An 85,585-nucleotide genomic window follows, 5' to 3' on the forward strand; every position below is an offset into this window, starting at 1 on the left:
AATCAGGGTCGCGTTATCCGGCTCAATCGTTTTGGCAAAACGGGCATTCGATTGGGTATATTCATGGCCGCAATAAACCAGCGTGCTATTGGGCAGGTTGCGGAATTTCTGCAACGATTCCCACATCTGAGCAGGGGTTCCTTCAAACAATCGACCACAGCCCAGCGCAAACAGACTATCGCCGGAAAAAAGTGCGGTGATTGCCGGAAAATAAAACGCAATATGCCCGCTGGTATGGCCCGGAACGTCAAAGACGCGACCTTCAAGCTCCCCGATCAGAACCTGATCCCCTTCGGCACAGGTTTCATCCATATCGGCAATGCGGGCCGCTTCGGCCGTGGGGCCCAAAAGTTTCGCGCGGTATTTTTCAATCAGCTCACCATTGCCGCCAATATGGTCGTGATGGTGGTGGGTGTTGATCACGAGATCAAGCGTCCAGTCCCGTTCTTCAAGCGCACTGATCACCGGTCCGGCTTCGCCCGGATCGACGATGGCGGTGGTTTCGCTGCGGTGGCAACGGACAAGATAGGTGTAATTATCTGAAAGACACGGAATGACGATCACTTCACCGGCGGCCATGGGATACCTCAAGATGGAATTTGGACTGTTGGCACAAGACTATCAGCAACGACTGTCTTGAAACAATCACGCAAAATACTCTACTGAAAGACTGCAAAAATATTCCCGTGTCCGGATCGGGATGATAGGTTGTTTTGATGCCTCAGGATGTCGTCGATCTTCACCGCTTCTATGCCAGCAGTATCGGGCAAGCCGCCCGTCGGCTGATCCGCAGGCGTTTACGCGTGATGTGGTCGGATGTGCGGGGCATGCGCGTGCTTGGTTTTGGCTATGCGACACCTTATTTGCGGCCCTTTATCGGCGAAGCGGAACGGGTCATGGCCTTTATGCCTGCACGGCAAGGCTGTGTGCATTGGCCGGTCGGGGAAGATAACCGTGTTGCCCTGACCGAAGAAACCATGCTGCCGCTTCCTGATAGCTCGGTTGATCGCATTCTTCTGGTGCATATGGTCGAACATTCCGATTCGATGCGCCGTCTGATGCGCGAATGCTGGCGGGTGCTGACCCCGAATGGCCGCATTGTGGTGGTGACACCAAACCGAAGCTCGCTTTGGAGCTGGTCGGAAAAAACACCGTTTGGCTATGGCCATCCCTATAGCGTCTCACAGCTGCAAAACCTGATGCGCGAAAACATGTTCCTGCCCGTACAGCACAGCCGCGCCCTGTTCCTGCCGCCAACCCGGCGTCGTCTGTTCCTGCGCTGGTCGCAGATATTTGAAAATATCGGATCGCGCCTGTTCAAGGCCTTTGCCGGTGTCTCGATCGTCGAAGCCGGTAAACAGCTTTATGCCAGCACCGGCACACCATCGCGCAAACGCCGTCTTGTGCATATTCCGGTATCGGTCCCGCCGCTGCGCCCGGCCGAGGGCAATCACCAACACCGCACCGATGATGCCCGGTCTTTGACCTGCAGCCAAACCGGTATGACGGATTCTGAGGATAAGGCACAAGCCAAGGACCCGGCCCGAAGGGTTTGATTTAAGGCAATATGCTCTATCTTGGGATGCCCTATCACAATCAGAAAAGCCCACCTTTTCAGGTGGGCTTGATCGGGCAGATTACGGGTCGGTGACCGTAATGGTAACCTCTGGTGGTCTTGGGAATGCTCCGCACTGACCTGCACCCGGATCGATATAACCAAATGCTTCGCTGGTATTAAACTTGACTTCGATCCTTGGCATTACCCCTTTGCAGGTATAAGGAGCATTAAGAGGATAAGTGATGGTGGCGCTACCCGCACCATTGCTCTTGCTCAGGTTAAAACCGCTATAGTCAGCAGCCGTAATACCGTTGAAGCCGATATCAGGAATGACAAAAGCTGCCGGGGTTGCCGTTCCGTTCGCGGGTGCGCCATAGGTTTGTGTATGACCGCTGGCCTGCACCGGATTACTGGTGCCGCAATTGTCTGTACCATCATTCCAGGTTGCACCGACATTGATGGTGGTGGACATGGTTACTCTGACATGGCTCCATGTCTGGAAAAGCGGAATACCTGAAAGATCGGTATAGCTGCCGACATCCGAACCAGCGGTAGCAGATGAAATATCAAAGGACTGGCTGCCTGATCCGGCAATATAACTGGTGGTGCAGGCCGCATCTGAACACAGTTCAACCTGGGTAACTGTAACTTCATATATAGATGGCTGGCCTGCCGTTCCGGGGATCGCAGCCTGGGCAATGTTCGGCAACAGGATCAATCCGGCAATGCCCAGGGAAGTAAAGATGTTTTTCATGAATTAATCCCCTCGCGAAATGACCACACCCGAACTGACACGTTCGACAACGATGCGGTTGTTGCGTCTGACCTTGTCAAGAGTATGGGCTGACATATCACGCATTTCCCATGCTTGATCTGTAACAAAGGCAGAGCTAAGTGCAACGGGCTTTTTGCCCTGTTCTTCGACCCCGAAACCGAACCGGAATGAAACAAGGGCAAAGACTTCATCATCGGAAAAATTATCGTCCTGCCAGCCAGCTTCAACCGAGAAATTCTGATGAAGATCGGCATAAAGCGATGTTTTCCACCCTTTTATGTCATCATCATTACGTTCAGAATCCCAGACATAGCGACTGCCATAAACTTTCAGCCACGGCAGATAGGGAACCTGTGCGCCAAGTTCCAGATCATATCCATCAAGAACCTCTTCGCGTGTATCACCGCTCAATCCCTTGGCCGATGCGCCGCCCAGTCCGTAATAGGTGTTGCCGGTGAAATCCAAACCATACCATTTGGCTTCGACCCCGAAACCGGCACGTTTATGCTGGCGCTCCCATTCCCAGTCAAAAAAGGTATTGGCTCCAAGAAGCACGGTGTTATCGGCAAACAGCTTCCGGTATCCCAGGCCGATATTTGTGACATCCCGGTTCAGATCAAGATAATCATATCTCTGCTGGCTGAGTTGGGTAAAGAAAGTATGCTCAAGATTATCGGATTGATAAAGCGGCTGAACAGTTAGCACGGACCAGTTGAAATCCCCGTCGGAATTGACACCGCTTTCGATTTCAAACCTTTTCATCCATTCTGGAAGGGATGCACCAACATCCCCCATCCAATATTCAATGCCCCCTTCTACAAGTGAAAGGGCGGCTGCTTCTGTCTGATTCTGGGCCAGATATTGTGCCGACTGCCCGACGGCGTTGCGAAGTGTGTTCTGGGTTTCATCTGCATTGACAGAATGGGGCAAAACATAACCCAGCCCCCCCGCTATCAAGATAGCTGACAGCCTTTTATAAGACATCCACCTGGTTCCCCCAAAGACCTGATTCTATACATCAATTTTGATGAATATTAGACGTATCGGTAAGTGCGGTCAATCTCAAGTAGTGCAAATGGGCTATAAAAAAAATATTTGGTTTTGGGATAACTGAAAATGGTTCTGTTATGGCTTGAAACAAAAGAAAAACAGGCCACCGCGTAACGGTGACCTGTTTTGTAATATGATGCAGATAATCGAGCTTAATGTTCGATATCGCGCCAGATTTTGCGTTTCACAGCATAAAGCATCGCAGTCAGAACAATCAGGAACAGGATGACCTTAAGACCAAGCTCTTTCCGGGCTTCAAGTTCCGGTTGTGCTGTCCAGTTCAGGAAGGCAACAACGTCGCGTGAATGCTGTTCCAGGGTTGCCGGGGTTCCATCGCTATATTCAACCGCTTCATCATAAAGCGGCGGTGCCATGGAAATCTGGTGGCCCGGGAAATAGTGGTTATACGATTTGCCATCCGACAGGTCGAAGCCCTCAGGTGCTTCTTCCTCATAGCCGGTCAACAGACCAAACACATAATCCGGGCCGCCAACGCGGGCCTTGTTCATCAAGGACAGATCGGGCGGAATAGCCCCGCCGTTCGAAGCAGCCGCAGCTTTTTCGTTCGGGAACGGCGATGGCAGATAATCAGACGGCTTGCCCGGACGGGTGAACATGTCACCATCGTCGTTCGGGCCGTCTTCTACGTCATATTCCGCTGCAATCGCTTTGATCTGGTCTTCGTTGAACCCGATGCCTTCAAGGTTACGGAAGGCAATGAAGCGCATGCTGTGACAGCTTGCACAAACGTTCTTATAGACCTGGAAGCCACGCTGAAGCTGAGCACGATCGTAGGTTCCGAAAATGCTGTCCCAGCTCCATTCCTGTGCCGGCGGCACCGGGGCATCCCCGGCTGCCTTGGCTGCACCACCAGTGAATGCGGTGACCGCGAAGGCGGTGGCAATTGCGGTCAGTGCTAACTTACGCATTTGCACCCTCCTTCTTCAAAACAGACTCACTGATACTTACAGGAAGCGGCTTGGTGCGTTCCATCTTTCCAACCAACGGCATGACCACAAGGAAATGCGCAAAGTAGTAAAGTGTGGAAAGCTGACCCATCACAATCACCCGGAGTCCCGGAATGCCCATGAAGTTGTCATCCGGTGCCTTCGCCCCGCAATAGCCGAGGATGAAGGTATCGATGACGAACAGCCAGAAGAACCATTTGTAAACCGGACGGAATTTCGAGCTGCGCACCTTGGAGGTATCAAGCCACGGAATAACGAACAGGATCACAATCGATGCAAACATCGCAAGCACGCCCAGCAATTTCGCCGGAATGCCAAAGATGGTGAAATCGATCGACCGCAAAATCGCATAGAACGGCAAGAAGTACCATTCCGGCACGATGTGCGGCGGGGTCACAAGCGGGTTCGCAGGGATATAGTTATCCGGGTGTCCAAGATAATCCGGTGCGAAGAAAACAAACGCACAGAAGAAGATCAGGAACACGCCCAAACCGAACAGATCCTTGATCGTGTAATACGGATGGAACGGAATGCTGTCCTGCGGGGTTTTGATTTCAACACCGGTCGGGTTGTTCGAGCGCACAGAATGCAGTGCCCAGACATGCAGGACAACAAGGCCCAAAATCACGAACGGCATCAGATAATGCAGCGAGAAGAACCGGTTCAGTGTCGGGTTATCAACCGAGAAACCACCCCAAAGCCAGGTCACCAGCGGATCGCCAATGATCGGGAAGGCAGAGAACAGGTTGGTAATAACCGTCGCACCCCAGAAGGACATCTGGCCCCATGGAAGGACATAGCCCATGAATGCGGTTGCCATCATGGCAAGAAGGATCAGGATACCGATCCACCACAGCATTTCACGCGGCGCTTTGTATGACCCGTAATACAGACCACGGAACATATGAAGGAAGACAACGATGAAGAACATCGATGCGCCATTCATATGAATATAGCGGATCAGCCAGCCGTAATTGACATCACGCATGATGCGTTCGACCGACTCAAAAGCCATACTGGTATGCGGGGTATAATTCATCACCAGGAAAATCCCGGAGAGGATCATCGTCACCAGAACAAAGCCTGCAAGGGAACCGAAGTTCCACATATAAGACAGGTTTTTCGGGGTCGGATATTCATATGCTGAGTGGTGCAGCATGGAGATAACCGGAAGACGGTCATCAACCCATTTAACCACTTTATTATTCCAGACAGGTGCGCTCATCATACAGCTCCTTAGCCGATCCGGACGGATGTGTCGGTGAGGAAGGTGTAGGTCGGCACCTCGAGATTCTTCGGCGCAGGACCACGGCGGATACGGCCCGACGTATCATAGTGCGAGCCATGGCACGGACAGTACCAACCATCATAGTCACCACGGGCTTCACCCGTGGCGGTGCCCATCGGAATGCAACCCAGATGGGTACACACGCCGACAACGATCAGCCACTCTTTCTTTTCGACACGCGCATCGTCAGCTTGTGGATCGACGAGCTCGTTCAACGCGACCTCGTTGGCCTCATTGATTTCACGATCGGTACGGTGGCGGATAAAGACAGGCTTACCTCGCCACATGACCTTAACTGCCTGACCAACCGGGATGTTGGACAGGTTAACCTCAACTGAGGCAAGTGCGAGAACGTCCTTGGACGGGTTCATGCTGTCCACGAACGGCAACAACGCACAACCGACGCCAACTGCGCCGACTGCTGTGGTCGCCAAGGTCAGGAAATCCCTGCGGTTCTCGTCCGGCTTCTCTGTGCCGGATGGATGCACCGTTTGCGACATAATTTATCCCTCTTTCTGCCCCCAAAACAGGCATGCGGAATGCCCAAACCAAGACTAAGGGCATCGGTGGTTAATTTCCCTTGAGGAAAATCAAACATTTCTGCGGCCAAAAGCCTTTAGGCCTGTTTGTGGGTCCGTATACTAACAAAAATCGGGTTTGTTAAGGAGAACTTGGAGTTGCAATTTGTTTGCATTCAATAAGATCATTCGGTTTTGCACTGCACAAACAGGTAAAACCGGGCGTATTTGCCGGTATCCTGCCCTTTATCAACCAACGGGTTGCGCCTTTGGCTTTTCATATTCCAAAAAAGTCTAATAGGGTTGTTAACGTGTAATTATATGTCTGTGATGATCTGAATCGACAGGGCGCCTGGACGAATCTAAAAGGGTCCCATGAGAATTTGTTTATTTGAACCTGACATCCCGCAAAACACCGGCACCATCCTGCGCATGGCGGCGTGTTTCGGGTTGCCCGTCGATATCATCGAACCGTGCGGATTTTTGCTAACATCAGCCGCCCTTAAACGTGCGGGGATGGATTATCTTGGCAAGGCCGATTATACACGCCATGCCGATTGGCGGGGCTTTGTTGCTGCGCGCAAAAACGGCACACTGCCCGGCCGTCTTGTTCTGTTGACGACCAAGGGGGCGGAACCTTATTGCGACTTTGAATTTCGCAGCGATGATATCCTGATGCTCGGCTCCGAAAGCAAAGGCGTACCCGAAAGCGTGCATGACTATGTCGATGCCCGTGTCGTGATCCCGATGCAGCCGGAAATGCGATCTTTGAATGTGGCCATGGCAACCGCGATGACACTGGGCGAAGCACTCAGACAAACAAACGGGTTCCCGGCCCAACCCGATGACGGACGGAAAGACTGACGCAATGACAGACGCAAAAACGGCTGCAAAACAGGCGATGAAAACCGCCACCGATCACAAGGTCGATGACGCCCTGATTGCCACGCGCAAACAAACCGCGCAAAACTGGTTTGCGCAGTTGCGCGATGACATCTGTTCTGCGTTCGAGTCCCTTGAAGACAGCTATACCGGACCGCTTTCCGACCGCCCGGCGGGTCGGTTTGAACGCACCGTTTGGGAACGCGGCACCAATGAAGGCGGCGGTGAAATGTCGGTCATGAAGGGGCGCGTTTTCGAAAAGGTCGGGGTCAATATCTCGACCGTGCACGGCGAATTTTCCGAAAAATTCCGCAAGGAAATCCCCGGTGCCGACGAAAACCCCAATTTCTGGGCCGCCGGCATTTCGCTGGTCGCACACCCCTGTTCGCCGCATGTGCCCGCCGTTCATATGAATACCCGCCATATCGTCACGACCAAGGCATGGTTTGGCGGCGGGGCGGACTTAACCCCGGTTTTCCCTGATGACACGGATACCCATGATTTTCACGGCGCGTTCAAGGCCGCCTGTGATGCCCATGGGGACGATTATTACGACCGCTTTAAAAAATGGTGCGATGAATATTTCTGGCTGCCGCACCGCGATGAACCACGCGGGGTCGGCGGGATTTTCTATGATTATCTCGATGCCGATTGGGATGCCGATTTTGCCTTTACCAAGGATGTCGGCATGGCCTTTCGCGACATCTATCCCAAGCTGGTTGCGCGCCATTACAACAAACCCTGGACCGATCAGGAACGCGAAGCCCAGCTGGTCAAACGCGGCCGCTATGTCGAATTTAACCTGCTCCATGACCGTGGCACACGCTTTGGTCTCATGACCGGCGGCAATACCGAAGCCATCCTGATGTCGATGCCCCCCGAAGCAAAATGGCCGTAAACCAGCCATAAACCGCTTCGACCCAAGCATCACCCCGGCAATTACGCCACCATCATCCCCGCGCAGGCGGGGATCTCGCCCCGCATGTGCCCGAATGTCGGGACACCCGCCGTCGCGGGTGTGACGGTTCCCCCTCTAGACTTCTTAAAAGGGGACAGTCCCCTTTTAAGAAGCAAAATGGCCGTAATTAAAAGTCTTCGTCATTCCCGCGACGGCGGGAATCTCACCCCGCAAGCACCATGCTATCGAATTCTGTCAGCCAATCGCACCATGAGGTCCATACGCTCATGGAAAATTGCCACAACCAATGCAGGTGTATTTTCGCGTGGCAGACAGAAGATATAGTGACGCGCGCAACGCACCATCCGAAGATTCGGAAAAAGATCGCTCATGTCATGGAATGAACCACGTCCGGCGACAAGATCATCAATTCCTTTTTCCAGTCTGACGACATAGCGGCGCACTTGCGCTGGTCCCCATTCTTTGCCCGTATATCGAATAATACCGCGCAGATCGGCTTCTGCCTCTGCCGTAAGGATATAGCCCGTCACGCGGGCTTCTCGCTCAGTTCTTCCTCAAGGATTTCAGAGATATTTTTTGCAGAAACTTTCCCCGCAACCCCGTCGTGGATGCGGTTTTCCAGTAAGGTTTTCAGCTCTATCCATGCCTTGTCTGCATTGGCATCGTCCGGGAATAAACGTTCGAGCGCGTATTGCTTGATGGTCTTGCCCTGCAAGGCGGCCAGCGCCTTCAGGCTCTGGTGCTGCTGGTCGGTTATGTCGATCGTCAGGCGACTCATAGGGGATCTCCATGAAATTGCACAAACCCACATTAGCACATATGTTGCAACGGCGCTATTGCGCGACCTTGCTCATCAAACGGACGTTTCCCCGGTGGTGCGCCATGCGGATCGGGGCACCAAGGATCGCAACATCGGCATCAATCGGTTTCTTAAAAGGGGACGGTTTCTTAAAAGGGGACAGTCCCCTTTTTCCAAATCCACCGTCATCCCCGCGCAGGCGGGGATCTCAGCCCGCACATGCCAAAACTTTGACCTGATGACCGACGGCACCATCGATGACCGCCGGTGCGCGACACCTGTTAATGGGTGTTTTCCCAGGTTTTCTTAATCAACCAGTCAAGCAGGGTGCTTGTCGTGCTGTTGACCGAGGGGCTGTGCACCAGCCAATAGCCCCGATCCGGGCGCGAGACTTCCGGCCCGGCGGCGACAAGTGTGCCTTGGGCAAGGTGAGGGTCCACCAACCCCCGCCATCCCAGCGCCACCCCCTGTTCGGCAAGGGCGGCCTGAATGACAAAGCCATAAGTGTTCAGGCCAAGATCCCCTTGGGCCGGTTTAAGCGCAACGCCATGCGCGCGCAGCCAGGATGACCATGTCAGCCAGCGATCCTTGCCCGATGCCTCCAGATGTAACAGCGGCACATCGGCAAAGCTGGCCGGACTGTCAAACGGGCCATGCCGTTCAAGAAATCCCGGCGTGCAGACCGGAACCACCCGTTCCGGAATCAAAAGCTGTGCGGCTTCGGGGAAATCTTCCTTTGCCCCGAACAGCATTGCCGCATCCGCATCACGTTCAAGCCCGTCATCAAGGCTTTGGGACGCCACGATATGCACTTCGGCGTCGGGATGCAAAAGGCGGAATTCTGTCACACGCGGCATCAGCCAAAAGGCGGCAAAGCCGAAATCGGTGAAAATCCGCACAGCTGGCACCTGTATGCTGCGCCGTGTATCGCGGGCCGCCTTGTCAATATTCGCGACACTGGCCTGCACCGCTTCAAACAGGATCTCTCCGGCGTCAGTTAGTCGGCTGCCCCCTTGGGATCGATGAAGCAACGTGACACCCAGTTGTTCCTCGACCCGCTTGATCTGATAGGTCACCGCAGGCTGGGTCAGACCCAGCTCATGGGCGGCACGGGTCAGGCTGCCAAGCCGACCGACAGCTTCAAAAATACGCAGCCAGCCAATGTCGAGTGGTCGTTCCGGAGCATGTCGCATCATAAAAAATCTTTATAATAATGATTAAAAAACACCGGGTTTCGTGTTGCGAAGATTTGTGGATTTAATGGTACGCACGTGGTCAACGTCAAGTGCAATAGGGTCCACCCCGAAAAACAGGGCGCATAAAAGCGTCAGAAAAGGGGTGTTGGTGCTTGCGGTGTCTACGGCGCCAGACACACGACTTCAGAAAACAGACGTCTTGGCTCTGCTTAGGGCAGGGGTTGGTCGTTCGCATTCTGTGGCATGCCAGGAGAAAACCTTCTTATGACGTCCCCGAATATTCTCATCCTGATGGCAGATCAGCTCAATGGTACGCTGTTCCCGGATGGTCCTTCTGATTTCCTGCATACCCCGCATCTTAAGGCGTTGGCGGCGCGTTCGGCGCGATATCGTAATTGCTATACCGCATCCCCGCTGTGTGCGCCGGGGCGCGCATCCTTTATGGCCGGACAATTGCCCAGCCGCACCCGCGTCTATGACAACGCCGCCGAATTCAGTTCAGACATCCCGACCTATGCCCATCATTTGCGCCGCGCGGGGTATTACACCTGCCTGTCGGGCAAGATGCATTTTGTCGGCCCCGATCAGCTGCACGGCTTTGAAGAACGCCTGACCACGGATATCTATCCGGCCGATTTCGGCTGGACCCCGGATTATCGCAAACCCGGCGAACGCATTGACTGGTGGTATCATAATCTGGGGTCTGTCACCGGTGCCGGGATTGGCGAAATTTCCAACCAGATGGAATATGACGACGAGGTCGCCTTTCATGCGACCCAAAAGATTTATGATCTTGCGCGCGGGCATGATGAACGCCCCTGGTGCCTGACGGTCAGCTTCACCCACCCCCATGATCCCTATGTCGCGCGCAAGAAATTCTGGGATCTTTATGAAGACTGCCCGGAACTTGACCCTGAAATTGAGGCCATTGCGTTCAACGATCAGGACCCGCATTCCCAGCGCCTTTTGAAGGCATCCGATCATACCGCCTTTGACATCACGCGCGAAAATGTCCGCCGTTCGCGTCAGGCCTATTTCGCCAACATCTCCTATATCGATGACAAAATCGGTCAGATCATGGATGTGCTCGAACGTACAGAGCAGGCTGACAATACCATCATTGTCTTTGTCTCTGACCATGGTGACATGCTTGGTGAACGCGGCCTTTGGTTCAAAATGAGCTTCTTTGAAGGCTCGGCCCGTGTGCCCCTGATGATTGCAGGGCCGGGGATCGTGCCGGGACTTCACACCGATCCGGTCTCAAGCCTTGATGTCACCCCGACGGTTGCCGATCTGGCCGGTATTTCAATGGCCGAAGTCCAACCCTGGACCGACGGAATGTCGCTGTGTCCAACCCTTGACGGCACGGCACGGACCGAGCCGGTTCTGATGGAATATGCCGCCGAAGGATCCTATGCGCCGCTGGTCTGCATTCGCGAAGGCAAATGGAAATACACATGGTGTTCGCTTGATCCCGAACAGCTGTTTGATCTTGAAGCCGACCCGCATGAACTGACCAATCTTGCAACCGATCCGACCTGTGCCAACCGGCTCGAAGCCTTCCGGGCAGAACGTGCGGCCCGCTGGGATATGGATGCCTTTGATGCGGCTGTGCGCGAAAGTCAGGCCCGGCGCTGGATTGTCTATCAGTCCCTTCGCAACGGGTCGTATTTCCCGTGGGATTATCAGCCGCTGCAAAAGGCGTCTGAACGCTATATGCGCAATCACATGGATTTAAATGAAGTCGAAGAAAAACAGCGCTTCCCGCGAGGGGAGTAAGAAGCTGCGTCGGTTGGCCATGTGGGACAGGTTGACCGGCGCAGTTTCATACCAAATGCCTGAAATTATAAGCCGCCTCGCGGCCCGGCTCGGGTAAGGACCGCATTGTTGATCTTGGCGTCGGGGGAACTCGGTGCGGATCACGGGGCTAGGCCCTGAGGCTAAACAACGAAAAGTTGGAAACCCGAAACAGTGAGGTAAGCATGGACGATAAAATGAAGGTGGGCCGTCTGGGGCCCTTCCCGCGTGTCAGCAAGCCGGTCTTTTCGATCTCGGCCTTGCTGATTGTCGGGTTTATCATATTCGGGGCAATCTTTACCGAAACCGCGGCAACGGTCTTCACCGCCGCGCAATCGGGCATTGCCGATTACTTTGGCTGGTTTCTGATCATTGTTGCCAATCTGGCCGTTCTGGTCAGTCTCTATCTTGCCATCGGGCCTTATGGCCGGGTGCGGCTTGGCCGGCAAACAGATACGCCGGAATACGGGCTGTTTTCCTGGACAGCGATGCTGTTCAGTGCCGGTATTGGCATCGGCCTTCTATACTGGAGTGTCGCCGAACCGCTCTATCATTACTTCGCCCCGCCGATTGCCGATCCTGAATCGGTTGCCGCCGCCGAACAGGCGATGACGATTTCGTTTTTGCATTGGGGCATCCATGGTTGGGCGCTGTATTGCATCGTCGGTCTGTCACTGGCCTATTTCCATTACCGCAAGGGGCTCCCGCTTTCGATCCGTTCCGCCCTCTATCCCATGCTTGGCGAACGCATCTATGGCCCTTGGGGGCATGCCGTTGATATCCTTGCCGTCTTTGGCACCATGTTTGGCATTGTCACCACACTTGGCCTTGGCGTCATGCAAATCAGTTCCGGCCTCAACAGCCTGTTTGGTGTGCCTGATACCCTGCCTGTACAGCTTATCCTGATTGCCATCATTACGCTCTTTGCGACGATTTCGGTCATGGTGGGGCTTGATGGCGGGATCAAGCGGATCAGTAACCTGAATATCCAGCTCAGCTTTGTTTTGCTGGCCTTTATTGTCCTGGCCGGACCGACGCTTTTCATCCTCGACAGCTTTGTTGAAAATGTCGGCAACTATGTCAGCAATCTGGTCCAGATCAGCTTATGGAGCGAAGCCTACACCGACACCAACTGGCAGGTCGGCTGGACGATCTTCTACTGGGCCTGGTGGGTTTCTTGGTCGCCGTTTGTCGGCATCTTTATTGCCCGTATTTCACGCGGTCGTACCGTGCGTGAATTTACGCTGGGCGTGCTGTTCATTCCGGTCATCATCCTGTTCTTCTGGTTCACCGCCTTTGGCGGGGTTGCCATCCATATGGAAATGCTCGGCGATCCGGGCCTGATCGAGGCAACCAAGGCAAGCTATGGCAGTGCGATCTTCAAACTGCTGGAATTCCTGCCAATGACCAAGTTTGTCTCGTCTGTCGTGATCGTCATGATCGTGATCTGGTTTGTGACATCTTCAGACAGCGGGTCGTTTGTAATCGACATGCTGACCGCTGGCGGCGATGCCAACCCGCCGCGCATTCAGCGTCTGTTCTGGGCCACGACCGAAGGCGTGATTGCTGCGGTCCTTCTGGTGGCAGGCGGGCTCTCCGCCCTTCAGGCTGCCGCCGTGGTGGCGGGCTTCCCGTTTGCCTTTGTCATCCTTGTGATGATGTACGGACTGCTGCGCGCACTGGGTCGTGATTCGCTTGTGCTTTATCGCTACAAGCAGTGGTACGAAACCGAACTGGAAGCCGAACACAATCTGCCCAATGCCTATGTCGACGAAACCGAACTCCCGGACGTTCACCCCGGGCCATCGACAACGGCACCAAAGCCCGCTGAATAACAGCCAAGGCTTCAAAACATCTGTCAAACGGACCGTCCAACCAGGACGGTCCGTTTTTCGTGTCATGGCGGTAATATCCACGTAGGCTGGAATCTCGCGCCGCACATGCCGAATGTCGGGCACCCGCCGTCGCGGGTGTGACGGTTCTTCCTCTCAAAAGGGGACAGTCCCCTTTTAGTCGCTTTTAGTCGCAGGCGGGGATCTCAAACGGCAAGTGTCTCATGCTGTGGGGTAACGCGATGCGGGCGCAGGTTTTGCCGATCAACCCACCGAACATGGTGGTCTAGTTCGACGGAACCGTCAGGCTTGCTTTGTCAACGGGCGGCATCGTCTGATTAAGGGTACGCCATCCTTCAACGCGTTGGTTGATCATACCGCTATTGACCAGACAGCGGCGAATGAAGCCTTCCTCACGCAGGATTTTGATGCCGCGACTGACCGCATCAACGATCTCGTCTGCATGCGGTAATTTTCGCGACACCATGAAATGCTGGCTTTCCGGCAGCGATACTTTTACCCCGGTGAACGGGACCAACCGGATGCCGTCGATCTCGCGGCCCATATCGGGTTCTGATGAAAACTCCAGAAGCGTGAAATCAGCACGGCGCAGATCGATCAGGGCAAACATCTGTTTGACGGTTGGCGCACTTATCAGACTTTTGGGCGTCAGGTCTTCCATGACTTGCCAATCCAGACGCCAGTTTCGAATGCTGACGCCGCGAAGGTCTTTTGCATCCTCGATGGCACTGCCAGCACTAAGGTCATTGATGCCGCGATGTCCATACAGGCCTTTTTCAAGTTCACCGGCCAGAATGATCGGGGCGGTTTTCAACACAGCATCGTTGTTCTCGATGTTGAACGCCCAATCTGATTTTATGTCGGCCGATCCATCGGCGACCATCACGCGGCTGCGTTCGGAATTTGGCGATGGCACAGGGCGCAGGGGCATGGTTACGCCGCCCTTTTGAAGGGCATGATGCAGTATCGAATAGTTCATCAGGGAAATATTGCTGGATCCGTGATTGGCGCATTGTCGGCACGCCGGGTTCTCGTCAAGCGCACAAGACTGGACTGCAGCAAAATCAGCATCGCGGACAGGGAGTGTGATGACCTGATTTTCACTCGCCAGAACACTTCTTGGCCCAACAGCAAAAGACATGATCGAAGTGGCAAGTATAAAAACTGCCAAGGTCTGCCGCATGACACGCTTCCAATGACGTCATTTACCCGGGTCCTGTCTATATTTATGGTTTGTGCCGGGTAAAAGCTATCCCCATCGCGCGGAGTGAGTTCGAAAACAAATTTTCGAAGGCTGATATATGGCGGGATCCGTGCCAAAGGGGGAAGGGCCGGAATGCAGTGCCCTGATCAATTGTATGATGAATGAAAAGGCCCGCCTTGATTGCGGCAGGCCTTATCCATCAATGGATGATTTTGGATCGCGTACTAATCGTGAGTCTGGCCGCTATAGCGGGTTTGCGCCATTGATGGGCGCGCGCCGAATTCCTCATACCATTTGGCAAGGGTCGGCCGTCCGGCCTTGAAATCAACCAATTCGCGAAAAGCAATCCATTCCAGTCCGGTGGCCAGTGCAATATGCCCGATGGTGACCGGGTGTTCCGGATCAAGATTGGCTTCAAGATAATCGAACGTCTCGATCAGTTTGGTCTTCTGTCCGTCGGCCAGCGGCGGGTAGCGCAAATTTTCCGGGCGACGGGCGGTTTCCCAACGATACAGCACACCGGCCTCGCACATACCTTGCGCAAGTGCATGCAAACGCAAGGCATGCAGCCGTTTCGGGGCCTTGTGCGGGATCAGCTTGCGGCCTTTATGCAGGCGATCAAGATAGTCGCAAATCACAAGCGAATCATAAAGCGTCATACCATCAGGCAGGACCAGAACCGGCACTTTGCCCAGCGGATTGGCGCTAAAGATCGCCTCATTGCGGTTGGTCGGGCTGGTTTCATGATGGACGACATCAATCCGGTGACGCAGACCGGCTTCGATGGCAAAAACAAGCACTTTGCGGGCAAAGGGCGAATGGGTTTGATACAGCAGTTTATGATCGGGTTTTAAATCATCAGACTTTTGGGGCATCGGGGGTGGCCTGAAATGTTAAAATGGCGCCAGATTGCGACTAAGCCATCTTGATCTGATGCAGGCAATAAAAAACCCGATCCAGATGGACCGGGTTGATTATTTGATGAAATTGAATAATCAGGCGGATTATTCAAAATAACTATTCAGCAGCGACCGCCGTTTTCTCGCCCCGGACCAGCGCCATATAGTCTTCCATCATGGCTTTGCAGACGGTCGCAGGGGTGAATTTATACGGCCCGATTTCCGCAACCGGCGTGACTTCAGCCGCCGTTCCGGTCAGGAAACATTCATCAAAATCAGCCATTTCTTCCGGCATGATGGCCCGTTCGATGACGTCATATCCGCGCGCCTTGGCAAGGCCGATAACCGTGCGGCGCGTGATGCCATCAAGGAAGCAATCAGGGATCGGTGTATGGATCTGATTATCTTTAATAAAGAACACGTTAGCACCGGTCGCCTCGGCAACCTGACCACGGTAATCAAGCATCAAAGCATCGGCATAGCCTTTGCGCTCGGCTTCGTGTTTGGACAGGGTGCAGATCATGTAAAGACCGGCTGCCTTGGCATTGGTCGGTGCGGTATTTGGTGCCGGACGCGCCCATTTCGACAGGTCAAGACGAATACCTTTCAGGCGTTCTTCCGGTGCGAAATAGCTTGGCCATTCCCAACACGCAATCGCGACATTGATCCGCGTAGTCTGGGCGGACACACCCATCATTTCACTACCGCGCCATGCGATGCGGCGGATATAGCCTTCGGTGATGTTGTTGGCGGCAAGGGTTTCGATCACCGCGTCATCAAGCTCGGCCGCGCTATAAGGGATCTTCATGTCCAGAATTTCACCGGACTTGATCAGGCGTTCGCCATGCTCGGAAAGCTTGAAAACCTTGCCATTATAAGACCGCTCACCCTCAAATACCGCACTACCATAATGGACAGCATGGCTCAGCACGTGCAAAGTGCTTTCACGCCACGGTTTCATTTCACCATTATACCAGATAAAACCATCACGGTTATCAAAGGTCAGAGCCGTCATTTGCCAGATTCCAATTCAATTGCACCCTTGGACGTAACTTTATGTCCTTAATTGTCTGGTCGAAGTAACATTCATAGATTATTATGTCAACAAAACTGACATAACGGATAAGCATGGCAGATATCTCAACACGTAAGGTAAACCCGCTTTTCCTGCGGGAAGAAGAGCTTAGGCAAGGCATCGAATTGCTGTTTTATGCCTATCGCGATTTCACTGCGGTCGCAGACCAGATGCTTGAGCAATATAATTTCGGTCGCGCCCACCATCGGGTCATTTATTTTGTAAGCCGCAATGCCGGTATTACGGTCAGTGAGCTGTTGTCGATTCTCAAAATTACCAAGCAGTCCTTGTCCCGCGTGCTCAGCCAATTGGTCCGTGAAGGGTTTATCGAACAAAAAACCGGCCTGCAGGACCGCCGCCAGCGTTTGCTGACCTTGACCGAAAAGGGCGAGGCGCTTGAACGTGAACTGACCGAAAAACAGCGCGCCCTTATCGCAGCTGCCTACCGTGAAGCCGGTGCAGAATCGGTTGAAGGTTTCCGCAAGGTGATGCTGGGCATGCTTGATCTTGAAGACCGCAAACGGTTTGAAGATGACGGCCCCACCGGTTTGCGCAGTCGGGCAAGTTAAGCCCGTTTGCGGGGCGGGTTTTGTCCTTAACACGGCGACAGCCCTAAGCAGATTGCATTCCCCGGTTCTGAAAATTCTTGTGCCTGAACGCGGTGACCGCAAAATTGCCATGGATATGCTTACGCTTTTGAAAGATTTTGGCCCCAGATTATTGGGCATAAGGCCAAATTAAGTTAGGCGTTCGGGGGAATTCGATGACTGGAGCGGATCAGCCACATATTCTTGTGGTCGACGATGATGATCGTCTGCGGGATTTGCTGACCCGTTACCTTGGTGAGAACGGGTTTAGTGTCTCTGCCGCGCGTCATGCCGCCGAGGCCCGGGCAAGCCTAGAGGGGCTTCAGTTTGATCTGATTGTTCTGGATGTTCTGATGCCCGGTGAAAAGGGTGTCGATCTTGCGCGCAGCCTACGCGACTCCGGGGCGAAAGTTCCCATTCTTTTGCTAACAGCCCTTTCAGAAACCGAAGACCGCATTGCCGGGCTTGAGGCGGGGGTCGATGATTATCTGGCCAAGCCGTTTGAGCCGCGCGAACTTGTCTTGAGGATCGAAGCCATTCTGCGCCGCTATGCCCAATTGCCAGAAGAAGACGCCGAACAAGAGGCCGTTCCGGTGTCCGACATGGTTCGGTTTGGACAGTTTAGCTTTGATGTTTCGAAAATGATTTTGCAGCGCGGCGATGATCATATTTACCTGACATCTGCCGAACAGGCTTTGTTGGCGGCACTGGTCAAGCAGCGCGGACAAACTATGTCACGTGAACAGCTTCACGCCATGATGAGCGGAAATGCCGTTGATCCTGCGGGGTCGCGCAGCATTGATGTACAGGTAACCCGCTTACGTCGGAAATTTGAAGATGACCCAAAGCAGCCAAGATACTTGCAGACCGTACGCGGTCGGGGCTATGTGCTGTATGCCGATTGAACTGGAACAGTGATTATGATCAGGTGTGACGAAATGAACAGGGAAGTGCACCGTGGGTAACGAACAGAACGGGCCGATCAAGTCATTCATGCCGACGGGGCTTTTGGGCCGGTCGCTTTTGATCTTGATGACACCGATGCTGCTTTTGCAGATCGTCACTGTCCTGATCTTCTTTGAACGTCACTGGGATACGGTCGCACGCCAGCTCAGCCGTGGGCTTGCCGGTGATGTGGCGTATGTTATTGATTATATTGGTCAGTTCCCCGACGAAGAGCACCTTAAATGGCTCCAGCATTCCGCACGGGCGCGGTTGCAGCTTGATCTTGTGTTCGAACCAGATGAAATCTTGCAAGAACAGACCGATACACCGCCATTCGGCCTGGTGTCGGAAGAATTGTTTGTCGCCCTTGATGAACGCTTGGCGCGTCCGTTTTATTTCAACCTTGATCTGGATGACAACCGGCTTGAAATCCGCGTTCAGTTGAAAGAAGGCGTTCTGTCAATCGTTGCGCCGCGCAAACGGCTTTATAATTCGACCACCTATATCTTCTTTATGTGGATCGCGGGTTCTGCGCTGATCCTCTATGGGGTTGCCGTCATCTTTATGCGCAATCAGGTGCGTCCGATCCGCCGTCTGGCAAAGGCGGCCGATCAGTTTGGTCGCGGTGTCGATGTCGAAGATTTCAAACCCGAAGGGGCGGCAGAAGTCCGCATGGCCGCGTCATCCTTTATGGCGATGCGTGATCGTATCGGGCGGCATTTATCCCAGAGAACAGCGCTTTTGGCTGGCGTGTCGCATGATTTGCGCACGCCTTTGACGCGGATGAAGCTTGAACTGGCGATGCAACAATCATCGCCAGGCGTCGATGCGCTTAAACAAGATGTCGTCGATATGGAACGCATGGTTGATGCCTATCTGGCATTTGCCCGCGGCGAAGAAGGCGAGAAGGCGGTTCTTGCCGATATCGGCAAACTCCTGACCGATCAGGTTGGTGAGGCGCTTCGTGACGGGCAGCAGATTGACCTTCACATCGAAGATAATCTTGAGATGGAACTCCGCACTCAGTCCGTGCGCCGCTGCATTTCAAACATCATGTCCAATGCCGGTCGTTACGCCAATAACCTTTCGGTTCGGGCCGGACGTCGGGGACAGGATTACGAGATCGTCTTTGACGATGATGGTCCGGGGATCCCGGCGGACAAACGCGAAGACGTCTTCAAGCCATTCTTCCGGCTTGAGGAATCGCGCAATCAGGCGACGGGTGGTGTTGGCCTTGGCATGACGATTGCCCGTGATTCCGCCCGTGGTCATGGCGGCGAGGTTTTCCTTGAAGATGCACCGGGCGGTGGATTGCGCGTTCGCCTGGTTCTGCCGATTGGACATTGATCCGGATATTATCTGACATGCAAAAGCCCCGTTTGATGCGGGGCTTTTTGTTGGGCGGGGTTTTGCTGCGCAATCAGAAGAAAGTCGCGATTTCCGAAAGGTCTTTCTTCTCGGTCGCGTGGGTCGGGATGGTGGCATCCGGGGCAGGGTAGCCGGTCACAAGCAGGATATAGGGTTTGTTGTGATCCGGGCGTCCGCAAATGTCGGTCAGGAAGCTCATCGGGTTTGGCGTGTGGGTCAGGGTCGCAAGGCCTGCACGGTGCAGGGCGGCGATCAGAAATCCGGTTGCGATCGAAACGGATTCCGGCACGTAATAGTTCTTGCGCATCTTGCCATCGGCAGAGGTGCTTTTGCGTTCGCCAAAAATACAAATCAGCCAGGGGGCGGTTTCCAGAAACGGTTTGCTGTCATCAGTGCCCAGCGGCTTGAGCGCCTCAATCCATTCTTCACCACCCCGACCTTCGTAAAAGGCGCGTTCTTCTTCCTCTGCCGCGTCGCGGATTTTCTTTTTCATTGCCGGATCGCCAATGACCGAGAAATGCCATGGCTGATGGTTGGCACCATTCGGCGCGGTTCCGGCCGCACGAATACAGGTTTCAATAATATCACGCGGAACCGGGCGATCCGAAAAGTCGCGCACGGTGTGACGTGTTTTGATCTCGTCATAGAAACCTTGGGCACGGGCCCGCATTTCGGCCAGGTCATATTCCTGATAATCGGGAAGGGGAATGGGCAGGAAATCGGTGGTGAGGGTTTTGAGGGATGACATGACACTTCCTGAAAGTTTGTATTGTTATATTGTCAGACAATCTTATGGGTGCAGCGAAATTGCGGCAAGTGTAAAATTGCGGCGGCATCTGCGGGGTTGGATGCACATCGTCGATGAAATAGGCCCAGACCTTGGCGAACACGGGTCTGGTTTCTGCCTGTGCCAGCGAGCATCGGGGATGTTTGCCGCTTGTGCTTGGCTGGTGTCTTAACGGGCGACCGGGGCAGCAAAATGATCATCGGACAGGGCCTGCACCAATTGGCGGGACTGATCAACATGATCAACCATGATGGTTTCGGCCAGCATGGCATCGCCTGTGCGCACCGCATCGACAAGGGCGCGATGCGCAGCATTGGTGCCCAGAACCTTGTCATCGGCGACCAGAACGCGAAATTGCAGCCAATAGACATTGTTTGAAATGCGGCGGAGTTGTTCGCGCAGAAGCCCGTTTTCGCTGACATCGGCAAACAGCATATGGAAGGCAAGGTTGTGGCGTGACATGGCGTTCAGATCGCGGGTTTCTTCGGCCTTATCAAGGGCGGCCTGAATGTCCTCCAGTGGTTTGATGTTGGCCGTGATCATGGGGGTTGAAAGCCGGACAGCCAATCCTTCAAGGGCTGCGCGCACTGTAAACAAGTCATCGACTTCGCGGCGGGTCATGTGTCGGACACTGACCCCGCGATAGGGTTGTGATTGCAACAATCCGTCCGAGCTTAACTGACGAAAGGCTTCACGCACCGACGGGCGGCTGACATTAAGCTTTTGCGCGAAATCAATTTCGGTCAACCGTTGCCCTGGGACCAATCGTCCTTCGCGGATGGCGTTGGTGATGGCATCGGCAATCTGGGAGACTGCAAGCGTATCGGCGGAGTGTTCAGTGTTCTGCGACATATATCACTCGATTGAGATGTGTCATTGCGCGACTGTAAAGCATGAGTCTATCACAGCATGAGATTGTCTTGCCAAACGGGGCTGGTGTCCCTAGTTTGCTTGATTGTCAGACAATATTCTACATTTATTTTGTATGAATTCATGTAATTTACACAAAATGATAAGAAATATGGATTGTTTTCTTGCGATATACGCGTAAGTGATGTTAAATCGCGCCAACTTGGCATGGACGATGTGCCGGGATATATATCCGTGTTTCCCGCCACGGTCCCACACACAGACAGACAAAACGGATTGATGTAGCGTTATGGTCAGCAATTTTAACGAAGAAACCGTCACTTATGTCCATCACTGGACTGACACTCTCTTCACGTTCAAAACCACCCGTGATCCGGGCTTCCGATTTATCAATGGTCAGTTCGCGATGATCGGCCTTGAGGTCGAAGGCAAGCCGCTTTTGCGCGCCTATTCGATGGTCAGTGCCAATTATGATGAAGAACTTGAATTCTTCTCGATCAAAGTGCCGAACGGTCCGCTGACTTCGCGTTTGCAGCATGTCAAAGTGGGCGACAAGATCCTTGTCGGGCGCAAGCCGACCGGAACGCTGATCCATGACAACCTGTTGCCGGGCAAAAACCTGTGGCTTCTGTCGACCGGTACGGGCCTTGCCCCGTTCATGAGCGTTATCCGTGATTACGAAACCTATGAGCGCTATGAAAAGGTTATTCTGGTGCATGGCTGCCGCGAAGTCCGCGAGCTGGCCTATCAGGAATTCATTCACAGCGAACTGCCAAACAATGAATTCTTCGGCGAAGATGTTCAGAGCAAGCTTTTGTATTACCCGACCGTCACCCGTGAAGAGTTCAAAAATCAGGGCCGCATCACCGAACTGATGAAGTCGGGCAAGATTTATGATGACCTTGGTCTGACCAAGCCATCCTTGGAAAATGACCGCTTCATGCTGTGTGGCAATCCGGAAATGATTGCGGAAACCCGCGAGATGCTGGTCGAATGGGGTGGCAAAGAAGGCAATATGAACGAGCCGGGCCACTTCGTCATCGAGAAGGCCTTCGTCGAAAAATAAGCCAGTCGGCACTTTGATGAACAGGGCAGCACCTTCGTCGGGAGGTGCTGCTTTTTTTTTGTTTTGGGAAGACATCAGGCCAGATGGAGCGGGATTTCTCGCCTGAGGATTTTCCCCGAGCCGTTTGATCGTTTTCTGATGAAAACGTAAGGCCGGGATTAAGTTTGGGCTAAGCGGAAACGTCCTTGGGTCGAACGGTAATCTCCTGCCGGGCGCGATTGCGCCGAAAGACTGCTCTTTTGAATATTCACCAATGGTATATGTAAAATAATATACAAATGGATAGATACCTCCCCAAATGGGGATGTCTCGGCAGATCGGCGATTGGTAAGTTCGGTTTGTCAAATATGTCGATGGTCGCATAAAGACACAGGCCCGGAGTTGGTCATGAATTCAATGAGTTCGATTGTGCGGGAAACCAATGATACTTTTAGCGATATGATTTCCGCACTAGATGCATCATTTGCGGTTGTTGAATTCGATCTGCAGGGCAATGTCCTAAGTGCGAATGAAAGTTTCCTGTCCCTGACGGGATATCGTGAGGATGAGCTTGTCGGACAGCCTCAGTCTATCTTGCTTCCTGATGACGAAGAAAGCAGTCTGGAACATTCAATGTGCTGGGCAGACCTGAAGGCGGGTAGCTTCAAACGGGCAGTTCTGCCACGCATAACCAAATCGGGAAAACGTATCTGGATCGAAGCGACCTATACGCCGGTGCGCAATGGCCATGGCGACGTCGTAAAGATCGTCAAAATTGCGACAGACGTGACCGCAGCTCAGAAGAAAATGTTCGATCTTCAGGGCAAGGTCGACGCGATTGAGCATAGCCATGTTGTGATCGAATTTGATCTGCGAGGCAACGTCCTTCGTGCAAATCATCATTTCCTGTCGACCATGGGATATGAGGAAAATGAAATTATAGGCCGTCATCACAGCATGTTTGTCGACCCGGACTATGCCAAGAGCACCGATTATCGGGCATTCTGGCGGGCTCTTGCCAAGGGGCATCATAGTTCCCGTCAACTCAAAAGAATTGCAAAGGACGGTCGGGATATCTGGTTTGAAGCGACCTGTAACCCGGTATTCGATCCCGATGGTGGTGTTTGTAAAGTTGTCAAATTCGCTGTTGATGTTACCGATCAGGTCACGGCACTTATCGATTTGAAATCGATCCTTGAAGCAAGCTTTGACGACATTGATCAGAATATTACGACGTTTGATCGGAACAAGGGCGATGTTGTCGCCTCCTGCGGTAAAGCAATGGCGCATCTTGAAACCAGCACCATGATTGGCAGTCATCTTACGAGCAGCGTTGACGAAACAATGATCAGGATGGTCGAATTTCGTTCTGTTGCCGACCATGTTTTTGAAACAGCGATTGAAGGTGACGTTGCTGCCGTGGCGTTGGAACAGGCAATTGACGCGCTGCGTGATGCGATGAAGGACTTTCCTGATGTTACGCAGCAAATTGATTTTCTGGAAGAGCGGGTCGATGCAAGTACAAGGATTTCATCGACACTTCGTTCTGAGCTGACGGAGATGTTAAGCCGCGTTGCGATAGTGTCTCTGGCAGTAAAAAAGCAAAGTGAAATCACCGCGATGGTGACGGGCGAGATGCATGGCGTACAAACTTCTCTTGAGTCGGCTCAGGGGGGCTTGGCAAGCATGCAGCAAACATCGGAACAACTGGCTGTTGTCGCCGGAACAATCCGCGAAGCGGCGACTGTTTTGGCACGCTAGCCGGACTTGGCAGCGTGGCACGAGCGGGGGGAGGACAGGTATCAGTCGGTACCTGTCCTTTTCTTTTTCAGTCGGAAATCTCAGGCGCTAGGGGCTTAACCTTAGAACAGGCGCACGCCATTGGGGACATCGTGATCCGGGCGGATCAAAACGATGCCTTTGTCGTCTTCTCCGTCGGGGAAGCCCAGACACAGGAATTCGGACATAAACGGGCCGACCTGTTTTTTGGGGAAATTGATCACGCCTGCGACCTGACGCCCGATCAGTTTTTCCGGCGTGTAGTATTTGGTGATCTGGGCGGATGTTTTGCGGGTGCCGATGTCAGGACCGAAATCGACCCAGAGTTTAAGTGCGGGGCGGCGTGCTTCGGGGAATTCCTGTGCGTCTATGACGGTGCCAACCCGGATGTCGACTTTTAAAAAATCATCAAAACTGATTTCGCTCATGATCTGTTCTCCTTGTGATGACGGAAAACCTAGTGCGATCTTTTGGTCTTGAGAAGTTCAAAGCGAAGGGGCGGGCAAATACTGGATTTTCAGCACAAGAAAAATGGCAGGACCATAAGATCCTGCCATCAAGTAGATTACGGGAAGATGTCAGCCTATGCTGTTACTTCGCAACTGCACTCTTTTCGATTGCAGTTTTGAATTCGTCGAGAGATTCGGTAAAGCGGCTCTGGAGAAGCGAAAGTGCTTCTTCCTGAGATTTGGTTACCAGACCTGAAAGTTCCTTGGCATTCGAAAGTGCTTCTTCATAAGCAGCTTTCGCGACTTCGGTCTGCTTTGCAGCAGACGCCATCGGGTCGTCAGCGGAAGTAGCAGCAAAATCTTTGCCCTGTGTCTGGACTTTGTCCAACAGCGACTTGAAGATTTCGCTCTGACGCTGAGCAACAGCCTGGAAACCATCGAAGGCAACCTTGTTGGCTTTGGTCAGGGCTTCAACGTTTTTACGCTGAAAAGCCATCATCTCGTTCACGTCTACGCCCGGAATTTTGAAGTCCGCAGCATATTTGGTGAAGTCGACATCAAAGAACGGATTGGTAGCCTTTTTAGCGGCGGTCATAGTGTGCACTCCATCAGCGATTTGCAACAGGTGTGAAATGAGGCGCATTGTGCGCCGCACAAATTCAACTGCAATATGCCGGAATAGACGGCTTTCGTCAAGGATTATTTTGCACTGCACAAAAACCGTAAGGTTATTGTTTTATGTCCGTAACATAACCCTGGGTGTTTAGCTGTTTTTCAGGTTCCAGATCAATAACTTAGTTGGCAGATGCCGACGCATTCCCGCTGGAACCCTGCGTTTTTTCGTGATTGGTTTGTTCGCCTTGTGCCGGTTTTTTTGCTGCAAAGCGGTGGCATCTTTTTGAAATTTTGCCGCACAGTCGGTTTGCCTTGCCAAGACCCTTTTCAACCCGGGCATCCCATAGGGCGGCCTTTGACAATTCGCGATCAAGCATGGCCATGGTCGGACCAGAATCGGTGCTGGTGTCGTCCAGCCAGAGTTTAAAGCACCGTGCATAGATCCCGGTCATCGCGGCGATGCGTAAACTTCCCTGAATGCCTCCGGTTCGGAAGCCTGCTGCTTCGAGCATCCAGCGCATGGACCCGAAATGGGTTTTGATTGCACGAAGTGAATCAGCCGGACCCAGATCGCCGCGTGCGGAAATGATGGATCGCAGGGCAGGGCGATAATCGGCGAGTGTATCAAAGCGCGCCATAATGATTGCAATAAGACGGTCATGTCCGGGTTCGTCGAAATCTTCGTCATCAAGATCGGCCAGAACGTCGCGGTCGATCTTTTTTGAAAACTGGCGAAGGATATCGCCCTTGCTTTTGCAATGGTCATAACAGTCGGCAACGGTCAGTCCGGATGCCCGGGCGATATCGATCATGGTGACGTCATGCCAGCTTTTTTCTGCTGCGAGTTTCATGGCAGCAGTGATCAGGGTATTTGGAATATCCTTTTTCGCAGGCATGACTGTCTCCATTAAATGTGGGTAAAAGGCGCGGTATCAACCCGCCAGTTCAACTGATCTTTTGCGGGCGGCTTCAACTGCGCGGGTCATCAATTCAGGCAGGCCTGATTTCTGATCCATCAAAACATCAAGCGCGGCTGCAGTGGTGCCGCCGGGGCTAGTGACATTCTGGCGCAAGGTTGCAGCGGTGTCTTCGCTGGCATCAAGAAGGAAGCCTGCACCAACCACCGTCTGGCGTGCAAGCAGCATCGCCTGATCGGCAGGAAGGCCTGCGGTTTCGCCAGCCTGTGCCATGGCTTCGACCAGATGGAAGATATAAGCAGGTCCGCTGCCCGACAGGGCGGTTACCGCATCCATCAGATTTTCATCTTCGACCCATGATACCAGACCAACGGTTTTAAGCAGAGTTTCGCACATATCGCGCTGGGCGATGCTGACATTATCGGTCGGGCACATCACGGTCATGCCGCGCGATACGGCAGCAGGCGTGTTGGGCATGGCGCGGACAATCCGGGCCATTTCGCCAAGGTTGCTGGCAAAGAAGTTGATGGTCTTGCCCGCAGCCACGGACAGGAACACGGTTTCGGCCCGGACAAGCGATTTATAGTTGGCAATGACATCTGGCAGAACTTGGGGTTTGACGGCGAACAGAACCACTTGGGGGATGAAGTCCTGCGGCACGTCTTTGATGTCGGCCACACCATTGATGCCATAGCTTGTTTGAAGTTTTTCAGCCGTTTCGGCCTGCTCGACAATATAGACATTGCCAGCTTCAAGACCTTGGGCAAGCCAACCTTCAAGCATGGCACTTCCCATTTTGCCACAGCCGACCAGCAAAAGACGCGTATTCATAAAATCTGCTCCGCTTTATCCATCGGGTTCTTCATCGGATCCTGTCGATCATGATGCCATCAACAGTCCTGATGCAATGCCGTAGCGATCTTCTCAAGGTGGGTCAAGTCAGGGCAGAGAGCAAGAGGCAGGAATAGATCGCGGCGGAATTTACCTGTGGCGGGGGTTCAAGGTTTGTTTGGCCAAGATGGATCAGGATCACGGGATTTTATGTTGCAGGGGGCCGGTCAAAAGCCCCGGCCCTGCCAATTATCTTGTTTTGAGAAAATCGGGTGATCGGTGAAAAAAATTCAACCAGAGACGAAAAAGGACGGCGATGATGCCGCCCTGATCACTTTATCGGAAAGGGTACGGGAGTTCGGCCTTATGCCTGACCAACCGGTTCAAGCATCGAATGGGTCAGGGCATCATCGGGTGATTTGCCCTGTTCGAGAACAAAGTTAAAGGCCGGGAAAAAGCGTTCGCATTCCGAAATGGCGATATCGATCATTTCTTCGAACTGTTCGACCATTGGCGGGACGTCACCACCAAACAAAAGGGTATGACGGAACAGCGGCATGTTTTCTTCAAGCCACAGTCCGAAATGCCCGATCCAAAGCTGCTCATTGCATTTGGCAACCAGTTCGTAAACGCGTGAGCGCAACGGTTCGGGGACGAACATATCAAAGCAGCAGGCGATATGAAGCGCCTCTGCGTCTTCGCGCCAGGTGAAATAGACCAGATACGTGCACCAATGTGCCGGAATCTCGACCACCACCTCGTCGGTGCTGCGTCGTTCCAGTTGCCATTGGTTGGTGCGGGCGATATCTTCGACAAGAAGCAACGGATTTTCGTCGCCAAGGTCGTCGATATCCTCCAGTTGGTCGTTCATATAAATTCAGCCTGTATATGCATATGCGAAAGGGCGCGCACTATATGCCGGTGTGCCGCGCGTTTCAACTGCCGCGCAACGCAGGACAGCAATGAATTTCGGACAACCACCATCTTCCCCGTCCTGATCGACTTTTCAGCCAATAAATCGTGACGGTTAATTTGGGGTTAGACCCGGTAAACCATATGTGGGGATTAAGTCGGGGTTAGGCGTCTTTTTTTGCTGCCGGTTTTGCACGGCTTTGTTTTGCCGCAGGTTTTGCCGGTGCGCTGGCAGCTTCAAGACGCTTTTCCAGATCGGTGATTTTGGCTTCAAGCGCGTCAATGCGTTCAGCTGCGCGAACGGCAACGTCGTGAACCACATCGAATTCTTCGCGGGTGACCAGATCCATCCCGATCAGGATTTTTTCAAATTGCTGGCGGACCATGGCATCAACTTCGCCTTTGACGCCAGTCATGGTGCCCAGTGCAGAATTGGTAACACGGGTGATGTCGTCGAGAATGCGGTTGTTGATCTGCATAATGGTCTCCGGCTTTCTGGATCAAAGTGTTTTGGGGTAAGGACCCTGAGCATAATATGGGTGTTCAAGGTCATAGAGCAAGCTGATCGTTTGGGGATGGGGTTCGCATGGTGATATCGTTATTTTAGATCGCTTTTCTTGCTCCTGATCAGGGGCGGTCTTATAAAGTGGTCAGAATTTCAGATAAACGGGTCTTGCCCGCCAGGAGAATGCAATGCTTATCGTCACCGGGGGTGCCGGATTTATCGGTTCCAATATTGTTGCCGCCCTTGAAGATCGCGGCGAAACCGACATTGTTGTGGTGGACCGCCTGCGCGATGGCATCAAATGGAAAAACATCGCCAAGCGCAATCTGCGTGACATCATTCATCCTGATGAACTTCCGGCGTTCCTTGATAAACATGCCGACGATATTGATGCCATTTTCCATATGGGCGCAATTTCGGCGACCACGGAAACCGATGCGGACAAGATCGTTGCCAATAACCTGAAACTGACAACCTGGCTTTGGGATTGGTGTTCGCACCATTCAGCGCGTCTGATCTATGCATCATCAGCCGCCACCTATGGCGATGGCAAGCAGGGGTTTGACGACAGCTTTGTCGAGGCCGATCTGGTCAAGCTTGCGCCGCTTAATGCCTATGGCTGGTCAAAGCATGCAACCGACCGTCGGTTCCGCCGTCTTCTTGATCAGAATGATTTCCGCCCGAAACAGTGGGCCGGATTGAAGTTCTTTAACGTCTATGGTCCGAACGAATACCATAAGGGCGGTATGCGATCTGTGGTTTCCCAGATGTTTGACAAGCTGTCAGCTGGTGAAACCGCGACCCTGTTTAAATCCCATCACCCCGATTACGAAGATGGCGGGCAATTGCGCGATTTTGTCTGGGTTGGGGATGTGGTCAAGATCATTATGTGGCTTTATGACAACCCGGATGTCAGCGATCTCTTCAATGTCGGAACCGGCAATGCGCGCAGCTTCAAGGATCTTGCCTTGGCCGTTTTTGCCGCCATGGGGAAAGACGCGAAAATCAATTACATCCCGACCCCGGAATCCATTCGCGATAAATACCAGTATTTCACCGAGGCCAATATGGCCAAGCTGCGTTCTGCCGGATATGGCGATGAGATGACATCACTTGAGGAAGGGGTGCGGCTTTATATTCAGGATTACCTCGCGACCGAGGATCCTTTCCGCTAAGCAGGCAATGCAAATAACGGGCGGCCAAATGGTAAAATGGTCACTTTCGGCCAAACTGCCATGATGCTGCCCATATCCTTTGCGACTTGATCCTTTGCGAATTCGACACAGCCCATTCACCTTAATCGCTGCTGCGAACCGGAGTTCCCCTGATGCTGAGCCTTGCCTTTCCGGCGATAGACCCGATTGCGATTTCCATCGGCCCGATTGCCATTCGCTGGTATGCGTTGGCCTATATCGCGGGCTTGCTGCTGGGGTGGAAATATGTGGTGTATTATTGCACCAAAACCCCGAACATCATGAGCAAACGCGACGTGGATGATTTGCTGTTTTGGGCAACCCTTGGTGTGATCCTGGGCGGGCGTCTTGGCTATATCGCGTTTTATAATCTGGACTATTACCTTGATAACCCGGCCAATATCCTCAAGGTCTGGCAGGGCGGCATGGCGTTCCATGGCGGGTTCATGGGGGTGATTGTTGCGATCATTTTGTTTGCGCGCAAACGCGGGATTTCAATCCTTGCCGTTCTGGATGCCGCCGCGGTGGCAACGCCAATCGGGCTGTTCTTTGGCCGGATTGCCAATTTCATCAATGGGGAGCTGTTTGGTCGGGTCACCGATGCGCCGTGGGGGATGGTGTTTCCGCATGGCGGACCCTTGCCGCGCCATCCAAGCCAGCTTTATGAAGCAGCCCTTGAAGGTTTGATCCTGTTTGTCATTTTGTATGTCCTGTCGCGCAATGCGTTTGTGCGCCATCGTCCGGGGATTCTGGGCGGCACGTTCGTTGCGGGCTATGGCATCTCAAGGATTATTGTTGAATTCTTCCGCGAGCCGGATGCCCAGTTGGGCTACCTTGCCGGTGGGGTGACGATGGGGCAGATTTTGTCGATCCCGATGGTTCTGGTCGGGGCGGCGTGCATTGTTTATGCCCTGAAAGCCAAACCGATTGAGACCCGCATACATCCCAAAGAGGCCGAAGCCGCGTGAGTAAGACGCCTGATACCGATAGCCCGCTTCTGAGCCATATTAAACGCCGGATCGCCGTTTCCGGGCCGATCAGCATTGCCGATTTCATGAATGAGGCATTGGCCCATCCGGAATATGGCTATTACCGCAAACAGGACCCGTTTGGCCGGGCGGGCGATTTTATCACCGCCCCTGAAGTCAGTCAGATGTTTGGCGAGCTGATCGGTCTTTGGGCAGCCGTCAGTTGGCAGCAAATGGGCTGCCCGCCGAAAATCGATCTGATCGAAATGGGGCCGGGGCGCGGGACATTGATGTCTGATGCCTTGCGGGCGGTGCGCAATGTTCCGGGATTTGGGGATGCCTTAACCGTGCGGTTTGTCGAAACCAGCCCGGTTTTGCGCAGCCATCAGCAAACGGCGATCATGGCCTATGGCATTCCGGCAACCTGGCACGAAGCGTTCGACGATATTCCGACCCGCAAAAACATCCCGGCGATTGTGATTGGCAACGAGTTTTTCGATGCCTTGCCGATCCGCCAGTTTGAACGTGGGGATAACGGGTGGGCTGAACGTCTTGTCGGTTTGGATGCCAATAGCAATGAACTTGGATTTGTCCGGGGGCGCGAAACGCCGGTGACCGATGCGCTGATTCCGGCAACCTTGCGCGGGTCGGCCAAGAAGGGCGATATTTTCGAATCCTGTGCGCCCGCCATTGCCATTGCCGATCAGATTGCCCGGCGGATGAATGAAACCGGTGGGGCGGCATTATTTATCGATTACGGTCATCCCAGCAGTGCGTACGGCGATACTTTACAGGCGCTGAAGGGGCACGAATATCATCCGGTTTTGTCTGAACCGGGCGATGCAGATTTAACCGCCCATGTCGATTTTGCAGCGATTGCGCGCACCATGACTGAGGCCGGCGCGCGCGCCGGGGCGGTTTTGACCCAGGGCACGTTCTTAAGAATGCTGGGCATTGAACAGCGGGCCGAGCTGTTAAAACTCGATGCCGAAGAACAACAGGCGACCGCGATTGATCAGGCCCTTGCGCGGTTGATTGATGCCGATCAGATGGGAACACTTTTTAAAGTTCTGATCGGCTATGGTCGCACAACAACACCGCCGCCTTGCGTAAGCGGCGTGTCGGGATAAATTGTCAGATTATCTGATCACCTTGCCTGATCGCCAATAGGACGGAGCAGCCCACCCATGACACATCCGATCACTGACGGTATTGCCCGTTCGTCCAACGGACTGACATGGTTCGAGGCAGAAAAACTGTCCGGTCAAACCGGATTGCGCCACGGCTTTTTAAGCCGCAAGGGCGGGGTCAGCGATGGCATCCATGGCGGGTTGAATGTCGGGTTCGGATCAGACGATGACAAAACCCGTGTTGCAGAAAACCGTGCGCGTGCGGCCGCGGCCTTTACCACCACACCCGATAATCTGACCACGGTTTATCAGGTCCACGGGACGGATGTTGCCGTTCTGGACCGACCATTATCACGCGATGAAGCGCCCAAGGCCGATGCCATGGTGACGGATCGTCCGGGGATCATGTTGGGTATTCTCACCGCTGATTGTACGCCGGTTCTGTTTCATGATCCGGTGGCCGGGGTGATCGGGGCGTGCCATTCCGGGTGGCGCGGATCCTATGGCGGTGTTTCCGCCAGCACAGTGGATGCGATGGAAAAGCTTGGCGCCAAACGCGAAAACATTACCGCAGCCGTCGGGCCGTGCATCGCACGGAAATCCTATGAAGTGGACGGCGCGTTTCGCGACACCATTCTGGACGGGCCGGAAGGATCGGACGATTTGTTTGATGCATCAATCCGTTCCGGGCATTTCATGTTTGATCTGCCGGAATATGTCCGCCGTCGGACGATTGCGACCGGGGTTGCATCGGTTGAGCTTGTCGCGCGTGATACGTTGGCCGAAGAAGATATGTTTTACAGTTACCGCCGCACCACGCTTCGCAAGGAGCCCGATTATGGTCGGCAGCTTTCCGCGATTATGCTGACAGGAATGTAAGGGATTGATGGGATCGAATGACCATCTGTTCGTATCGGGGGATACATCATGCCGCATATGATTATGCTGTTTTTCTTTATGATCATCGTAACCATGGTTGGTTGCGTCTTGATGTGAGCAAGTAAGTAGTCAAATGCCACCATTCCTCCGTTCTTTTGCTTTGTTGGTTCTGATGGCCGTGCCGCTGGGTGCGTGTGGTGATTTGCCGCGCCCGTTTGAGGGGGCCGGACGCGAAGGCGATCCGTCATTGTTGGAATTGCGCGATACCGGAACGGTCCGGGTTGAGGGCGGCGATGATTTGCCGCAAGGCGCATCGGCCCATCTTGCCCGTGCGATGGCGCGTGCTTTGCGCAAACGCGATATCGCAGCCTATAGCGACAGTCAGAATGGTGGCGATTACATTTTGCGGCCCAATGTGCAGACCAGTCTGGTCGAAACGGGGGCCAAACTTGATGTTACATGGGTTTTGATGCGCCCGGATGGATTGGCAATTGATACCACCCGGTCGGTCGGGGAGCTTTCATCAAATCAGTGGTTTGCCGATGAACCGACCGGCCCGGAAGAAAGCGATCTTGCCGTGCCGCCGGACCTTGTCGATAAGGTCCGCGAACTGGACGGTGTTAAAGCCGACCCGTTGGCACTGACCTATGATGGTCTGGTTGCCCTGCCGGCAGATCAGATTGCCTTTATGATTACCGGTGATAGGTCGGCATTTAAGGCCGCACCGTTTATGAAGATTGCCCTGATTGATTTTGCCGGTGCGCCGGGCGATGGCAATACTGCCCTTTCACGGTCGGCCGGGGCATTGCTGCAATCCAAAGGCATCCTTGTTGATAAGGAGATCGGGGAGCACAGCATCATTCTATCGGCCAGTGTTGATGTCAGGCCGGTTGAAGAAGCCACGCGCGAGCCCCTTGATAAAGTGTCAATTGACTGGGTCATCATGGAAGTCGATGGCACCGAGCTTGGCCAGATGCAGCAAAACAACGTTGTGCCGCGCGGAAGTCTTGATAAACATTGGGGTGCGATTGCATCGATTGCAGCGCAAGCTGCTGTTGAAACACTTGAAGGTGTTTTGGGACAAATCGCGACACGCAAACAGCTGCAATTGCGGGCGGATAAAAAGACAGCGTCTGCGCGATAATGGGCGGTCATTTCCGGGTCTGATCGCGTGATGCATGACAGCCTTGTCGATATTCGCCATTGGCACCATTTACAGACTGTTAACGGCTGGTTATAAAGCCGCCGCGATCTGCCAAGATGCGGATTCGCCGATGAGGGGTCTTTGAGTGTCGTGAAAAAGTCGCCGAACCGGGCGGGGAATCCCCGAAAACCGGGCTTTTGGACGACAAGGCAAGCAGGGATCAAGCTTGGCAATTCGTGTGGGTCGGATTCGCAACAGGATTTAGTTTTTCGCTTTCCCGGCACCCATTAACCGAGGCCCACGCCATGAAGATCCTTGCTTGTAACAGCAACCGTCCTTTGGCCGATGCTATTGCTGATCATCTTAACCTGCAGCTTACCCGCGCGGATGTGAAGCGATTCTCCGATGAGGAAATCTGGTGTGAAATTCAGGAAAACGTCCGCGGTGAGGACGTTTTTGTGATTCAGAGCACTTCTTTCCCAGCCAACGACCATCTGATGGAACTTCTGGTGGTGCTTGATGCGCTGCGCCGTGGTTCAGCACGCCGTATCACGGCCGTTTTGCCGTATTTCGGTTATGCCCGTCAGGATCGTAAATCCGGTCCCCGTACCCCGATTTCAGCCAAACTGGTTGCCAACCTGATTACGGTTGCCGGTGCAGACCGCGTTCTGACCATGGATCTTCATGCCGGTCAGATTCAGGGTTTCTTCGACATTCCGCTTGATAACCTGTTTGCATCTCCGGTTCTGACCAGCGACATTCGCAACAAGTTCGAAGGCCAGAAACTGGTCATCGTCAGCCCGGATGTTGGCGGTGTTGCCCGTGCGCGTTCGGTTGCCAAACGTCTTGATGCCGAACTGGCCATCATCGACAAACGTCGTCCGCAGGCCGGTGTTTCCGAAGTGATGCATGTTATCGGTGACGTTAAGGATGCAGCTTGCATTCTGGTCGATGACATCGTTGATTCGGCAGGAACCCTGTGTAATGCAGCAGGTGCGCTGAAAGAACGTGGTGCGGCATCGGTTGCGGCATATGTATCCCACGGTGTCCTGTCGGGCCCGGCGGTTGAACGTATTGCCAATTCGCCGATGACCGAAGTGGTTACCACCGATTCGATCAAGGCATCGGAAGCGGTACGGGGCTGCTCTAAAATTCGACAGCTTCCGATTGCGCCGCTGATGGCTGAAGCCATCCGCCGTATTTCGGAAGAAAAATCTGTTTCCGTTCTTTTCGATTGAGGGTATAAGGCCCTCGTCGCGGTGGCACCCCTGGAGGCCACCGCGCTTGTTTTCGTGGGCTTTCAGCGGTGGTTTTCACCAACCTGCGAGAATGATTTTTTTTAGTTCAAGGAAAATTTCCGATGGCAAACACTGTTATCTCTGCGGAAATCCGTGAACGGGCCGGAAAGGGGGCCGCCCGTGCCGTGCGTCGTGCCGGTATGGTCCCTGGTGTCATTTATGGTGCAAAACAAGAACCTGTTTTGTTCCAGATTGACCCGCGTCCGCTCGTGAAACTTCTGCACAAGCAAGGCTTCTTTTCTCACATTCTGACTGTTGAAGTCGGTAAAGAGAAATACGAAGTTCTGCCGCGCGATGTTCAGTTCGACAAAGTCACTGATGTTCCGATCCATGTCGACTTCCTGCGCTTTGCAAAAGGCCAGACCATGAATGTTGACGTGCCGGTAAGCTTCATCAACGAAGAGAAATCGCCGGGCCTTAAAAAAGGTGGCGTTCTTAACGTTGTCCGTCACGATGTTGAAGTTATCTGTGCTCCTTCCGCAATTCCGGAAGAGCTGGTCTTCGACCTTACGGGTGTTGAAGTTGGTGACTCGATCCACATCTCGGCAATCAAATTGCCGAAAGGTGTCGAACTTGCGATTACCGACCGTGACTTTACCGTTGCGACCGTTGCTGCTCCGTCCGCTCTGAAATCGGAAGAAAATTCCGCTGACGGCGAAGACGAAGAAGAAGCAACCGAAGAATAAGATCGAGGTCTTAAGATGTTTTTGGTGGTTGGATTGGGAAACCCGGGTTCGGGATATGCCGCCAATCGCCACAACATTGGCTTCATGGCGGCGGACGAATTCGTCCGCCGCTATTCTTTTGGGCCCTGGCGTAAAAAGTTTCAGGGCCAGATTTCCGAAGGCGAATTGAACGGGCAGAAAATTCTGGTTCTTAAACCGGAAACCTTCATGAACCTGTCGGGGCAAAGCGTTGGCGAAGTCCTGCGTTTCTATAAAATTCCGATCGAAGACGTTATTGTTCTGCATGATGAGCTGGACCTGCCGCCCGGAAAAGTACGGGTGAAGCGTGGCGGCGGACATGGTGGGCATAACGGGTTGCGATCCATTGATGCCCATTGTGGTAAAGAATACCGCCGTGTCCGTTTGGGGATTGGCCATCCGGGGGATAAATCCCGTGTGCATGGTCATGTGCTTGGTGATTTTTCCAAGGCCGAACAGACAGGCTGGTTAATGACCCTGCTGGATGCGGTTGCAGCAGAATTTGCGCGACTGACCAAAGGGGATGACGGCGGCTTTATGAGCAAAGTTTCCGCCATCGTTTCCCCGCCCAAGCCAAAAGTGCCGAAAAAAGACAAACCGGCAACTGATAAGGCCAAGGGCGATAAAAACGGTGATGCGAACGCGCCTGATGCCGTTGGCGAAACGATGGAAGATTTATCCGGTGCGGCAAAGGTTCGCCTCGAACGTGCCGATACACCGGTTAGCAATGCGGCTTCGGCGATGGCCCAGGCACTTGCCAAGGCATTTGGCAAAAAGAAATAGTCTTCGGTTTGTGATGTCACAAGCCGATCCTGAAGAAAACAAATTCAAGTTACGGAGCCCGGAAAGATGGGATTCAAATGCGGTATCGTCGGCATGCCAAATGTTGGCAAATCGACCCTTTTCAACGCCCTGACCCAGACGGCTGCTGCGGAAGCAGCAAACTTCCCGTTCTGCACGATCGAGCCGAATACAGGTCGTGTCAGCGTTCCTGATGATCGTCTTGACAAGATTGCCGCGATTGGCAAATCGGCGACCATCATCCCGACCCAGCTTGAATTCGTCGACATTGCCGGTCTGGTCCGTGGTGCATCGAAGGGCGAAGGCCTTGGCAACCAGTTCCTTGCCAACATCCGTGAAACCGATGCCATTGTGCATGTTTTGCGTTGCTTTGAAGATGGCGACATCACCCATGTCGACGGGTCGGTTGATCCGGTCCGTGATGCCGAAACCATCGAGACCGAGCTGATGCTGGCCGATATGGAAAGCCTGGAAAAACGTATTCCGGGTTTGCAGAAAAAAGCCCGTCAGAACGATAAAGACGCCGTTCTGACGATGGAACTGATTGAACGCTCGCTTGAAGCCCTGCGTGAAGGCAAACCGGCCCGAACCGTTAAAATTGACGGCGAAGACGAGGAAAAAGCGTTCCGTATGCTGCAACTTCTGACCAGCAAGCCGATCCTTTATGCCTGCAACGTTGATGAAGACAGTGCGGCTGAAGGCAATGAACTCTCGGCCAAGGTTGCCGAAATGGCAGCGGCACAGGGTGCGCGTTCGGTCGTGATTTCAGCCGCCATCGAATCCGAAGTGGCGCTTTTGGACAATGCCGAAGACAAACAGGAATTCCTTGAAGGCCTTGGTCTTACCGAAACCGGTCTGACGCGCTGTATCCGCGAAGGGTACAAGTTGCTTGATCTTCTGACCTTCTTTACCGTTGGTCCGAAAGAAGCGCGTGCCTGGACGGTGTTTAAGGGGGCAACCGCACCGAATGCCGCGGGTGTCATCCATACCGATTTCGAACGCGGCTTCATCAAGGCTGAAACCATTGCCTATGATGATTTCATCACCTTCAATGGTGAAACCGGTGCGCGCGATAACGGTAAGCTGCGTCAGGAAGGCAAGACCTATATCGTTAAAGACGGCGATATCTTCCACTTCAAATTCAACGTTTAAGCCAACTGAGTCTTGTAAGTTTAGAGCTGCCAACTTTATGTTGGCAGCTCTTTTTTATTTGGGAAACAAAGTCTATGGCTGCATTCAAAAATCAACACTACGTTCCGAAGTGTTACTTGAGACGGTTTTCTTCTAACGGAAAGTCGATTTCTCTATGCAATATTTCGTCCAATCGGTTCATTGATAATGCGGCTATCTCTAAGCAATGCAGCAAGGGGTATTTCTACGGAGAAGATCTAGTTATCGAAAAAAGTTTAGGAATTCTGGAAGAAGGTTACTCCAAATGTATTGGAGCATTAGAAAGAGGCCAAGATGATGAGTTTGAGAACAACATCCACATCATTCGGATGTTTTGCCTCGTCCAGTATTATAGAACGAAGGTCGCATTAACTAGATCAATCGAGTATCTAAAAAAAATGGGCGATTTGTTTGGAAAGGAAGACATAATCTCAAATGTAAGTGGGATGTCAGAGAAAGATATTATCGGAAGCTCGATTGTAAATGCGTTTAAAGTGAGAAGCTTTATCTCTGATCTGGATTTTGTTGTTGTCCGAAATAATTGTAGTGAAGATTTCATCTCATCAGATGATCCATGCCTTTTGATAAATAAGTTTTACTCTCAGAAATTTCCCAAAGTTTCTTTTGGCTTGTCGTCCTCTGGATTGATATTTGTTTTGCCAGTGACACCCAGATTTTGCATCATTTTCTATGATTCTGGTGTTCATTGGATTGAAGGAAAGCGTGGAAACTTCGTTGATATTAATCGATACCAAGATTTGGTGGCTTTGAACTTGCTTCAATGTCTAAAGGCTGAGTCAAACATATATTTTCGAGACAAGGCTAACATTGGAGACGTGGCGGCTTGGTTTTCAAAAGTTTCGAAGCATCGGGTAGAAAGTTGGTGCAATGTCAATATTGGCGTTGAAGACCCTGAGAAACCCGGAGTTTTCAAGGTTTTGAGAGAAGGTGAAATCGCAAATGGAACTAAATTCCTGTATCATGTTGAAGATGTTAGGGCTCAGCCTGTGGAATGGATGTCATTTCTAAAATATCGTCTCAAACCCGATACATACTCTGATGGTAGCGCAATGGGACATGTGAGGCCTGCGACCAGAGATCGACTTTATTAATTGGATGCACATTTTCTGCGGACTTGTCAGGCTAATGGCAGGCAGGTTAACCTTCGCCCTTGCAGCAATGAGGTCCCGATGAACGAGTTAAGCTCTGCCAATCGTATTTTACTGGTTTTCAATTCTGCCACCGGTCAGCCCGGTCGGGTGGGAACCGTGATGCGCCGGTATGGCTATGAGTTCGATATTCGCCGTCCCGGCGAAGGGGATGCCTTGCCCGATGATCTTGGCGGTTATCACCTTGTTGTCGTGTTTGGTGGCCCGATGAGTGCCAATGACGACCATCTGGACAATATTCAGGCGATCATGGACTGGTTGCCCAAGGTGGTTGCCAGTGATGCGATGTATCTTGGCATTTGCCTTGGCGCGCAAATGATGGCGCGGCATTTGGGGGCATCTGTGACCCCCCATCCCGATGGCATGACCGAGATCGGTTATTACCCGGTTCAGGCGACCGAGGCGGGGTGTGATTTATTTCCCGGCGAAATGATGGTTTATCATTGGCATAGCGAAGGGTTCGATTTGCCAGACGGGGCGGAACTGGTTGCCACCGGCCCGACATTCCCCCATCAGGCCTATCACATTGATCACCGCATCTGGGGCATTCAGTTCCACCCGGAAGTCGATGATGAGGCGCATGAACGCTGGTTATCTAATTCTGCGGATAAAACCGACCGACCGAACGGGCAGGGCCCGGACCTTCAGCGGGCAGGCCGGGCAAAATATGATGCAGCATTTGGCGCATGGTTTGAACGGTTTGCCGAAAAGGTTCTGGTTGGCGATCGGATTTGTTCGGAAATCGGGCGTTAACGCAGGCGACAGTTTTTAGTTTCCGACCATCGCCTGACCAATTGTTCCGGCATCGCTGCCAAACCACACTGACTTCGTATCACGGTTATAATCCATATGCCGGACGGTGACCCCGCCCGACGGGATTGGTGTGTTTGAAATGAATTTTTCCGTGGTTGGGTCAAAGCCGACAAACATGGCCGGTCGTCCACCTTCAACCGCCCAGACACGGTTTGCACCGTCAATTGCCATGCCATAGGGACGGGCATTGGATCCGCCGGGCATCGGCCATTCATCAATGGTCCCCGATGTCGGGTCAAGTCGCCCCAGAACCCCGCGTGCATAACCGGTATAAAAGACTTGCCCCTGATCGGTGACGCCAATTCTGCGCGGGCGTGCGCCATCAGGCAGGGTATGTTCATGAAGTTCCAGTGTTTCCGGATCAACCGAAGCCAGCTTGTTGGTGCCCAAAAGGGCAATCCACAAGGTGCCATCGGGGGCCTGCTTGATCCCGTAGGGACGGGCGCGGGGTGTTGGCACCTTGATCAGATCGATGTCATTGTTTTGCGGGTTGAGGCGCCCGATGAAATTGCCGTTTTGAACCGTAAACCAGATAAAGCGGTTATCGGCATCAAAGATCAGGGTGTGGGGATCGCGTGCGGCAGGATCGGGCATGGCGATCTTGTCGATCTGATCGGTCGCAGGGTCATAGCGCCCGATATATCCCGACAGATTTCCCGCATACCAGACAATGCCATCATCCCCGACAATCAGGTTATGGGGGCCGGGTTCATCATCAAGATCACGTTTAAAAAACACACCACTTTGTGGATCAAGCCGCCCGATATAGTCGCCCACCTGCCCCACAAACCAGACTTCGCTGTTTGAAACGGCATCGGGGTCGCGCGGCAAGCCACCATATTCGACCGTCCATTCGCGAATTTCGATCTCGCCAAACGGATCGGCGGCTTGTGCTGCAGGGACACCCACCGCAAAAAGCAGGGTTAAGAAAAACAGACCGGCAAAGAAAAATCGCATTCCCATGGTGACATCTCCGCAACGACGTTTGCAGATATCGACGTCATGGAAGTATGCCCAAGCTACCGAGATAGCCCAAGTTCTAGACGATCACGATTACGTGCTTGCCAGAACGTTTGTCGTTGCCCGCAGCCAGTTTTCAATCAGATCGGCATCCAGCGGCAAGCTATCTGCGATGCCGCCGTGGAAGGCGTTCCATGCATCGGCATATTCATCCCGCACGCCAACCAGAACCGGAATGTCGAGATCCATCGCGCGCCAAATTACATCGCGCAAACCGCGTCCTTCGGCCTCGGACCGGCCAAAGCGGGCAACGATTAAAAGATCACTCCCCGCTTCGATATCCTTGGCAAGCTGCTCAGAGAGCGACGACAAGGCATCGCCATCAAGTTTGCAGCCCGTTGCCATCGCACCGCGGTTTTTGGTGATGGGCATTTCATCGCCGGAGCGTAAATTACGGACATAAACAAGGGTTCCGCATTCGCGGTCCTTGCGGCGTTTTTGAACGTAACCGGCGACCGTTTTTCCGTCTGATGTGAAGTTCTCGGCAATGGCGGAAAACAGATCGTCGATCTTGTCTTTCGGGTGGAATGAAATACCTGCCAGCATGGATCAGAACCGATCAATCACGGTAACGCCGGTTCCGGTGAAATGCCCCATGCTCATCAGTGCTGTGGCACCTTCGGCAAGTGTCACGCGATCATTGATCAGTTTTTGCGGGCTAAGCTTGCCGGTCATGATCATGTCGATCATGGCGTCATAGCGAAAGGCCTGCATGCCGTGACTGCCCAGAATTTCAAGTTCATGGGCCACCACGCGGTCCATCGGGACAGCCGCATGGGCATGATCGCCGGTCATAAGGCCGATCTGGATATGCTTGCCGCGTTTGCGCAAACAGGCAACCGAGTTAAAGCAGGTCTGGGCACTGCCAAGGGCATCAACCGAGACATGGACACCACCCCGGGTGATGTCCTTGATCGCGGTCGGGATATCATCGATGTTACGCGCGTTTATGACGGCATTGGCACCAAGTTCTTTGGCAAATTCCAGCTTGGCATCATCGATATCAACCGCAATGACATAAGCCCCGGCAGCCGCAGCAATCATGATGGCCGACAGTCCAACCCCGCCCGCACCATGCACGGCAACGATTTGACCGGCGGTGACTTTGCCCTGATCAATCACACCCCGGAAACTGGTGGCGAACCGGCAGCCAAGGCTTGCGGCGGTGGCGAATTCCATGTCATCGGGCAGGCGGACAAGGTTGGTGTCAGCATAATCAATTGCGACATATTCGGCAAAACTGCCCCAATGGGTAAAGCCCGGCTGGAATTGCTGATCGCAAACCTGATGATTGCCGGAATGGCATTCCGGGCAATGACCGCATCCTGATACAAACGGCACGGTGACCCGGTCACCTTCTTTCCAGCGTTTGATATCCTTGCCAACGCCAACAACGGTTCCGGCAAATTCATGGCCCGGCACATGAGGCAATTGCACATCGGAATCATGACCCATCCAGCCATGCCAGTCGCTTCGGCACAGTCCGGTCGCGCCGACCTTGATAACAACACCGCCATTTTCCGGGGTCGGGTCAGCAACATTTTGAACGTCAATCGGCCCCTGATATTCGGTGAAATAAGCAGCGCGCATTGGGGGTCCTCCGGGGCGGTTCTGATTTTCGTTGATAGGGTTTGAGCCTAAGTATCGTCGTTGTTTCGGTCTGGATGCAAGCGAACAACTTTTGGCACGCCGACCGATGGTTTCTTCGACGGTTTCGGGGCGGCATCCGGGGGTTGATAACGGCCCCACGGGGATTTATCGGCGTTTGCACCTTCCTTGCCCCACGGCCCGCGTTGATCGCGGCGCATCCTTGCATGTTTGGCAATGCGTTCGGCCTCATAGGCCGCGGCCCATGGCGGGACGTTTGATGCCATGCCTGTGTCACGTGATTTGCGACCGGGGCGATAAATGCCAAAGGCCCGTTCGGGCGACCCGTCATGCCACAGCGGAATGCTGCGATGTTTGAACAGCGGGATCAGGGCCATACCGGCGATGAAACCGGCAATATGGGCGACCCAAGCAATGCCATCCTGAGCACCACTGCCAAAATTGATGATTTGCGTGACAAACCAAAAGCCCAGAACAAAAACCGCAGGCACATAGAAAATGAACACCCAGAAGAACCAGACCAGAATGCGGGCCTTGGGATAAAGCAGGAAATACGCACCTAATACCCCGGCAAGCGCACCCGATGCGCCGATCATGGGCAGTTGTGACTGGGTATCGAGCAGGCCATGGCCAAGGGCCGCCGCCACACCGCAAATCAGATAGAACATCAAAAACCGGAAATGCCCCATCGCGTCTTCGACGTTATTTCCAAACACCCAAAGATACAGCATGTTGCCGCCAAGATGCATCCAGCCGCCATGCATGAACATGGCCGAGAAAATCGACAGGAAGCCAAATCCGGCAGGGAAGGGTGATAATTCAGGTGGAAGATCTGCATGACCAAACAGCACGGCCGGGATGGCGCCATATTGTATGTTCATCAAGCGCGCAGATTGCGGATCAAGGGTCACGGTTCCAAGGAAAACCACAACATTGATCGCAATGATGGCATAGGTCACCCATGGGGTGATGGTGGTCGGGTTGTTATCCTTGATCGGTAACATCGGCGCTGTGCCCGGTTCTTATGTGCGGGAATAGGGTGCTTGTCTTATTTGCCACCAATCAGGCGACTTCCGCCTGCTGGTTTGGCGAAAGACGATTCCGCAGATGGCTTGCCAATTGACGATATTCACGCTTTCGGGCGGAACTGCGGCGCCAGACCATGCCGATGCGGCGGATCGGAACCGGGTTTTCAAAAGGTATGATTTTCAAAAGATCAGGGCGGCGGGCTTCGACTTCCAGCGACATTTCAGGCAGCAGGGTCGAACCAACGCCAGCGGCCACCATCTGAACAAGGGTTGAAAGGCTGTTGGCCTGAAAATCGGCGGACTTGCTCCAGCCGGCTTTTTGACAGACTTCAAGGGCCTGATCGCGCAGGCAATGCCCGTCTTCCAGCAGCAAAAGTTTTTCATCCTTGATATCAGCGATTTCAAGGTGGCGCTTTTTCGTCAGCGGATTGTCCGGGCTGCATGCAAAGACGAATTTGTCTTCAAACAGATCAAATTCTTCGAGCCAGTTTTCTTCGATTGGCAGGGCAATCAGGGCCAGGTCAAGTTTACCAGCCGCCAGAAGTTCGATCAGTTTGCTGGTCTGGTCTTCGCGCAGGAAGGGCTGGAGTTTCGGGAAACCCGATTTAACCTGCATCATCACATCTGGCAAAAGATACGGACCGATTGTCGGGATCACACCAATGTGGATCGGACCGGACAAGGGTTCGGTGGCAGCCTGTGCCATGGTGGTCAGTTCATCGACTTCCTGAAGGATACTTCGCGCCCGCGAGACGACATCTTCGCCCAATGGCGTGATCAGGACTTGTCGTTTGTTGCGTTCGACAAGCTGCGCACCAAGCAGGTTTTCAAGTTCGTTGATGGCAGCCGAAAGGCTGGGCTGTGTGATAAAGCAGGATTCAGCAGCACGGCCAAAATGGCCACATTCAGCCAAGGCAACCAAGTATTTGAGTTGCTTGATGCTTGGTTGTGCGACCATAAATTTTTCCTATCACAAAGTGAGGTTTTATCTATTTGTCTTAGTTAGTCCATTTCACTACAAATCGCCAGCAGTGAGTGAATTTTTTGCACTTGCACACAAAGAGCAAGCGGCCTGTCGGGGGCCGTGGATCGGGATTTTAAACTGGGTTATGGAGTAACCAAAACAATGCTTACCGTTGGTGATACGCTTCCTGAATTTAATCTGACTGGTGTTTCGGGTAAATCCCCGGACAGCTTTGCACCGGTGACCGACAAATCCTATGAAGGTAAATGGAAGATCCTGTTCTTCTGGCCGAAAGATTTTACCTTTGTCTGCCCGACCGAGATTGTTGGCTATGGCGAGTTGAATGGTGATTTCGAAGACCGTGATGCGGTTCTTCTGGGTTGCTCGACCGACACCGATTTCGTGCATGCAGCATGGCGCACCCACCATGAAGATCTGGGCGATAGCCCGTTCGTATGGCTGGCGGATGAGAAAAAAGAACTCTCGACCGCCCTTGGTGTTCTGGCGAAAGACGCCGGTGTTGCGCTGCGTGCGACCTTCATCGTGGATCCGGACAACATCATCCGTCACGTACAGGTAAACGACCTTAACGTTGGTCGTAACCCGCAAGAAGCACTGCGTATCCTTGATGCGCTGCAGACCGACGAGCTCTGCCCGTGCAACTGGACCCAGGGTGACGAAACCCTTTAAGTCGCTGTTTGCGATTTAAGCCAGATGACTTCGGGATCGGGCATACGCCCGGTCCCGATTTCCGCCCATCGGAAAATTCAGGGGATGAACCAATGACGTCGATCGTCGAAATCAAAGACGCAATGCCAGCCTATGCCAAGGATTTGAAACTGAACCTGTCAAGCATGGCGAACAATCCGGGCATGACCGATCAGCAGGTTTACGGCACCGCCCTTGCCTGTGCCTTCGCATCGCGCAACGCCAAATTGATCAAGGCGGTTGCCGCCGAAGCCAAGGCCAAGCTTTCCGAAGAAGCCATCGAAGCCGCCAAGGGGGCGGCGGCGATCATGGGCATGAACAATATCTATTACCGGTTCGTGCATCTGGTCTCGGACCCTGAATACGGGTCGATGCCTGCGCGCCTGCGGATGAACATCATCGGCAAACCGGGCATTGATAAAGCCGATTTCGAGCTGTTTTCGATTGCCGTTTCGGCGATCAATGGCTGTGGCATGTGCATTGACAGCCATGACAAGGTTCTCAAAGGTGCCGGTGTGAAAAAAGAAACGATCCAGAACGCGATCCGTATCGCATCGATCATTCACGCGGTTGCAGTCGTCATTGACGCCGAAGACGCATTGGCAGAATAAGCCACCAGAATTTAGGGCAGATGCCCACAGTGAAAAGCCCCGGCTGCATCATGCGGTCGGGGCTTTTTGATGGGAGGCGGGTGATGAATTATGCCGTTGTCAGTTCATCAAGTCCCAGATGTTTTAAGGTTGCGGCAATGATCTGATCAGGTTGATCAAAATGCGGGATATGGCCGCATTCCTTGATCAGCATTTTTGTCACCGGGCCACTGACATTGGCACAGATGGTATGGACCTGATCATCGCTGCCAAACTGGTCATCATCACCCTGAATGACCAGAAGCGGGCAGGTGATGTTGGTCAGTTCATCGACCATGTTCCAGTCGCGAAATGCCGGCTGACGCCATGTATCGACCCATGCGCGGAATACTTCATCTGTCTGGGCAAAGTGGTGGCGCTGTAACTTGGTTTTCCAATCGGTGTTGGCATAGATCGATGCGGCGTCATTAATGCCAGAAACGGTGACGTCTTCGACAAAAACGTGCGCAGCTTCGGAAATGACAGCGCGGACATTCTTCGGAAAACGCGCAGCATACTTCAGGGCAATGGTCGCACCGTCGCTATGACCAAACAGGATCGGGCGAACCAGCCCGAGTTCCGTGATCAGACCATGCAGATAGACATCGCTTTCGGTGTTGTGAAAGTCGATTGCACGCGGAATATCGCCATCGGCATGGGGATCAGACCGGCCATGGCCACGGCGTTCATAGACAATCACGGGATGGCGCGTGGCGGTGGCAAGCTTTGCCGGGAAGTCGCGCCACATGCGAATGGTGCCAAGTGCCTCATGCAGGAAAATGATGGTCGGGGCGTCTGGTCTTGCATCCGTTGGGATGATCCGTTGGCAGGACAAACTGACCCCGTCAACGGTGGCATAGAAATTTTCGTTTGACATGGTGTATCCGATTTATCGGTAATTTGGTGCGCAATTATTTAATTCAATCATGGACAAAAAAACAGGGCCCGGCAAGAGCCAGACCCTGTTTGAATGATTTTGCGCCCAACTAAGTGGGTGCAGAAACCTTATTTCAGTGCTGCGCAGGCGCGTTTGATACGTGCGCAGGCTTCGGTCAATGCAGCATCCGAGGTCGCATAGGAAATGCGGAAATACGGTGCCAGACCAAATGCCGAACCCTGAACAGCGGCAACGCCTTCTGCTTCAAGCAGGTAGGTGACAAAATCGGTATCGGTTTCGATTTTTTTGCCATCCGGGGTGGTTTTGCCAATCGCACCCGCACAGGACGGATAGACGTAAAACGCACCTTCCGGGGTTTTGCACGACAGGCCTTCGCATTCATTGAGCGCTGCAACCACAAGGTCACGGCGTTTTTTGAAGACTTCAGCACGTTCCGCCAGGAAGTCCTGCGGACCGTTCAGGGCTTCGACCGAAGCCGCCTGACTGATCGAGGAGGTGTGCGTGCTCGACTGCGACTGGACTTTGTTGATGGCTTTGATCAGCTCAACCGGGCCAGCAGCATAACCAAGACGCCAGCCGGTCATGGCATAGGATTTCGAAACGCCGTTACAGGTCAGCGTGCGTGCTTTGAGCTTTGGCTCAACCTGCGCGATGGTGGTGAATTCGAAACCGTCATAGACAAGGTGTTCATACATGTCATCAGACATGATGTAGACGTTTTCGTGTTTCAGAAGAACGTCCGCAATTGCACGCAATTCTGCACGCGAATAAGCAGAACCGGTCGGGTTCGACGGCGAGTTCAGAACCACCCATTTGGTTTTTGGCGTAATCGCGGCTTCAAGTTCACTTGCGGTGATTTTGAAGTCGTTTTCTTCCTGACATTCAACAATGACCGGGGTGCCTTCAGCCATCAGCGCCATGTCCGGGTATGAAACCCAGTATGGTGCCGGAATGACGACTTCATCGCCCGGGTTCAAGGTTGCAAAGAACGCATTGAATAGCGTCTGTTTGCCACCACACCCGACGGTGATTTCGTCGATAGTGTATTCCAGGTCATTTTCGCGCTTGAACTTTTCAACAATCGCCTTGCGCAGCTCGGGCGTACCGGCAACCGGAGTGTATTTGGTCTTGCCAGCATCGATTGCGGCTTTGGCTGCTGCTTTGATGTTGTCGGGGGTATCAAAGTCCGGCTCACCTGCGCCAAGCCCGATCACGTCAACGCCAGCTGCTTTCAGCTCGGCTGCTTTGGTGGTTACGGCAATGGTGGGAGAAGGTTTGATACGGCTCAAACGGTCGGCAATAAACGCCATTGGTCTGTTTCCCTGGAATGAAAAAAGAAGTGAAAAGAATCGCGTTCTTTCGGATCGGACCCTACGCCTGCCTTAAATTCAATTCAAGGCAGTTTGTCGCGTTTTGCGGGTTCTTTGGGATGATTTTATCCAATTTTAGCGGCCTTGGGGTGTCTGATCGAAAAGAACTAGGGGTTTAACGTGGTAAATTCGGGTTTGTTCCATGTTCATTGGTCCTGACGTCTCCTGACATTCCTGACAGGAGTTGTCAGGGGTGGGGCTTGCGGTTGGGCGTATCTCGCCTATAACTACTAGCAAGAACGAAACAGGGATCTGCCCGATGAATGCCCCGATGAATGTGCTGCCGGAATTTTTGACCAAACGCCGCCCGCCTGTCGAAGGCTCCCGCGCGTTTAAGCTGGTGACGGAATATGAGCCCGCTGGCGATCAGCCAGCAGCCATTGCCGAACTGATGAGCGGCATCAATGATGATGAGCGTGATCAGGTTCTGCTTGGTGTGACCGGGTCGGGCAAGACCTTTACCATGGCCAATATCATCGCCAAGACGCAGCGCCCGGCACTGGTTCTGGCGCCAAACAAGACATTGGCTGCCCAGCTTTATGCGGAAATGAAGCACTTCTTTCCCGATAATGCGGTCGAATATTTCGTATCCTATTACGACTATTATCAGCCTGAAGCCTATGTCGCGCGGACCGATACCTATATCGAAAAAGACAGTTCGATCAACGAGCAGATCGACCGGATGCGCCATGCGGCAACGCGTGCGATTCTGGAACGCAATGACTGTATCATCGTGGCATCGGTGTCGTGCATCTACGGTATCGGGGCGGTTGAAACATATCTTGAAATGACCCAGCGCATTTCAGTCGGCGATGAAGTTGATCGCAACGACATCATGAAGCGGTTGGTCGAGTTGCAATATACCCGCAATGATGCCGCCTTTTCGCGCGGGACATTCCGGGTGCGCGGTGATGTTTTGGAAATCTTCCCGGCCCACTCCGAAGACCGGGCATGGCGGGTTTCGATGTTTGGCGACGAGATCGAAGAACTCGCCGAGTTTGATCCGCTGACCGGGCATAAATTTGCCAATATGGATTCGGTCACGGTCTATGCAAATTCGCACCATGTGACGCCGCGCCCGACATTGGTGCAGGCGATAGCGGGCATCAAACAGGAACTCAAAGACCGCCTTGCCCAGTTCCGCGAAGAAGGAAAACTTCTGGCGGCCGAGCGGATTGACCAACGCACGACCTTTGATCTTGAGATGATGGAAACGGTTGGCCATTGCAAAGGGATTGAAAACTATTCACGTTGGTTGTCGGGTCGCAATCCCGGCGATCCGCCGCCGACATTGTTTGAATATCTGCCCGAAAACGCATTATTGTTTGTTGATGAAAGCCACGTTGCCGTGCCGCAGATCGGCGGCATGTTCAAGGGCGATTACAATCGCAAATTCACCCTGGCCGAACACGGGTTCCGGTTGCCAAGTTGTGTCGATAACCGTCCGCTGAAATTCGAAGAATGGGAAGCCATGCGCCCGCAAAGCGTGTTTGTTTCAGCGACCCCCGGAAAATGGGAAATGGAACGCACCGGTGGTGTGTTTGCCGAACAGGTGATCCGACCGACCGGGCTTATTGATCCGGTCTGTATCATTCGCCCGGTTGAAACCCAGGTCGATGACCTTTTGGGGGAGGCCAAGCAATGTGCGGCCAAGGGGCAGCGCGTGTTGGTCACAACATTGACCAAGCGCATGGCCGAAGATCTGACCGAATATCTGCATGAACATGGCATCCGTGTGCGGTATCTGCATTCCGATATTGATACGCTGGAACGGATTGAGATTATCCGTGATCTGCGTCTTGGCGTGTTTGATGTTCTGGTCGGGATCAACCTTTTGCGTGAAGGTCTGGATATTCCCGAATGTGCCTTGGTCGCGATTTTGGATGCGGATAAGGAAGGGTTCTTACGGTCGAAAACATCCCTGGTTCAGACCATCGGGCGTGCGGCACGTAACGTTGATGGTCGGGTGTTGCTTTATGCCGATAAAATGACCGACAGCCTTGATTATGCAATCAGCGAAACCAACCGTCGCCGCGAAAAACAGCAGGCCTATAACGAAGCACACGGCATCACGCCGGAAACCGTGCGCAGCCGGATTAACGATGTTCTCGAAAGTGTTGCCGAACAGGATTACGTCACGGTTGATACGGGTGTGTCGGGTGACATTATGGTTGGTCATAATCTGCGCGCACATATCGAAGGTCTTGAAAAGCGGATGCGCGAAGCGGCAGGAAATCTTGAATTTGAAGAAGCCGCCCGTCTGCGTGATGAGATCAAGCGACTTGAAGATCAGGAACTTGGTCTGGCCGAAGCCGGTCCGATGGCACGCAGCATCGGCACGATCGGGCCGGGATCAAAATCGGCCAATAAATCGAAATATAAAGGACGGCGTCGCAAGGGGCCGTAACCCGCGATGGATAAAACAAAGGCCGGAGATAAATCCGGCCTTTGTGTCGTTTGACGCGGTGTAATTTTGCGCGGTTACATAAACAGCTTTTCGTTTTCCATACCCTTGTAGATATCAGCGACATAGTCGCCATATCCGTTGTAAATCAGGGTCGGGACGGTTTCGCCGTTATTAAGCAGGCGTTCTTGCGCCTGGCTCCAGCGCGGATGCGGGACCTTGGGGTTCACATTGGCCCAGAAGCCGTATTCATCCTTGTTCAGTTCTTCCCAGAAACTGACCGGCCGTTCGTCGGTAAAGGTAAAGCGCACAATGGATTTGATGTTTTTGAAGCCATATTTCCATGGTGTGACCAGACGAAGCGGGGCGCCGTTCTGTTTGGGCATCTCTTCGCCGTAAATGCCTGTTGCGATCATGGAAAGTTCGTTGGTGGCTTCTGCCATCGACAAGCCTTCAACATAAGGCCACGGATACCAGAATTGACGCAGGCCCGGCATGGTTTCCTTTTGGCTGGCGGTTTCCATTTCGACATATTTCGCACCTGAAAGCGGCTTGGCAAAATCGACCAATGCCTTCATCGGGAAACCGGACCAGGGAACCGTCATCGCCCAACCTTCGACACAACGGAAACGATAGACGCGTTCTTCAAGCGGCATCTTGCGTACGAGGTCTTCGAAATCGATTTCAATCGGGTTTTCAACCAGACCATCAATCTTGACCGTCCAAGGGCGAATGTTCATCGCCTGGGCGGCCTGTGAGATTGATTTGTGTGATCCGAATTCATAGAAGTTGTTATAGGTCAGTGCCTTGGCTTTTTCGGTCATTTCGCGATCAACCGTATAGGCGGGATTGCGTGAAACCGGATAAAGGTCGGCGGTGGTGCCGGTCCCTTGTGCCAATGCGCTGCCAAGCGGCAGGCTTGCGGCCGTTGCACCGATGGAGCCTGCGGCGATTCCTTTTAGGAATTGCCGACGGTTTTGGTAAATCGCCTGTGGTGTTGCATCACGTTCAGGGATTTCCCAGCCCTTTTTACGGCGTATCAGCATGTCGTCCTCCAATTGCGGTAGACCCTAGGGTCCTGCCCCTAATGTCCTTGGAAAATGGGCTTCGGGCAAGTCACGCATCAGTGATCACGGAGTGAAATGGCGTCTTGTTTGGCGCGTTGTCTGTATCTTGCTACGAAAAACCGCTGTGAGTTGATCAGGTGGTCTGGAATTTGACGCGGGATCACCTGACCAGGGACACTGTGCTTTGTTTGTTTGTGAAAGTCACCAATCTGATGCTTGATCAAGGCTTTGCACGAGCCTATGACAGGTATAGGCAGGGCGTTAAGATCTCTGCGATTTTCGGCTAAAACCATAAAAATACTCAAAATGGGGGCTACCTGATGGGGGCACTGATCGACAAGGCAAAGGCAGCAATCGACAAGGTCAATGATCTTGGCAATCTGAAAGATAAAATCTTTACCGAGTTTAATCCGGAACGGATTTTGACCGCTGCCGGGCAGGCCGAAGAACGTGTTGCGGCCGATCCTGAGCTGCCGCTTGCCGGGATGTTGGTGTCGATCAAGGATTTGTATGACGAAGCGGGTGTTGCGACCACGGCAGCCTCACAGCTTTTGAAGGATCGTGCGCCAGCAAGTAATGATTGCGATGTCGTGCGGTTGGTCAAGGACGCCGGAGCCATTCCATTTGGGCGCACCACGCTGAGCGAATTTGCCTATTCCGGTGTCGGGTTGAACCCGCATTACGGCACGCCGGGGAATATCTTTGATCCGGAAGGTATTCCGGGCGGATCGACATCGGGCGGCGGTTTGACGGTCGCACTTGGTCTGGTTGATTTTGCATTGGGTACCGATACCGGCGGGTCGATCCGCATCCCGTCTGCGATCAATGGTCTGTATGGGTTTAAGCCATCACGCCTGTCGGTTTCGGGGGCGGGCATCCATCCGTTGGCCAAAAGTTTTGACACACCCGGACCGCTTGCCGGTGATCTTGAAACCGCGATTTCTGTGTTTGAGGTGATGTCAGGTCAACCGGTTCCGACAGACACAGGTGAAGACCATGTGCTGCGTATCGGGGTGCCGGTCAGTGGGTTTGTCGATGGGCTTGATGCACGGGTAAAAGCTGATTTTGCCATGGTGTGCGCGCAGTTGCAGGCAGCCGGCCATGAATTGGTCGAGATTGATCTCGGCTTTATTTCAGACAACGCTATCCTGAGCAAAATACTGGTTTCGTTCGAAGCCCATAAAATCTATTCCGGTGATTTTGATAAACTTGAAACCTGTGGCGATCCGCGCGTTTTATCGCGGATGAAATTTGCCGATAGCTTGTCCAAGGATGAAGTGATTGGCGCCTATGCCAAGCGCACGGATCTTGTGTCCCGGTTCGGTTCGGCAATGGCGGATGTTGATGTGATGATTGCACCGACCTTGCCAATCATGGCGCCCAAGATTGCCGAGGTCGAAGCCGACTTTGATAATCTTAATGCGATGATGCTGCGCAATACGGGTTATCTCAATCTTGTCGATGCCTGTGCGATTTCAATCCCGGTGCATGTGGTTGGGCAAGCAGTACCGGCAGCATTGATGATTGCCGGTCCGCATGGACAGGATAAAGCGGTTCTGAGTGCCGCACGGATGATTAATCCGCTGTTTGGGTAAGCCAAAGCAGCGCAGAAAGTCGGCGGAGATAAGGTTGTGGCCCGGCAGTGCCGGGCCACATTCTTAAAGATCAAGGCTGAGACAGCCTTTGCCCTGCATGCGCGAGACACAGATGCACATCTGATCGTTCTGGGATTTTTGACTGTCGCTAAGATAGGCGTCGCGATGGGAAAGGTCGCCATCACGGGACAGCACGACCGAGGTGCAAATGCCGCAATTGCCCTTCTTGCAGTCATATAACGGGTCGATGCCTTCGTCGATCAGGACATCCAGAATGGATTTTCCGATTGGGACTTCAAAGCTTTTGCCGCTTTGGGCGAGATGGACTTCAAAGCTGCTATCATCAAGTTGGGCTGCCGGGGTGCTAAAGCGTTCATAATGAACGTTATCAGCTGCCCAACGGTTGCGTCGTGCCGTGGCAAGCACCGCATCAATCAGCCCGCCCGGTCCACAGACATAAACGTGTTTTCCGGTCTCTGGCGTGCCAAGGATGCTGGCAAGTGGCATGCCGCGGGATGCTTCACCGCCGTCAAAATACAGCGTGCAACGACCATCGGCCTGTTCAAGGATTTCTTCCATAAGCGCCATGTCGTGGCGTGTACGGCTGCTGTAATGGACGGTGAAACCCTTGTCAGCCTGTTTCAGGCTGTTGGCCATTGCCAGGATCGGTGTAATGCCGATGCCCCCGGCAATCAGAATTGTTTTGGTCGCATCGGCAACAAGCGGAAAGTCATTTTGCGGCAGTTCAATGTCAACAACACTGCCAATTTGCAAATGCTGGTGCATGAAAAGCGATCCGCCGTCGCCCTCGACCTCGCGCAGCACGGCAATCTGGTAGCGATCAGTTTGGCCGGGATTGATCACGGAATAGGATCGTTTGGCCGTCTGGCCGGTATTGTCGGTAACAGTGACCTTGATATGTGCGCCCGGATCACAGGGCGGTAACGACGCGCCATCGGCAGCGACAAGATCAAATCCGCGAATGCGGTCGGTCAGGTCATGGACCTGTTGAATGGTAACTTTTGGCATGGCGATTTTCCTTCCCGGGCCCCCGGATTTGTTTCCGGGTGTGATTGCATCACGCTTCATTGGATCCAGATTAAATCAATTGGATCCAATTTTGTCAAACATCGCGCTTGGGTCTATCGGGAAGGGAGTCAAAAAATATCAGTCTTCGCGTTCAATAACGGTGAAGTTTTCCGGCATGGCGTGTTCGGGGCTGAGGATTTTTGTATAGCGCAATGCCGCATTGGCATGCTCGCGCATCAGGGCTTCGGCGCGTGCGCCCTGACCATTGTCGATGGCATCAAAAATGATGTGATGCTGCATATGGCTGAAATTAAAACGGCGAAACTCGCCGACCATATCGTCGCGGTTAAAGGCGATGGAAGAAACCGATGCAAATGGCAAGTGATCGTTGCGCGACAGGGCATCTTCTATGGCGATATTGCGACTCGATTCGATGATGGTGTTGTGAAACCGCATATTGAAGTCATGGTAATTTTCCATGTCTTCATCGGTCAGATGTCCCTTGGAAAACAAGGCGTCCCCGGTCGAAAGGCATTCGATCAGACAATTGCGGGCCTGGGGTGAAATGCCCCGTTCGCTGGCAATGCGGGCGGCCAGTCCTTCAAGAACGCCACGGACTTCGATGGCATCGGCAATTTCGGTCGGGGTGATGGCGCGCACGGTATATCCGCGCCGGTCGCCTTTGCGCAAAAGGCCTTCCTGTTCAAGTGTGCGAAAGGCAATGCGAACGGGGGTGCGCGAGACGCCAAGTCGTTCGGCAATCGGGATTTCTGCCACCCGTTCACCCGGTGGGAGTTCACCGTTGGCGATCATTTTCCGCAATGTGATCAGGACTCGTTGGCCGTGTTTGCTCATGCCGGGTTCCGTTTTTCTGTTTGGCTGGTGATCATAGTTCAGATCGAATTTGTAAAAAAGCATCTTGCCAAATTGGATCCAATTTGATTACGCTTGGAACCATAACAAAAAGAGGGGTGGATATAAATCCACCTGAGAGTAGTCGATCTGGCGTCATGCCAAGGGAGAGAAACATGTTCCTGCGTAACTTCTGGTACGTTGCAGGCTGGGATGGCGAAATTGGCCGCAAGCCTGTTGCGCGTACCATCTGTAATGAAAATATCGTTCTGTATCGCCGTGCTGACCGGTCATTGGTCGCACTTGAAGACAGCTGTCCGCATCGGTTATTGCCGCTTAGTCAGGGCTATGTCGATGGTGACCGGCTTGTCTGTGGCTATCATGGTCTGCAGTTCGACGGGGAAGGGGCCTGTGTTCACATGCCCAATCAGCAAAGCATTCACCCCGAAGCCTGTGTTCGCGCATACCCGGTTGTCGAAAAGGACCGGTTTGTCTGGGTCTGGATCGGGGATAAGGAAAAAGCCGACGAGGCGCTGGTGCCGGAAATTCCCAACGCCTCCAAAGACGGCTGGGTCTTTGACGGTGGCACTTATGATGTGAAATGCGGTTATGAACTGCTTGTTGATAACCTGATGGATCTTAGTCACGAGACATATGTTCATCCCTCAAGCATCGGGCAGCTTGAAATTACCGAAAGCCTTCCGGTTACACGGTCTGATGATGACAGTGTGACGGTTGAACGTTGGATGGAAAATATCGTTCCGCCGCCGTTCTGGGCGAACAATCTGAAATCCAAGGAAATCTGCGACCGCTGGCAGATTTGTACATTCACCTTGCCGTCCAACGTCATGATCGATGTCGGGGTTGCGCTTGCCGGGACCGGTGCGCAGCAGGGAGATCGATCAAAAGGCGTTACCGGTATTGTGGTGAATTGCATGACACCGGAAACCGAAACAACGTGCCGCTATTACTGGGGCATGGTGCGTAATTTTGATACGCATGATCACGGCCTGACCGAGAATATCAAGGATGCCCAAGCCAAGGTCTTTTATGAGGATCTTGAAGTGGTCGAAGGGCAACAGGCCAATCTGACACGTAATCCGGACCGCAAATTGTTGAACTTCAATATTGATGCGGGCGGTGTGCGGGCACGTCGTCTGATTGATCGCGCGCTGGCCGCGAACGAATAGCTGGCAGCCACATTACCAAACCGGGTTATGGCCCGGTTCAATCAAAACAAGAGAGAAATGCTCAGCATCACTTAACCGCACCAAAACCGCGCCAAGCGGGCGGGATGTTGAGCGCCTTTCAGGGAAACGTCTGAGGTTTGAAATGTTAAAACGCCTGTTTGTATCGGCAGCGGTCGCTGCCGGCTGTTTGGCAAGTGCGCTTTCTGCGCAAGCCGAACCTGAATTCACATTCCTTCTTGAGCATGTGCTGGGTCCGAAAGCAACGTCACAGACCCAGTTCCTGGAGCCGTGGGCAAAGCGGATCGAAGAACAGTCAGATGGTCGGATCAAGATTGAAATCTATCCGGCGATGTCACTCGGCGGGAAGCCGACCGAACTTTATAACCACATCCGTGACGGTGGGGTTGATATGGGCTGGAGTGCGCTTGGCTATACGCCGGGCGTTTATCCGCGCAGCGAAGTGTTTGAATTGCCGTTTGTTCATACCGGCAGTGCGGCGGTGACCAATCAGGCCATTCAGGACATTTACGCCGAATATCTGTCGCAGGATTTTGGCGATATCAAGCCGTTGCTGATCCATGTCCATACCGGGCAGGCGCTTTTTACTACGGACAAGAATATCCAGACCCTTGAAGATGTGAAGGGCATGAAGCTGCGCGCGCCATCGCGGACCGGGGCATGGATGCTTGAAAGCTGGGGGGCGGAGCCGGTCAGTATGCCGGTGCCTGATCTGCCGCAGGCCTTGTCACTTGGCGTGGTGGACGGGGCGTTGCTTCCGCATGAAGTCGCCATCCCGTTTAAAATTCCAGACATCACCAAATATGCCATCGAAGGTGCTGATGGTGTCCGGTTTGGCACGCTGGTCTTTATGTTTGCGATGAACAAGGACCGCTATGACGCATTGCCAGATGATCTGAAGAAAATCATCGATGACAATTCCGGTGCAAACATTGCGGTGGAAATGGGCAATGCATGGGATGCGATTGAACCACGTGGCGAGGAAATCTTTGCCAAGTCGGGCGAGGTCGTTCAACTGTCGCAGGCCGAAACCGACAAGTTCGAAGCCAAGGCGGACGAGGTCATTGATCGCTGGATCGCGGAGATGAACGATAAGGGCGTTGATGGTGCCGCCATTGTTAAGGCCGCACGCGAAGCGATTGCCAAATACAGCCAGTAAAGTGATCAAATCAGCCCTGTAACCGGTTTGCTCCTTTTCCGGTTACAGACCTGGTGCGTGAGGCGGTGTCTCCGTACAAAACGGCCCGGAAAAACCGGGCCGTTTTTTTGTTCAAGGAGTTGTGTCTCGGTTGGCTTAGCCTTCGAGGAGGGAGCGCAACATCCAGGCGGTTTTTTCATGAACCTGAATGCGGGTGGTCAAAAGATCGGCTGTTGCGTCATCGTCTGAATGATCGCAAATCGGATAGAGTGACCGCGCGGTTTTGATCAGCGTTTCGTGACCGGTAACCAGCTGTTTGATCATGTCCTTGGCCGCGGGCACGCCGGTTTCTTCTTCGATCGAGGTCAACTTGCCATAGGCAGAAAAGCTTGCCGGGGCAAAGGCACCCAATGAACGGATACGTTCGGCGATTTCATCAATTGCCATGGCAAGTTCGGTATATTGTTCTTCGAACATGGTGTGCAGGGTCTGGAACATCGGGCCCGTTACGTTCCAGTGGAAGTTATGGGTCTTGAGATACAGTGCATAGGAATCTGCCAGAACGCGGCCAAGCCCGTCGGCGATTTCGGTGCGGTTTGTTTCGTTGATTCCGATATCAATCTGCATTTGTGATCTCCTTTCGTCGGGGTGGGGAGCCCCCGAAGGTTTACTCTCTCAATCTCGTTAAAAAGAGTATCGAACATAAGAAAACCTTACGCCAATCAATCGTTTATTTATTTGCAATAGATCAATTCTATTACAAAGAGTGTGGTTATTTCGGTGGGCCTTTTCCGCGATCTACTTGCCCGCCTTTTTATGTTGCGACACCACGATATCGGCCTGTTTTCCGGTAAGTTCCTGCATATGGGAATAGCATCGGGTGAAAAAGCCTGTGCCCTGGGTCAGGGATCGTAATTCAGTGACCATGTCGGTTGTTTCAGATGTTGGCATCTGGACGTCTATTTCATCCCATCCTTGCCAGCCATCTTTGGCATTAAAGCCAAGAATTTGACCACGCCGGGTGCTGACAAGGCGTTGGGCCTTGGATGTGAAATCAGACGGGATTGATATCGTGCATTTATCAACCGGTTCTAGCAAAACAGCCCCGGCATCCTTTAAGGCCTCGCCAATGGCAATGCGCCCGGCCATCTGGAAGGCCTGATCGGAACTGTCGACAGCATGAAAAGATCCATCGACCAGCTTGACCGCAACATCCACGACGGGAAAGCCAAGCGACCCGGACCGCAAGCCATCACGCACACCTTTTTCAACGGCCGAGATATATTGCCGCGGGATCGCACCGCCGACGATATGGTCGCTAAATTCAAAACCGGCACCGTGTTCTTGCGGGCGCAGTTCAATGGCAGCGTCGCCAAATTGTCCGTGGCCGCCGGTTTGTTTTTTATAACGGCCGCGGGCTGATGCGGGTTTGCGGATGGTTTCCTGATAGCCGGTTAAAACCGGTTTGGGGGTGATTTCAAGATGATAATGATCGGCCAGATGGGCCATTGCGCATTGCAGATGAATATCGCCCTGACCAGACAGAACAAGTTGCCCCGTACTTTCGTGATGTCCAAAGCTGATGGAGCGGTCCTGTTCGCAAATATGGCGTAATGCTTCGCTTAGTTTGACGTCATCGCCGGGCTTTGTAACCTCCAACCCGGTTTGATACAGCGGGGTTAGCGGATCAGGCCACAGGGTTTCCATTTCGCCATCGTTATTGACCAATGATCCGGTGCGGAGTTTTTCCATCCGTGGCAAACCAATGATGGCACCGGTGATGCCGTGATCCAGTTTTTCATGCTTATCGGCAAACAGGGTGCAAAGGCCAGATACCTTGTCCGCCCCCAGTGGATCGCCATTTTTGACCTGCCCCGACAGGATGCGGGCAAAACAAAACCGCCCGGCATGTGAAAGATGGGCGGTTTTGAAAATCTGCAGCACGGTTTGGCTAGGGTCCGGATCAATGCCCAGACGATGGGCGCAGACATCGGATGCGGGGGCCTCGTGACGGAGCGCCTTTAGCAAACGAATGATGCCATGGTCGCGTTCGCCCGATCCGAAAAATACCGGGACGATCAGATCGTTGGCCAGATCGCGTTCAAGATTGTCATAGATGGTTTCGGTCGCCGGGGTCTGGTCCTCGAGAATTTGTTCAAGCAACCCGTCGTCAAAATCTGCCAATGCTTCAAGTAATCCGTCGCGGGCTTCGCTTTCGCGGGTTTTGACGGTTGATGGCATCGTGATCAGTCTGGATGGTTGTCCTTCAAGATACTGATAGGCCCGTTCCGATACGATATCGACAAAGCCGGTGATGGGCTCATCGGGAGAGTTCATATCGCGGATCGGAATTTCACGCATCACCAACGGGCGTTCGGAGATGGTTTGAAGGGCGGCAAAACTGTCACGCAATCGAATAGCGGTATTGTCGGTTTTATTGATGAAAATCAGATGCGGAATTCGGTTGCGATCAAGAAACTTCAAGGTTGGCGCAACGGTCATCACCCGGCTGGGGTCGGGATCGACGACGACGATGGCAACATCGCAGATCAATGCAGCTTCGCGGGTGTCCTGGGCAAAGTCGACAGAGCCGGGACAATCGATAAAATGCCATTCTTCGCCGAGATAGGTGGTTTGAACACAGGTAAGCTCCGTGCTCATTTCGCGCGATCGGGATTCGGGGCTGTTATCGCCAACGGTATTATGGTCGCGAATAGACCCCTTGCGGTGAATGCGCCCCGTGGCGGCAAGCAGGCTTTCAAGCAAGGATGTCTTGCCGCTTGAATAGGGGCCGATCAGGGCGGCAACACGCGGCGGATGTACCGGCGTTGCGGAAGGTGTCGTGGTTGATGTCGAACTGGCATTGCTGGGCATTGGCATCTCCTTGATCAGGAAGACCGATATCCCACGAAGCCTGTGATAAGCCTGTTGGTGGCTTCATGTGGTGCTGTCTCGAACAGCAGCCGGTCTGGACGTTTCATGGACGTTTCAGATGCCCGGTTTTGTCCGGGGTGTTTTTCTAAGGATGTTGTTTTGGCAAAGGCGCGTGCGGCGCATTTTGTTTTGGGCGCGGCGGCATGCGATCATTTCGGGGAAAATAACACAAATTTTACAGTCCCTGACACACCCCATAAATAGATCATGGTTGAGGTCAATAGTATCAAGAGGTTGGTGCGCAAGTGCCTTTATTAAACCATAATTCGCCCCGAAATGGTCCCATGAGGCCTATTTTCCTGCCTTGTTTATCAAGCAAATTCATAACTGTCAGCCGAGGATGCGGTCAGCAAAATTTGTCCCCCCTCACGATGCTTGATCGGTTTTATCAGGTTGTTCCCCCACCTGAAATGCCACGGCTGGCTCGGTCTCCCCAAGACCAAGATGACCCCGAATAGTGGGGCGGGTTTTATCCCGCCCCTTTTTTTTGTGCGTTTGGCATCTGATGGGGCGCCCCAATTGCCCCAATTTGCCCCCAAATGGTCATCAAACACCGATTTTTGAGCCCCAATTCGTCGGCATATTCCTAACTGTCGGATGCGCAAACATCGATGCCGTGCCCTCCCTCACGCGCATCGAGGCCCGCTTAAGGATATTCTCTCCCCGAAGTATCCTTTCACCCCACGGGCAAGGCACCGCATTCGACCGGTCTCCCCAAGACCATCTGTCCCCAAGCCCGGGCGAGCTTCCAGCTCCCCGGGCTTTTATTTTCTCTATCGAGAAACCCCGGGGTAATCTGTGTTGCATGATCGAGATTGGTGCGGCGCGCTTGTACGCGGGATTAGCTGGTAACTTCGTCTGTGACGTGGCTGGCAGCTTGGGCGGCGTTTTGATCTGAAAGCGGCGCGGGGGAAATGCTAAACACCCGTGTTGGTGTTTCCCGCCCACGCACAGTCACCTCACCGCGTGGGATCCATTCGGGAATGTCGGCGTGATCGCCGCAGGTTTGCACCGTATCCTCGGTCGCGAGAACATAGGTGTCATATTGCTTGTTCAGGGCTTCAAGCCGTGCGGCAATATTGACGTTGTCGCCATGGACCGTGAAGGTCAGGCGGTCTTCGGACCCTATCGCGCCAATGACGATTTCACCGCTATTGATGCCGCAGCGGGTTTTAAGCTTTCCACCAAAGCTGTAGATCCGCGTATTGGATATTTCCTGAATGGCCAGTGCTGTGCGGATGGCGTTCAGGGCATGATCAGAATCCGGTTTGACGGCATTATACGTGATCAGCATGGCGTCGCCTTCGAACTGGGTGATGACGCCACCAAACCGGGTAATCACGGCGTTGGTTTCAGTGAAATACTCGTTCAGCATTGTTGCCAGTTCTTTCGGGCCGAGTTTTTCAGAAATGCCTGAAAAGCCTTCGATGTCGGTAAACATCACCGTTGCAACAACGGCTTCACCGTCGCCGGGTTTGATTTGCTGTTTCGCATGGGTGATGCGATCGGCAATTTCCGGGGAGACAAACCGCGACAGGTCACGGGCAAGGATTTCATCGCCGACCGCGCGGATAAAGGATCGTTTGGCGCGCATAACCGCAATGGCAAGGACAGCGGACACCAGAATAATGGCAATGATCTTGTCAATCTCGGCCCCGATCAGGAGGGAGTTTGACGTCAGATAGGTGACATAGTCACGCGTGATCATGCTGGTTCCGCCTTCGCTCCACAACACATACCCCGTAAGGGTAATCCAGCCGATTGCGGCCGTACCGCCAGCAATCAGGATGTAGCGCGGGTCAAAGCGTAAGCTGCGCAATGAAATGAAGATGAAGACATACATCACCGTCGGCGCTTTGAGATAGAAGCTGGCGGGTTGCATATACTGGATATGGAAGCTCCAGATCAGCACCATCAGAAGCCCGATATCGGCAATGACCGACAAGGTCAGAAACCAGTTGGTCAAGGCATTGCGATAGGCCAGGGCCAGTCGTTTCAGTGTGAACAGATAATACAGACCAAGCGCCCAGGGTACGGGGCGGATGTCGTCATTCATCGCGGTTGTTGGCGAGATCGCATAGAGGCTGGCAAAGATCGTCACCAGTAAAAGCTGAACCCAGCCGATCAGCTTTTCGCTTTCGGCCTGTTGCTTTTCGATGGCGGCCTGAACCCGTTCGGGAAGATGGGCGTCGGTTTCTTTGCCAAACAGGAATGCGCCAAGGGTGCTTCTCATTGCCAACGGGCTCCTGGTTGCGATGGTCGGGCAGCGCCCGGGCAATATCATTGACGCGATTGTGAAAGGTTACAAGGCCCTTGCCAAGCAAAGGCGTCATGGCGATTGATCACGGTTATGTGCTGATCACAAAGCGATTTCTGTGGAGAATGCATGGTGCCGGGATAAAAAGGCAAAAAAAAGCCGGGCAACAAATGTGCCCGGCAAGTTTATCAGGGAGGCTTCACGTCTGGGAGACGTAGGACCCTTCGCAGGGCCCTGGGTATGCCGGGCTGGGAGCCCGACAAAGACCGAAATTCGGTCAGGGAGAAAACTCTGTACCACGGTGCGGTGTGTACCGCTGTGGTTCGAGAAGGAAGATAGCGTTTTTGACGGGAAAGACCACTGCCAAATTGCTCTTTCAGCCATGCAAAATATGCATAAATGTTGGGCGGGGTGAATTATCGATATAAATAATTGAAAACAAATAAATTTATAAGGTTCTAATGCACGGGGTTTCGGCGCGGTGTGTAAAGCAGCAGCAGGTTTGTTGTGCAGGAGCACAAAAAAAATGCCGGTAGCAGGGGGGTGCTACCGGCAAAGATCAACAGGGAGGTTTACGTCTGGGAGACGTAAGGAATCTTGGGGGAGATTCCAATGCCGGATAACGTTCCGACGGACGGATCATGCGGTGATCAGTGAAGGTGGAGCGATATCGCTTTCGCGTCTGCTCACAACCTATGATGCAAATATAGGTGGACTTATATGGCATTAAAAATAGAAAAATGTCAGATCAACCATGCATAAGATGCATGGCAGAAAAAAGGCAGTAATTTTAAGGATTTATGACCAGCCCCGCGTCTGGCGCACCCAGATGCCGATTGTAAGATCGATGTTTGGCGGTTTTAGGTAAGCGTTTTTGCATGAAGCCTTGGGTGAAACCGCGCAATGGGTCATGCAAAAGCATTGTTCATGCGGCAATGTCGCGGCGAGGGCGGCGATAATCAGGTCGCCACTGTGCATCTTGATTGATCAAGGCTGCTTGCCCGATGCTTGATACAAGCTGTTCTCTGGCGCGACTCATCTTCAAGGGAAAGGGCGTGTAACGCAAAACGGCCCGGCACAAAGGCCGGACCGCTTATAGATCGATGTGATCGATATGCTTATTTCTCGCTTGCGGCCTTGGCGGCGGCGGCCTTCACCTTGACCTTGGTGATTTCTTCGATCAGGAAGTCACGGAAGACGGCAATGCGTTTGGAATGGCGCAATTCTTCGGGATAAACGAAGTAGGCATCAAAGCTTGGCCCTTCGAGTTCCGGCAGGATGCGCACCAGATTGCTGTCTTCTGGCACCAGATAATCTGGCAGTGCTGAAATTCCCAAACCGGATTCTGTCGCACGGAAAATACCATAGATATTGTTCAGCTTCAGGATCGGGCGCATGTCCGGTTTGAACTGCTGGGCGGTTGCCATCATCCAGTTGACATTTGATACCGGCGGGCGGGCATCCGCACCATAAATGATCAGCCGGTGATCTTTGAGATCTTCGGGTGATTTGGGGATGCCGTATTGCTTGATATATTCCGGCGATGCAAACACGTGATAGCGCAAGGTCATCAATTGGCGCTGAACCAGATCGGCCTGACGCGGGGGTTGCATACGGATGGCAACGTCGGCCTCGCGCATGGCAAGGTCGAGTTCTTCATCATTGAGAACCAGCGACAATTCGATTTCCGGGTAGCGTTCAAGGAAATCGTTGATGCGCGGGGTTAACCATGTTGAGCCAAAGGCAACCGTGGTGGTGACCTTTAGCGGGCCACTTGGGCGTTCCTTGGATTCGCGAATGCGGGCTTCGGCCATCGACAATTTGGCGAAAACGTCATGGGCTGTACGATATAACAGCTCGCCCTGTTCGGTCAGGATAAGGCCACGGGCGTGACGATGGAACAGCGGAACCTTGACACTTTCTTCAAGTGCGCTGATCTGTCGGCTGACGGCCGACTGGCTCAGATTAAGGTTTTCCCCTGCATGTGTGAAGCTTCCCGCTTCTGCAACAGCGTGAAACACACGCAGTTTGTCCCAGTCCATAGACCTGCTCCTAGATCTCACTGCCGCACGGTCGCTGCGCCAGTCCCCTGATAATACTTATCTTCTTTTATGGGCAATTTGGTTTCTACACTGTTAAGTGCTTCACATAAACTGCACAAACGCATGATTAATACCCAATATGAGGCCTGTAGCATTTTCTGCAAGCAGGCATTTTCCCAAACGGAGCGTTCCCAACATTGCATTTCCTGCAAAAAGTCAGGTAACCGGCGGGATCGGAACAGATTAAAACCATTAAAAAAGGAGGATGCATTTTGCACCCTCCTTGGCATTTTCGCGATCAATATGCTGATATCTGCGGGGTTTCTACCTGCAGGCTATCTTGCAACGTGATCAGTCATCCTGTTCGGCAATGAACTTTTCAGCTTCAAGGGCGGCCATGCAGCCCATGCCTGCGGCCGTTACGGCCTGACGATAGACTTTATCGGTCACGTCACCTGCGGCAAAGACACCTTTGACATTGGTAACGGTGCTGCCGGGATTGACCAGAACATAGTTCTCGTCATCCATATCGACCTGACCTTTGAAGATGGCGGTTGCCGGATCGTGACCAATGGCAACAAAGAAACCGTCTGCCGGAATATCGGTGACACTATCGGTTTTGATGTTGCGAACGCGGACGCCTTCAACTCCATCCATCGGGCCATCACCGCCAAGAATGTCATCGACAACGCTGTCCCAGACAACATCGATTTTTTCGTGTTTGAGCAAACGGTCCTGCAGCATTTTTTCGGCACGAAGTTCATCGCGGCGGTGGATCAAGGTTACTTTTGAGCAAATACCCGCAAGATAAAGGGCTTCTTCAACGGCAGTGTTGCCGCCGCCAACAACCGTCACCGGTTTGTTGCGATAGAAGAACCCGTCACAGGTGGCACATGCCGACACACCGCGACCATTGAATTTTTCTTCGCCCGGAAGGCCAAGCCAACGTGCCTGTGCACCGGTGGAGATGATGACCGTCTGGGCAATATAGGTATCGCCAGAATCGCCTTTGCAGACGAATGGACGTTTGGAGAAATCGACCTCGGTGATCAGGTCATGAACCATTTTGGTGCCGACATGCTCGGCCTGTGCCTTCATCTGATCCATAAGCCATGGACCCTGAATAACATCGGCAAAGCCCGGATAGTTTTCGACATCCGTTGTGATCGTCAACTGACCCCCTGGCTGAAGCCCCATCACCATCATGGGTTCAAGGTTGGCGCGTGCCGCATAAATAGCAGCCGTGTATCCAGCAGGGCCGGAGCCGATGATAAGGACTTTGGTCTGATGTTCCTGAGCCATGTTCTTTGAGTTCGTCCGAGATAAATGAAAAACTGGGCTCGAACATATGGGCTGATCGGGCAAGACGCAACCGCTTCACGCAAAGTTCGTCGGCCTTTTTAACGTTTTTGGCATGACGCATTTTTACGGTTTTAACAGGTAGTTTCGCCGTGGTTTTGCAAACCGGGTTCAAGCCCCTGAACAGAAGGGGTGAAAACCGTACAAAAAGCGGATTTTACTGCATTTTCAGTTACGGCATCCAAGCACAAGATTGCATTCTTGATTGGATTATATTATTGCCAGCAACATGCCTCGCTGTAATATTGTTTCAAACGGGGTAACTTTCGCGCACAGAATCGAGGAATAAATGCAACGGGTCAAACTCGACAAGATCGACCGCAGAATCCTGCGCGATCTACAGGAAGATGGCCGCATGACCAATGTGGAACTTGCACGACGTGCAGGTATTTCGGCCCCGCCCTGTTTGCGTCGTGTGCGCGCACTTGAAGAAACCGGATTTATTCAGGGCTATCACGCGGATGTCGATGCGCAGGCACTTGGCTATCACGTCACGGTGTTTGCGATGGTTGGTCTGGCCAGTCAGGCAGAACATGATTTGCGCGCGTTTGAAGCCCGTGCGGCGGCCTGGCCGGAAGTCCGCGAATGCCACATGGTCGCAGGCGAGATGGATTTTCTGTTGAAAATCGTTTCCCATAGCTGGGACGAATACCAGAAATTCCTGACCACTGAACTGACTGTTGCGGAAAACGTCAATCACGTCAAATCGGCACTGTCGATTCGCACCGCGAAAAACATGCCCGGCGTTCCGATTGATATCGAGGTTGAAGACTGAGTACAGTCTGACCTCAGATTAATCCCAGCTTGAAAATATGAAATGCAGTTAAAACCGGCGCATGTAAGCGCCGGTTTTGTGCATCTGATACTCTTTTCCCGACATCATTGGTCCGTTCAGAGATCCAGTCCGTATTGTTTGAAGTGAAAATCCTGATCTGGAGCTTTCACGTTTTTGGCGTGCGAAGATTCGTCGATACTAAACGTATGGATGAATATCCTTGTAAAGATTGCCCGATAATCATACATACCTTTATACCTATACTAATGGGTTGGTCTTATATTCAAGGATGGTAATTAGAAGCGTTGAAAAAACTTCAAATTACAGAGCATGACCTGACCATGGATGGCCATGGGTGGCAGGGAATTTTCCCGACGATGGCGTTTGCGCTTTTGGGGGTTTTTCTGCTTTTGGTGCTGTCTTACAGGCCGACAGAAGATTTGACCGGGGTCGGCATGGTTTTCCCGTTTTCCATGTCTGAAGATGAAATCCTTATGCAGGTTGGCGCTGCGGGTGGCCGTGTTGCGCGGTTCGGCGGGTTTGGCCATATGGCTGTCGTTGTTCGCGATGATGGTGAGATGGCCGAAGCTTCCGATTTCGGCGCAATGTTTGCCCTTTCACCGCTGATTTTATCAGCGTGTTTTGATACCGACGAAACCAACAACGCCTTTTGATGGCTGGGTATATACCAATGGAAAAGTTACTGGAAATTCGCGCCAACGCGCTTAAAGCGCTGTTTGTTATTTTAACGCTCCACATCCCGCTCAGCGGTATTGCCGGCTACATTGCGAATGGTGATGCCATGTCGCCATTGATCGCCAGTGCCGTGTTTGCAGCGGTGGCGTATCTGATTTACCGGGTGGCTGGTCCGCAAGCGCAGGTGTCGCGCTTTGTCGTTTCCTCGGCGATGATTTTGCAGGTTGGTGTGTTGGTCTATGCGTTCCGTGGCCACCATTGGCAGATCGACATTCATATGTATTTCTTTGCCGCCCTTGCTGTGTTGGGGGCATTGGTTTGCTGGCGAACGATTGTTGTGGTTGCCGGGGTTATTGCCCTTCATCACCTTGTTCTTAATTTTGCTGTGCCGTATTGGGTGTTCCCGGAAGGCGGTCAGTTCTGGCGGGTTGTCTTGCATGCGGTGATCGTCATCGTCGAAGCCGGTGTTCTGATCTGGTCATGCAAAAGCCTCTATGCGACGCTTGCCAATGCCGAAACGGCACGTAGCGAAGCGGTCAAGGCGGCGAATGCCGCGGAAAAATTACTCGAGCAAAACGAACAGCTGCGTCAGCAGCGCGGTATTGAGCGTGAACAATTCAAGCGTGAGCTTGGCGATCAGATTACGAAATTGATTGGCAAATCTGCCGGTGCTGTCGATCAGGAATCCGTTCAGCTGCAGCGCCGTGCCCAGCACATGAATGACCGTGCACTTGTCGGACGTGAAGCATCCAAAGGGGCGGTGCACGCATCTGAGGAAACGTCACAGAACGTTCAGTCTGCGGCATCTGCGGTTGAAGAAATCAATGCATCTGCGGATGAAATTTCGCGCCAGATTGATCGTGCGCGCGACATTACCAACAATGCGGTTGCCCGCTCATCAACCGCGAGTGAACGTATTGAATGGTTGTCAAAAGCGGCAGAGAAGATTGGGGAAGTCGTCAATCTGATTACCGATATTGCATCCCAGACCAATCTTCTGGCACTGAATGCAACCATTGAGGCCGCCCGTGCGGGTGAATCAGGCAAAGGTTTTGCCGTGGTTGCCAACGAGGTCAAGAATCTCGCCAATCAGACGGCCCGTGCAACCGATGAGATTGCGCAGCAAATTGCCGAAATTCAGGCGGCAACGGGTGATTCAGTATCGGCAGTTAAGGGTGTGTCTGAAACCATCGGTGACATGGTTGAAGTTGCCGCAACGATTTCAACGACCATGGAACAGCAACAAGGCGCAACGCGCGAGATTGCGCAAAGCCTGAACGTGACCGTGGATGCAACCCGGGATCTTTCGGAACTTATTCATCAGCTTTCAGAAATTTCCGAAGAAACCGGTCAAACGGCAACGGAACTTCTGGGCAGTGCGGATCATTTGGGGACAGAGGCATCTGATCTTAACCGCAATGTCGAGGCCGTTCTGGAACGTTTGGCCAAGGCTGAATAGCAAAAAGCATGCGCCTAAACCTACAAAAGCCGGGCAACTGCCCGGCTTTTGTGTGGTTGCGCCGATCGCTATTCATTCGGCCAGCGGATTGTTGTCCGGTTGAATGTTTGCGACTTGCTCGTCCGCTGGGCGGATAGCATTCTGGCAGAGCGCTTTCAGATAGGTCGATGCTGTATTCTGCACGCAGAACTCAACTTCCGTCTGTGCTTCGATCAATCTTCCGGCACGTGTCAGAATGGAAATGCGTTCCGGAAGGTAGGTATCCATTGTGATATGTTTTGGGAAACGTATCAGGGCCTTTTGCCAGATATCCAGAGCATCATCCCATTTCTCCTGATTTACATATTCATCACGGAGCAGGGTGAATATGTTCAGTCCTGCCTGTGAATCCTGACGCGCCATGTCAAGGTTATAGGTCGCCTTGTCGATGTCACCTTCATGTTTGCGGGCAAGATAAAGGACATACCGGGCAGACGGGTCTGTATCATCGCGACCATCGAGTGCTTTCAGTGCGAGTTCTCGGGCCTCGTCATATTCTCCGCGTTCAGCAAGAATGCGGGCACGTTCTCCGTAAACGGATTTCTTGATTGCAGAAAAACCCGGGCCTTCCCAAACGACTTTTTCAAGTGAAGCCTGGTCCGCTGCTGGTGGAATACCTGCTCGCATATATTCGCGTTGAAGATATAGTTTCACTTCACGCAATCTTTGATCGGCAGGGGCATGATCTGCTGTCAAACTGGATTGCAGGTTGGAAAGTTCTCCCGATAGCTCTGCCAGCCCGTTGTTAAAAGCAGTGGTAATATCTACTGGCGATGTCAGGCTGCGGTTCAGTTCATCAATTTGCCGCACAGTTTCATTTTTACGCCGGGTTTCCCGCTTTTCTTCATGGGTCAACCGTTCCAGCATCGTAATCGCGCGTTCCCAGTCATAGCCTGCGGCATACAGTAAATCGACAGCGAGAAGGTCGGCCTCGTCTTCCTGATAACGTTTCCAGCTATTATGCAGAATGTTGTCATTGAGCTTGTAAATACCATAGCCGCCAAAAAGAAGTGCTTGGGCAGCGTTTTGTGTCGCAGCACTTTGCGAGTTGTCCAAGAGGATGGCTGAGCTATAACTGGTTAGGGCCATCAGCGACTTGTTATCGATGGCTGCTTGATCATCAGCGTTGTGGTGTTGGAAAAGAGCATGACCAAGTTCGTGCGCAACGACAGCTGCAACTTCATCTTCGTCATCTGCATTGAGCAGGACCGGAGTAGTCAGCCGAATAATATTATTGCTACTTATTTCTGCGTCATATTCGTCTGACTTGATTACTACAATCGAAACTTCTGGTCGATCGTGGGGCCACTGATCAAGGAGACGGTCAACAATGCCACTGAGGTAGCTGTTGAGTGCGGCGGCACCAGGCCCGCTGAGTTCTTCTACGCTACGGGCCTGAAATTCCCGCATTTCGAGATCGCGTGCAGAAAGTCCCCGAAGTGCTGCTTCACGTTCTTTGTTGTATTTTGCCGACACGTTAAAGCCGACTTCATCTTCACCATCGGTGATCTTGACCTTATCGAGCAACGTTGTGTAGAGGGTTTCCTCTACCGGCGGGGTAATCCGCGACTGTGCTGCGTCAATCATTTTGCCGTCAAAAGTTTGATACGTGCCGCCAGCAAATTGTGATTGAACGTTCTTGAGCGTCTGGCAGCCCTGAAGGCTAAGCGTCAATGCTGTGCAAAGCACCAATCTTTTCAGGCAACTTCTGGAGAGGCCAGACAAAAAACATCTGAGTGTCATTATTTCAGGCCTCGCGAAGAATTGCTGTTCTCGTCTGCTGCTCCGCCACCCTTGTTTTCCAGAATAATGTCAGAAGATGTCAGTTGCGCTTCCTCATTCAGACGGATCTGATACTTGTGTAACCACTGGTCCTTCCCGACCTTGAAAAAACGGTTGGTATCGTCGGTTTCCAAGACAGAAAGCGGGAGCGTGAATGCAGAAATTTCCACTTCTTTCCAATCGGACAAGTCATCGACATAAACATCAATTTTCTCATCCGAGAGCAGTTCGATGATTTGCAACTGTGTGTCATCGGCAGCAAAAGCAGTTAGGTCTCCCGATACAATGGTTACTGCAGCAAAAGTGATACCAATTCCTCGTTTGAAAAGTTTAATCATTTACTCCCCCCTCTTACTGATGATGAACGTTAAAGACTTTAGTAGCTGTTGAAGTCAGGCGGCATCTGTATCGGATCTCAAACCATTTGCCAGACGGGTTCTGCTGTAATGGAAGGCGACAAAAGTCAGCCATATCCCGATTAATCCCAGCCAGTTAAGAGGGGTCCAATTCAGAATAAAGGCTGTCAGATACATTGCCCCGACTGTGACGATCAGAGTTGCTAGCGAGACTGTAATGAAATTGCCAAACTGCGTATCAGGACCAAGAGATACGCGGCTATCAAGGCGGTACTGTAGAAAAAACAGGACGAGCAATGGCAAAAATTCGATGACGTCGGCCCAGCTTGCAGCAAGCAAAAAATCCGGTGGCGGGCGTTGGACCTTGTTTCCAAGTGTAAGCAGGTTGTCCAGTGCCATTGCATGATTGGTGACACCTGGAAGAGTTCCCTGTACTGGCGAAACAACAGTATCCTTGACTGCGGCAAGGTCCATACCGACCATTACGACCCTGTTTTCAATTAATTGGCGCAACTTCTGGTCCCGGTCTGTGCGGGCAGAAATGTCTTCGGAGCGCAGAGCTGTGTCAAACCAGTTCACCAGTTTGGCGGCTGAGACATATGAATGGTAATAGCACTTTGAGGGTAAAGAGAATTCGAACTGCCCGGAGAAAGCATCAAGTAGTGTTGCGCTGATATGCTTGATGCGTGACCAGAAGCCTTCATTATCTCTGATGCATGGTGTTTTATTGCCGGGAGAGCCGTAATAGGTTGCCCAATTGAAATCCGTCGTGCCATCTCCCCAGCGGACGGACATTGTCGGCGGAAAGTCGTCAATCCATTTGATGTTTTTTCTGAGTTCTGCCTGTCGCGGTAAAGCACAGTCGATTTGAAGACGCGAATTTTCAGCGCAAATCTCCTGCATAATCATGGCAGCAGGGGATAGAAGAACCTGATCATCACATTGAATGTAAAGAGGATAGTCTTCGCCAAAACCGCTATAGCGGAAATAAGGCAGGTTGGTTACTGAATTGGCGATATCTGGCAGGATTTGAAGTTCTTCAATCTCGCATCTATCACCCTTGAAATGAATGGTTTGTCCACCCATCGCATAGATAGGAATTGGATTTTTGCCTTGGGTTTTCGATGAAAGATATTTACCAAAGCGTTTCAAGTCGCCTGACGAACCTCGTTCGTCAAGAAAGACAATATCTAGGAATATCGCAGCGGGATCATAGGTTGTGATCGCGCGCAACAAGTCTTCATACTGGTAAAACTTTGGTGGCCAGTCAAAAGCCGTAGAGCCTTTCGTAACTGAAACATCATCAATCAGAATTGTCGTTATCTGGTCACGGCTGGTATCTGGATATGAGGCCGCTGTAATGCGGTAGGATGTATGTTTCGACTGCGTGTCAGTGCTTTGGGAAAGGCCAAAAGGGTCAATCAGAATGACCAAAAACGTAAAGAATGGAGCTGGGTTGGCTCTGGTGTAACGTAGTAGGTTGAGCAGGAATTCTTTTAGTGAAAAAGCATTGTCCGCTTTGTCACCATTCATGCCATCGGTCAATGAAACAGCCCCCTGCAATTGTAGCTAGTGCTACATTATCTTTCTGTGCGTCAGCTATCCTAAAGGGTTCAGATCATAAATAAAAGAGTGCTGGTGAATGGTTTTTCAACCATAGAAGGCAGCGGTTGGAAATGGCATCATCAGGGCATAAAAAAAACGGCCCGATATGGCATCGGACCGTTTTTATTGATCAGTATCGTTCTCGCTTAGGAGAAATCGACCTTTAAAATCTCATAGCTTTTGGTGCCGCCGGGGACGATGACTTCGACGGAATCGCCAACAGATTTACCGATCAGCGAACGCCCGATCGGGGACGTCGTTGAAATACGACCGGCATTGATGTCGGCCTCGATCGGGCCGACAATCTGATAGGTGGTTTCTTCGTCGGTATCTTCGTCGACCAGTCGAACCGTTGCGCCGAATTTTACAATGTCGCCCGCCAGTGACGGGACATCGATGATTTCGGAACGGCTCAGGACAGCCTCAAGCTCGGCAATACGACCTTCGCAGAAACTTTGGCGTTCGCGTGCGGCATGGTATTCGGCATTTTCTGACAAATCGCCATGCTCGCGTGCTTCCGCGATTGCCTTGATGATTTCAAGACGTTCAACGGATTTACGATGCTTCAGTTCACCTTCAAGGCGCTGATGCCCTTGCGGGGTCATAGGTACTTTTTCCATCGCGCTCACAGCCTATTCTTATTAGCAGTCGATACTACAAAATCAACCGCCCGGCATATACCGCCGGGCGGTCTGAATTCTTCGGTCAGGTTCAAAGAGGAACCTTAGTACTTGTCCCCAAGATATTCCTGAACTGCGCGAACATCAAGTGCTCCGCGTTTCAGGTTGTCGATGGCACGCAATGTTGCGCGGGCACCGGCGACAGTGGTGTAGTACGGAATATCGTCTGTAAGGGCAGTGCGGCGGATCGAGAAACTGTCGACCACGGCCTGTTTGCTCTCGGTGGTATTGAATACCAGGTTGATATCGCCGTTCTTCATCATGTCCACAATGTGGGGACGTCCTTCCTGTACCTTATTGACCGGGGTAACGTCCAGCCCTTCTTTTTCAAGAGCTTCTGCTGTGCCGTGCGTTGCCACCACGCCAAAGCCAAGGGCAATCGCGTCGCGTGCAAGTTGAACCGCAGCCGGTTTGTCATGGTTTTTGACCGAGATGAAAACTTTGCCACCCAGCGGCAAGGTATGGCCTGCGGCCATCTGTGCCTTGGCGAAAGCACGACCGAAATCGGTATCAAGGCCCATGACTTCGCCGGTTGAACGCATTTCCGGGCCAAGCAAGGTGTCAACACCGGGGAAGCGGTTAAACGGAAGGACCGCTTCTTTGACGGCGATATGTTTGAACGGACCGTGATCAATTTCAAAGTCGTTCAGTTTTTCGCCTGCCATGATCCGTGCGCCGATTTTTGCAATCGGGTTGCCGGTTGCCTTGGCAACGAACGGGACAGTACGCGAGGCGCGCGGGTTGACTTCGATCAGATAGATTTCGTCACCCTTGATCGCGAACTGAACATTCATCAGACCAACAACATTAAGCGCCTTGGCCAGTTGAACGGTCTGTGCTTTCAGGCGGTCAATCATGGCCTCATCAAGCGAATAAGGCGGCAGCGAGCAGGCCGAGTCACCGGAATGGATCCCGGCTTCTTCGATATGCTGCATGATGCCTGCGACAAAGACGTTCTCGCCGTCCGATACCGCATCGGCATCAATTTCAATCGCATCTTGAAGGAAGCTGTCGATCAGAACCGGGCTTTTGCCCGATACCTGAACCGCTTCGGTCATGTAGCGCAGAAGGTCTTCGGTGGTGTGAACGATTTCCATCGCCCGGCCACCCAAAACATATGACGGGCGGATCACGATCGGATACCCGACACTTTCGGCAATCGTCACGGCTTCATCAACCGAACGGGCAATGCCGTTTGCCGGCTGTTTAAGGCCAAGCTTGTTGATCAGGGCCTGGAAACGGTCACGGTCTTCGGCAAGGTCGATGCTGTCCGGGCTGGTGCCCAAGATCGGAATACCGGCCTTTTCAAGGGCAGCAGACAGTTTAAGCGGGGTCTGCCCACCATACTGAACAATCACACCAAGCAATTCGCCATTGGTCTGTTCAAGCTGGCAAAGCTCGATCACGTCTTCGCCGGTCAGCGGTTCGAAATACAGACGATCAGAGGTGTCATAGTCGGTTGAAACCGTTTCAGGGTTACAGTTGACCATGATGGCTTCGATACCTGCTTCGCGCAGCGCATAGGCCGCATGCACACAGCAGTAATCGAATTCAATGCCCTGACCGATACGGTTCGGACCACCACCAAGAATGATGACTTTCTTGCGATCGGTGACTTCGGCCTCGTTTTCCGGTTCGACAAAGCCATCGCCTTCATACATGGAATACATATACGAGGTGCGCGACGGGAATTCGGCCGCACAGGTATCGATACGCTTATAGACCGGGCGCAGGCCAAGGGCGTGACGATCTGCACGAACGTCGTCTTCTTCGCGGCCCACCAGTTCGGCAAGGCGTGCATCAGAGAAACCAAGTTTCTTGAGACGCAGCAATTCCTGCTTGTCGGCGGGAATGCCATTGGCACGGACTTTTTCTTCTTCGCCAACCAGCATTTCGATCTGTTTGAGATACCAAGGATCAAACTTGGTTGCCGACTGAATTTCAGCCAGGGTCAAACCATGACGGAAGGCCTGTGCAGCATAGAGAATGCGGAACGGGATCGGTTGGGTCAGTTTTGCGCGAATGGCGGCCTTATCAGGCGCGCCTTCGATTTTAACTTCGTTAAGGCCGGTCAGGCCGGTTTCCATCGAACGAAGGCCTTTCTGAAGGCTTTCGGCAAAGGAGCCACCAATCGACATGGCTTCGCCAACCGACTTCATCGCCGTTCCGAGAAGTGCCTGCGCACCCGGGAATTTTTCGAAGGTGAAGCGCGGGATTTTGGTGACGACATAATCAATGGTCGGTTCGAACGACGCCGGGGTGACACCGGTAATGTCGTTATCAAGCTCATCAAGGGTGTACCCAACCGCAAGCTTGGCAGCGATTTTGGCAATCGGGAAGCCGGTTGCCTTGGATGCCAGTGCGGATGATCGCGATACGCGCGGGTTCATTTCAATGACGATGAGGCGGCCATCATCCGGGTTTACCGCGAACTGAACGTTCGAACCGCCGGTATCAACACCGATCTCGCGCAGGACTGCCAAAGAGGCATCGCGCATGATCTGATATTCTTTGTCCGTCAGGGTCAGTGCCGGGGCAACGGTGATCGAATCCCCGGTATGGATGCCCATCGGATCGACGTTTTCAATCGAACAGATGATGATGCAGTTATCCGCATGGTCGCGAACAACTTCCATCTCATATTCTTTCCAGCCGAGAATGGATTCTTCGACCAGAACCGTGTGGGTTGGCGAAATCGCCAGACCATTGCGCACGATCTGTTCGAATTCTTCACGGTTATAGGCAATGCCGCCACCTTCGCCGCCAAGGGTAAAGCTTGGGCGGATGATGGCCGGAAGGCCGGTTGTTTCAAGGGCAACGACCGCTTCTTCAAAGGTACGAACCATTGCCGAGCGCGCACTTTCAAGACCGATCTTGTCCATGGCTTCGCGGAACAGCTGGCGGTCTTCGGCCTTTTCGATCACGTGCTTTTTCGCACCGATCATTTCAACGCCGTATTTTTCCAGCGTGCCATCATCATACAGGGCAAGGGCCGTGTTAAGGGCCGTCTGGCCACCCATGGTTGGCAGAAGAACATCCGGGCGTTCTTTGGCAATGATCTTGGCGACCATTTCGGGTGTGATCGGTTCGATATAGGTTGCATCGGCCAGGTTCGGGTCGGTCATGATGGTCGCAGGGTTCGAGTTGACCAGAATGACGCGGTAGCCTTCTTCCTTCAGGGCCTTACAGGCCTGGGCACCGGAATAGTCAAACTCGCACGCCTGACCAATGACAATCGGGCCAGCGCCGATAATGAGGATTGATTTGATATCTGTACGTTTCGGCATGTCGTTTTCCGCTTTTCGCAAGGGCAGTTGCGCATATGCTGCAACGCCTCGTTAAAGTCCGTTAATCGCGTATCTTCGGGCGTGTCCTGATCAAGGGATCAGGACTTTGCATCCTCGATCAGACCAACGAAACGTTTGAACAGGTAGTGGCTGTCATGCGGTCCCGGCGATGCTTCCGGGTGGTATTGAACCGCAAAGGCCGGTTTGTCTTTGACGCGAAGCCCCGCAAGCGATCCATCAAACAGCGAGAAGTGCGTGGCTTCGACATTGTCGGGCAGGCTGTCTTTATCAACAACAAAGCCATGGTTCTGCGAGGTGATTTCGACAACACCGGTGGTGGTGTCCTTGACCGGGTGGTTCGCACCGCGATGGCCGACATCCATTTTCTTGGTTTTTGCGCCAAGCGCCAGCGCCATCATCTGATGACCAAGGCAGATGCCAAAGACCGGCTTGCCGCTATTAAGCAGTTTTCGAATGATTGGAACAGCGTATTCGCCGGTTGCCGCAGGATCGCCAGGGCCGTTTGACAGGAAGATGCCATCCGGGCTCATTGCCAGAATGTCTTCGGCCGAGGTGGTTGGCGGAACAACCGATACTTTGCAATCAAGGCTGGCAAGGTTGCGCAGGATGTTGCGTTTCACACCGTAATCAATGGCAACGACATGATGCTTGGCATTGCCAAGTTTGCCATATCCGCCTTCGCGGGTCCAAAGCGCTTCATCCCAGTCATAGCCGGTGGTGCAGCTATTGTCTTTGGCAAGGTCCATGCCCTCCAATCCCGGCCATGCATTGGCCTGGGCGATCAGGGCGGGGATGTCGAATGTGCCGTCGGGGTTGTGCGAAATCACACCGTTGGGCGCACCTTCGTTGCGAATGCGTTTGGTCAGGCGGCGGGTATCAACACCGGCAATCCCGATGCGACCATGTTCGACCAGCCAGTCGTTGAAATGTTTCTGAGCGCGGTAGTTGGAAGGTTCGGTAATGTCCTGGCGCAGGATGCAGCCAAGGGCAACCGGGGTGGCATTTTCGATGTCTTCGTCGTTGGTGCCGACATTACCGATATGCGGGAAGGTAAAGGTGATCATCTGACCGGCATAGGACGGGTCGGTCATGATTTCCTGATAGCCCGTGATAGAGGTGTTGAAGCAGACTTCGCCGACGACCTCTCCTCGGGCACCGACGCCGCGTCCCCAAAATACTGAACCATCTGCGAGAACCAGAACGGCAGAAGCACCAGGAGGCGGGGTGTGCGTGGGCGCTGACATTGGCAAATGTCCTTTCGATCTTTCCACGGTGAGACACGGAGTCTTTTTATATATAATAATTCTGCGTAAGCCGACTCAAACGGCAGCAATTAACCTGCATACCGGACATGCAGACGTGCCAACAGGTTTCCAGTATGGGGGACTGTGCGCACAGGTTGCACCAGTCGAGCGTACTGAAAGCGGGGCAGGTGTTAGTCCCGGTAGGCAAATTGGCGGATGTCTACGGGAGTCGCGCAGGCATGTCAAGGACGCATCCAAACTTTTATTTCCCTAGGAAAATCAACGTTTTGCGAGGGCATGTTTTCTTTGCCACAGATGCGATTTTGCGGTATGTTCGGTCCTTTCTTCCACAGAATCAGAGATTAGCCATGCTGCGATCGCAGCTTAATGACGCTTTGAAAAAGGCCGTCCTTGCGAAGGATGCCTGCTCCGTAACCACCGTGCGCCTCATTTTGGCGGCACTTAAGGAACGCGATATCGCAGCACGGGGCGAGGGAAATACCGATGGTATTTCTGATGACGAAATCGTCACTCTGCTTCAGGCAATGGTAAAACAGCGCCGCGAAAGCATCGAAATGTACACCAAGGGCAATCGCCCTGAACTGGCAGATCAGGAAGCATCGGAAATCGGTGTGATTGAAAACTTCCTGCCAGCTCAGCTTTCCGATGAAGAAATCGAAGAAGCTGTACGCGGTGCTGTATCGGACCTTGGCGCGACCTGTCTTAAGGACATGGGCCGCACGATGGCTGTCTTGCGTGACAAGTACAGTGGAACCATGGATTTCGGCAAAGCCGGTGGTGTTGCCAAAAAACTTTTGGGTTAATCCGAACAGACCTATTTAATTGGAAGCCGGGCGTGTAAAATCGTCCGGCTTTCGTCGTCCCTGGGCCTGTTAAATGTCAAATATATCTGATGTAATATGACACGCAGGACGGGGAAAAGGACCATCAACAGGGTTTGCGCATCTGCGCAATAACATCACGGGATAGGGACAGATATGAGCTTTCCCCAGTCGTTTTTAGACGACCTGCGGGCACGGGTTGATTTGGCGGATGTCGTCGGATCGTCGGTGAAGCTGATCAAACGCGGCCGGGAATATTCCGGGCTGTGTCCGTTCCATTCTGAAAAATCCCCGTCTTTCACGGTTAATGACCAAAAGGGTTTTTATCACTGCTTTGGCTGTGGCGCGCATGGCGATGTCATCAGCTTTGTGATGAACACCCGTGGATTGACCTTTGTCGAAGCGGTTGAAGTTCTTGCCAATCAGGTTGGCATGGATGTCCCCAAACCATCACGCGAAGCCCAGGAACGCGAACAAAAAGCCAAGACCCTTTATGAGGTGATGGACACCGCCTGTGCGTTCTTTGAACGCATGTTGCGCATGCCCGAAGGCAAGGAAGGTCTGGAATACTTCCACCGTCGCGGGCTGGATGACAAAACCATTTCGGAATTCCGTCTTGGCTTTGCCACCGATAGCCGGGGTGCTCTTAAGGCAGCGCTCAAGCGCGAAGGCATTGATGAAAAACTGATGATTGAGGCCGGGCTTCTGATCGAGCCGGAAGATAGCAACCGGCAAAGCTATGACCGGTTCCGGGGACGGGTGATGTTTCCGATCCTTGATCGTCGCGGACGTGTGGTGGCCTTTGGCGGACGTGTCATGGGCGATGGCAAACCAAAATACCTTAACAGTCCCGATACGCCGTTATTTCACAAAGGGCGGCTGCTTTATGGTTTGCCGCAAGCCCGCGAAGCATCGCGTCAGGATGCGCCGATCATTGTGACCGAAGGTTACATGGATGTGATCGCACTACATCGTGCGGGCTTCCGTGGGGCCGTCGCACCGCTCGGAACGGCGGTGACGGAAGAACAGATTGGCGAACTTTGGAAAATGGCCAACGAGCCGATCCTGTGCCTTGATGGCGATGCGGCCGGGAAGCGGGCGGCGGTGCGGGCCGCAGAACGCGCCTTGCCGATCCTGCGTCCGGGGAAATCATTGCTGTTTTCCATCCTGCCAGAAGGCGAAGACCCGGACAGTTTGATGGCCGGGCCCGGCGGGTTTGACAGTTTCCAGAAAATCATTGATCAGGCCGTGCCGTTGGCCGAGCTGGTCTGGCGGATGGATGTCGGCGCGCACAAGATTGACACGCCCGAACGCCGTGCCGCCCTTGAGGCCGATATCAATCAGCGGGTGTCGGTGATTGCTGATGAAGCTGTGCGTTCACAATACAGATCGATGTTTAATGATCGTATCTGGAAGCTGTTTAAGGGCGACCGGGGGGTAAAACAGGGATCGAAAGCCGCATATGGCGGTGGGGCGCAAAATAAAAAATCCGGTTGGGGTGGCAAGCGCGGAAAAAATGACCATTTCTGGGGTCCGGCCGGGAAAGCGGTGCCGGGCATGTCGCGATCGCCAATGCAACAGAAGCGGGATCTGCAGGACTCCATACTTTTACTGACGCTGATCAACCATCCGAGCCTTCATGATGAGATCGGCGAACAGCTTGGAATCTATAGTTGTGCAGACTCCGCGCTTGACAATCTTCGTCGGGCCGTCTTAAAGCTGCTTGATGACGATCCTGGACTTGATTGCGAAACGATCAAGGCCCATTTGAAGCGCGACGGGCTGTCAGAGACAGTTTTGCGGGTGGTTAGTGCGAATATAATTGCGCACGCTGCTTTCGCTAAGCCCGAAACGCCGCTCGAACGGGCCATGACGGGTTGGAAACAGGTTTTTTCCATGGCTGTAAGCTCCCTGGAGGACGAAGAGGCAAAATACGCCGTCCGACAGTTGGCAGCAGATACCAGCGAGGAAGAATGGGAGAGATTTTCTCACAGGCGTGAGGATCTCGCTCGACGCCGGGAAAAAGTGTTTAAGCTCGACGACTGATCCTTGTGTCTTGTGCGCTTAAGGATCGGTGATCGGGCTATTTGTGATTTGCGCTGAGTAAAAACAGTGCGTGGGACAACAACGGTACGAACGTACCCAGCGGGAAACGGGGAATAGATGTCGTCTAAGACTTCGAACGCTGAAGAGAAAAAGAACTCTTCTGAAAACGCAGACGGACCTCTTCTCGATACATATAAGGCGGCCATAAAAAAGCTCATTGCCAAAGGCAAAGAGAAAGGCCACATCTCGGTCGATGAGTTGAACGCGGCACTGCCGTCGGAACATTTTTCGTCAGAGCAGATCGAAGACGTGATGAGCAATCTCAACGAGATGGGCATCAATGTCACCGACGCTGATGAATCGGATGATAACGACGACAGCGAAGAAGCTGAAGCCGATCCGAGTGGTAATATTTCTGCTGATGATGTTGGTCGTACCGATGATCCGGTGCGCATGTATCTGCGTGAGATGGGCAGTGTCGAACTGCTGTCACGCGAAGGCGAAATTGCCATTGCCAAACGTATCGAGGCCGGTCGTGACATGATGATTGGCGGGATTTGCGAATCCCCGCTGACCATTCGTGCGATTGTAAACTGGCATGATCAGCTTCAGGCTGGCGAACTTTTGCTGCGTGATGTTATCGACCTTGAAACCACCTATGGCGGCGGCCCGGATGCGGAAATCGCAGCTGCTGAAGGGGACGAGGAAGAAACCGACGCCGAGACCGAAGTTGACGCCGAAGCAGATGTCGAAAGTTTCGACACGCCGAGCGACGACGACGATGAAGACGATGAAGACGCCGAAACCGAAACCCCGCAAGGCCTTGCCGGGGATGAGGAAGAGGAAGAGGACGAAGAAGAGTCCGAGACCGCCGAAGGTGAAGAAGGCGAAGAAGGCAGCGAAAGTCGTGAAAGCGACGATGACGACGATGACGAGAACGAGCAGGTCAATGTTTCGCTTTCCAAAATGGAAGAAGAACTGACCGAGCAGGTTCTTGAGAAATTCGAACTCATCGCTAAAACCTATGAGAAGCTTCACAAGGCGCAAGAACAGCGTCTTGTTGCGCTGAACAAAGGTGAAGCCGTTCCGACCGCGACCGAAAAGCGCTATACCAAGCTTAAGAACGAGATGGTCGATTTGATGGAAGATGTTCACCTGAACAACTTCCGCATTGAAGAGCTTCTTGATCACCTGACCGGGTTGAACAACCGTTTGCTTGGCCTTGAAGGTAAACTTCTGCGCTTTGCCGATCGGTGCAAAATCAAACGTCCGGACTTCGTCAAACAGTATCAGGGCAACGAGCTTGACCCGAACTGGATGGAACGTGTTTCGGGCCTGCCGGGCAAGGGCTGGAAAGCCTTTATCGAACGTTATCCTGATGAAATTGCCAATCTGCGCGAAGGCATTGGCGGTGTTTCCGCCGAGGTCGGTTTGCCGATTGGTGAATTCCGCCGCGTTTACGGCGTTGTCAACAAAGGCGAACGCGAAGCAGGTCGCGCAAAGAAAGAGATGATCGAGGCGAACCTGCGTCTTGTGATCTCGATTGCGAAAAAATACACCAACCGTGGTCTTCAGTTCCTTGACCTTATTCAGGAAGGCAATATCGGCCTGATGAAGGCGGTGGACAAGTTTGAATATCGCCGCGGGTATAAATTCTCGACCTATGCGACCTGGTGGATCCGTCAGGCGATCACGCGTTCTATCGCCGATCAGGCCCGTACGATCCGTATTCCGGTCCACATGATTGAAACCATCAACAAACTGGTGCGGACATCGCGTCAGATGTTGCATGAAATCGGTCGTGAACCGACCCCGGAAGAGCTGGCTGAAAAACTTCAGATGCCGCTTGAAAAGGTTCGCAAGGTTCTGAAAATTGCCAAAGAGCCGATTTCGCTCGAAACCCCGATCGGGGACGAGGAAGACAGCCACCTTGGCGATTTCATCGAAGACAAAAACGCCGTTCAGCCGCTTGATGCTGCGATTCAGGCCAACCTGCGTGAAACCACCACGCGCGTTCTGGCATCGCTCACCCCGCGTGAAGAACGTGTTCTGCGTATGCGTTTCGGGATTGGCATGAACACCGATCACACCCTCGAAGAGGTTGGTCAGCAGTTCTCTGTGACCCGTGAACGTATCCGTCAGATCGAAGCCAAGGCGCTGCGGAAGCTCAAACATCCGTCACGCTCGCGCAAATTGCGTTCGTTCCTCGATTATTAAGAATTCGGACGACGTTCGGGCTTGACCTTGGCCCGAAAATCGCTAGTTTTCGGGACCGCACCAGTCATCTGGTGCGGTCTTTTCAATTCCCCTTTGGGGGCCCGTAGCTCAATTGGTTAGAGCCGACCGCTCATAACGGTCTGGTTGGGGGTTCAAGTCCCTCCGGGCCTACCGTGCAGCAATGTTCATATTATATGAGCATTGCTGCATCGCTCTCAAATTCCCCATACTTTTAAAAGATTGATTGCCACCTGAGTTGTCATAATTCGGGGTTATTGCCCCAGACCACCATTTTGTTGTTGCTTTATTATATTAATCTACTTCTCTTGATCTCGTGTGGAAATTTGTTGATCGTACAGCCTGCTAATGGGTTGTAAATCTGGTAAAAGTAATCAAAAAAGAAAGCATTTGTTGAATGTTGCTTCAACTTATGCTTGTTGACGGGCGAGGGCTGTCGCAGGCCGACACAAGAGTTTTTGGGGTGGGGATGCCTTTAACTAAAGCTATTCGCGATGGGCGAAATCTGGTCGCTATACTCCTTTTGGTTGTCCTTGTGGGCTGTAGTCTGGGAGACTTTCAGGGCGCAGTTGATGCTGAGACTTCTAGCTTAACAACGGATGTGAAGGTCAGTGAAGATAAGGCCGCAGTTCTGTCCAAAACTCCCGCAAATGGCGACGATGAGCAAGCAGAAAAAATTAAACCAGAGTCTCGTCGTTTTGTAGATCAGGGCAGCGGACAATTCGTTCGCGTAAAGCGTGATGATGTCGAGGAAATGCCTTCCGGGCAAGTTGGTCTCAATCTTCTAAATGTCTCTATCAAAGAAGCGGCTGATGTGATTCTCAAGGAAACACTTAATCTCAGCTATGTGATAGATGACGAAGTCTCGGGGACTGTAACTGCGCGAACAGCAAAGCCGATTGCTAAAGAAAATTTGTTGAAAACCTTTGAGTCGATTCTAGCTGCCAATGGGCTAGTCCTCTTAAATAGCGGTGAGCTCTATCAGATTGCCCCGTCTGAAGAGATGCAGGGACGAATACCCAAGCTGCGTAACATTGAATTCACCGAAAGCTTTGGTCTTTACGTTCTTCCACTGGAATATGTTTCTGCCGCTGGTTTGCTAGAGGTGTTGCCTGCGCTGAAGCAAGGCGGCGTCAGCAACATTAGTGTCGATGCAGTACGTAACGTGTTGATTTTCACCGGTAGCGGTAATGAAGCGAGCAATTTACTGGAGCTTGTCGAGGCTTTCGATGTCGATTGGATGGAGGGGATGTCATTTGCTCTTGAGCCATTAGTTAATTCAGATCCAAAAGTCGTTCAGGCTGAAATCGAAAGTATCCTCAATTTGGAGAGCGGGCCTTTAAATGGTGTCGTCAGGTTAATGGCGATTGATCGTTTGCAGTCATTGATGGTTATTTCCGCGCAACCTCGATATTTGGCAAAAGTAAGCAGGTGGATCGAAGAGTTGGATCGTTCCGGTGGAGGAGATGGTCGCCAACTATACGTCTATTCGGTCAAAAACGCGAGATCGTCGGATTTGTCTGTTCTTCTGAGCCAAGTTTTTTCAGGAGCAGTCAACTCAGTTGACAGCAATATGGGAAAAAGTGGCGTGTCACCTGTTCTGGAAGAATTCGAACTTGGCCAAATTACCGAGAATATTGCAACACCACAGAAAATACCAAGCGTGCAGAATGAGCTTAAGATCATCGCAAATGAGGCTAACAACTCACTTTTAATCTTGGCTTATCCTCATGAATTTAGCTTGATCGAGAGGGCCTTGGAAAGGCTAGACGTTATGCCTCTTCAGGTCATGATAGAAGCTACCATCGCTGAAGTTACGTTGAATGATGAGCTGAAATATGGTTTGCAATGGTTGTTTTCTAATGGGGATAGCACATTTTCATTTTCGTCATTAAGTAGTGGTAATGTTAGTTCCGCTTTTCCGGGTTTTTCGTATTCATTAGCTGGAGCTAGTGCAAAAGTTGTCTTGAACGCACTGAGCCAAGTAACAAATGTAAATGTCATTTCGTCTCCACAGTTGATGGTATTGGATAATCAAACAGCTCGCCTTCAGGTCGGTGATCAAGTTCCAGTTGCTACCCAATCTGCCGTTTCGACAGATAACGATAGTTCTCCGATTGTGAACTCTATCGAATTTAAAGATACAGGGGTTATCCTTGATGTGACCCCAAGGGTGACATCTGCTGGAACAGTCGTATTAAATATCAGTCAGGAAGTTTCTGACGTTGTTGAAACAACTACTTCTGACATTGACTCTCCCACTATTCAGCAGCGACAAATTTCAAGTAGTATCGCAATAAAAGGCGGGGAAACTGTTGCTCTCGGCGGACTTATAAAGTCGAAAGATACCGACGGTGTAAGTGGTGTGCCTCTGCTCTCAGACATCCCTATTCTAGGTAATCTTTTCAAGACGACCTCTATAAACAAGGTGCGAACCGAGCTTCTTGTTTTGATAACTCCGCAAGTTATTAGAAATGTAGACGAATCAAGGGCTGTAACTAACGAACTTCGACTTCGAATGAAAGAAATTGGGGGGCTAGGGCTTTAGGAGCATTGCCCTAATGGGATATGTTTTTGAAGTTGAGTATAGTCTACCACCCACTTAGCATAGGTTGCATATTATAGGTTGAAGGTACTGATATTGAACGATACTCTCTGAATGTTGATGGGGCGGCCTGTGCAGGTCGATAAGGAATATTCGGGGGATATCGATGTTGTCAGGCAGCCGACTGCCGCAGGTTATTGCGT

75 protein-coding genes and 1 tRNA gene (1 of these 76 running past the window's edge) are annotated in these 85,585 nt (G+C 52.7%); 35 read left to right on the forward strand and 41 right to left on the reverse strand.

Translation table 11 applies throughout. From position 1 onward, the window contains the following. Nucleotides 1-579: the 5' portion of a hydroxyacylglutathione hydrolase gene (gloB, locus tag RIC05_RS10160; protein WP_350046968.1), read on the reverse strand. 192 nt of this gene lie to the left of the window's left edge; only the first 579 of its 771 coding nucleotides appear in the window; it begins with the start codon at nucleotides 577-579; the stop codon falls past the left edge of the window. A gap of 137 nt (nucleotides 580-716) precedes the next feature. Here gloB and RIC05_RS10165 point away from each other — a divergent pair, with 137 nt between their 5' ends. Then, nucleotides 717-1,556, forward strand: coding sequence for a methyltransferase domain-containing protein (locus tag RIC05_RS10165; protein WP_350046969.1), 840 nt, complete (start codon nucleotides 717-719; stop codon nucleotides 1,554-1,556). A gap of 81 nt (nucleotides 1,557-1,637) precedes the next feature. Here RIC05_RS10165 and RIC05_RS10170 read toward each other — a convergent pair whose 3' ends face one another. The 5 genes from RIC05_RS10170 to petA all read right to left on the reverse strand — a co-directional run bounded on the left by RIC05_RS10170 (nucleotide 1,638) and on the right by petA (nucleotide 6,139). Then, nucleotides 1,638-2,312: a hypothetical protein gene (locus tag RIC05_RS10170; RefSeq protein ID WP_350046970.1), complete on the reverse strand. Its 675-nt coding sequence runs from the start codon at nucleotides 2,310-2,312 to the stop codon at nucleotides 1,638-1,640. A 3-nt stretch (nucleotides 2,313-2,315) separates the two neighbouring features. Next, nucleotides 2,316-3,263, reverse strand: coding sequence for an inverse autotransporter beta domain-containing protein (locus tag RIC05_RS10175; RefSeq protein ID WP_350046971.1), 948 nt, complete (start codon nucleotides 3,261-3,263; stop codon nucleotides 2,316-2,318). A 272-nt stretch (nucleotides 3,264-3,535) separates the two neighbouring features. Further along, entirely contained in the window at nucleotides 3,536-4,312 is a 777-nt protein-coding gene (locus RIC05_RS10180) for a cytochrome c1 (RefSeq protein ID WP_350046972.1), read from the reverse strand. Further along, the gene (locus tag RIC05_RS10185; protein ID WP_350042274.1) at nucleotides 4,305-5,579 is read right to left on the reverse strand and encodes a cytochrome b; all 1,275 of its coding nucleotides are present in this window, start codon (nucleotides 5,577-5,579) and stop codon (nucleotides 4,305-4,307) included. The genes RIC05_RS10180 and RIC05_RS10185 overlap by 8 nt, the downstream gene beginning before the upstream one ends. Before the next feature lie 8 nt (nucleotides 5,580-5,587). Further along, the gene (petA, locus tag RIC05_RS10190) at nucleotides 5,588-6,139 is read right to left on the reverse strand and encodes a ubiquinol-cytochrome c reductase iron-sulfur subunit (RefSeq protein ID WP_350042275.1); all 552 of its coding nucleotides are present in this window, start codon (nucleotides 6,137-6,139) and stop codon (nucleotides 5,588-5,590) included. 393 nt (nucleotides 6,140-6,532) lie between these two features. Between petA and RIC05_RS10195 the strand changes: the two genes are divergently transcribed. Both RIC05_RS10195 and hemF read left to right on the forward strand, forming a co-directional pair. Continuing rightward, nucleotides 6,533-7,021, forward strand: a complete 489-nt coding sequence (locus RIC05_RS10195; protein ID WP_350042276.1) for a tRNA (cytidine(34)-2'-O)-methyltransferase — start codon at nucleotides 6,533-6,535, stop codon at nucleotides 7,019-7,021. A 4-nt stretch (nucleotides 7,022-7,025) separates the two neighbouring features. Further along, nucleotides 7,026-7,937, forward strand: coding sequence for an oxygen-dependent coproporphyrinogen oxidase (hemF, locus tag RIC05_RS10200; protein WP_350046973.1), 912 nt, complete (start codon nucleotides 7,026-7,028; stop codon nucleotides 7,935-7,937). 242 nt (nucleotides 7,938-8,179) lie between these two features. Here the strand turns inward: hemF and RIC05_RS10205 are convergent, their stop codons facing one another. From RIC05_RS10205 to RIC05_RS10215, 3 genes are all read right to left on the reverse strand, one after another. Next, nucleotides 8,180-8,488: a type II toxin-antitoxin system RelE/ParE family toxin gene (locus RIC05_RS10205; protein ID WP_350046974.1), complete on the reverse strand. Its 309-nt coding sequence runs from the start codon at nucleotides 8,486-8,488 to the stop codon at nucleotides 8,180-8,182. After that, nucleotides 8,485-8,736, reverse strand: coding sequence for a type II TA system antitoxin, ParD family (locus RIC05_RS10210; protein ID WP_350046975.1), 252 nt, complete (start codon nucleotides 8,734-8,736; stop codon nucleotides 8,485-8,487). Before RIC05_RS10210 ends, RIC05_RS10205 begins: the two co-directional genes overlap by 4 nt. Before the next feature lie 302 nt (nucleotides 8,737-9,038). Further along, complete coding sequence (locus tag RIC05_RS10215) at nucleotides 9,039-9,953, reverse strand: choline sulfate utilization transcriptional regulator (protein WP_350046976.1); 915 nt, start codon at nucleotides 9,951-9,953, stop codon at nucleotides 9,039-9,041. A gap of 264 nt (nucleotides 9,954-10,217) precedes the next feature. Here RIC05_RS10215 and betC point away from each other — a divergent pair, with 264 nt between their 5' ends. Both betC and RIC05_RS10225 read left to right on the forward strand, forming a co-directional pair. Then, nucleotides 10,218-11,732, forward strand: coding sequence for a choline-sulfatase (betC, locus tag RIC05_RS10220; RefSeq protein WP_350046977.1), 1,515 nt, complete (start codon nucleotides 10,218-10,220; stop codon nucleotides 11,730-11,732). 203 nt (nucleotides 11,733-11,935) lie between these two features. Further along, nucleotides 11,936-13,585 (forward strand): BCCT family transporter, encoded by a 1,650-nt coding sequence (locus RIC05_RS10225; RefSeq protein WP_350046978.1) that lies wholly within the window; start codon nucleotides 11,936-11,938, stop codon nucleotides 13,583-13,585. Between the two features lie 283 nt (nucleotides 13,586-13,868). Here the strand turns inward: RIC05_RS10225 and RIC05_RS10230 are convergent, their stop codons facing one another. The 3 genes from RIC05_RS10230 to RIC05_RS10240 form a co-directional block, all read right to left on the reverse strand. Next, nucleotides 13,869-14,786 carry a hypothetical protein gene (locus tag RIC05_RS10230; RefSeq protein WP_350046979.1) on the reverse strand — a complete coding sequence of 306 codons (918 nt, stop codon included), beginning with the start codon at nucleotides 14,784-14,786 and terminating at the stop codon, nucleotides 13,869-13,871. 245 nt (nucleotides 14,787-15,031) lie between these two features. Continuing rightward, nucleotides 15,032-15,682, reverse strand: coding sequence for a glutathione S-transferase family protein (locus RIC05_RS10235; RefSeq protein ID WP_350046980.1), 651 nt, complete (start codon nucleotides 15,680-15,682; stop codon nucleotides 15,032-15,034). Between the two features lie 142 nt (nucleotides 15,683-15,824). After that, on the reverse strand, nucleotides 15,825-16,721 hold the full coding sequence (locus tag RIC05_RS10240) for a branched-chain amino acid aminotransferase (RefSeq protein ID WP_350046981.1): 897 nt from the start codon (nucleotides 16,719-16,721) through the stop codon (nucleotides 15,825-15,827). Nucleotides 16,722-16,834: 113 nt separating this feature from the next. On the opposite strand from RIC05_RS10240, the gene RIC05_RS10245 reads away from it, so the two are divergent. From RIC05_RS10245 to RIC05_RS10255, 3 genes are all read left to right on the forward strand, one after another. Further along, nucleotides 16,835-17,350, forward strand: coding sequence for a MarR family winged helix-turn-helix transcriptional regulator (locus RIC05_RS10245; RefSeq protein ID WP_350040837.1), 516 nt, complete (start codon nucleotides 16,835-16,837; stop codon nucleotides 17,348-17,350). A gap of 194 nt (nucleotides 17,351-17,544) precedes the next feature. Continuing rightward, on the forward strand, nucleotides 17,545-18,273 hold the full coding sequence (locus RIC05_RS10250) for a response regulator (RefSeq protein ID WP_350046982.1): 729 nt from the start codon (nucleotides 17,545-17,547) through the stop codon (nucleotides 18,271-18,273). Nucleotides 18,274-18,325: 52 nt separating this feature from the next. After that, entirely contained in the window at nucleotides 18,326-19,660 is a 1,335-nt protein-coding gene (locus RIC05_RS10255; RefSeq protein WP_350046983.1) for an ATP-binding protein, read from the forward strand. A 73-nt stretch (nucleotides 19,661-19,733) separates the two neighbouring features. Here the strand turns inward: RIC05_RS10255 and RIC05_RS10260 are convergent, their stop codons facing one another. Both RIC05_RS10260 and RIC05_RS10265 read right to left on the reverse strand, forming a co-directional pair. Beyond that, the gene (locus tag RIC05_RS10260; RefSeq protein WP_350046984.1) at nucleotides 19,734-20,429 is read right to left on the reverse strand and encodes a nitroreductase family protein; all 696 of its coding nucleotides are present in this window, start codon (nucleotides 20,427-20,429) and stop codon (nucleotides 19,734-19,736) included. A 207-nt stretch (nucleotides 20,430-20,636) separates the two neighbouring features. Beyond that, nucleotides 20,637-21,320, reverse strand: coding sequence for a GntR family transcriptional regulator (locus tag RIC05_RS10265; protein WP_350046985.1), 684 nt, complete (start codon nucleotides 21,318-21,320; stop codon nucleotides 20,637-20,639). A 307-nt stretch (nucleotides 21,321-21,627) separates the two neighbouring features. Between RIC05_RS10265 and RIC05_RS10270 the strand changes: the two genes are divergently transcribed. Beyond that, on the forward strand, nucleotides 21,628-22,404 hold the full coding sequence (locus RIC05_RS10270; RefSeq protein WP_350046986.1) for a ferredoxin--NADP reductase: 777 nt from the start codon (nucleotides 21,628-21,630) through the stop codon (nucleotides 22,402-22,404). Nucleotides 22,405-22,791: 387 nt separating this feature from the next. Continuing rightward, a complete protein-coding gene (locus RIC05_RS10275) occupies nucleotides 22,792-24,144 on the forward strand; it encodes a PAS domain S-box protein (RefSeq protein WP_350046987.1) in 1,353 nt (450 codons plus the stop codon). 101 nt (nucleotides 24,145-24,245) lie between these two features. Here RIC05_RS10275 and RIC05_RS10280 read toward each other — a convergent pair whose 3' ends face one another. The 6 genes from RIC05_RS10280 to RIC05_RS10305 form a co-directional block, all read right to left on the reverse strand. After that, nucleotides 24,246-24,590, reverse strand: coding sequence for a tRNA-binding protein (locus RIC05_RS10280; protein ID WP_350046988.1), 345 nt, complete (start codon nucleotides 24,588-24,590; stop codon nucleotides 24,246-24,248). A 163-nt stretch (nucleotides 24,591-24,753) separates the two neighbouring features. Next, complete coding sequence (locus RIC05_RS10285) at nucleotides 24,754-25,206, reverse strand: phasin family protein (RefSeq protein ID WP_350059756.1); 453 nt, start codon at nucleotides 25,204-25,206, stop codon at nucleotides 24,754-24,756. Between the two features lie 199 nt (nucleotides 25,207-25,405). After that, on the reverse strand, nucleotides 25,406-26,122 hold the full coding sequence (locus tag RIC05_RS10290) for a TetR family transcriptional regulator (protein WP_350046989.1): 717 nt from the start codon (nucleotides 26,120-26,122) through the stop codon (nucleotides 25,406-25,408). Between the two features lie 36 nt (nucleotides 26,123-26,158). Further along, nucleotides 26,159-26,974 (reverse strand): pyrroline-5-carboxylate reductase, encoded by an 816-nt coding sequence (gene proC, locus RIC05_RS10295; protein ID WP_350046990.1) that lies wholly within the window; start codon nucleotides 26,972-26,974, stop codon nucleotides 26,159-26,161. Nucleotides 26,975-27,338: 364 nt separating this feature from the next. Beyond that, a complete protein-coding gene (locus tag RIC05_RS10300) occupies nucleotides 27,339-27,845 on the reverse strand; it encodes a type III secretion system chaperone family protein (RefSeq protein WP_350040826.1) in 507 nt (168 codons plus the stop codon). 205 nt (nucleotides 27,846-28,050) lie between these two features. After that, the gene (locus tag RIC05_RS10305) at nucleotides 28,051-28,365 is read right to left on the reverse strand and encodes an accessory factor UbiK family protein (RefSeq protein ID WP_350046991.1); all 315 of its coding nucleotides are present in this window, start codon (nucleotides 28,363-28,365) and stop codon (nucleotides 28,051-28,053) included. A gap of 214 nt (nucleotides 28,366-28,579) precedes the next feature. On the opposite strand from RIC05_RS10305, the gene rfaD reads away from it, so the two are divergent. The 11 genes from rfaD to RIC05_RS10360 all read left to right on the forward strand — a co-directional run bounded on the left by rfaD (nucleotide 28,580) and on the right by RIC05_RS10360 (nucleotide 39,600). Further along, nucleotides 28,580-29,566, forward strand: coding sequence for an ADP-glyceromanno-heptose 6-epimerase (gene rfaD, locus RIC05_RS10310; RefSeq protein ID WP_350046992.1), 987 nt, complete (start codon nucleotides 28,580-28,582; stop codon nucleotides 29,564-29,566). A gap of 149 nt (nucleotides 29,567-29,715) precedes the next feature. Then, complete coding sequence (lgt, locus tag RIC05_RS10315; RefSeq protein WP_350047036.1) at nucleotides 29,716-30,552, forward strand: prolipoprotein diacylglyceryl transferase; 837 nt, start codon at nucleotides 29,716-29,718, stop codon at nucleotides 30,550-30,552. After that, on the forward strand, nucleotides 30,549-31,682 hold the full coding sequence (locus RIC05_RS10320) for a class I SAM-dependent methyltransferase (protein WP_350046993.1): 1,134 nt from the start codon (nucleotides 30,549-30,551) through the stop codon (nucleotides 31,680-31,682). The genes lgt and RIC05_RS10320 overlap by 4 nt, the downstream gene beginning before the upstream one ends. A 57-nt stretch (nucleotides 31,683-31,739) precedes the next feature. Further along, entirely contained in the window at nucleotides 31,740-32,561 is an 822-nt protein-coding gene (gene pgeF, locus RIC05_RS10325) for a peptidoglycan editing factor PgeF (protein ID WP_350046994.1), read from the forward strand. A gap of 133 nt (nucleotides 32,562-32,694) precedes the next feature. Next, nucleotides 32,695-33,705, forward strand: a complete 1,011-nt coding sequence (locus RIC05_RS10330; RefSeq protein WP_350046995.1) for a hypothetical protein — start codon at nucleotides 32,695-32,697, stop codon at nucleotides 33,703-33,705. A 305-nt stretch (nucleotides 33,706-34,010) separates the two neighbouring features. Next, nucleotides 34,011-34,943 (forward strand): ribose-phosphate pyrophosphokinase, encoded by a 933-nt coding sequence (locus tag RIC05_RS10335; protein WP_350046996.1) that lies wholly within the window; start codon nucleotides 34,011-34,013, stop codon nucleotides 34,941-34,943. A 122-nt stretch (nucleotides 34,944-35,065) separates the two neighbouring features. Next, complete coding sequence (locus tag RIC05_RS10340; RefSeq protein ID WP_350040819.1) at nucleotides 35,066-35,689, forward strand: 50S ribosomal protein L25/general stress protein Ctc; 624 nt, start codon at nucleotides 35,066-35,068, stop codon at nucleotides 35,687-35,689. A 15-nt stretch (nucleotides 35,690-35,704) separates the two neighbouring features. Beyond that, nucleotides 35,705-36,490, forward strand: a complete 786-nt coding sequence (gene pth, locus RIC05_RS10345; RefSeq protein WP_350046997.1) for an aminoacyl-tRNA hydrolase — start codon at nucleotides 35,705-35,707, stop codon at nucleotides 36,488-36,490. Nucleotides 36,491-36,556: 66 nt separating this feature from the next. After that, nucleotides 36,557-37,660 carry a redox-regulated ATPase YchF gene (gene ychF / locus RIC05_RS10350; RefSeq protein ID WP_350046998.1) on the forward strand — a complete coding sequence of 368 codons (1,104 nt, stop codon included), beginning with the start codon at nucleotides 36,557-36,559 and terminating at the stop codon, nucleotides 37,658-37,660. Between the two features lie 74 nt (nucleotides 37,661-37,734). Continuing rightward, nucleotides 37,735-38,790, forward strand: a complete 1,056-nt coding sequence (locus RIC05_RS10355; protein WP_350046999.1) for a DUF4238 domain-containing protein — start codon at nucleotides 37,735-37,737, stop codon at nucleotides 38,788-38,790. 78 nt (nucleotides 38,791-38,868) lie between these two features. Beyond that, the gene (locus RIC05_RS10360) at nucleotides 38,869-39,600 is read left to right on the forward strand and encodes a glutamine amidotransferase-related protein (protein WP_350047000.1); all 732 of its coding nucleotides are present in this window, start codon (nucleotides 38,869-38,871) and stop codon (nucleotides 39,598-39,600) included. A gap of 15 nt (nucleotides 39,601-39,615) precedes the next feature. Here RIC05_RS10360 and RIC05_RS10365 read toward each other — a convergent pair whose 3' ends face one another. From RIC05_RS10365 to RIC05_RS10385, 5 genes are all read right to left on the reverse strand, one after another. Beyond that, entirely contained in the window at nucleotides 39,616-40,623 is a 1,008-nt protein-coding gene (locus RIC05_RS10365; RefSeq protein WP_350047001.1) for a Vgb family protein, read from the reverse strand. Between the two features lie 90 nt (nucleotides 40,624-40,713). After that, nucleotides 40,714-41,226, reverse strand: a complete 513-nt coding sequence (locus RIC05_RS10370) for a DUF2478 domain-containing protein (protein WP_350047002.1) — start codon at nucleotides 41,224-41,226, stop codon at nucleotides 40,714-40,716. Nucleotides 41,227-41,229: 3 nt separating this feature from the next. Next, complete coding sequence (locus tag RIC05_RS10375) at nucleotides 41,230-42,270, reverse strand: zinc-dependent alcohol dehydrogenase family protein (protein WP_350047003.1); 1,041 nt, start codon at nucleotides 42,268-42,270, stop codon at nucleotides 41,230-41,232. Nucleotides 42,271-42,317: 47 nt separating this feature from the next. Then, nucleotides 42,318-43,292 carry a rhomboid family intramembrane serine protease gene (locus RIC05_RS10380; RefSeq protein ID WP_350047004.1) on the reverse strand — a complete coding sequence of 325 codons (975 nt, stop codon included), beginning with the start codon at nucleotides 43,290-43,292 and terminating at the stop codon, nucleotides 42,318-42,320. Nucleotides 43,293-43,350: 58 nt separating this feature from the next. Further along, a complete protein-coding gene (locus tag RIC05_RS10385; RefSeq protein WP_350047005.1) occupies nucleotides 43,351-44,274 on the reverse strand; it encodes a LysR substrate-binding domain-containing protein in 924 nt (307 codons plus the stop codon). Between the two features lie 168 nt (nucleotides 44,275-44,442). Here RIC05_RS10385 and RIC05_RS10390 point away from each other — a divergent pair, with 168 nt between their 5' ends. After that, nucleotides 44,443-44,970, forward strand: coding sequence for a peroxiredoxin (locus RIC05_RS10390; protein ID WP_350042517.1), 528 nt, complete (start codon nucleotides 44,443-44,445; stop codon nucleotides 44,968-44,970). 92 nt (nucleotides 44,971-45,062) lie between these two features. Beyond that, nucleotides 45,063-45,599 carry an alkylhydroperoxidase, AhpD family gene (gene ahpD, locus RIC05_RS10395; protein ID WP_350042518.1) on the forward strand — a complete coding sequence of 179 codons (537 nt, stop codon included), beginning with the start codon at nucleotides 45,063-45,065 and terminating at the stop codon, nucleotides 45,597-45,599. 88 nt (nucleotides 45,600-45,687) lie between these two features. Here ahpD and RIC05_RS10400 read toward each other — a convergent pair whose 3' ends face one another. After that, nucleotides 45,688-46,494 carry an alpha/beta fold hydrolase gene (locus RIC05_RS10400; RefSeq protein ID WP_350047006.1) on the reverse strand — a complete coding sequence of 269 codons (807 nt, stop codon included), beginning with the start codon at nucleotides 46,492-46,494 and terminating at the stop codon, nucleotides 45,688-45,690. A 128-nt stretch (nucleotides 46,495-46,622) separates the two neighbouring features. Further along, nucleotides 46,623-47,825 carry an aspartate transaminase gene (locus tag RIC05_RS10405; protein WP_350047007.1) on the reverse strand — a complete coding sequence of 401 codons (1,203 nt, stop codon included), beginning with the start codon at nucleotides 47,823-47,825 and terminating at the stop codon, nucleotides 46,623-46,625. A 331-nt stretch (nucleotides 47,826-48,156) separates the two neighbouring features. Between RIC05_RS10405 and uvrB the strand changes: the two genes are divergently transcribed. Further along, nucleotides 48,157-50,292: an excinuclease ABC subunit UvrB gene (gene uvrB, locus RIC05_RS10410; protein WP_350047037.1), complete on the forward strand. Its 2,136-nt coding sequence runs from the start codon at nucleotides 48,157-48,159 to the stop codon at nucleotides 50,290-50,292. Nucleotides 50,293-50,366: 74 nt separating this feature from the next. Here the strand turns inward: uvrB and msrP are convergent, their stop codons facing one another. After that, nucleotides 50,367-51,335, reverse strand: a complete 969-nt coding sequence (gene msrP / locus RIC05_RS10415) for a protein-methionine-sulfoxide reductase catalytic subunit MsrP (protein ID WP_350047008.1) — start codon at nucleotides 51,333-51,335, stop codon at nucleotides 50,367-50,369. Between the two features lie 341 nt (nucleotides 51,336-51,676). On the opposite strand from msrP, the gene RIC05_RS10420 reads away from it, so the two are divergent. Then, the gene (locus RIC05_RS10420) at nucleotides 51,677-52,951 is read left to right on the forward strand and encodes an amidase (protein ID WP_350047009.1); all 1,275 of its coding nucleotides are present in this window, start codon (nucleotides 51,677-51,679) and stop codon (nucleotides 52,949-52,951) included. A 63-nt stretch (nucleotides 52,952-53,014) separates the two neighbouring features. On the opposite strand, the gene RIC05_RS10425 is transcribed toward RIC05_RS10420, so the two are convergent. Further along, entirely contained in the window at nucleotides 53,015-53,980 is a 966-nt protein-coding gene (locus RIC05_RS10425) for a PDR/VanB family oxidoreductase (RefSeq protein ID WP_350047010.1), read from the reverse strand. Between the two features lie 138 nt (nucleotides 53,981-54,118). Continuing rightward, nucleotides 54,119-54,835, reverse strand: a complete 717-nt coding sequence (locus tag RIC05_RS10430; RefSeq protein ID WP_350047011.1) for a GntR family transcriptional regulator — start codon at nucleotides 54,833-54,835, stop codon at nucleotides 54,119-54,121. Nucleotides 54,836-55,008: 173 nt separating this feature from the next. Here RIC05_RS10430 and RIC05_RS10435 point away from each other — a divergent pair, with 173 nt between their 5' ends. Both RIC05_RS10435 and RIC05_RS10440 read left to right on the forward strand, forming a co-directional pair. Continuing rightward, entirely contained in the window at nucleotides 55,009-56,022 is a 1,014-nt protein-coding gene (locus RIC05_RS10435; protein ID WP_350047012.1) for an aromatic ring-hydroxylating dioxygenase subunit alpha, read from the forward strand. 142 nt (nucleotides 56,023-56,164) lie between these two features. After that, entirely contained in the window at nucleotides 56,165-57,199 is a 1,035-nt protein-coding gene (locus tag RIC05_RS10440) for a TRAP transporter substrate-binding protein (RefSeq protein WP_350047013.1), read from the forward strand. A 135-nt stretch (nucleotides 57,200-57,334) separates the two neighbouring features. Here RIC05_RS10440 and RIC05_RS10445 read toward each other — a convergent pair whose 3' ends face one another. The 5 genes from RIC05_RS10445 to trxB all read right to left on the reverse strand — a co-directional run bounded on the left by RIC05_RS10445 (nucleotide 57,335) and on the right by trxB (nucleotide 65,713). Beyond that, nucleotides 57,335-57,805, reverse strand: a complete 471-nt coding sequence (locus tag RIC05_RS10445) for a Dps family protein (protein WP_350047014.1) — start codon at nucleotides 57,803-57,805, stop codon at nucleotides 57,335-57,337. Between the two features lie 171 nt (nucleotides 57,806-57,976). Next, nucleotides 57,977-60,052 carry an elongation factor G gene (locus RIC05_RS10450; protein WP_350047015.1) on the reverse strand — a complete coding sequence of 692 codons (2,076 nt, stop codon included), beginning with the start codon at nucleotides 60,050-60,052 and terminating at the stop codon, nucleotides 57,977-57,979. 901 nt (nucleotides 60,053-60,953) lie between these two features. Then, a complete protein-coding gene (locus RIC05_RS10455; protein ID WP_350047016.1) occupies nucleotides 60,954-62,345 on the reverse strand; it encodes an adenylate/guanylate cyclase domain-containing protein in 1,392 nt (463 codons plus the stop codon). A 1,142-nt stretch (nucleotides 62,346-63,487) separates the two neighbouring features. Next, complete coding sequence (locus RIC05_RS10460) at nucleotides 63,488-64,411, reverse strand: LysR family transcriptional regulator (protein WP_350047017.1); 924 nt, start codon at nucleotides 64,409-64,411, stop codon at nucleotides 63,488-63,490. A 351-nt stretch (nucleotides 64,412-64,762) separates the two neighbouring features. Then, on the reverse strand, nucleotides 64,763-65,713 hold the full coding sequence (gene trxB / locus RIC05_RS10465; protein ID WP_350047018.1) for a thioredoxin-disulfide reductase: 951 nt from the start codon (nucleotides 65,711-65,713) through the stop codon (nucleotides 64,763-64,765). Between the two features lie 346 nt (nucleotides 65,714-66,059). On the opposite strand from trxB, the gene RIC05_RS10470 reads away from it, so the two are divergent. The 3 genes from RIC05_RS10470 (at nucleotide 66,060) to RIC05_RS10480 (ending at nucleotide 68,700) form a co-directional block, all read left to right on the forward strand. After that, nucleotides 66,060-66,545, forward strand: a complete 486-nt coding sequence (locus tag RIC05_RS10470; RefSeq protein ID WP_350042532.1) for an Lrp/AsnC family transcriptional regulator — start codon at nucleotides 66,060-66,062, stop codon at nucleotides 66,543-66,545. Between the two features lie 305 nt (nucleotides 66,546-66,850). Further along, entirely contained in the window at nucleotides 66,851-67,219 is a 369-nt protein-coding gene (locus tag RIC05_RS10475) for a hypothetical protein (protein WP_350047019.1), read from the forward strand. 17 nt (nucleotides 67,220-67,236) lie between these two features. After that, nucleotides 67,237-68,700, forward strand: coding sequence for a methyl-accepting chemotaxis protein (locus RIC05_RS10480; RefSeq protein ID WP_350047020.1), 1,464 nt, complete (start codon nucleotides 67,237-67,239; stop codon nucleotides 68,698-68,700). A gap of 72 nt (nucleotides 68,701-68,772) precedes the next feature. Here RIC05_RS10480 and RIC05_RS10485 read toward each other — a convergent pair whose 3' ends face one another. The 6 genes from RIC05_RS10485 to carA form a co-directional block, all read right to left on the reverse strand. Next, entirely contained in the window at nucleotides 68,773-70,413 is a 1,641-nt protein-coding gene (locus tag RIC05_RS10485) for a M48 family metalloprotease (protein WP_350047021.1), read from the reverse strand. Nucleotides 70,414-70,481: 68 nt separating this feature from the next. Beyond that, nucleotides 70,482-70,859: a hypothetical protein gene (locus RIC05_RS10490; protein ID WP_350047022.1), complete on the reverse strand. Its 378-nt coding sequence runs from the start codon at nucleotides 70,857-70,859 to the stop codon at nucleotides 70,482-70,484. 54 nt (nucleotides 70,860-70,913) lie between these two features. Continuing rightward, on the reverse strand, nucleotides 70,914-72,422 hold the full coding sequence (locus tag RIC05_RS10495) for a CHASE2 domain-containing protein (protein WP_350047023.1): 1,509 nt from the start codon (nucleotides 72,420-72,422) through the stop codon (nucleotides 70,914-70,916). 206 nt (nucleotides 72,423-72,628) lie between these two features. After that, the gene (greA, locus tag RIC05_RS10500) at nucleotides 72,629-73,102 is read right to left on the reverse strand and encodes a transcription elongation factor GreA (protein ID WP_350047024.1); all 474 of its coding nucleotides are present in this window, start codon (nucleotides 73,100-73,102) and stop codon (nucleotides 72,629-72,631) included. Nucleotides 73,103-73,206: 104 nt separating this feature from the next. Continuing rightward, nucleotides 73,207-76,449, reverse strand: coding sequence for a carbamoyl-phosphate synthase large subunit (gene carB, locus RIC05_RS10505; RefSeq protein ID WP_350047025.1), 3,243 nt, complete (start codon nucleotides 76,447-76,449; stop codon nucleotides 73,207-73,209). A 98-nt stretch (nucleotides 76,450-76,547) separates the two neighbouring features. Then, complete coding sequence (carA, locus tag RIC05_RS10510) at nucleotides 76,548-77,714, reverse strand: glutamine-hydrolyzing carbamoyl-phosphate synthase small subunit (RefSeq protein ID WP_350047026.1); 1,167 nt, start codon at nucleotides 77,712-77,714, stop codon at nucleotides 76,548-76,550. A gap of 368 nt (nucleotides 77,715-78,082) precedes the next feature. Between carA and RIC05_RS10515 the strand changes: the two genes are divergently transcribed. The 5 genes from RIC05_RS10515 (at nucleotide 78,083) to gspD (ending at nucleotide 85,385) form a co-directional block, all read left to right on the forward strand. Then, a complete protein-coding gene (locus RIC05_RS10515) occupies nucleotides 78,083-78,538 on the forward strand; it encodes a GatB/YqeY domain-containing protein (protein ID WP_350042538.1) in 456 nt (151 codons plus the stop codon). A 174-nt stretch (nucleotides 78,539-78,712) separates the two neighbouring features. Then, nucleotides 78,713-80,602, forward strand: a complete 1,890-nt coding sequence (gene dnaG, locus RIC05_RS10520) for a DNA primase (protein WP_350047027.1) — start codon at nucleotides 78,713-78,715, stop codon at nucleotides 80,600-80,602. Nucleotides 80,603-80,719: 117 nt separating this feature from the next. Then, on the forward strand, nucleotides 80,720-82,819 hold the full coding sequence (gene rpoD / locus RIC05_RS10525) for an RNA polymerase sigma factor RpoD (RefSeq protein WP_350047028.1): 2,100 nt from the start codon (nucleotides 80,720-80,722) through the stop codon (nucleotides 82,817-82,819). A gap of 97 nt (nucleotides 82,820-82,916) precedes the next feature. Continuing rightward, nucleotides 82,917-82,990, forward strand: a tRNA-Ile gene (locus tag RIC05_RS10530). A 244-nt stretch (nucleotides 82,991-83,234) separates the two neighbouring features. Beyond that, a complete protein-coding gene (gspD, locus tag RIC05_RS10535) occupies nucleotides 83,235-85,385 on the forward strand; it encodes a type II secretion system secretin GspD (protein WP_350047029.1) in 2,151 nt (716 codons plus the stop codon). Nucleotides 85,386-85,585 lie beyond the last annotated feature (200 nt).

Source organism: Thalassospira sp., assembly GCF_040218635.1.
Lineage (GTDB): Bacteria > Pseudomonadota > Alphaproteobacteria > Rhodospirillales > Thalassospiraceae > Thalassospira.

What these genes read in the sequence shown, in the direction of transcription:
- greA (WP_350047024.1), bottom strand. Translation starts at nt 73,102, where the DNA reads ATGGAAAAAGTACCTATGACCCCGCAAGGGCATCAGCGCCTTGAAGGT.
- RIC05_RS10210 (WP_350046975.1), bottom strand. Translation starts at nt 8,736, where the DNA reads ATGAGTCGCCTGACGATCGACATAACCGACCAGCAGCACCAGAGCCTG.
- uvrB (WP_350047037.1), top strand. Translation starts at nt 48,157, where the DNA reads ATGAATGTGCTGCCGGAATTTTTGACCAAACGCCGCCCGCCTGTCGAA.
- RIC05_RS10165 (WP_350046969.1), top strand. Translation starts at nt 717, where the DNA reads ATGCCTCAGGATGTCGTCGATCTTCACCGCTTCTATGCCAGCAGTATC.
- RIC05_RS10285 (WP_350059756.1), bottom strand. Translation starts at nt 25,206, where the DNA reads ATGACCGCCGCTAAAAAGGCTACCAATCCGTTCTTTGATGTCGACTTC.
- RIC05_RS10280 (WP_350046988.1), bottom strand. Translation starts at nt 24,590, where the DNA reads ATGAGCGAAATCAGTTTTGATGATTTTTTAAAAGTCGACATCCGGGTT.
- RIC05_RS10445 (WP_350047014.1), bottom strand. Translation starts at nt 57,805, where the DNA reads ATGCAGATTGATATCGGAATCAACGAAACAAACCGCACCGAAATCGCC.
- RIC05_RS10260 (WP_350046984.1), bottom strand. Translation starts at nt 20,429, where the DNA reads ATGTCATCCCTCAAAACCCTCACCACCGATTTCCTGCCCATTCCCCTT.
- RIC05_RS10245 (WP_350040837.1), top strand. Translation starts at nt 16,835, where the DNA reads ATGGCAGATATCTCAACACGTAAGGTAAACCCGCTTTTCCTGCGGGAA.
- RIC05_RS10390 (WP_350042517.1), top strand. Translation starts at nt 44,443, where the DNA reads ATGCTTACCGTTGGTGATACGCTTCCTGAATTTAATCTGACTGGTGTT.
- RIC05_RS10340 (WP_350040819.1), top strand. Translation starts at nt 35,066, where the DNA reads ATGGCAAACACTGTTATCTCTGCGGAAATCCGTGAACGGGCCGGAAAG.
- RIC05_RS10215 (WP_350046976.1), bottom strand. Translation starts at nt 9,953, where the DNA reads ATGATGCGACATGCTCCGGAACGACCACTCGACATTGGCTGGCTGCGT.
- RIC05_RS10515 (WP_350042538.1), top strand. Translation starts at nt 78,083, where the DNA reads ATGCTGCGATCGCAGCTTAATGACGCTTTGAAAAAGGCCGTCCTTGCG.
- RIC05_RS10290 (WP_350046989.1), bottom strand. Translation starts at nt 26,122, where the DNA reads ATGCCTGCGAAAAAGGATATTCCAAATACCCTGATCACTGCTGCCATG.
- RIC05_RS10230 (WP_350046979.1), bottom strand. Translation starts at nt 14,786, where the DNA reads ATGCGGCAGACCTTGGCAGTTTTTATACTTGCCACTTCGATCATGTCT.
- RIC05_RS10420 (WP_350047009.1), top strand. Translation starts at nt 51,677, where the DNA reads ATGGGGGCACTGATCGACAAGGCAAAGGCAGCAATCGACAAGGTCAAT.
- RIC05_RS10375 (WP_350047003.1), bottom strand. Translation starts at nt 42,270, where the DNA reads ATGCGCGCTGCTTATTTCACCGAATATCAGGGGCCGATTGACGTTCAA.
- dnaG (WP_350047027.1), top strand. Translation starts at nt 78,713, where the DNA reads ATGAGCTTTCCCCAGTCGTTTTTAGACGACCTGCGGGCACGGGTTGAT.
- RIC05_RS10275 (WP_350046987.1), top strand. Translation starts at nt 22,792, where the DNA reads ATGAATTCAATGAGTTCGATTGTGCGGGAAACCAATGATACTTTTAGC.
- hemF (WP_350046973.1), top strand. Translation starts at nt 7,026, where the DNA reads ATGACAGACGCAAAAACGGCTGCAAAACAGGCGATGAAAACCGCCACC.
- rfaD (WP_350046992.1), top strand. Translation starts at nt 28,580, where the DNA reads ATGCTTATCGTCACCGGGGGTGCCGGATTTATCGGTTCCAATATTGTT.
- RIC05_RS10400 (WP_350047006.1), bottom strand. Translation starts at nt 46,494, where the DNA reads ATGTCAAACGAAAATTTCTATGCCACCGTTGACGGGGTCAGTTTGTCC.
- RIC05_RS10470 (WP_350042532.1), top strand. Translation starts at nt 66,060, where the DNA reads ATGCAACGGGTCAAACTCGACAAGATCGACCGCAGAATCCTGCGCGAT.
- ahpD (WP_350042518.1), top strand. Translation starts at nt 45,063, where the DNA reads ATGACGTCGATCGTCGAAATCAAAGACGCAATGCCAGCCTATGCCAAG.
- RIC05_RS10170 (WP_350046970.1), bottom strand. Translation starts at nt 2,312, where the DNA reads ATGAAAAACATCTTTACTTCCCTGGGCATTGCCGGATTGATCCTGTTG.
- msrP (WP_350047008.1), bottom strand. Translation starts at nt 51,335, where the DNA reads ATGCTGATACGCCGTAAAAAGGGCTGGGAAATCCCTGAACGTGATGCA.
- pgeF (WP_350046994.1), top strand. Translation starts at nt 31,740, where the DNA reads ATGACACATCCGATCACTGACGGTATTGCCCGTTCGTCCAACGGACTG.
- RIC05_RS10300 (WP_350040826.1), bottom strand. Translation starts at nt 27,845, where the DNA reads ATGAACGACCAACTGGAGGATATCGACGACCTTGGCGACGAAAATCCG.
- RIC05_RS10480 (WP_350047020.1), top strand. Translation starts at nt 67,237, where the DNA reads ATGGAAAAGTTACTGGAAATTCGCGCCAACGCGCTTAAAGCGCTGTTT.
- RIC05_RS10425 (WP_350047010.1), bottom strand. Translation starts at nt 53,980, where the DNA reads ATGCCAAAAGTTACCATTCAACAGGTCCATGACCTGACCGACCGCATT.
- betC (WP_350046977.1), top strand. Translation starts at nt 10,218, where the DNA reads ATGACGTCCCCGAATATTCTCATCCTGATGGCAGATCAGCTCAATGGT.
- rpoD (WP_350047028.1), top strand. Translation starts at nt 80,720, where the DNA reads ATGTCGTCTAAGACTTCGAACGCTGAAGAGAAAAAGAACTCTTCTGAA.
- RIC05_RS10330 (WP_350046995.1), top strand. Translation starts at nt 32,695, where the DNA reads ATGCCACCATTCCTCCGTTCTTTTGCTTTGTTGGTTCTGATGGCCGTG.
- RIC05_RS10455 (WP_350047016.1), bottom strand. Translation starts at nt 62,345, where the DNA reads ATGAGAAGCACCCTTGGCGCATTCCTGTTTGGCAAAGAAACCGACGCC.
- RIC05_RS10380 (WP_350047004.1), bottom strand. Translation starts at nt 43,292, where the DNA reads ATGTTACCGATCAAGGATAACAACCCGACCACCATCACCCCATGGGTG.
- RIC05_RS10430 (WP_350047011.1), bottom strand. Translation starts at nt 54,835, where the DNA reads ATGAGCAAACACGGCCAACGAGTCCTGATCACATTGCGGAAAATGATC.
- RIC05_RS10265 (WP_350046985.1), bottom strand. Translation starts at nt 21,320, where the DNA reads ATGTCGCAGAACACTGAACACTCCGCCGATACGCTTGCAGTCTCCCAG.
- RIC05_RS10240 (WP_350046981.1), bottom strand. Translation starts at nt 16,721, where the DNA reads ATGACGGCTCTGACCTTTGATAACCGTGATGGTTTTATCTGGTATAAT.
- RIC05_RS10365 (WP_350047001.1), bottom strand. Translation starts at nt 40,623, where the DNA reads ATGGGAATGCGATTTTTCTTTGCCGGTCTGTTTTTCTTAACCCTGCTT.
- proC (WP_350046990.1), bottom strand. Translation starts at nt 26,974, where the DNA reads ATGAATACGCGTCTTTTGCTGGTCGGCTGTGGCAAAATGGGAAGTGCC.
- trxB (WP_350047018.1), bottom strand. Translation starts at nt 65,713, where the DNA reads ATGGCTCAGGAACATCAGACCAAAGTCCTTATCATCGGCTCCGGCCCT.
- RIC05_RS10305 (WP_350046991.1), bottom strand. Translation starts at nt 28,365, where the DNA reads ATGCAGATCAACAACCGCATTCTCGACGACATCACCCGTGTTACCAAT.
- RIC05_RS10180 (WP_350046972.1), bottom strand. Translation starts at nt 4,312, where the DNA reads ATGCGTAAGTTAGCACTGACCGCAATTGCCACCGCCTTCGCGGTCACC.
- RIC05_RS10460 (WP_350047017.1), bottom strand. Translation starts at nt 64,411, where the DNA reads ATGGACTGGGACAAACTGCGTGTGTTTCACGCTGTTGCAGAAGCGGGA.
- RIC05_RS10225 (WP_350046978.1), top strand. Translation starts at nt 11,936, where the DNA reads ATGGACGATAAAATGAAGGTGGGCCGTCTGGGGCCCTTCCCGCGTGTC.
- RIC05_RS10335 (WP_350046996.1), top strand. Translation starts at nt 34,011, where the DNA reads ATGAAGATCCTTGCTTGTAACAGCAACCGTCCTTTGGCCGATGCTATT.
- ychF (WP_350046998.1), top strand. Translation starts at nt 36,557, where the DNA reads ATGGGATTCAAATGCGGTATCGTCGGCATGCCAAATGTTGGCAAATCG.
- RIC05_RS10370 (WP_350047002.1), bottom strand. Translation starts at nt 41,226, where the DNA reads ATGCTGGCAGGTATTTCATTCCACCCGAAAGACAAGATCGACGATCTG.
- RIC05_RS10250 (WP_350046982.1), top strand. Translation starts at nt 17,545, where the DNA reads ATGACTGGAGCGGATCAGCCACATATTCTTGTGGTCGACGATGATGAT.
- RIC05_RS10450 (WP_350047015.1), bottom strand. Translation starts at nt 60,052, where the DNA reads ATGCCCAGCAATGCCAGTTCGACATCAACCACGACACCTTCCGCAACG.
- RIC05_RS10490 (WP_350047022.1), bottom strand. Translation starts at nt 70,859, where the DNA reads ATGATTAAACTTTTCAAACGAGGAATTGGTATCACTTTTGCTGCAGTA.
- RIC05_RS10355 (WP_350046999.1), top strand. Translation starts at nt 37,735, where the DNA reads ATGGCTGCATTCAAAAATCAACACTACGTTCCGAAGTGTTACTTGAGA.
- petA (WP_350042275.1), bottom strand. Translation starts at nt 6,139, where the DNA reads ATGTCGCAAACGGTGCATCCATCCGGCACAGAGAAGCCGGACGAGAAC.
- RIC05_RS10360 (WP_350047000.1), top strand. Translation starts at nt 38,869, where the DNA reads ATGAACGAGTTAAGCTCTGCCAATCGTATTTTACTGGTTTTCAATTCT.
- RIC05_RS10195 (WP_350042276.1), top strand. Translation starts at nt 6,533, where the DNA reads ATGAGAATTTGTTTATTTGAACCTGACATCCCGCAAAACACCGGCACC.
- carA (WP_350047026.1), bottom strand. Translation starts at nt 77,714, where the DNA reads ATGTCAGCGCCCACGCACACCCCGCCTCCTGGTGCTTCTGCCGTTCTG.
- RIC05_RS10185 (WP_350042274.1), bottom strand. Translation starts at nt 5,579, where the DNA reads ATGATGAGCGCACCTGTCTGGAATAATAAAGTGGTTAAATGGGTTGAT.
- RIC05_RS10440 (WP_350047013.1), top strand. Translation starts at nt 56,165, where the DNA reads ATGTTAAAACGCCTGTTTGTATCGGCAGCGGTCGCTGCCGGCTGTTTG.
- RIC05_RS10435 (WP_350047012.1), top strand. Translation starts at nt 55,009, where the DNA reads ATGTTCCTGCGTAACTTCTGGTACGTTGCAGGCTGGGATGGCGAAATT.
- RIC05_RS10385 (WP_350047005.1), bottom strand. Translation starts at nt 44,274, where the DNA reads ATGGTCGCACAACCAAGCATCAAGCAACTCAAATACTTGGTTGCCTTG.
- RIC05_RS10270 (WP_350046986.1), top strand. Translation starts at nt 21,628, where the DNA reads ATGGTCAGCAATTTTAACGAAGAAACCGTCACTTATGTCCATCACTGG.
- carB (WP_350047025.1), bottom strand. Translation starts at nt 76,449, where the DNA reads ATGCCGAAACGTACAGATATCAAATCAATCCTCATTATCGGCGCTGGC.
- RIC05_RS10235 (WP_350046980.1), bottom strand. Translation starts at nt 15,682, where the DNA reads ATGCCCCAAAAGTCTGATGATTTAAAACCCGATCATAAACTGCTGTAT.
- gspD (WP_350047029.1), top strand. Translation starts at nt 83,235, where the DNA reads ATGTTGCTTCAACTTATGCTTGTTGACGGGCGAGGGCTGTCGCAGGCC.
- pth (WP_350046997.1), top strand. Translation starts at nt 35,705, where the DNA reads ATGTTTTTGGTGGTTGGATTGGGAAACCCGGGTTCGGGATATGCCGCC.
- RIC05_RS10405 (WP_350047007.1), bottom strand. Translation starts at nt 47,825, where the DNA reads ATGGCGTTTATTGCCGACCGTTTGAGCCGTATCAAACCTTCTCCCACC.